This is a genomic window from Burkholderia sp. HI2761, assembly GCF_002223355.1.
GTDB lineage: Bacteria > Pseudomonadota > Gammaproteobacteria > Burkholderiales > Burkholderiaceae > Burkholderia.
Window position 1 is genome coordinate 858,628 of record NZ_NKFN01000007.1, and the last position, 112,576, is coordinate 971,203.

The 112,576-nt window shown below is 66.8% G+C and carries 102 protein-coding genes, 2 pseudogenes and 1 riboswitch (2 of these 105 running past the window's edge); of the genes and pseudogenes, 56 read left to right on the forward strand and 48 right to left on the reverse strand.

Annotated features, from left to right (window positions below; translation table 11 throughout):
• Both CFB46_RS21440 and CFB46_RS35990 read left to right on the forward strand, forming a co-directional pair.
• Positions 1 to 955: the 3' portion of a sensor histidine kinase gene (locus CFB46_RS21440; RefSeq protein ID WP_089501191.1), read on the forward strand. The gene continues 398 nt to the left of window position 1, outside the view; only the last 955 of its 1,353 coding nucleotides appear in the window; its start codon lies beyond the left edge, outside the window; it ends in the stop codon at positions 953 to 955.
• A gap of 152 nt (positions 956 to 1,107) precedes the next feature.
• Positions 1,108 to 1,211: riboswitch (SAM-I-IV-variant riboswitch) on the forward strand.
• Between the two features lie 42 nt (positions 1,212 to 1,253).
• Positions 1,254 to 1,583, forward strand: a complete 330-nt coding sequence (locus tag CFB46_RS35990; protein WP_152777963.1) for a hypothetical protein — start codon at positions 1,254 to 1,256, stop codon at positions 1,581 to 1,583.
• 140 nt (positions 1,584 to 1,723) lie between these two features.
• Here CFB46_RS35990 and CFB46_RS21450 read toward each other — a convergent pair whose 3' ends face one another.
• The 3 genes and pseudogenes from CFB46_RS21450 to CFB46_RS36895 form a co-directional block, all read right to left on the reverse strand.
• Positions 1,724 to 3,745: an SMI1/KNR4 family protein gene (locus CFB46_RS21450; protein WP_089501192.1), complete on the reverse strand. Its 2,022-nt coding sequence runs from the start codon at positions 3,743 to 3,745 to the stop codon at positions 1,724 to 1,726.
• A gap of 172 nt (positions 3,746 to 3,917) precedes the next feature.
• Positions 3,918 to 4,886, reverse strand: a pseudogene (locus CFB46_RS36770) (NucA/NucB deoxyribonuclease domain-containing protein); the annotation flags it as partial.
• 271 nt (positions 4,887 to 5,157) lie between these two features.
• A pseudogene (locus CFB46_RS36895) lies at positions 5,158 to 5,391 on the reverse strand (phosphotransferase-like protein); the annotation flags it as partial.
• 1,015 nt (positions 5,392 to 6,406) lie between these two features.
• Between CFB46_RS36895 and CFB46_RS21465 the strand changes: the two are divergent.
• Both CFB46_RS21465 and CFB46_RS21470 read left to right on the forward strand, forming a co-directional pair.
• Positions 6,407 to 7,351, forward strand: coding sequence for a HamA C-terminal domain-containing protein (locus CFB46_RS21465; RefSeq protein ID WP_143751646.1), 945 nt, complete (start codon positions 6,407 to 6,409; stop codon positions 7,349 to 7,351).
• Positions 7,344 to 9,926: a DEAD/DEAH box helicase gene (locus CFB46_RS21470; protein ID WP_089501195.1), complete on the forward strand. Its 2,583-nt coding sequence runs from the start codon at positions 7,344 to 7,346 to the stop codon at positions 9,924 to 9,926. The genes CFB46_RS21465 and CFB46_RS21470 overlap by 8 nt, the downstream gene beginning before the upstream one ends.
• 397 nt (positions 9,927 to 10,323) lie before the next feature.
• On the opposite strand, the gene glmS is transcribed toward CFB46_RS21470, so the two are convergent.
• Positions 10,324 to 12,153, reverse strand: coding sequence for a glutamine--fructose-6-phosphate transaminase (isomerizing) (gene glmS, locus CFB46_RS21475; protein WP_089501196.1), 1,830 nt, complete (start codon positions 12,151 to 12,153; stop codon positions 10,324 to 10,326).
• Between the two features lie 156 nt (positions 12,154 to 12,309).
• Here glmS and CFB46_RS21480 point away from each other — a divergent pair, with 156 nt between their 5' ends.
• Positions 12,310 to 12,807, forward strand: coding sequence for an Lrp/AsnC family transcriptional regulator (locus tag CFB46_RS21480; RefSeq protein ID WP_027782221.1), 498 nt, complete (start codon positions 12,310 to 12,312; stop codon positions 12,805 to 12,807).
• Between the two features lie 36 nt (positions 12,808 to 12,843).
• Here the strand turns inward: CFB46_RS21480 and CFB46_RS21485 are convergent, their stop codons facing one another.
• On the reverse strand, positions 12,844 to 13,377 hold the full coding sequence (locus CFB46_RS21485; RefSeq protein ID WP_089501197.1) for a methylated-DNA--[protein]-cysteine S-methyltransferase: 534 nt from the start codon (positions 13,375 to 13,377) through the stop codon (positions 12,844 to 12,846).
• Positions 13,374 to 14,849 (reverse strand): DNA-3-methyladenine glycosylase 2 family protein, encoded by a 1,476-nt coding sequence (locus CFB46_RS21490; RefSeq protein WP_089501198.1) that lies wholly within the window; start codon positions 14,847 to 14,849, stop codon positions 13,374 to 13,376. The genes CFB46_RS21485 and CFB46_RS21490 overlap by 4 nt, the downstream gene beginning before the upstream one ends.
• 323 nt (positions 14,850 to 15,172) lie before the next feature.
• Here CFB46_RS21490 and CFB46_RS21495 point away from each other — a divergent pair, with 323 nt between their 5' ends.
• Positions 15,173 to 16,465: an MFS transporter gene (locus CFB46_RS21495; protein WP_089502291.1), complete on the forward strand. Its 1,293-nt coding sequence runs from the start codon at positions 15,173 to 15,175 to the stop codon at positions 16,463 to 16,465.
• Between the two features lie 80 nt (positions 16,466 to 16,545).
• On the opposite strand, the gene CFB46_RS21500 is transcribed toward CFB46_RS21495, so the two are convergent.
• Complete coding sequence (locus tag CFB46_RS21500) at positions 16,546 to 17,649, reverse strand: LacI family DNA-binding transcriptional regulator (RefSeq protein ID WP_089501199.1); 1,104 nt, start codon at positions 17,647 to 17,649, stop codon at positions 16,546 to 16,548.
• A gap of 70 nt (positions 17,650 to 17,719) precedes the next feature.
• Between CFB46_RS21500 and CFB46_RS21505 the strand changes: the two genes are divergently transcribed.
• On the forward strand, positions 17,720 to 18,553 hold the full coding sequence (locus CFB46_RS21505) for an NAD-dependent epimerase/dehydratase family protein (RefSeq protein WP_089501200.1): 834 nt from the start codon (positions 17,720 to 17,722) through the stop codon (positions 18,551 to 18,553).
• A 111-nt stretch (positions 18,554 to 18,664) separates the two neighbouring features.
• Here the strand turns inward: CFB46_RS21505 and CFB46_RS21510 are convergent, their stop codons facing one another.
• The 4 genes from CFB46_RS21510 to CFB46_RS21525 form a co-directional block, all read right to left on the reverse strand.
• Positions 18,665 to 18,985 carry a hypothetical protein gene (locus CFB46_RS21510; protein ID WP_059830322.1) on the reverse strand — a complete coding sequence of 107 codons (321 nt, stop codon included), beginning with the start codon at positions 18,983 to 18,985 and terminating at the stop codon, positions 18,665 to 18,667.
• Positions 18,945 to 19,253, reverse strand: a complete 309-nt coding sequence (locus tag CFB46_RS21515; RefSeq protein WP_082720161.1) for a hypothetical protein — start codon at positions 19,251 to 19,253, stop codon at positions 18,945 to 18,947. The genes CFB46_RS21510 and CFB46_RS21515 overlap by 41 nt, the downstream gene beginning before the upstream one ends.
• A gap of 467 nt (positions 19,254 to 19,720) precedes the next feature.
• The gene (locus tag CFB46_RS21520) at positions 19,721 to 20,041 is read right to left on the reverse strand and encodes a DUF1330 domain-containing protein (RefSeq protein WP_027782227.1); all 321 of its coding nucleotides are present in this window, start codon (positions 20,039 to 20,041) and stop codon (positions 19,721 to 19,723) included.
• Between the two features lie 181 nt (positions 20,042 to 20,222).
• Positions 20,223 to 20,681 carry a MerR family transcriptional regulator gene (locus tag CFB46_RS21525; protein ID WP_089501201.1) on the reverse strand — a complete coding sequence of 153 codons (459 nt, stop codon included), beginning with the start codon at positions 20,679 to 20,681 and terminating at the stop codon, positions 20,223 to 20,225.
• 77 nt (positions 20,682 to 20,758) lie between these two features.
• Here CFB46_RS21525 and CFB46_RS21530 point away from each other — a divergent pair, with 77 nt between their 5' ends.
• Positions 20,759 to 21,991 carry an NADH:flavin oxidoreductase/NADH oxidase family protein gene (locus tag CFB46_RS21530; protein ID WP_089501202.1) on the forward strand — a complete coding sequence of 411 codons (1,233 nt, stop codon included), beginning with the start codon at positions 20,759 to 20,761 and terminating at the stop codon, positions 21,989 to 21,991.
• On the opposite strand, the gene CFB46_RS21535 is transcribed toward CFB46_RS21530, so the two are convergent.
• From CFB46_RS21535 to CFB46_RS21550, 4 genes are all read right to left on the reverse strand, one after another.
• The gene (locus CFB46_RS21535; protein ID WP_089501203.1) at positions 21,958 to 22,200 is read right to left on the reverse strand and encodes a hypothetical protein; all 243 of its coding nucleotides are present in this window, start codon (positions 22,198 to 22,200) and stop codon (positions 21,958 to 21,960) included. The two genes, CFB46_RS21530 and CFB46_RS21535, sit on opposite strands and share 34 nt — an antisense overlap.
• 40 nt (positions 22,201 to 22,240) lie before the next feature.
• Positions 22,241 to 23,710 (reverse strand): PepSY-associated TM helix domain-containing protein, encoded by a 1,470-nt coding sequence (locus CFB46_RS21540; protein ID WP_089501204.1) that lies wholly within the window; start codon positions 23,708 to 23,710, stop codon positions 22,241 to 22,243.
• 242 nt (positions 23,711 to 23,952) lie between these two features.
• Complete coding sequence (locus CFB46_RS21545) at positions 23,953 to 24,438, reverse strand: hypothetical protein (RefSeq protein WP_089501205.1); 486 nt, start codon at positions 24,436 to 24,438, stop codon at positions 23,953 to 23,955.
• 111 nt (positions 24,439 to 24,549) lie between these two features.
• Positions 24,550 to 24,873: a hypothetical protein gene (locus tag CFB46_RS21550; protein WP_027782232.1), complete on the reverse strand. Its 324-nt coding sequence runs from the start codon at positions 24,871 to 24,873 to the stop codon at positions 24,550 to 24,552.
• Positions 24,874 to 25,018: 145 nt separating this feature from the next.
• On the opposite strand from CFB46_RS21550, the gene CFB46_RS35995 reads away from it, so the two are divergent.
• Positions 25,019 to 25,168, forward strand: coding sequence for a hypothetical protein (locus CFB46_RS35995; protein ID WP_179235098.1), 150 nt, complete (start codon positions 25,019 to 25,021; stop codon positions 25,166 to 25,168).
• Between the two features lie 297 nt (positions 25,169 to 25,465).
• Positions 25,466 to 26,098 carry a LysE family translocator gene (locus tag CFB46_RS21555; protein ID WP_089501206.1) on the forward strand — a complete coding sequence of 211 codons (633 nt, stop codon included), beginning with the start codon at positions 25,466 to 25,468 and terminating at the stop codon, positions 26,096 to 26,098.
• A gap of 71 nt (positions 26,099 to 26,169) precedes the next feature.
• On the opposite strand, the gene CFB46_RS21560 is transcribed toward CFB46_RS21555, so the two are convergent.
• Both CFB46_RS21560 and CFB46_RS35405 read right to left on the reverse strand, forming a co-directional pair.
• The gene (locus CFB46_RS21560) at positions 26,170 to 27,798 is read right to left on the reverse strand and encodes an NADP-dependent glyceraldehyde-3-phosphate dehydrogenase (RefSeq protein WP_089501207.1); all 1,629 of its coding nucleotides are present in this window, start codon (positions 27,796 to 27,798) and stop codon (positions 26,170 to 26,172) included.
• Positions 27,799 to 27,947: 149 nt separating this feature from the next.
• Complete coding sequence (locus CFB46_RS35405) at positions 27,948 to 28,367, reverse strand: hypothetical protein (RefSeq protein WP_143751647.1); 420 nt, start codon at positions 28,365 to 28,367, stop codon at positions 27,948 to 27,950.
• A gap of 362 nt (positions 28,368 to 28,729) precedes the next feature.
• Between CFB46_RS35405 and CFB46_RS21565 the strand changes: the two genes are divergently transcribed.
• Positions 28,730 to 30,859 (forward strand): TonB-dependent receptor, encoded by a 2,130-nt coding sequence (locus CFB46_RS21565; protein ID WP_089501208.1) that lies wholly within the window; start codon positions 28,730 to 28,732, stop codon positions 30,857 to 30,859.
• Positions 30,860 to 31,014: 155 nt separating this feature from the next.
• On the opposite strand, the gene CFB46_RS21570 is transcribed toward CFB46_RS21565, so the two are convergent.
• Positions 31,015 to 31,962, reverse strand: a complete 948-nt coding sequence (locus tag CFB46_RS21570) for a LysR family transcriptional regulator (RefSeq protein ID WP_027782236.1) — start codon at positions 31,960 to 31,962, stop codon at positions 31,015 to 31,017.
• A gap of 286 nt (positions 31,963 to 32,248) precedes the next feature.
• Between CFB46_RS21570 and CFB46_RS21575 the strand changes: the two genes are divergently transcribed.
• Positions 32,249 to 33,277 (forward strand): DUF1338 domain-containing protein, encoded by a 1,029-nt coding sequence (locus CFB46_RS21575; protein ID WP_089501209.1) that lies wholly within the window; start codon positions 32,249 to 32,251, stop codon positions 33,275 to 33,277.
• A 243-nt stretch (positions 33,278 to 33,520) separates the two neighbouring features.
• On the opposite strand, the gene CFB46_RS21580 is transcribed toward CFB46_RS21575, so the two are convergent.
• From CFB46_RS21580 to CFB46_RS36000, 3 genes are all read right to left on the reverse strand, one after another.
• A complete protein-coding gene (locus CFB46_RS21580; RefSeq protein WP_027782238.1) occupies positions 33,521 to 33,718 on the reverse strand; it encodes a CsbD family protein in 198 nt (65 codons plus the stop codon).
• 53 nt (positions 33,719 to 33,771) lie between these two features.
• Positions 33,772 to 34,122, reverse strand: a complete 351-nt coding sequence (locus CFB46_RS21585) for a BON domain-containing protein (RefSeq protein ID WP_027782239.1) — start codon at positions 34,120 to 34,122, stop codon at positions 33,772 to 33,774.
• A 69-nt stretch (positions 34,123 to 34,191) separates the two neighbouring features.
• Positions 34,192 to 34,356, reverse strand: coding sequence for a hypothetical protein (locus tag CFB46_RS36000; RefSeq protein WP_175888599.1), 165 nt, complete (start codon positions 34,354 to 34,356; stop codon positions 34,192 to 34,194).
• Positions 34,357 to 34,740: 384 nt separating this feature from the next.
• Between CFB46_RS36000 and CFB46_RS21590 the strand changes: the two genes are divergently transcribed.
• The 4 genes from CFB46_RS21590 (at position 34,741) to CFB46_RS21605 (ending at position 39,557) form a co-directional block, all read left to right on the forward strand.
• Positions 34,741 to 36,273 (forward strand): helix-turn-helix transcriptional regulator, encoded by a 1,533-nt coding sequence (locus CFB46_RS21590; protein ID WP_089501210.1) that lies wholly within the window; start codon positions 34,741 to 34,743, stop codon positions 36,271 to 36,273.
• Positions 36,274 to 36,414: 141 nt separating this feature from the next.
• Positions 36,415 to 36,606, forward strand: a complete 192-nt coding sequence (locus CFB46_RS21595) for a CsbD family protein (protein WP_027782241.1) — start codon at positions 36,415 to 36,417, stop codon at positions 36,604 to 36,606.
• Between the two features lie 423 nt (positions 36,607 to 37,029).
• Complete coding sequence (locus tag CFB46_RS21600) at positions 37,030 to 38,181, forward strand: branched-chain amino acid ABC transporter substrate-binding protein (RefSeq protein ID WP_089501211.1); 1,152 nt, start codon at positions 37,030 to 37,032, stop codon at positions 38,179 to 38,181.
• A 203-nt stretch (positions 38,182 to 38,384) separates the two neighbouring features.
• Positions 38,385 to 39,557 (forward strand): NAD(P)/FAD-dependent oxidoreductase, encoded by a 1,173-nt coding sequence (locus CFB46_RS21605; protein ID WP_089501212.1) that lies wholly within the window; start codon positions 38,385 to 38,387, stop codon positions 39,555 to 39,557.
• Between the two features lie 98 nt (positions 39,558 to 39,655).
• On the opposite strand, the gene CFB46_RS21610 is transcribed toward CFB46_RS21605, so the two are convergent.
• Entirely contained in the window at positions 39,656 to 40,837 is a 1,182-nt protein-coding gene (locus CFB46_RS21610; protein ID WP_089501213.1) for a serine hydrolase domain-containing protein, read from the reverse strand.
• A gap of 278 nt (positions 40,838 to 41,115) precedes the next feature.
• On the opposite strand from CFB46_RS21610, the gene CFB46_RS21615 reads away from it, so the two are divergent.
• Together CFB46_RS21615 and CFB46_RS21620 are read left to right on the forward strand one after the other, a co-directional pair.
• Positions 41,116 to 42,243, forward strand: coding sequence for an aminotransferase class V-fold PLP-dependent enzyme (locus CFB46_RS21615; RefSeq protein ID WP_089501214.1), 1,128 nt, complete (start codon positions 41,116 to 41,118; stop codon positions 42,241 to 42,243).
• 96 nt (positions 42,244 to 42,339) lie between these two features.
• On the forward strand, positions 42,340 to 42,909 hold the full coding sequence (locus CFB46_RS21620; RefSeq protein ID WP_089501215.1) for a YdeI/OmpD-associated family protein: 570 nt from the start codon (positions 42,340 to 42,342) through the stop codon (positions 42,907 to 42,909).
• A gap of 76 nt (positions 42,910 to 42,985) precedes the next feature.
• Here CFB46_RS21620 and CFB46_RS21625 read toward each other — a convergent pair whose 3' ends face one another.
• Positions 42,986 to 43,561, reverse strand: coding sequence for a TetR/AcrR family transcriptional regulator (locus CFB46_RS21625; protein ID WP_089501216.1), 576 nt, complete (start codon positions 43,559 to 43,561; stop codon positions 42,986 to 42,988).
• A gap of 147 nt (positions 43,562 to 43,708) precedes the next feature.
• Between CFB46_RS21625 and CFB46_RS21630 the strand changes: the two genes are divergently transcribed.
• Positions 43,709 to 44,401, forward strand: a complete 693-nt coding sequence (locus CFB46_RS21630; RefSeq protein WP_089501217.1) for a glutathione S-transferase — start codon at positions 43,709 to 43,711, stop codon at positions 44,399 to 44,401.
• 262 nt (positions 44,402 to 44,663) lie between these two features.
• Entirely contained in the window at positions 44,664 to 45,362 is a 699-nt protein-coding gene (locus CFB46_RS21635) for a class I SAM-dependent methyltransferase (RefSeq protein WP_089501218.1), read from the forward strand.
• Positions 45,363 to 45,512: 150 nt separating this feature from the next.
• Here CFB46_RS21635 and CFB46_RS21640 read toward each other — a convergent pair whose 3' ends face one another.
• On the reverse strand, positions 45,513 to 46,484 hold the full coding sequence (locus CFB46_RS21640) for a LysR substrate-binding domain-containing protein (protein ID WP_027782250.1): 972 nt from the start codon (positions 46,482 to 46,484) through the stop codon (positions 45,513 to 45,515).
• Positions 46,485 to 46,617: 133 nt separating this feature from the next.
• Here CFB46_RS21640 and CFB46_RS21645 point away from each other — a divergent pair, with 133 nt between their 5' ends.
• From CFB46_RS21645 to CFB46_RS21660, 4 genes are all read left to right on the forward strand, one after another.
• The gene (locus CFB46_RS21645; protein ID WP_089501219.1) at positions 46,618 to 48,918 is read left to right on the forward strand and encodes an NADP-dependent malic enzyme; all 2,301 of its coding nucleotides are present in this window, start codon (positions 46,618 to 46,620) and stop codon (positions 48,916 to 48,918) included.
• Between the two features lie 223 nt (positions 48,919 to 49,141).
• Entirely contained in the window at positions 49,142 to 50,341 is a 1,200-nt protein-coding gene (locus CFB46_RS21650; RefSeq protein ID WP_089501220.1) for an aminotransferase-like domain-containing protein, read from the forward strand.
• A 12-nt stretch (positions 50,342 to 50,353) separates the two neighbouring features.
• On the forward strand, positions 50,354 to 50,548 hold the full coding sequence (locus tag CFB46_RS21655; RefSeq protein WP_089501221.1) for a hypothetical protein: 195 nt from the start codon (positions 50,354 to 50,356) through the stop codon (positions 50,546 to 50,548).
• A gap of 94 nt (positions 50,549 to 50,642) precedes the next feature.
• A complete protein-coding gene (locus CFB46_RS21660) occupies positions 50,643 to 51,230 on the forward strand; it encodes a pyridoxamine 5'-phosphate oxidase family protein (RefSeq protein WP_089502292.1) in 588 nt (195 codons plus the stop codon).
• Between the two features lie 25 nt (positions 51,231 to 51,255).
• Here CFB46_RS21660 and gcvA read toward each other — a convergent pair whose 3' ends face one another.
• Positions 51,256 to 52,146, reverse strand: coding sequence for a transcriptional regulator GcvA (gcvA, locus tag CFB46_RS21665; RefSeq protein ID WP_089501222.1), 891 nt, complete (start codon positions 52,144 to 52,146; stop codon positions 51,256 to 51,258).
• Positions 52,147 to 52,280: 134 nt separating this feature from the next.
• Here gcvA and CFB46_RS21670 point away from each other — a divergent pair, with 134 nt between their 5' ends.
• The 7 genes from CFB46_RS21670 (at position 52,281) to CFB46_RS21705 (ending at position 59,393) form a co-directional block, all read left to right on the forward strand.
• Positions 52,281 to 52,985 carry an SDR family oxidoreductase gene (locus CFB46_RS21670; protein ID WP_089502293.1) on the forward strand — a complete coding sequence of 235 codons (705 nt, stop codon included), beginning with the start codon at positions 52,281 to 52,283 and terminating at the stop codon, positions 52,983 to 52,985.
• Between the two features lie 203 nt (positions 52,986 to 53,188).
• Positions 53,189 to 54,466, forward strand: a complete 1,278-nt coding sequence (locus CFB46_RS21675) for an epoxide hydrolase family protein (RefSeq protein ID WP_089501223.1) — start codon at positions 53,189 to 53,191, stop codon at positions 54,464 to 54,466.
• Positions 54,467 to 54,832: 366 nt separating this feature from the next.
• Positions 54,833 to 55,876 carry an alpha/beta fold hydrolase gene (locus CFB46_RS21685; protein WP_089501225.1) on the forward strand — a complete coding sequence of 348 codons (1,044 nt, stop codon included), beginning with the start codon at positions 54,833 to 54,835 and terminating at the stop codon, positions 55,874 to 55,876.
• On the forward strand, positions 55,876 to 56,418 hold the full coding sequence (locus tag CFB46_RS21690; RefSeq protein ID WP_089501226.1) for a cytochrome P460 family protein: 543 nt from the start codon (positions 55,876 to 55,878) through the stop codon (positions 56,416 to 56,418). The genes CFB46_RS21685 and CFB46_RS21690 overlap by 1 nt, the downstream gene beginning before the upstream one ends.
• 274 nt (positions 56,419 to 56,692) lie before the next feature.
• The gene (locus CFB46_RS21695; protein ID WP_089501227.1) at positions 56,693 to 57,040 is read left to right on the forward strand and encodes a DUF4148 domain-containing protein; all 348 of its coding nucleotides are present in this window, start codon (positions 56,693 to 56,695) and stop codon (positions 57,038 to 57,040) included.
• 84 nt (positions 57,041 to 57,124) lie between these two features.
• The gene (locus CFB46_RS21700; protein ID WP_089502294.1) at positions 57,125 to 57,916 is read left to right on the forward strand and encodes an alpha/beta fold hydrolase; all 792 of its coding nucleotides are present in this window, start codon (positions 57,125 to 57,127) and stop codon (positions 57,914 to 57,916) included.
• Between the two features lie 76 nt (positions 57,917 to 57,992).
• Complete coding sequence (locus CFB46_RS21705; RefSeq protein ID WP_089501228.1) at positions 57,993 to 59,393, forward strand: amidase family protein; 1,401 nt, start codon at positions 57,993 to 57,995, stop codon at positions 59,391 to 59,393.
• 458 nt (positions 59,394 to 59,851) lie between these two features.
• On the opposite strand, the gene CFB46_RS21710 is transcribed toward CFB46_RS21705, so the two are convergent.
• Positions 59,852 to 60,802: a LysR substrate-binding domain-containing protein gene (locus CFB46_RS21710; RefSeq protein ID WP_027782265.1), complete on the reverse strand. Its 951-nt coding sequence runs from the start codon at positions 60,800 to 60,802 to the stop codon at positions 59,852 to 59,854.
• 184 nt (positions 60,803 to 60,986) lie between these two features.
• Between CFB46_RS21710 and CFB46_RS21715 the strand changes: the two genes are divergently transcribed.
• From CFB46_RS21715 to CFB46_RS21725, 3 genes are all read left to right on the forward strand, one after another.
• Positions 60,987 to 62,120, forward strand: coding sequence for a M20 aminoacylase family protein (locus CFB46_RS21715; RefSeq protein WP_373558209.1), 1,134 nt, complete (start codon positions 60,987 to 60,989; stop codon positions 62,118 to 62,120).
• 75 nt (positions 62,121 to 62,195) lie between these two features.
• Complete coding sequence (locus tag CFB46_RS21720) at positions 62,196 to 62,978, forward strand: ABC transporter substrate-binding protein (RefSeq protein ID WP_089501230.1); 783 nt, start codon at positions 62,196 to 62,198, stop codon at positions 62,976 to 62,978.
• Positions 62,979 to 63,124: 146 nt separating this feature from the next.
• On the forward strand, positions 63,125 to 64,309 hold the full coding sequence (locus CFB46_RS21725) for a porin (RefSeq protein ID WP_089501231.1): 1,185 nt from the start codon (positions 63,125 to 63,127) through the stop codon (positions 64,307 to 64,309).
• A 111-nt stretch (positions 64,310 to 64,420) separates the two neighbouring features.
• On the opposite strand, the gene CFB46_RS21730 is transcribed toward CFB46_RS21725, so the two are convergent.
• Complete coding sequence (locus CFB46_RS21730) at positions 64,421 to 65,440, reverse strand: zinc-dependent alcohol dehydrogenase family protein (RefSeq protein WP_089501232.1); 1,020 nt, start codon at positions 65,438 to 65,440, stop codon at positions 64,421 to 64,423.
• 128 nt (positions 65,441 to 65,568) lie between these two features.
• Between CFB46_RS21730 and CFB46_RS21735 the strand changes: the two genes are divergently transcribed.
• The 6 genes from CFB46_RS21735 to CFB46_RS21760 all read left to right on the forward strand — a co-directional run bounded on the left by CFB46_RS21735 (position 65,569) and on the right by CFB46_RS21760 (position 72,017).
• Complete coding sequence (locus CFB46_RS21735) at positions 65,569 to 66,543, forward strand: LysR family transcriptional regulator (RefSeq protein ID WP_089501233.1); 975 nt, start codon at positions 65,569 to 65,571, stop codon at positions 66,541 to 66,543.
• A gap of 305 nt (positions 66,544 to 66,848) precedes the next feature.
• Positions 66,849 to 67,568: an SDR family oxidoreductase gene (locus CFB46_RS21740; protein ID WP_027782270.1), complete on the forward strand. Its 720-nt coding sequence runs from the start codon at positions 66,849 to 66,851 to the stop codon at positions 67,566 to 67,568.
• Positions 67,569 to 67,716: 148 nt separating this feature from the next.
• On the forward strand, positions 67,717 to 69,666 hold the full coding sequence (locus tag CFB46_RS21745; protein ID WP_089501234.1) for an arylsulfatase: 1,950 nt from the start codon (positions 67,717 to 67,719) through the stop codon (positions 69,664 to 69,666).
• A gap of 17 nt (positions 69,667 to 69,683) precedes the next feature.
• Positions 69,684 to 70,733 (forward strand): formylglycine-generating enzyme family protein, encoded by a 1,050-nt coding sequence (locus CFB46_RS21750; RefSeq protein ID WP_089501235.1) that lies wholly within the window; start codon positions 69,684 to 69,686, stop codon positions 70,731 to 70,733.
• Complete coding sequence (locus CFB46_RS21755) at positions 70,730 to 71,542, forward strand: MetQ/NlpA family lipoprotein (protein ID WP_089501236.1); 813 nt, start codon at positions 70,730 to 70,732, stop codon at positions 71,540 to 71,542. The genes CFB46_RS21750 and CFB46_RS21755 overlap by 4 nt, the downstream gene beginning before the upstream one ends.
• 148 nt (positions 71,543 to 71,690) lie before the next feature.
• Complete coding sequence (locus tag CFB46_RS21760) at positions 71,691 to 72,017, forward strand: antibiotic biosynthesis monooxygenase family protein (protein WP_089502295.1); 327 nt, start codon at positions 71,691 to 71,693, stop codon at positions 72,015 to 72,017.
• Positions 72,018 to 72,027: 10 nt separating this feature from the next.
• Here the strand turns inward: CFB46_RS21760 and CFB46_RS21765 are convergent, their stop codons facing one another.
• The gene (locus CFB46_RS21765) at positions 72,028 to 72,906 is read right to left on the reverse strand and encodes a hypothetical protein (protein WP_089501237.1); all 879 of its coding nucleotides are present in this window, start codon (positions 72,904 to 72,906) and stop codon (positions 72,028 to 72,030) included.
• Positions 72,907 to 73,061: 155 nt separating this feature from the next.
• On the reverse strand, positions 73,062 to 73,994 hold the full coding sequence (locus CFB46_RS21770) for a LysR family transcriptional regulator (protein WP_027782276.1): 933 nt from the start codon (positions 73,992 to 73,994) through the stop codon (positions 73,062 to 73,064).
• Between the two features lie 206 nt (positions 73,995 to 74,200).
• On the opposite strand from CFB46_RS21770, the gene CFB46_RS21775 reads away from it, so the two are divergent.
• From CFB46_RS21775 to pdeR, 4 genes are all read left to right on the forward strand, one after another.
• On the forward strand, positions 74,201 to 74,974 hold the full coding sequence (locus CFB46_RS21775; protein ID WP_089501238.1) for a putative hydro-lyase: 774 nt from the start codon (positions 74,201 to 74,203) through the stop codon (positions 74,972 to 74,974).
• Between the two features lie 99 nt (positions 74,975 to 75,073).
• Positions 75,074 to 76,372 (forward strand): MFS transporter, encoded by a 1,299-nt coding sequence (locus tag CFB46_RS21780; RefSeq protein ID WP_089501239.1) that lies wholly within the window; start codon positions 75,074 to 75,076, stop codon positions 76,370 to 76,372.
• Positions 76,373 to 76,493: 121 nt separating this feature from the next.
• On the forward strand, positions 76,494 to 80,138 hold the full coding sequence (locus CFB46_RS21785) for a hydantoinase B/oxoprolinase family protein (protein WP_089501240.1): 3,645 nt from the start codon (positions 76,494 to 76,496) through the stop codon (positions 80,136 to 80,138).
• A 569-nt stretch (positions 80,139 to 80,707) separates the two neighbouring features.
• On the forward strand, positions 80,708 to 82,711 hold the full coding sequence (gene pdeR / locus CFB46_RS21790; protein ID WP_027782280.1) for a cyclic di-GMP phosphodiesterase: 2,004 nt from the start codon (positions 80,708 to 80,710) through the stop codon (positions 82,709 to 82,711).
• 49 nt (positions 82,712 to 82,760) lie between these two features.
• Here pdeR and CFB46_RS21795 read toward each other — a convergent pair whose 3' ends face one another.
• The gene (locus tag CFB46_RS21795) at positions 82,761 to 83,624 is read right to left on the reverse strand and encodes a crotonase/enoyl-CoA hydratase family protein (protein ID WP_089501241.1); all 864 of its coding nucleotides are present in this window, start codon (positions 83,622 to 83,624) and stop codon (positions 82,761 to 82,763) included.
• Between the two features lie 902 nt (positions 83,625 to 84,526).
• Between CFB46_RS21795 and CFB46_RS21800 the strand changes: the two genes are divergently transcribed.
• Complete coding sequence (locus tag CFB46_RS21800; protein WP_027782282.1) at positions 84,527 to 84,847, forward strand: DUF1840 domain-containing protein; 321 nt, start codon at positions 84,527 to 84,529, stop codon at positions 84,845 to 84,847.
• A gap of 122 nt (positions 84,848 to 84,969) precedes the next feature.
• Here the strand turns inward: CFB46_RS21800 and CFB46_RS36005 are convergent, their stop codons facing one another.
• From CFB46_RS36005 to CFB46_RS21810, 3 genes are all read right to left on the reverse strand, one after another.
• Positions 84,970 to 85,128 carry a hypothetical protein gene (locus tag CFB46_RS36005; RefSeq protein ID WP_179235099.1) on the reverse strand — a complete coding sequence of 53 codons (159 nt, stop codon included), beginning with the start codon at positions 85,126 to 85,128 and terminating at the stop codon, positions 84,970 to 84,972.
• 43 nt (positions 85,129 to 85,171) lie between these two features.
• Entirely contained in the window at positions 85,172 to 85,447 is a 276-nt protein-coding gene (locus CFB46_RS21805) for a hypothetical protein (RefSeq protein WP_089501242.1), read from the reverse strand.
• 76 nt (positions 85,448 to 85,523) lie between these two features.
• Positions 85,524 to 85,709: a hypothetical protein gene (locus tag CFB46_RS21810; protein WP_027782284.1), complete on the reverse strand. Its 186-nt coding sequence runs from the start codon at positions 85,707 to 85,709 to the stop codon at positions 85,524 to 85,526.
• Between the two features lie 375 nt (positions 85,710 to 86,084).
• Between CFB46_RS21810 and CFB46_RS21815 the strand changes: the two genes are divergently transcribed.
• Together CFB46_RS21815 and CFB46_RS36010 are read left to right on the forward strand one after the other, a co-directional pair.
• Positions 86,085 to 87,992 (forward strand): DUF3857 and transglutaminase domain-containing protein, encoded by a 1,908-nt coding sequence (locus CFB46_RS21815; RefSeq protein ID WP_089502296.1) that lies wholly within the window; start codon positions 86,085 to 86,087, stop codon positions 87,990 to 87,992.
• Positions 87,993 to 88,061: 69 nt separating this feature from the next.
• Entirely contained in the window at positions 88,062 to 88,226 is a 165-nt protein-coding gene (locus CFB46_RS36010) for a hypothetical protein (RefSeq protein ID WP_179235100.1), read from the forward strand.
• A gap of 49 nt (positions 88,227 to 88,275) precedes the next feature.
• Here the strand turns inward: CFB46_RS36010 and CFB46_RS21820 are convergent, their stop codons facing one another.
• Positions 88,276 to 89,325, reverse strand: a complete 1,050-nt coding sequence (locus CFB46_RS21820; protein ID WP_027782286.1) for an AraC family transcriptional regulator — start codon at positions 89,323 to 89,325, stop codon at positions 88,276 to 88,278.
• 70 nt (positions 89,326 to 89,395) lie between these two features.
• Here CFB46_RS21820 and CFB46_RS21825 point away from each other — a divergent pair, with 70 nt between their 5' ends.
• On the forward strand, positions 89,396 to 90,598 hold the full coding sequence (locus tag CFB46_RS21825) for an MFS transporter (protein ID WP_089501243.1): 1,203 nt from the start codon (positions 89,396 to 89,398) through the stop codon (positions 90,596 to 90,598).
• A gap of 55 nt (positions 90,599 to 90,653) precedes the next feature.
• Here CFB46_RS21825 and CFB46_RS21830 read toward each other — a convergent pair whose 3' ends face one another.
• Positions 90,654 to 91,532 (reverse strand): aldo/keto reductase family oxidoreductase, encoded by an 879-nt coding sequence (locus tag CFB46_RS21830; protein ID WP_089501244.1) that lies wholly within the window; start codon positions 91,530 to 91,532, stop codon positions 90,654 to 90,656.
• A gap of 101 nt (positions 91,533 to 91,633) precedes the next feature.
• On the opposite strand from CFB46_RS21830, the gene CFB46_RS21835 reads away from it, so the two are divergent.
• Entirely contained in the window at positions 91,634 to 92,533 is a 900-nt protein-coding gene (locus CFB46_RS21835) for a LysR family transcriptional regulator (RefSeq protein WP_089501245.1), read from the forward strand.
• Between the two features lie 6 nt (positions 92,534 to 92,539).
• Here CFB46_RS21835 and CFB46_RS21840 read toward each other — a convergent pair whose 3' ends face one another.
• The 4 genes from CFB46_RS21840 to CFB46_RS21855 all read right to left on the reverse strand — a co-directional run bounded on the left by CFB46_RS21840 (position 92,540) and on the right by CFB46_RS21855 (position 95,509).
• Positions 92,540 to 93,385, reverse strand: a complete 846-nt coding sequence (locus CFB46_RS21840; RefSeq protein ID WP_089501246.1) for a helix-turn-helix domain-containing protein — start codon at positions 93,383 to 93,385, stop codon at positions 92,540 to 92,542.
• 48 nt (positions 93,386 to 93,433) lie between these two features.
• The gene (locus CFB46_RS21845) at positions 93,434 to 93,991 is read right to left on the reverse strand and encodes a carboxymuconolactone decarboxylase family protein (RefSeq protein ID WP_089501247.1); all 558 of its coding nucleotides are present in this window, start codon (positions 93,989 to 93,991) and stop codon (positions 93,434 to 93,436) included.
• 142 nt (positions 93,992 to 94,133) lie between these two features.
• Positions 94,134 to 94,895: an isocitrate lyase/PEP mutase family protein gene (locus CFB46_RS21850; protein ID WP_089501248.1), complete on the reverse strand. Its 762-nt coding sequence runs from the start codon at positions 94,893 to 94,895 to the stop codon at positions 94,134 to 94,136.
• A 146-nt stretch (positions 94,896 to 95,041) separates the two neighbouring features.
• A complete protein-coding gene (locus tag CFB46_RS21855) occupies positions 95,042 to 95,509 on the reverse strand; it encodes a MarR family winged helix-turn-helix transcriptional regulator (protein ID WP_089501249.1) in 468 nt (155 codons plus the stop codon).
• Positions 95,510 to 95,590: 81 nt separating this feature from the next.
• Between CFB46_RS21855 and CFB46_RS21860 the strand changes: the two genes are divergently transcribed.
• A complete protein-coding gene (locus CFB46_RS21860; RefSeq protein ID WP_027782294.1) occupies positions 95,591 to 95,959 on the forward strand; it encodes a YciI family protein in 369 nt (122 codons plus the stop codon).
• A gap of 94 nt (positions 95,960 to 96,053) precedes the next feature.
• On the forward strand, positions 96,054 to 96,671 hold the full coding sequence (locus CFB46_RS21865; protein ID WP_089501250.1) for a glutathione S-transferase family protein: 618 nt from the start codon (positions 96,054 to 96,056) through the stop codon (positions 96,669 to 96,671).
• A gap of 54 nt (positions 96,672 to 96,725) precedes the next feature.
• Here CFB46_RS21865 and CFB46_RS21870 read toward each other — a convergent pair whose 3' ends face one another.
• The 5 genes from CFB46_RS21870 to CFB46_RS21890 all read right to left on the reverse strand — a co-directional run bounded on the left by CFB46_RS21870 (position 96,726) and on the right by CFB46_RS21890 (position 101,810).
• A complete protein-coding gene (locus CFB46_RS21870) occupies positions 96,726 to 97,448 on the reverse strand; it encodes an HAD family hydrolase (protein WP_089501251.1) in 723 nt (240 codons plus the stop codon).
• A 24-nt stretch (positions 97,449 to 97,472) separates the two neighbouring features.
• On the reverse strand, positions 97,473 to 98,444 hold the full coding sequence (locus CFB46_RS21875; protein ID WP_089501252.1) for an ornithine cyclodeaminase family protein: 972 nt from the start codon (positions 98,442 to 98,444) through the stop codon (positions 97,473 to 97,475).
• Positions 98,445 to 98,552: 108 nt separating this feature from the next.
• A complete protein-coding gene (locus CFB46_RS21880) occupies positions 98,553 to 99,683 on the reverse strand; it encodes a DSD1 family PLP-dependent enzyme (protein ID WP_089501253.1) in 1,131 nt (376 codons plus the stop codon).
• 128 nt (positions 99,684 to 99,811) lie between these two features.
• On the reverse strand, positions 99,812 to 100,771 hold the full coding sequence (locus tag CFB46_RS21885) for a LysR substrate-binding domain-containing protein (protein WP_089501254.1): 960 nt from the start codon (positions 100,769 to 100,771) through the stop codon (positions 99,812 to 99,814).
• Positions 100,772 to 100,895: 124 nt separating this feature from the next.
• The gene (locus tag CFB46_RS21890; RefSeq protein WP_089501255.1) at positions 100,896 to 101,810 is read right to left on the reverse strand and encodes an NAD(P)/FAD-dependent oxidoreductase; all 915 of its coding nucleotides are present in this window, start codon (positions 101,808 to 101,810) and stop codon (positions 100,896 to 100,898) included.
• Between the two features lie 139 nt (positions 101,811 to 101,949).
• Between CFB46_RS21890 and CFB46_RS21895 the strand changes: the two genes are divergently transcribed.
• The 4 genes from CFB46_RS21895 to CFB46_RS21910 all read left to right on the forward strand — a co-directional run bounded on the left by CFB46_RS21895 (position 101,950) and on the right by CFB46_RS21910 (position 107,881).
• Positions 101,950 to 102,390, forward strand: coding sequence for an RrF2 family transcriptional regulator (locus CFB46_RS21895; protein WP_027782301.1), 441 nt, complete (start codon positions 101,950 to 101,952; stop codon positions 102,388 to 102,390).
• Between the two features lie 261 nt (positions 102,391 to 102,651).
• Complete coding sequence (locus tag CFB46_RS21900) at positions 102,652 to 103,236, forward strand: DUF2760 domain-containing protein (RefSeq protein WP_089501256.1); 585 nt, start codon at positions 102,652 to 102,654, stop codon at positions 103,234 to 103,236.
• Positions 103,233 to 105,074 (forward strand): Hsp70 family protein, encoded by a 1,842-nt coding sequence (locus tag CFB46_RS21905; protein WP_089501257.1) that lies wholly within the window; start codon positions 103,233 to 103,235, stop codon positions 105,072 to 105,074. The genes CFB46_RS21900 and CFB46_RS21905 overlap by 4 nt, the downstream gene beginning before the upstream one ends.
• A gap of 5 nt (positions 105,075 to 105,079) precedes the next feature.
• Positions 105,080 to 107,881 (forward strand): Hsp70 family protein, encoded by a 2,802-nt coding sequence (locus CFB46_RS21910; protein ID WP_089501258.1) that lies wholly within the window; start codon positions 105,080 to 105,082, stop codon positions 107,879 to 107,881.
• A 133-nt stretch (positions 107,882 to 108,014) separates the two neighbouring features.
• On the opposite strand, the gene ctlX is transcribed toward CFB46_RS21910, so the two are convergent.
• Together ctlX and CFB46_RS21920 are read right to left on the reverse strand one after the other, a co-directional pair.
• On the reverse strand, positions 108,015 to 109,016 hold the full coding sequence (gene ctlX / locus CFB46_RS21915; protein ID WP_227789616.1) for a citrulline utilization hydrolase CtlX: 1,002 nt from the start codon (positions 109,014 to 109,016) through the stop codon (positions 108,015 to 108,017).
• A gap of 59 nt (positions 109,017 to 109,075) precedes the next feature.
• Positions 109,076 to 110,155 carry an ornithine cyclodeaminase gene (locus tag CFB46_RS21920; protein WP_089501259.1) on the reverse strand — a complete coding sequence of 360 codons (1,080 nt, stop codon included), beginning with the start codon at positions 110,153 to 110,155 and terminating at the stop codon, positions 109,076 to 109,078.
• A gap of 293 nt (positions 110,156 to 110,448) precedes the next feature.
• On the opposite strand from CFB46_RS21920, the gene CFB46_RS21925 reads away from it, so the two are divergent.
• Entirely contained in the window at positions 110,449 to 110,880 is a 432-nt protein-coding gene (locus tag CFB46_RS21925) for an Lrp/AsnC family transcriptional regulator (protein ID WP_089501260.1), read from the forward strand.
• Between the two features lie 31 nt (positions 110,881 to 110,911).
• Here CFB46_RS21925 and CFB46_RS21930 read toward each other — a convergent pair whose 3' ends face one another.
• Together CFB46_RS21930 and CFB46_RS21935 are read right to left on the reverse strand one after the other, a co-directional pair.
• Positions 110,912 to 112,351: a sensor histidine kinase gene (locus CFB46_RS21930; protein ID WP_089501261.1), complete on the reverse strand. Its 1,440-nt coding sequence runs from the start codon at positions 112,349 to 112,351 to the stop codon at positions 110,912 to 110,914.
• Positions 112,338 to 112,576: the end of a response regulator transcription factor gene (locus CFB46_RS21935; protein WP_027782307.1), read on the reverse strand. Its footprint extends 427 nt past the window's final position; only the last 239 of its 666 coding nucleotides appear in the window; its start codon lies off the right edge, out of view; it ends in the stop codon at positions 112,338 to 112,340. Before CFB46_RS21935 ends, CFB46_RS21930 begins: the two co-directional genes overlap by 14 nt.

The following is a 112,576-nucleotide window of genomic DNA, read 5'->3' on the forward strand; positions in this document are numbered from 1 at the left end:
TGCGATCGCGACGCAGCGCGCGTCGAACGGTAGCGCCGTCCATTACGTGCAGGTGGCGCAAAGCAGGCAACTCGTCGATGCGCTCGTCATGACGAGGGTCGATCCGATACCGAAGACCGTCGCTTATGTGCTGGTCATCGCGACCATCATTTTTGGACTGACGTTGCCGTTGACGATTGGTCACGTGCTGAAGCCGTTGCGGGAGGTATCGCGTGCCGCGCGGGAAATCGAGCCGCGCAACCTGAAAACGCGGCTGTCGTCGGCCGGGATTCCCAGCGAGATCAAGCCGCTGATCGATGCGTTCAACGACGCACTGAGCCGGCTCGAGAATGGCTTCGCCGTTCAGCAGCAGTTTCTGGCCGACGCCGCGCACGAGTTGCAGACACCGCTCACGCTGGTCAGAGGGCAGATCGAGCTGCAACCCGACATCAGCCAGAAAGCGCTGTTGCTTCGCGAGATCGACCTGATGGCCCGGCAAGTGAAGCAACTGCTGCATCTGGCCGAAGTCAGCGAAGCGCAGAACTTCAGCTTCGGCGACGTGAACGGCGACGAAGTCGCGCGAGATGCCGTGAGCTTGCTGGCCGGTAAGGCCGATGCGAAGCAGGTGAAGCTCCATATCGAAGCGCGCGATTCCGCGTCGCCGATACGCGCGGATGGCGGGGCGCTTTTCATCCTGCTCAAGAACTTTCTCGAGAATGCGATCAACGCGTCGCCGTCGGGCGGTGTCGTCGTGCTGACCGTTCTCGAGACCGCGATTCATGTCGACGATGAAGGGCCGGGCATTCGGCGGGAGCATCTTCCGCTGCTCTTCGACCGATACTGGCGGGCGCCGGATTCGCGGTATGACGGCGCCGGTCTCGGGCTGGCGATCTGCAAGGAGATCGCCGACGCCCATCAATGGAAGCTGACGGTCGATGTGCTGGCAACGGGCGCGCGGTTCAGTGTCTGGTTTTAGTTGGCGCGGAAGGTCGTGTGTGACCGGGTTCCCCTCGGTACAGGGGCCGGATCGGAGAGACGTCCGGTCGAAGCGTGGTTTTTTCTGAGGGCCTTGTTCGACGTCGGATTTTCGCTATAATGGAACTGCGTTCGGAATGACGAACGCGAGAATTCAAGCATCCAGAGTCGGGTCATCCGACGCCAACCTGCCCTCCCGGGCAAGGTGGACGCCCTCGAGGCGATGCGGCCGATTGACGGCAACGAAGCGGGAGCAGCATGGCTGGCACCGGTTCGATAACCATTTATCCGGAGCAACCATGAGCCAAGTTTCCTCCGCTTCCCGCCCGACGGTCTGTGAAGACTGGTCGCACTTCCTTCCCGGTTTTACGTTGACGCATACGGTTCATCTCGTTTCGAGACGGATTCCGGGCATCGTTTCGACCGCGGAGGCCGTACTCGAAGGTGAAACGGCTACGGTCGATCGGTGGGCCATTACTCGCTGTGGCGACGTTCTCGAACAAAAGATCGTGCTCGGCGAAATGACGGAAGGGCAAGCGGTGCGGCTGCGTGAAAGGCTTGCCGCGCTGGAGGGGGTGCTTCGGGCGCGGGTGGAGCATCATTTTGTTCGGGCGGGGGCGGCGCGTTAGACGATGCTGCCGACCTCTCCGTCTCGCTGGTGAGTCCGGCTAGTTACGTGATGTCGTCGAAGAAGGCGGGGTTGCCGAAGTAGGGGCGTTCCCGTGCGGGGCGATGCGAGAGGCGGGGCCTGCCGCGATCGCTCACGATATCAGCGTGAATTCCGTTGGGCCGCCACGCCGGCAAGCCACTCCGGAAAGCTCTCCGCAACGCGCTCGCGTTGTTCGTCGTCGTGCCAGACCCGAATCACCTGCCCGATCGTGCCGCCTTCTGCCGGATCGAGATCGAGACACAGGTGATTACCGCTGCCGTCATGCGTGAACGGAATCCATTTCAGGTTGTACCACTCGTTGCGGATGCCGGAATCCGGTTCCGATGTCACGCCGTCGAAATCGCCGCCGTCGACGAGACCTTTCCAGATGCGCCATTGCGTGACGATCTCGTGTGCACTCAGCAGCGCATCGCTTCCTGAAAATTCGTCACCCGGATCGGTCTGGCCATTGTGAATGCGCAAGCTGTCGACGAAAGCGTCAGGCAGTGTCGTTCCCAGCGCAGTCTGCAAGACTGCGATCTCGTCGTCGGATGCCGGTCCGTTGAGTCCGCCCGGCAGGCGTGACGAATCGGCGGCGAACGCGCTATCGAGCCGTTGCCATGTTTCGCGAAGATCCGTGCGCGCGACGTCTGCATTGCCGGCCGTCGTGCTGGTGTCGGCTTCCGGTAACGATGGTAACGTCGCCTCGGCGGCCGTTGCCGCGACAACACGCGGCGGCGTGCTGGAAAAGTCGCGGTCGAGACGCAGGAACAGCACGGACGAGCCTGCCGACAACGGATGTTCCGCGGCGGGGATCGCGACGAGCACGTCGGCGCGAACGACGTCGCCAATGGGCCCGTCGCCGTCGGACGGCAGTAGGCGGACGAGCAAATTGCCGTCGGCGCCGCGATGCAGATTGCCCCAGCGCATCGCGTTCACTCGCGCATCGCGCTCGACGCCGTGATCGACGCCGCCGGTTTCCCAATGAGGGCCTGGCGTGGCAGCGTGCTCGAGCAAATCGAGCACGCGTGGCATGATCGCGTGCATCAGCATCGCGACTGCACTCGTGTGGCCAGGCAGGTTGATCAGCGCTGCCTGATCGTAGTGGGTCAGTACCTGCATCCCGCTTTGCGTACCGTCAGGGCGCGTGAATGGCAGCGTGGTTTTCCTTGGCAGCGAGCGATCGTCGCTGCGCCCGAAGTTGAATCGATCGGCCGGCGTTTGCTTGATGTCGACGGTCGTATCGTCGCGCGAATACATCAGTTGTGCGTTCAATCCCAGGTTCCGGAAGGGCGGCGCGGCAGGCAATCCGGCGCCGACGATCAGGTCGTAGCGTTGCGCGAGCTCGACCAACTGCTTCTTGAATGCGTATTCGTTCTGCTGCACCTCGAGTGGTGACTGTGTCATGTCCGGTGGCGCGATGTACTCGACCGGAGGCACCTCGTATCCCCAGCGCCGCAGTACCGCACGGATATATGGGCCGCTCGTGTCGGGCCGCTGCCAGCGCCCACGGGCGATGCCCGGTGCGCGCTGTTCGTAGCCGACGATCACCACGCCGATACGCGGCCGTTTCGTCACTTCGATGTCGCGTACGCCTGCGGCCGTCAGCGCGATCTGCCGTTCGGCCGTTATCCGGCTGCCCTTGAGCAGGAGCAGGCTGCCTTGCCGGTATTCGCTGCCGGGTGGGATCACGTGCTGTCCGGCGGATACCGGCGCGTGCAGCGACAGGAAGGATCGGGCGTCGCGATGCGTCACTTCAACGTCGCCTTTCGGGATAACAGTGTCGGCGTTTTCCGGCAGCGGGAAATAGGCAGGGACATCGACCGCACACTGCGCGCCGATTGCGCGAGCCGTCGGGCTGCTGGCTTGCGAAGCCAGTGCGCGCCGGCTGAACTCGAAGTCGAGCTCGGCCGGCGCGTTGCGCGTCGCATGCGCGGTATCGGAGGCGCGCAGTGCGTAGCCTTCGACTGCGGCGAGCGGAGCGGGTGGAACATGCTCCGGGGCGAAAACGTCGGCCGCCGTCACGCGCGTCAGCGCGTCCTCGACCGGAACCGTCTCGGATTGCATCGCGCCCGGCACGATCCGCCGACAGCGTTCGTAGGGTTGATTGAGCCAGAAAGGGAAGTTCTCGTGATCGCTCATGGTGCTTGGTGTTTTCGTGCCGCGGTTCGAGGAGGCCCGCGAACCGCGGTACCGGTACAGTTCTCGTCGCCAGCGGCTCAGCGTTTTGCCGCAGGTTGCGGGGACCGACGTCGACGTAGAACTTCTCCTGGTCGAGCACGCGCTGGTTCAGATAGAAATTGCCGAGGAACGCGCCCGCACGTCGATTATCGCTGGCATCGATACGCTTGACCGAAACTTCCGGATCCCGCGATGCGCCTTCTTCTGTCGAGGCAAATGGATACTCGTCGCAATCGCAATCGGTCGGCGTTTCGTCCGGATCGCCGGTGAACGTGCACTGGCCATTGACCGAGCCGAATTTCGCGACGCATTGCTTCTTGGACGCGTCCCGATTGTCCCGCCGAAGGGTGGCGTCGCGTGTGCGTGCCAGCGGCTTCGACTCCCAGGTATCCGGAAAGATCGTGCCGTCGCCTCTCGGCACGAACTTGCCGGGACGTCCGGCCGCTTGCGCCTCGCGAATATGGATCGCGGATTCGTCGACGTCGGGATTCGTGGCGACGATGGTGCGCAGGACCGCCGGTGCGTCCGGATAGATGCAGCCTTGCGAGTTGCTCTTGACGAGGGCGACGTCGCATCGAATGTCGGGGATATAGCCGACGCCCGCGTACGGACTCATGCTTGCGCCGTTCTCGAATGAATCGCCCGATTTGGCAACCCGGTACTCGAGGGTCGGGCTGAACGTGAGAGGGTTGCTGGATCCCATGTTCGGCGTGACCATCACCGATATCTCGTTGGACAGTCCGCCGAGGGCGAGTGGTACGCCGGCATTGGGCACGACCGTGCAATCCGATCCGCATTCGACGACGGGCTTGATCATCAGGCCGCCCGGATTGCCGGAAATGACGCGTGTGCGGAAGCGGAACTTCAACGGCCAGGCGAGCTGGTTCGTCGGATTGTCGGAGTACGCGTAGGCGTCAATCGCTACGCGCCCGATTTCGTTGTTTTGATCGTCCTTCGCGACATATTCGAGCGGGACGGTTTTCTGGCAATAGCTGCTTCGGCCCAGCAGCGAATCTCGGGTCGCTTCGGTCCGGACCGTCGCGCAGATGGGAGAAACGTCCGTAGCACTTTCCGCGTGCGCGGGCATCGCCGCTGCAAGCATGATCGCACCGGCAAGCAGCCGGCCAAACAGTGTTCGATGAGTCACATTCCCTCCTGATTATTCATTAAATCGAAATGTCGCTTTTTTCTGCACTTCGATTTAAATTTAGATTTTGATGAAATGTAACTGTTATATTTGTCAGGAATGTAATTTGATGTGAGGGGAATTTGATTTTGACTAATTGTTGATGGATCTTATGCGATCAGCGCATGACGCCCCCTATGTGGAACTGTTGCATTCTGACGGCAGATGTACATAGGGGCAGCCGGCGTCAGCCACCGCGAAGCGCTAGGGCATGGACGACGAATAGCGCGCATTCCACCGTCACGTCATAGATGCCATTGGCACGCACTTTGTCATACTGCCATCGGGCCAGCCCTACAAGCCGATCTCCCCGTTGCGGTTCTCGTTCCTCCAGAACATCCAACGGACAGTGGGCACCAAGCAGGCTTAACTTGAATGGCGCCAACATGCGGGCATATTCGGTTTTCTCATCGCCAAGAAGAACTTCGTCGACTTGTTACAGTGGTTCGCCAGCGCAACGACCGCAACGAGGCCCTATAACCGGACCTAATACAACTCAGCATGATTGGCTAGCCGGATTAGAAGTCGTTACACAATCGGCCGCAGGCCGAGTGAGTGCGAAATCTTCCGCTACGTCAATGGGTTGGCGAAAGCGTCAACGCTTTTGATTCCTCGTTGCGTTGCCGAACCTGACACGCGAATGAAAAAGTGCATGAATTTAGGGCATCCGGATTAGAAGCGTTTACGCACGCCAGGCAAGGCTTTTCTGGGGCTTGTCAATTTCGATGGGGTACCGCTGAATGCTCGGGAGCGTTGACGTGGTGCGGCGCGTTGCCCTTACCGCGCACCGTCATGGTGTTGACTCGGTTTCCCCTGAATCGGGGTTGCCTCGGCTCTGGCGGCTCTCCTGGCGCGATACCGTGCGGCGTACGCCATCGTTGATGGCGTTCATTCCGAAACCGGGCGGCGGCGGGGGGCGGCGTGACGCTTCGCTTCTCGACGCCCAAAGCGGCGGCTTCTCGCTCGTCCCAAGCGCGGCTGTTCCTTCGAATCTCGATAGCTTTCGCGTTCGCTACGGAGGTTCCGGTAAGCTATGAGCGCCCTCATGGGCGGTTTACCTCCTTTTGCTGCGCTACGGTCAGTAAGCCTTGCGCTTTCTGTTTTTTCTGACATCGATTCGAGCATTGCGACCGCCTGTTGCGTGACCGAGCGTTCCTGCCACGTGAAGTTTTAAATCCGCACGAGGCCCTCGTGGATAGCCGCCAGGAATCGCCTGGTCACGCCGTGGTATGCGCGCAACGGTGACCGCGCTCATGAAGTAGTGCATTCCCAAACGCAAACTCCTAGAGAAAGTGTCGATACGAAAAACTTATGCTATGCGGTAGGATATGACTGTTCGGGGAACAGCCATATCAGGCCTATTCGCTACGTATAATTTTGGGGATCATCGCGCTCACGCAATGAGTCCACGGTTACGAGAATAAAGAGGCGTTACGGTGTCACACAATCTTGAAGCAGAGTTAGACAGTCTGCTCGGGACAATGGATTGGGTCCCAACCTTTTGTACTGAGCATCCTGAACTGCCATCAGAAGGCGCATCAATCCGGCAGTTCTTTTTAGCGTTGCGCGACGATGAGCCGATGATGATGGAGCTGGCTGCGAAGCTTGCCGACCAGATAATCGGCTATTGTCTTCCTCGCAAGCGTCTCGCGAGAACAATACAGCGGCATGCGCAAAATGTAGTTGATTTGGCCGCCGCAATAGCGACTTTGCGCCGCGATGCACGGCACGCATTTCAAAAATACCGTACAGAGTTTCCAGCGCGTTCGGGCGAAGGCGGAGAGATGCTCGCTTATGTATTCGTTGAGCATTTTCTGCGAGCACCTATGGCGATTGCAAAGATGCATACGAAGACGAACACGACGATGCCCGTGTTCGGAGCCGATGGTGTTCACGTCAAGTACCGGAGTGCTTCAGACCAGCTCGAGGTAATCTATCTCGAGTCGAAGGTACATAAGACCATTGACTCTGCCGCGAACGACGCCTCGAAGTCAATCGACGATTTCCGCAACGGAAAACAGCGGTCAGTTGAACTCCGTCTTGCTTTGGATTTGGGTAACTTCGACCAGCTGGATGAAACTGCACAACAGGCACTTGAAGACTTCCTCGACCCTTACTCTGGTGTGCAGACGGCGAAGCGCCTCGACATACACGCGTGTCTGCTCGCATACAATGAGCCAGCCTTCGAGCATGCGTCTGGGACCAACCAGATAGATGTGGAAAAAGCGTTCAGTGACGGTTGTGAAGTCCGGCGCGCGACGGTCAGCAATGCCTACAAGAAGCGAGAGCTTCCCGAGGACAAGATTGTGACCTTCGTTCTCGGGCTTCCTAGCGTGGCTGGATTCCGCGAAGAATTTGAGAGGGCGTTGAGCAATGGCTAACTTTGCTGCGCGACTCGCGAAGCGCATTCAGAACAATCCATTTTTCCAGCGGGATTACTCCTGGTTGTGTTCCAGCGGCATAGCCGCGCTGACGGAAAACGCCGACCTGAAGCTGGATGTCGATGGTGACGAAGACGAAGACCTCCGATTGACCCGGCTTGTCGAGTCTGCCAGCTGTTTTGTGATGGACGACGACCATCGCAGTCGTCAGCTCGCACAGACGATTGCGCTATATGGTGTCGCTTCAAAGCGCGGTCCCGAAATCGTGGCGGCGTGCAGCCACATTCTCTCGGAACTGGGAAACTTCCCTGCATCAAGCTTCATCCGGCACAAGCACGGCGTAAAAGAGGACAGTTTGCCGAGCATTGTGCACGTGCGCGATTTCACGCGGCGTTACCACAACACCGTCAGCCTACCGAGCGGCCAGATTCCTCTTACGGACTTCCAGTTCGACATATGGCAAGACCTCGCACAAGGCCATTCCACGGCAATCTCTGCGCCGACTTCAGCAGGTAAGTCGTTTGTAGTACGCGAATACGTTGTCCAGAAAATCAAGGAAGCGTCGGTCGTACACGTTGCATACATCGTTCCCACACGTGCGTTGATGGCGGAGGTGCAGGACAAACTCACCCTGTCGCTCGGGACCGATGACCCGACACTTCGCATCACGAGTGTTCCCATTGAGGACGCGGATGCCCGCGCGCGGCAGGTCTTTGTTGTGACGCAGGAACGCCTGCTTTCCTACATCGACGAAGTGCCGTCGGCGTCCTTCGACTTCGTCATCGTCGACGAAGCGCAGCAGATGGGTGACGGGTCACGCGGAATGATTCTGCAGGAGTGCCTCGAACGCATCAATCGAGCGAATCCGAACTGCCATCAGTATTTCATCGCGCCGATGGCGAGCCGCGTCGACAATCTTGCCGCAGTCGTCGGCCGACCGGAGGTAGAGACTCATCTCACACAGGACTCGCCGGTCGTTTCCGCGAAAATCGTGGTGAAGACGAAGACTGACTCGGTGACAGACCTGATGCTCGAGATGATGGACAACGGCCGTCGAGTGAAGATTGCTCACTTGCATCGTGAGGAGGGGTTCGGGGGCCGGAGTGGCTTGCTCGCGGCAGCCTGCCTTGAACTCGGCGCGGCCGGCGGCTCACTAATCTATGCATCAGGTCAAGCAGATGCGGAGGATATCGCTCTCCAGATTGCGACGAAACGTCCGGAAACGGACAACGAAGCGCTTATCGAGCTAGCGCGATTTATCCGTAACGACGTTCACCGTGACTACACCTTGGAATACTGCGTCCGGCGTGGCGTCGGCTTTCACTATGGGTTTATGCCGACGCTGCTGAGACAGGCGCTGGAAGATGCCTTCAGAAATGGCAGCCTGACCTATTTGGCGTGTACGACGACCCTGTTCCAGGGGGTCAATCTGCCAGCGCGAAATGTGTTCATCGACAAAGTGAAACGCGGCAAATCAGACCAGCTTGAGGACGACGACGTCTGGAATTTTGTTGGTCGGGCAGGGCGACTCTCTCACGACGTCGCCGGGAACGTCTTTCTCGTGGACTACGACAACTGGCCGGAGAAGTTGCTCGACAATTCTCCCCAGGTGAAGGTCGAGCCTGCTCTCAGCAAAGTCCTAGGACCGGGCCTGTCGAAGCTGGAAGAGTATATCGCTAAGCGCGGGCGGGTCGATGAGGCGTTCGAGGATGTTCGTGACTATGAGGCCGCTGCGGGCTTAATGTTGAGTCGGGTGCGCCGTGGAACATTTCAGGAGACGATTGCTCGCTCGGCAGGACATCTTGACGTAGCAGAAGCGCAAAATTTGCGGGCACAGTTGGAAGACGCTCTCGGGGAATTGAAGGTGCCGTTGGCGGTTATGGACCGGAATTGGCTCATTTCGCCGTGGCGTCTCCAAGCGATGTATGAGTTTCTTGAGGCTCGCGTCGCGGATGGTACGTGGCGGGAATACTATCCCACGCATCCAATGCAGCGTGGCAGCTACCATTGCTACCAGCGGATGTTCATTGCCATTGAAGAACACCTGAAAGGCAAGCCGGCGGAGAATTGGGCGCGATATTTGAACCATCAGGCAAACGCGTGGATGAAAGGTGCGACAATTGCCGCACTGGTCGACGGAGAGCTCGCTTACCGCCGGCCACCGAAGCGTCCGAAGAAAGATGCTCGCGGATTGACCAATTCGAACACGGCCGTGCGGCGTATCTTCGAGTTGCTCGAGAAGACACTTCACTTTACGTACGTTCAGCTGACGCGTGCATACTGTGATTGTTTCTCGGCTGCGCTGCGCGAGGCGGGTCTTACGAAGGAAGCCGACGAAATCTATTCGGTGTCACTGGCCTTGGAACTCGGCGCCTGTACGCGCACGGTTATTTCGCTGATTGAGCTCGGCATGTCTCGAATATCAGCGCAGATTTTGGGCAAACGCATTAAGAGCACTGACTGGACTGCGTCGCAAATCCGCTCATGGCTCCGCTCGCGCCGAGGGGACGAATTGAAGGTCTCAAGCGTCATCCTCGGAGAATTGTCGAGGCTGAAATTGTTGAAAATTGGCTGACATCCCGATACGCGCCACGCCCCTCGCCTCAGCATATTAGAAGGGCGTGCTCGGACCGGACCGACGCGTTCACTGCCTCGTGCACGCGTAGCTGAACTTGAAACAACCATCGCGCAGATTCGCGTGCTTGTCGCCGAATTCGGCATCACCTAAGACTAGATTTACGGCCACAAGCGCGGCTCGAAAATGGCCACCCTAAAATTGGGCGATTTCAGGGTTCCGGATTAGAAGTATTTACGTTGTTGAACCAATGTCTTGGAGCTGAAAAGTGCCCCGGATTGGGGAGAAGAGCTTACGTGTAAATGCTTCTAGTTCGGATACGGCCGAGCAGGCGTGGTATCGCGCCACTCGGCAGTGTCTCGCCTGGAACCGTGATCTCGCGCGGAGCAACACCCCCTCACTCCACCGTCACCGACTTCGCCAAATTCCTCGGCTTATCAATATCCGTCCCCCGCGCCAGCGCCGCGTGATACGCGAGCAATTGCATCGGCACCGTATGCAAGATCGGCGACAACGGCCCGTAATACTCGTTGAGCCGAATCACCTCGATCCCCTCACTCGGCACGATCCCGCAGTCCACATCCGCGAACACGAACAGCCGCCCATTCCGCGCACTGACCTCATGCATGTTCGACCTGAGCTTCTCGAGCAGCATGTCATTCGGCGCAACCGCGATCACCGGCATTTCATTGCTGACGAGCGCCAGCGGCCCATGCTTCAACTCCCCCGCCGGATAAGCCTCCGCATGAATATAGGAAATCTCCTTCATCTTCAGCGCTCCTTCGAGCGCGATCGGATAATGCATCCCGCGCCCGAGAAACAGCATGTTGTCGCGTCGCGCGAGCAACTCTGACCACGCCATGATCTGCGGTTCCAGCGCGAGCACCTTCGACATCGCATCGGGCAGATGCCGCAGCGCCCGCAGATGTTCCTTTTCTTCATCGTCACTCAACCGCCCGCGCACCTGCGCCAATGACAGCGTCAGCAGGAACAACGCAACGAGCTGCGTCGTAAACGCCTTCGTCGAAGCCACGCCGATCTCGATCCCCGCACGCGTCACGAACTGCAGCGCACATTCGCGCATCAGCGCACTCGTCGCGACGTTGCAGATCGCGAGCGTATGCATCATCCCGCTGCGCTTCGCGACATGCACGGCCCCGAGCACATCGGCCGTTTCACCACTTTGCGACACGGCGACGACGAGCGTGCGCGGATTCGGCACGCTGTCGCGATAACGAAACTCGCTGGCAATCTCGACGCTGGCCGGCAGCTTCGCGATGCTCTCGATCCAGTATTTCGCGGTCAGTGCCGCGTGATAGCTGCCGCCGCACGCGAGCAGCAGCACCGAATCGACGTCGTTGAATACACGCCACGCGCCGTCGCCGAACAGCTCGGGCATGATCGACGAAACGTCGAGCAGCGTATCGGCCACGGCCTGCGGCTGCTCGAAGATCTCCTTCTGCATGTAATAACGATACGATCCGAGATCGGCCGCGCCGCTATGCGCGGCGACGCGTTGCACCGCGCGCTCGACGCGCTGGCCGGCCGCGTCGACGATCCAGTAGCGATGCAGTTGAATATCGGCGACGTCGCCGTTCTCCAGGTAGGCAATGCGATCGGTGATGCCCGACAGTGCAATCGCATCGGACGCCAGAAAATTCTCGCCTTCGCCGACCCCGACCACGAGCGGCATTCCGTCCCGCGCGCCGACGATCCGGTGCGGCTCGTCGCGGCACATCACCGCGATCGCATAGCTGCCGCGCAGTCGCGCGACCGCACGCCGTACCGCATCGAACAGGTCGCCGTCGTACAGGTGGTCGATCAGGTGTGCGATCGCCTCGCTGTCGGTCTGGCTCGCGAACACATAGCCGTGCGCCTGCAGTTCCGCGCGCAGCTGATCGCAGTTTTCGATGATCCCGTTGTGCGACAGCGCGATGCGCGCGTCGGCGTCGCTCGGCGAGAAGTGCGGATGCGCGTTGAGCGTGACGGGCGCGCCATGCGTGGCCCAGCGCGTATGCGCGATGCCCGTGTAGCCGGACAGCGCCTGTGCGGCGATCTCGCGCTGCAGGTTCGCGACACGATCGACGCTGCGGGCGCGCGCCAGCGCACGGTCGCGGTAGACCACGACGCCGCACGAATCGTAGCCGCGGTATTCGAGCCGCTTCAGGCCGTCGACCAGGTTCGGCAGGATGTCCCGCTGGGCAACCGCCCCGACAATTCCACACATATCGCGCTCCGTAAATGTCCTGTCTGGATCAGTGAGAGCGATGGTAGAGCTAGCCAAATGGAATTAAATTTCAAAAATCTACCGAATATGAACTTAATGGAATATCGTATATTATGTTGAAATTAAATTTCACTTACTAACCGGAAGGAGTGGCCGATGGCCGGCATCACCCTCGACGATCTCGACCTGCGCATCCTCGCAATCCTGCAGGAGGATGCATCGGTCTCGAACCTGCAACTGGCCGAGCGCGCGCTGTCGTCGCCGCCCACCTGCATGCGTCGCGTGCGGCGGTTGACGGAGGCCGGTGTGATCCGTCGGCAGGTCGCGGTGCTGGACCCGGTCGCGATCGGCACGGCCGTCACCGCGCTGATCGAGATCAGCCTCGACCGGCAGACGGCCGAAGACTACGACGCGTTCGAAGCGTACGTGTGCGCGGAGCCGGCCGTCACGCAGTGCTATCGCGTGTCGCCGGGGCCCGATTTCGTCGTGATCGCCGATCTGGCCGATGTCGCCGAATACGACGAATTCGCGCGGCGGCTGTTCACCGGCGCGTCGAACGTCCGCAACGTGCGGACGTTTTTCTCGACGCATCGCGCGAAATTCGAAGCGAACGCGCGGGTCGCGCATGCGATGCGCAAGCGCGGCGGCGGCTAGGTCGCACAAGCTGCGCCGAATGCGAAACCCGGCATATCAAAACGCCAGCGCCTGCTGCACCGGATGGTGCGCGCCGCGCGAGAACCCGGCGCCTTCGAGCGACAGCAGCGCACGTTTGCGGTCGATGCCGCCCGCATAGCCGGTCAGGCTGCCCGATGCGCCCACCACGCGATGGCACGGCACGATGATCGATACCGGATTGCGGCCGACCGCGCCGCCCACGGCGCGTGCGCCGCTCATCGGCAGCCCGACGCGCTCCGTGATGTCGCCGTACGACACGAGTTCGCCGAACGGAATCGCAAGCAGTTCCTTCCATACCCGTCGCTGAAACGCGGTGCCGCGCAGATGAATCGGCACCGAGAACGTGTCGCGCGCGCCGGTGAAGTACTCGGCGATTTCTTTTGCGACCCGGCGTGCGAGCGGCGACATGGCGAGCGCGTCCGCTTCGCGCACGATCGCAAGCGACGGGAAGTATTTCTGGCCGACGAAGTAGAGGCCGGTCAGCGCATCGTCCTCGATGCGCACGGCGATGTCGCCCAGCGGGCTCGGAATCAGGTAAGCGGGAGTCATCGCAGCACATCTCCATGAAGGCGCCACACATGCAATGCGGCATACGCGCGCCACGGCGCCCAGCGCGCAGCGTGCGGCGCAGGCGACGGCAGGCCCGCGGGTTCGGTGCGGGCGGGCAGCCACGCGTCGTCGGCGGGGAATGCGTTCGGCCACGCCATCGCACGCATCGCGACGTACTGCACCGCGCGTTCATCGAAACCGGGCAGCGCGCGCAGCGCGGCGAGCGTCGCGTCGAGCGGCGCCATCGGTTCGAGCGCGAGCGCGCCGTCGTCGACGGCGCGGGCGAGCGACACGATCGCGCGTGCCGTATCGCGCTCGATGCCGATCGTCTCGAGGGCCGAAGGCGGCAGCGTGGCCAGCGTCGCGGCGCAGGGCAGTGCGTGCGTGAGGCCCGGCGGCGCGCCGTCGACCAGCGTGCCGAAGCGTTTCGCGAGGCGTGCGAGCAATGGCGTATCGACCTGCGCCGCCGCAAGCTGCTCGCCCGCGAGGGCACGGATCGCGATCTCGAGACCGTCGAACGCGCCGGGCACGCGCAGGCCCGGCGAACCGCTCGCGAGATCGCCGAGATGCGCATCGATCACGTCGGGGCGGCTGTCGAGATCGAACAGCCGGCGCACGCGTGCGAGCACGGCCGGCACGACCGGCGTCAGCGCGGGCGACACGGTCACGGCCAGCGCGAAGCGCTGCGGCACGTGCGCGACGGACAGCCAGCCGGCCACGCGGCCGCCGCCGTTCCGGTCCGGCAGGTCGACGATGCGCGCATAACGCTGCGCGTCGATCCGCTCGACGCCATCGATCTGCCGCTGCGCGAGAAACCGCATCAGGTCGGCCCACGCGAACGGCGGCCGGTACGGCAGCGGGAAGGTCATGTCGCCGTCGGCCGATGCGCCGGCCCCTTTTCCTTTGCGCAGCCGCAGCGGATTGAGGCCGTAGCGCTGGCGGAACAGGTCGTTGAAGCGCCGCACGCTGCCGAACCCGGCCGTCGACGCGACGACGGCCACCGGCAGCGCGGTATCGGTCAGCAGCCGCTTGGCCATCAGCAGCCGCTGCGTCTGCGCGAACTCGACCGGCGACACGCCGAACTGCGCACCGAAGATGCGACGCAGATGGCGCTCGGTCACGCCGACGCGCCGTGCGAGCGCATCGACGGAATGCGCGTTCAGGAAACCGTCGTCGATCAGCGTCGCGGCTGCGTCGGCGAGATTGCCGGAAAGATCGAGCAGCCCGTGGCCGGGCGCGAGTTCGGGGCGGCAGCGCATGCAGGGCCGGAAGCCGGCTTTCTCGGCGGCCGCGGCGGTCGGGTAGTAGCTGCAGTTCCGCGCCTTCGGCGGCTTCACCGGGCAGACGGGGCGGCAGTACACACCGGTCGTCGCCACGCCGACGAAGAACCAGCCGTCGAAGCGGCGGTTCCGCGAAAGCAGGGCGTCGTAGCAGGTGTCGGGATCGAGGCGCATGAGACGACTGTAAACCATCCCCGCTGTCGATTCTGGCTGGAATCGGACATGTGTCTCCGCATCCGCGCGCCGGCCGGGCCGCAGCGGGAAAATCAGAGGAAAAACGATTAATACCACTCTGCGAAACAGTCGTCTCTTTTCCCGCGATGAATTTGAGATGACTCATCGAAATCCCCGACTGACACGGCCCCGGCAGACACCCTATCCTTTGAAAAACGTTTTCCAGACGGATCGGCGAAACGCGTCGTGCGCAGCAGCGCGCCGGCGTTCGCCCCGGCGCCGGTCGCCGGTCAACGAACTGCGTGCGGCGCGACGGGCGCGACCGCGCATCGGAGACATTCATGCCCACTGCCGTCGTCGGCGCCGTGCGCGCGGCCGCCAGCCGCTATCGCTGGACCGTCTGTGCACTGCTGTTTTTCGCGACCGTCATCAACTACATGGATCGGCAGATCCTCGGCCTGCTCGCGCCGATGCTCCAGCACGACATCGGCTGGAGCCAGGTGCAGTACGGCCGCATCGTGATGGCATTTTCGGCGTTCTATGCGCTGGGCCTGCTCGGCTTCGGGCGCATCGTCGACTGGCTCGGCACGCGCGTGTCGTACGCGGTCGCGATGCTGGTGTGGAGCATCGCCGCGATGCTGCACGCGGCGGTCGGCTCGGTGATGGGTTTCGCGTTCGTGCGCGCGCTGCTCGGCATCGGCGAGGGCGGCAACTTCCCGGCCGCGATCAAGACGACGGCCGAATGGTTCCCGCGCCGCGAACGCGCGCTCGCCACCGGCATCTTCAACTCGGGCGCGAACATCGGCGCGGTGTTCGCGCCGGCGATCATCCCGGCGATCGCGGTGGCCTACGGCTGGCGCGCGGCGTTCGTGATCATCGGCGCGATCGGCCTCGTGTGGCTCGCGGTGTGGCTGGTGATGTATCGCACGGCCGACACGCGCGCACTCGCCGCGGAGTACGACGAGCCGCGCGACGAAGCCGAAGCGCTCGACGCGGCGAATGCGAACGCCGGCGCGCCGCGCTGGGGCGAACTGATCCGCAAGCGCGAGACGTGGGCGTTCCTGGTCGGCAAGTTCCTGACCGACCCGGTGTGGTGGTTCTACCTGTTCTGGCTGCCGAAGTGGCTCAACGAGTCGCGCGGGATGGACATGCAGCACATCGGTTTGCCGCTCGTCTGCATCTATGCGCTGACGACGGTCGGCAGCATCGGCGGCGGCTGGCTGTCGTCGATGCTGCTGCGTGCGGGCTGGAGCGTGAACCGTGCACGCAAGACGGCGATGCTGATCTGCGCATGCTGCGTGCTGCCGATCGCGTTCGTGTCGCAGGTGCAGAGCCTGTGGATCGCAGTACTGATCGTCGGCCTCGCCGCCGCCGCGCACCAGGGCTGGTCGGCGAACCTGTTCACGACCGCGTCCGACCTGTTCCCGCGCCGCGCGGTCGCGTCGGTGGTCGGCATCGGCGGGATGGCCGGCTCGATCGGCGGCGTGCTGTTCTCGGAAGTGATCGGCCAGGTGCTGCAGCGCACGGGCCACTATTGGGTGCTGTTCGCGATCGGCGCGTCGGCCTACCTGATCGCGCTGGCCGTGATGCACGTGCTCACGCCGAAGATGAAGCCCGCGAAACTCGACGCGTGAATCGCGTCCCTGCAAACGAACGCGCCTCCTCGGACGGCGCGTTTTTTTTGCGTTCGGGTCGGTGACGTGTCGCGACCGCGTCAGCCGGCCGACGCCGTCGACGCGCGCATGATCAGCCGCGGCTCGAACGTCGAATAGCTCGCGTCGGTGCGCCCGGCGAGCGCGTCGATCAGCTTCTGCATCGCGAGCTCGCCCATGTTCTCGCTCTGGATGTCGACGGTCGTCAGCGCGGGCGCCGCGTATTCGCCGTACGGCACGTTGTCGATGCCGGCGACGGACACGTCCTGCGGCAGCCGGAAGCCGAGCGACGCGGCCTCCTTCATGAAGCCGAGCGCGATCAGGTCGTTGTAGCAGATCACGGCCTGCGGGCGCTGCGGCCCGAGCATCACGCGCGAGCACGCGCGCTCGCCGGCTTCGGCGGTCGGCGCATGCGCATCGTGCACGTCGAGCGTGAGCCCCGCTTCGGCGAGGCAGTCGCGCGCGCCCTGGATCCGCTCGTCGTTCACGCGCGCGGTGCCGAAGCCGAGATACGCGATGCGCGTATGGCCGAGGTTGAGCAGGTGGCGCGCGAGCATGTAGGTCGACAGCCGGTTGTCGATGCCGACGCTCGGAATCGGCAGGCCGGGGCTGCGACGCAGCAGCACGAGCGGCTTGTTGAGGTCGAGCATCCAGCCGGCTTCCTCGTCGGGCATCCGCGTGCTGACGATCAGCCCGTCGACGCGCTGCGCGAGCGCCTCGATCAGCGAACGTTCGCGCGCCTGGCTCTCCTCGGTATCGACGAGCAGCAGCGTGTAGTCGTGCTGCAGCGCGACGCGGTTCGCGCCTTTCACCACGTTCGTGAAGTGCGGGTTGCTGATGTCGAGGATCACGAGGCCGATGGTGCGCGTGCGGCCGGTGATCATCGAGCGCGCGAGCGGGTTCGAACGGTAGCCGAGCCGCTCGATGGCCTCCTTCAGCCGTGCCTCGACGGTCGGCGAGAAGCGCTGCGTGCCGTTCACGTACTTCGATACCGTCGCGACCGACACGCCGGCTTGCGCGGCCACGTCGCGGATCGTCGAGGAAACTTTTTTCATCCGAAGGGTAACGTTTTCGTTCGATAACGCCGGATTGTGGCAGAAAAAGCCGGCGTGCGGCCGGCTGCCGATATCGGGAAAGTGCGGATGGCCGCGAACGGGTTCGGCCATTGACGTTCGACGCCGCGTCCGCGTATAGTTGGAAAACGTTTTCCGATTTGAGTAGATTCAAGGAGATTCGATGAACGCCTCATCCACCGCCGCGCGCAAACCGTTCGGCCGCCTGCTGCTGACGGGCGCGGCCGGCAACCTCGGCCGTCAGTTGCGCGGTGCGCTCGCCGACTGGGCCGACGTCGTGCGCGTCAGCGACATCGCGGCGCTGGACGACGCGGCCGCGCATGAAGAAATCCGCGTGGTCGACCTGGCCGACCGGCCGGCCGTGATGCAGCTCGTCGACGGCGTGGACGCGATCGTTCACCTCGGCGGCATTTCGGTCGATGCGCCGTTCGATGATCTGGTCGGCGCGAACATCACCGGCACGTACAACCTGTACGAAGCCGCGCGCAAGCACGGCGTGAAGCGCGTCGTGTTCGCGAGTTCGAACCATGCGATCGGTTTCCATCCGGTCACCGAAGTGCTCGACGCCGATTCGCCGCTGCGCCCCGACAGCCTGTACGGCGTGACGAAGTGCTTCGGCGAATCGCTGTCGCGCTACTACTTCGACCGCTTCGGGATCGAAACCGTATGCCTGCGGATCGGCTCGTCGTTCGAGGTGCCGAAGAACCCGCGCATGCTCGTCACGTTCCTCAGCTATCGCGACTTCATCGAGCTCGTGCGCTGCTCGCTGCTGACGAACCGCGTCGGGCACGCGATCGTCTACGGCGCGTCGGACAACCCGGTGAAGTGGTGGGACAACACGAAGGCCGGCTTCCTCGGCTTCCGCCCGCGCGACAGCTCCGAACAGTTCGCCGGACTGTTTCCGGTGACGGCGCCGACCGCCGAGTACGACGATCCCGCGCAGCGGTTCCAGGGCGGCGGCTTCGTCGTCGGCGAGCCGATGGAGCGGAAGGCGTAGGCGGCACGGCTGGCCGAAGGCCGCTTCATTGACGACGGATTTGCGGTTGAGGACGCGCTCGATCAACTGAAAAAACGCCGGGCCTCGAGAGTCGAGGTCCGGCGCATCGGATCACTTCTTGCCGTAGGTCGCGTCGTGATCGGGCTCGATCGTGAGGAAGCGGAGCGTATTGCCTTCACGATAGGCGGTCGCGCGACGCGCCTGCGTAATGCGCAGCGAATACAGTGCATCGATGCCGGCCGGCGGCGCTACACTCGTAATCTTTTCCCACTTCAGCCCCTGGTCTCGGTACAGTTGGTCCCAGTTCAACTGCAGCAACTTCTTGAGGGTCGCGAGCACCCTTGATGCCTCGGTCTTGTCCAGGTCGACCCACTGACGCTGAAAGACCGCATTATTCAGATCCACCTTTACGACGTCGTTTTTCTTGTGCATGTCGCAGCTCTTCGAAAAGGGCGTCAGGGTCTGATTCGTGCGGCGGATTGGCTTGAGCCCACGCGAGTGCTTCCTGCAGGTCACGTTGGGCCTGAGGCGCATGCAGCCACGCTTCATTCTCGGGGATCACGACGGCGGTGCGGACGAGCCACACCCCCGGCTCGCGCTCTTCGATGAGCACTTGCCGGCCGGCGAATTCCTTGCCAAGCGAAATCTGACCGCTCGAACCGACGACCTTGACACTGGTCTTGTGTTCAAACGTGTTCATAGCCGGTTTCGTCCTAGTGATTTATTAAGTAGGCGCACGCTCTAACTTGCCTCCTGTATGCCCAAACGGTGCGCGGCGTTTCGGCGGTTGACGACCTATAGTATTACGTTGACGCTGAAGCATCGGATGGTGCTTCGATTTGTATTAAACAGGCACCGGCTAGTGCCTGCGTTCACTATAGCACGATTGCACAACGGCATGAATGCATGATTTGGCGGGTGGCGCCGAAGCGCGACCCCGGAAGGGGCCGTTGCGTATCTCACGGCCACGCGGCTGCGCGGCTTCGCTGAGCAATCCCCCGCGCCTATCTACCCAACCCCGGCTTTCGCATAATCGAGTCGAGCATGCCGGGAAAATATTTGTCTGATGAATGGCGCGTATCAGGCCATCTCGGTGTCGTTACCGAGAACCGTGACGGATGAGGACGGAGCGCAACGCGTCATAAGCGTCGTCACCTGCGCGAAGCCTCAACGCAGAATGTCGGTCGCCTTGTGCCGTTCGTCGACGCCGTCGATCAGGATCAGCGGGCCGCTCGCGTGCCGTGCGCGCAGCGGCTGAATCTGCCGGTACGCATCCGATTCGTACCATTCGCGCGCCGTGTCGAGATCGGGAAACGCGATCGCGATCAGGTCGCCGCGCCACACGCCCTCGCGCACTTCCGGCCGTGCACCGTGAATCACGAAATGGCCGTCGTACGGCGCGAGCGTGCCGTCGATGCGCTCGAGGTATTCGACGATGTCGTCGCACATCTCGACGTCGTGCAGGTGGGCGATGGCGTAGGCGGTCATGGCAGGCTCCTTGGCGGGGTGCGGCGAGTGAGTCGATGGGGCCATGATCGCGGCGCGAGTGATGTGCGTCGATTACCTGCGACGTAAGCAAATCGGGACAATCTCGCCGCGCCGTACTCCAGGCCACGGCGCGAACGGATGAATAGATGGATGACGCAGCGCAATCGCGCAGCGCAATCCGTCACGCACGCTTGCGCGCCGGCCGCACGACGGGCGCCGGCTCCAGCGGCTCGCCGGCCTGCTCGCGCAGCCGGTCGAGCATCCGTTGCGCGGCGCCCGCGCAATCCTCGCCCGCCGGCTTGTTCTCGATCTCGACGATCAGCGTCTCCAGATGCTGCCGGTTCTGCGCGAGACGCCGTTCGAGCAGCGCGATTTCGTCGACCTTGTGCCGCAGCGCGACGAGCAGTTCGTCGCGCGGCCATGCACCGAGATCCGGCGGCAGCACCGCACGAATCTCCTCGAGCGAGAAGCCCGCGCTCTGGGCGCGATCGATGATCGCGAGCCGCGTCAACGCTTCCGCCCCGTATTCCCGATAGCCGTTCGCCTGCCGGCGGGCCGGTTCGAGCAGGCCGCTCGCCTCGTAGAAGCGGATGCGCGACGCCGCGAGGCCGCTCGCCTTCGCCAGTTCGCCGATTTTCATGGTGTGCTCCAAAGGGGCTTGACCTTAAAGTTGACTTTAAAGTTATCGTCGGGCATCGTCAATCGAGGGTGCCCACCATGAATCTGTTTGCGCCGCTGACACTGCCCAACGGGGCGGTGATTCCAAACCGTCTGGCCAAGGCCGCGATGGAAGAAAACATGGCCGATGCGGACCACGCGCCGTCCGACGCGTTGCTGCGCCTGTACCAGGCGTGGGCCGACGGCCAGGCCGGCCTGATCCTGACCGGCAATGTGATGGTGGACGGCCGCGCGATGACTGGGCCGAACGGCGTCGTGCTTGAAAGCGACGCGCATCTCGACCGTTTCCGCCGCTGGGCGCGAATCGCCCGCTCGGGCGGCGCGCACGTGTGGATGCAGATCAATCACCCGGGGCGCCAGATGCAGGCGGCGCTCGGCCAGACGACGCTCGCGCCGTCGGTCGTGCCGCTCGCGCTCGGTGCGCTGTCGAAGCAGTTTCCGGTGCCGAAGGAGATGACGGCAGCCGATATCGCCGACGTGCAGCAGCGCTTCGTGCGTGCCGCGCGGCTCGCGGAGCAAGGCGGCTTCACCGGCGTGCAGGTGCACGCGGCGCACGGCTATCTGCTGAGCCAGTTCCTGTCGCCGCTGACGAACCGGCGGCAGGATCAATGGGGCGGCAGCATCGAGAATCGCGCACGCCTGCTGCTCGATATCGTGAAGGCGGTGCGCGCGACGGTGTCGCCGGGATTCGTCGTCGCGGTGAAGCTGAATTCGGCCGATTTCCAGCGCGGCGGTTTCAGCGCGGACGACGCGAAGCGCGTGGTCGAACTGCTGAATCCGCTGGGCGTCGATCTCGTCGAACTGTCGGGCGGCAGCTACGAGGTGCCGGCGATGCAGGGCGAGGCGCGCGACGGGCGCACGCTCGCGCGCGAAGCGTATTTCCTCGAATTCGCTCGCGACATCGCCGCCGTCGCGCGGATGCCGCTGATGGTCACGGGCGGGATCCGGCGTCGTGCGGTGGCCGAGCAGGTGGTGAACAGCGGCGTGGCGATGGTCGGCATCGCGACCGCGCTGTCGATCGACCCGAACCTGCCGCGCGACTGGCGCGCCGGCAAGGACAGCGCGCCGGTGCTGGAGCCGATCCGCTGGAAGAACAAGGCGCTGGGCGCGCTGGCGAACATGGCCGTCGTCAAGTTCCAGCTCACGCGGCTCAGTGAAGGGCGTCGCACGGACCCGCGGGTGTCGCCGCTGCGTGCGCTGGTGCGGCAGCAACTGGCCGCGCAGTGCCAGACGCGGCGCTACCGGAAATGGATGGCGGGCCCGCGTACTTGATCGATGCTTCCGGGTCGGCCGCGGCGACACCGGAGAATGACCGGTTCGCCGCCACGCACGCGCCGGCGGGTGTGTGGCGCGTCGAGGTCAATCGGCGCGAGCGTGGCGCCGGTACCGTCGACGCCGACGCCGCTTTCCTGTGCTTGTGCGTGCCCGGCCGGCGAGAGCGCGGCAAGAACGGCAGCGGGCAGCGTCGATCTGAACTTCATCGTTGCGGTTTCCTTCGAATGGAGGAAGCGCTTGCGTCGATCACGCTGCGGCGGGCGCCGCGCGGCCGAACAGCAGCCGGTCGAGCAACCAGACCGCGACGATCGTCAGCCCCATCAGCGGGAAGACGATGCCGAGCAGCACGAGCCCGGCGACCCAGCCGCGCATCGGCGGCATGCCGCGTTCGCGCGACGGTGCGCCCAGCGTTCCGGACGGGCGGCGCTTCCACCACATCACGGTGCCCGTGACGGCCATCGCGGCCAGCCCGAGCGACAACACCGCGCAAATGAGCTGGTTCGCGAGCCCGAAATAACGGCCCATGTGCAGCGACGTGCCGTACGACACGGCTTTCGATACCGCACCGTAGTCGCCATAGCGGATGTCCTTCAAGACGGCGCCGCTGTACTGGTCGACGTAGATCGTGCGTTCGGCCTTCGGGTCGGCCGGAAAGTACGACGCGGTGAACACGCCATCCGCGCCGGACGGCAACGCGAGCGTGTAGCCGCTCGTCACGCCGAGCCCGGCGACGACCGCGATCGCGCGGGCCAGCGGCAGCGGCGCGGGTGTCGGCGCCGACGGCGAATGCGGCACGGGCACATTGCCGACCGCCCACGGCGTTTGCGGTAACGGCAGGTCGTCCATCACCATGCCCGGCATCGATTCGCCGGAATCGTGGTGATGGCCGGACGGTGCGGCGGCCTGCGCAGGCGCATGACCGGGCATCGCCGCGGCGCCGGGGCGCGTCGAGCGTACCGATGCGCCGCCCCACGCGCCTTCCGGCGCGCCGAGGTTCACGGTCGCGGCGAGCGCCTTGAAATTCTTGCCCCACGAGCCCGACCACGGCAGCCCCGTCAGGATGAACGCGACCGTGCCGGCCGCGAGCCAGATGCCGGCTGTCGCGTGAATGCTTTTCCACAGCGGCCGGCCGCGCAGCGACAGGTCGGGCCGCAGCGCGCGCCCGACGCGTGCCGTACCGCGCGGCCACCACAGCGCGATGCCGGTGCCGATCATCACGAAGGTCCAGCAGGCGGCGAGCTCCATCAGCAACTCGCCGGTCTTGCCGAGCAGCAGCTTGCGATGGAGCATCCGGTCGACCTGCATGAAGCGGTTCTCGACGCTCAGCGTGCCGAGCACGCTGCCGTCGTACGGGTTCACGTACACGCTCTCGCGGCTGCCGTCGCGCAGCCGGAATACGTACTCGGCGCTGCGGTCCGGGGCGGTGACGACCTGCACGGACACCGGCGTTGCGCCGGCCGGCATCGCGGTGCGTGCGCGGGCGAGCAGCGTGTCGGCATCGAGCCGCGGCGTCGCGCGCGGTTCGACGATCAGCCGGTGCGGATACAGCAGCGGTTCGATCTGCGGCTGGAAGCAGTAGAGCGTGCCCGTGATCGCGAGGATCACGAGAAACGGCATCACGAACAGGCCGGCATAGAAATGCCAGCGCCAGAGCGTCCGGTAACCGGCGCTGGCGAAACGGGCGGGCGAGATGGCCCGATCGACGGTGGTCGACATGGTATGAACTCCTCGGGTTCGTCGAGCGGCGCGACCGGCGCGGGCCGGCTGCCGTCAACGTGCGTCGCACCCGCGTGCCTGCATCGCCGCGGCAGGCGGCGCGGCACGCTGCGCAAACGGTGTGCAGGGCGGCGTCGCCCGCGCGATGCGGGCATTGGGGTGAACGCGTGAATCAGGGCGTGCGAAACGAACGGCGTGAACGCGCATGCACGTCGACGTGCATGCGCCACGGGGCGAAACGTTCAGCAGAACAGAGGAGGCGCGCGGGAGGGCGGGCGATCGTCGAATATCGATCGCACGAAAGGAAGACTGTCGAAGTGAACGCGGAAGCGCCGCGGCACCGCCGCGGGAAACAGCAGCACCAGCAGCACGAACGACGCGAGCGCGGTGAACAGCGCGGCGCCGAATGCGCACAGGGTGTCGCCGTTGCCGGAGGACGCCGCCTTGTCGGCGTGCGCGTCATGCTTCAGTGCATCGACGAGCGCGAGCGCATCGTTGGCCGGGGTGATCGGCGCGCTCGCGCCGAAGCGGGCGGCCAGCGCGGCGCCGGTGACGATCAACGGGCCGCGGCCCGAGCACAGCACCACCGTGCCCGCATCCGGACCGTCCGGATCGAGCATCACGGCGCCCGACATCAGCGCGCGGGACAGCAGCATCACGAGGAGGAACCCCCACAGCAACTGTCGCGCGACGCCTGGCCGGAGCAGGAAGCGGCGAAGTGCGTTCATGGCGCGCGATTGTACCTCCGTTTACGCGGAGGGGCAGGCGGGCCGAGCGTGGGCGGGGGTGGGCTGGGTTGCCGCTACGGCCGTGCGCGACGCACGATCCGTTGCGCCGGCTCACACCGGATAGGCATCGTCGACCTTCAGGTTCGCGAGCCGGAACAGCGTGCGCAGCGTTTGCGGATGAATGTCGCGGTGCGCGGCGAGCGACGTGAGCATGAAGTCGAGCACCTTCGCGTAGCGGAGCAGCACGAGGCAGCGCGCGAGATCGGGCGTGCGGCCGCGCATGTCTTCGGCGAGCGTGACCATGTGCGTCGACAGCGTGCGCGCCATCTCGAGTTCCATCTGCTGTTTTTCGGTCCAGTCGGGCAGCGGCTGTTCGAGCACCTTCGCGAGGAAGAGCTGGAACGACGAATCGGACGAGTTGGGCTGCGCATCCATGAAGAGCCTCGTTGCGTATGCATATCGTACGGGCGTATCCGTTGACGCGCCCGAGGGTGAATTCCTGTCCGCGCGGTCCCGCACGCGGCTTCTGCCCGAACGGAATGCAGATTCCGTACCAGCGCCGCCGGACGATTGTTGAGCAATGTTGAGCCGCGATCCGCCATCGGTCGGCGAGTCCCGCCGGGGCTGGATCGCGCGGGCGGTCGAGGCGGGCATCTACGGGCGCAAGGCGGGCGGCGTCGGGCGCCCGAAGCGGCGCGGCGACGCGAAATGCTTCACGGATGTAACGTAACGCGGGCATTGGGCGCGTCGCGCGTTTGCGCCGGCGAACGACCGGAGCGGCGCGTGCCGGGCGGTTCGGCCGCGCCCGCCGTGCGTCCGCCGACGAGAAACGGTTGCGCGCAACTCGCGCCGTTGCATCGCGCGAACCGGCGGCGAGCACGCCGGTTGTTTCAAAACAGAGACGGTCCGGCGAGGAGCGATCGGTTGCGTGGTCACCCAACTGGCCCAGCGATCGGCCGCGCAATTGTCCATGGGCAGACGGCGCAGGTTTGCCAACAATCTCCGGATCATCCCCGCGAGATTCGACATGAGCGTCCACACTTTCTTCTCGGCCAACCTGCTGCTTGCCTACACGGCCTATTTCATCGGCACGGCCAGCCCCGGGCCGAGCAATCTCGCGATCATGTCGGTCGCCGCGAACCAGGGCCGCAAGGCGGCGCTCGTGTTCGCGCTCGGCGTGATTTCAGGGTCGATGTTCTGGGCGACGGTGGCGGCGCTCGGCGTATCGGCCGCGCTGCTCGCGTGGTCGAAGCTGCTGGTCGCGATCAAGGTCTTCGGCGGGCTGTACCTGCTGTGGCTCGCGTTCAAGTCGGCGCGCACGGCGCTATCGGGCCCGCCGGCGGCATCGGCGAACGCGGCGCGCGAGCAGCGGCTGTCGCGCTTCTACGTGCGCGGCGCGATGCTGCACCTGACCAATCCGAAGGCGATTCTCGTGTGGGTGTCGATCGTCGCGCTGTCGTCGAACGGCGCGGGCGGGGCGCACGGCGCCGTCGTCCCGGGCTGCCTCGCGATCGGCTGCATGGTGTTCGGCGGCTATGCGCTGGTGTTCTCGATGGACGGTGCGCGGCGGCTGTACGTGCGCGGCCGTCGCGCGATGGAAGCGTGCCTGGCCGTCGTGTTCGGCGTGGCGGGGATCCGGCTGCTGGTGACGAACGTCTAGCCGCGCGATGCGTGCCGGAAAACCCGCCGCACCGACGTGCGACGCGGGTTCCGGCACCGATCAGGACGGCTTCAGAAAATGAAGCCCGTATTGATGAACTTCGAGTGGTGATCCGACACGATCGAGTCGAGCAACTGCTTGCTGCTGTCGGTCTGCTTTGCCGCGACCATCGAGCGGATCGAGAACGCGCGCAGCGCGTCGCTCACCGACAGCGTGCCCTCGGCCGAATCCTTGCGCCCCGCGAACGGGAACACGTCGGGCCCGCGCTGGCACTGGCAGTTGATGTTCACGCGGCACACCTGGTTCACGAGCGGATCGACGAGCGCGCCGATCTGCGCCGGATCGGAACCGAAGATGCTGACCTGCTGGCCGTGATCCGACGTCGTCACGTAATCGAGCGCGGTTTCCACGTCGTCGAACGGTGCAACCGGAATGATCGGCCCGAACTGCTCCTCGCGGTACAGCTTCATCCCTTCGGACACCGGATACACGACGGCCGGGTAGAACAGCGTCTTGCTGAATTCCCCGCCCGAATGATTGACGACGTGAGCGCCCTTCGCCTTCGCGTCGTCGATCGCATCGGTCATGTAGGCGGTGCGATGCATGCCGGGCAGCGGCGTGATGCTGACGCCTTTTTCCCACGGCATGCCGATCTTCAGTTGTTCGAGTGCGGCGGTGAAGCGCTTCAGGAATTCGTCGACGATCGAGCGATGCACGAGCAGCATCTTCAGCGCGGTACAGCGCTGGCCGTTGAACGACAGTGCGCCGAGCAGGCACTCCTTCACGGTGAGGTCGAGATCGGCGTCAGGCAGCACGATCGCCGCGTTCTTCGCGTCGAGGCCGAGGATCGCGCGCAGCCGGTGCGACTTCGGGTGCTGCTTCTTCAGGTGATCGGCCACCTTGCTCGACCCGAACAGCGCGAGCACGTTGATCTTGCCCGACGCGAGCATGTGCGGCACGACCACCGCGCCCGGCGCGTAGATCGTATTGATCACGCCCTTCGGGAACGCGCCGCGGAACGCCTCGAGCAGCGGCTCGAACAGCAGCGTGCCGTACTGCGGCGGCTTGAACACCACGGTGTTGCCCATCAGCAGCGCGGGAATCAGCGTCGCGAACGTCTCGTTCAGCGGATAGTTGTACGGGCCCATGCACAGCACGACGCCGAGCGGCGTGCGGCGGATCTGGCCGATCGTGCCTTCCGCGATCACGAAGCGCGAGTTCGCGTTGTCGAGTTCCTTCAGCGCGTCGATCGTCTGCGTCATGTAGGTGACGGTGCGGTCGAATTCCTTCTGCGAATCGGCGAGGCTCTTGCCGATCTCCCACATGATCAGGTTCACGACAAGTTCGCGCTGCGCGACCATGCGCTTGATGAAGTCCTGCATGCACGCGATGCGCTGCTCGACCTTCATCGTCGGCCATTCGCCGCGGCCGGCGTCGTACGCGCGCACCGCGGCGTCGAGCGCCGCGTCGCTTTCCGTTTCGCCCATCACCGGGTAGCTGCCGATCTCGACCTGCTCGACGCTGCCGTCCGCCTGCCGCACGCACACGGGCGACAGCACGGCCTTGGTCGCGCCGTCCCACGGTCGCAATTCGCCGTCGACGAGCGACACGCGCTGGTGAATCGGCGAAGCCAGCCGGAATTCGGCGGGGATGTCCTGTAAGGCGGGAAACAGGTGCTGCAGGGAGGCGGAATCGGGCATGACGGTCTCGTTTGACGGGGTGTCCGGGAAGGACGGGCGATGCGAATCCTGAGCTGAATGATCCTCGATGCTGAATCGGCATCATGACGCGCACGCGCCGACGCGTCACGTTCGATTAGTGTCAATTCAGCAAATGGAACCAGTTCCATTTAAAAGGAACGCCGCACCGAATGCAACATGAGGCGAAACATGTCGCAATGACCGAAAGCATTTGGAAAGAATGTTTCCGAATCGCCGGAATAACAACTTGGGTGCAACCGCAAACGTTTTACTTCGGCCGAATTGAGCGGATAATGGCGCGGCGCGGCGAGGAAAAAAATGCAGTGAACCTGAGAGCAGACGTAGTGAATAACAGAAGAAGATCCGCCGCGCTGCCGATACGAGGTCGGCTGCCCGGAGCGCCGGGTCGGGGTTGCCCGGTCCGGCGCGCACCGGACCGGTGAATCCGTCCCGTCTGCTTCACCCGATCCTTCGTGGTCCTCTCCAGCTTCTCCATCGTCGTATCCCCACACCCATCTTTTACCGATCGTTGCCGCATGAGGCGATCGATTCAATGCTTTTGTTTTCATTGCGAATCAAGACGCTCGGCGGCCTGAAATAGAAAGGTATTCGTCAGAATTCGGAGCCTCATGCGTGTCCCCGTTGCGGGCAGGCGACACCTGTAAAATTAACTAAAAACACGAATCATTCTCGTTTATTATTTCGCCGCATTACGAGCCGTGACCGAACGTCACGGCTTTTTTCGTGCCGGTAGAGCCGGCCGGCATCGATCCGTGCCGGCTATTCGATCACCGGCCTGCGCGACGGGGCGATCCTCCACGCGCGTCGTCGTCTTCACGGAAAGGGTTTCGCCGGCCGATTCGCCGCGTGACGTGTGCGCGGGCCGGCGTGTTCTCGTTCGCCGTTTTCTTCACCACCTTCTACGTTCACGATGAAACTCAACACGAGCGCGTGCCATGCGCTTCTGATCGCCACGTCGCTGGCCGGCGCCCGCACTTCGTTTGCACAGGCGGCCGACGCCGCGGCGACCCTGCCCGCGATTTCCGTCAACGCGGCCGCCGAACATGCGTCGTACGACGGCGGCCATTCGCGCGCGGCGACCAAGACCGACATGTCGCTGATGGACGTGCCGCAGACCGTGAACGTCGTGCCGCACGCAGTGATCGAGGATCAGAACGCGACGTCGCTGCAGGACGCATTGCGCAACGTGCCGGGCGTCGGCTTCTCGGTCGGTGACGGCCAGCGCGACCAGATCACGATCCGCGGCTTCAACAGCATCACGGACCAGTACGTCGACGGCATTCGCGACGATGCGCTGTACTACCGCGACCTGTCGAACGTCGAGCGTGTCGAGGTGCTGAAGGGGCCGGCGGCCGTGCTGTACGGGCGCGGCTCGGCGGGCGGCATCGTGAATCGCGTGCTGAAGCGGCCGCTGGCGACCCCCGTGAACGACGTGGGCGTGACGCTCGGCACGCGAGGCGAGCGGCGCGGCGAATTCGATCTCGGCTGGAACCCGAACGACGCGGCGCGCTTTCGCATGACCGGCGCGGCCGAGAATTCGAACAGCTTTCGCGACCAGTTCCAGCTCAACCGGCAGGCGATCGCGCCGTCCGCGCAGTTCAAGCTCGATCGCGACACGGTGCTGAACGTCGAATTCGACTACCTGCACGACCGCCGCACTTCGGATCAGGGCCTGCCCGCGTATCGCGGCCGGCCGGTCGACGTGCCGATCAACACGTATTATGGGTCGGCCGACGGCGGGAACAGTTCCTACAACGACATCTCCGCGAAAAGCGCGACGGTGTCGCTCGATCACCGCTTCAACGATTCGCTGTCGTTCCACGGCGCGATCCGCGCGTACGACTTCTCGCTCGAGCGGAAGAACTACGTGACGTACGAGCCGATCAAGACCGCCGCGCACCCGGTCGTCACGCTCGACCAGTCGACGCGCCAGCGTACCGATCACGGCATCGACGGCCTGTTCGAACTCACGCAGAAGACGTCGCTGTTCGGCATGCGCCACGAACTGCTGTACGGGCTGGAACTGTCGCAGCAGCAGAAGTTCGATACGATCTACAGCGTGTCGAAGGTCGCGACCTACGATCTCTTCGATCCGCAGCCGGTCGTCCTGCCCGGCGTGCCGACCGGCGCGCGCGCGAAGACGAACGCGTCGACCGTCGTCGGGCTCGCGGGCGTCTACGCGCAGGACCTGATCTCGCTGACCGAACACTGGAAGGTGCTGGCCGGCCTGCGCTTCGATTACCTGAACCAGATCCGCCACGACTACACGTCGTCGAACGTCAATCTCGACCGCACCGATCATGCGTGGAGCCCGCGCGTCGGCCTGATCTACGAACCGCTCGACTGGCTCACGCTGTACGGGTCGTTCAGCCAGTCGTTCTCGCCGCTGGCCGACACGCTGATCAGTTCCGGCGCGTTCTCGAACGGCGCCGCGCTCGCGCCGCAGAAGACCACCGCGTATGAAGTCGGCTCGCGCTTCGACCTCGGCGGCAAGGCGACGGCCAGCGTCGCGCTGTTCGACATGCGCCAGACCAACCAGCAGATCGGCGACCCGGCGAATCCCGGCTATGCGCTGCCGATCGGCACGCAGCACGTGCACGGGATGGAGCTCGGCTTCACCGGGGAGATCGCGCCGAAGTGGTCAGTGTATGCGGGTTACGCGTACCTGAACGGCACGGTGGACGGTTCCGCGCAATCGACGGCGGCCGGCCTCGCGGTGTCGAGCAACACGCCGGGGCTGATGCCGCGCCACAGCGCGAACCTGTGGCTCAAGCGCGAGCTGCCGTACGGCTTCTATGCGGCGGCCGGCATGCAGTTCCAGTCGGCGCGCTACACGTCGGCGAGCGATCTCGTCACGCTGCCGTCGTTCACGGTGTTCAACCTGGGCGCCGGCTATCGCAGCAAGAAGGTCGACGTGACGCTCACGCTCGACAACCTGTTCAATCGCCGCTACTTCATTGCCGCGCACGGCAACGCCGACCTGTACAACATGCCCGGCGATCCGCGCACGCTGACCGCCACGGTGAAGTGGCACATGTGACGCATGCGGTGCGCGACAATGCGGGTCTTCGTCACGATGACCCGCACCCGACCGCCCATGATCCGCCTCGCGCTTGATGTGTCCGGCATGGCCGGCCGTGCCGGCGCGGCACGCATGCGGCGCCGCCGCGCGATGACGCCGGCGCGATGGCGCCGTTACTCGACGTCCTCGTCGTCCTCCTCGGCGGCGTCGTGCGCGTCGCGCTCCGGCGCCGCATATGCGCTCGCCTGTTCGAGCAGCCAGCCGCGGAACGATTCCAGCGGCTTGCTGTGGCTGAACTCGGTCGGATACACGAGGTAGTACGCCGAATCGCCGACGGTCGTCGCGTCGCACGGCACGACGAGCCCGAGCTGCTGCAACTGTTCCTCGACGAAGAACTTCGGCACGAGCGCGACGCCGAGCCCGGCCGCGGCCGCGCTGATCAGCATCGTGTGCAGTTCGTAGCGCACGCCCTGCATCGTGCGGATGTCCTCGACGCCGTGCGTCTCGAACCACTGCGCCCACGCGCCGGGGCGCGTCGTCGAGTGCAGCAGCGGATACGCGAGCAGATCCTCGACGCGCTCGACGGGCCCGTTCAGCAGCGACGGCGAGCAGATCGGCACGACTTCCTCGCCGAACAGATAGTCGGACGACGTGCCGGGCCAGGTCGGCTTGCCGTAGTGGATCGCGGCTTCGAAGTGCGTATCCTCGAACGAGAACAGGTCGGTGCGGCTGCCCATGTTCACGCGCACGTCGGGCGTGCGGTCGTAGAAGCTCTTGATGCGCGGGATCAGCCAGTGCGACGCGAAGGTCGGCAGCACCGCGAGCTCCAGGTAACCGCCGCCGCTGCCGTGCGCGATGATCGACAGCGTGTCGCGGTCGAGCGTTTCCAGCGCGCGCCGCACCTGCGTGCCGTACAGCTTGCCGGCCCGCGTCAGCACGACGCGCTGCTTCACGCGCGCGAACAGCCGCACGCCGAGGCTCGCCTCCAGCGTCGCGATCTGCCGCGACACCGCGCTTTCGGTCAGGAACAGTTCCTTGGCCGCGTGCGTGAAGCTCTCGTGGCGGGCGGCGGCTTCGAAAGCCACGAGCGCGCCCATGTTGGGGATCTTGAATTTGCGCATGATGTCGGGGATCCGTTTAGAGATGGAACGCCATGGGAAACGGGGTATTCCATCTCCAAACGGACCCTTGATTTGTCTGACGAACGAACCTCGCGGCGGCGGGGTGAAGCGCAGGCGAAGAACGGCTGATAATTCCAAAAACTCATCACATATCAATTTAATCTCGCTTTACGCCCCGCTGCAACCCTTTGAATAATGCTCCCCACGCAAGGCCAGGCGCCCGCTGGGCGGCCGGCCGACGAGTTGCCGGCACGTTTGCCGGCGATCCCCCGAGACGAGAATCCTGATGCGCAATCCGAATATCGACAGCTTGCTGACGAAGCTGCTGGGACAGGCGAAGACCGACGCCCTGTTCTCGACCCTGAACATGCCGGCCATCCTCGAAGAATGGGAAGACGGCATCGTGACGCGCGCGGAAATCGCGCAGGCGATGAACATGGCGCTGTTCGAAGGGCTGCTCGAGCGTTCGGCGAACGGCCGCGCGTACACGGCCGACGCGATCGAAAGCGGCGGCTCGGTCTACTTCGACCATGGCGCGCTGCGCACGGTGCGCTGGCCGCACACGGGCGCGCTGCCGCCGGGCGAGGCCGCGTTCACGCGCATCCTGCGACCGCTCGGCTTCCGCCTGAACGGCCGTTACCCGCTCGACAAGCTCGGCATGACCGGCCGCGCGTACGCGCATGAAGACGCGCCGGACGAAATCGCGCAGTTCTTCGTCAGCGAACTGCATCCGGAACGTTTCTCGAAGGAATTCCAGCAGGCCGTGACGAATGTCGTGAGCACGTCGCGCGACCCGCTGTCGCCGGCGGCCGTCGCGCTGCTGTGGGAAGTGGAGCGCGAAGGCTGGCTGTCGCTGGAAGCCGCGCACGCGCTGCTGCCGGAAATCGTCGGTGCGTTCGCGCGCCAGCACGATCTGCCGAACGAGCTCGACTATGAAACGCTGCTGATGGAATCGGCGGAAATGGCATGGATCGCGACCGAAGGCAATGCGTTCAATCACGCGACCGACCGCGTCGCCGACGTGTTCAAGCTGTCCGACGAAGAAAAGGCGAAGGGCCGGCCGATGAAGCCGGAAGTCGAACGTTCGCGTTCGGGCCGCGTGTTCCAGACCGCGTATCGCGCGGATACCGTCGAGCGCGAGTTCCGCACCCGCGACGGCGGCACGGTGAAGCGCAACGTGCCGGGCTCGTTCTACGAGTTCATCACGCGCAAGCGCACGTTCGACCAGACGGCGCGCCGCTGGGTGACCGACCTGCGCTTCGACGCGGGCAACGCGCAAGGCATCTTCAAGATGACGGCGAACGCGGCGAAGTAAGCGCGACGCATCGCGCGATGCATAAGAAAACAGATGGGCCGGCGGCTGGTTTCAGCCGCCGGCCCGTTTTCGTTCGTCGACGGGGCGTCGCGTGCGTCAGAAGAGGTGCGTGACCAGATAAAACAGCACCAGCAGCCCGATCGGTACGCCGAGCAGCCATGCGATCAGATATTTGCCCATGTCGTTGTCCTCCTCGTGGCCGCGACGCGGGGCGCGTCGCGGCGGGGTGAGACGACTTGCGCGTTACAGCTCGCGGTCGAATTCCTTCAACTGCTTCTCGGCTTCGTCGCGGGCGATTCCGTAACGCTCCTGGATCTTGCCGGCCAGATAATCGCGATTGCCTTCCGCGACCGAGAGATCGTCGTCGGTCAACTTGCCCCACTTGGCCTTCAGCTTGCCGGTGAGCTGCTTCCACTGGCCCTTGATCTTGTCTTCGTTCATGGTGTGCTCCTTTCGTAAGGGGAGAAAAGTGCGGCACGCGGCCGCGTGATAGTTCAGGCCTTCGCCTTCAGGCCGGACGAGTCGACGTGCTTCACGCCCTTGATCGCGCGCGTCACGGCGACGGCCTTCTTCACGGCGGTCCTGGTCGGCAGCACGCCCGTGAGCGTGACGACGCCGTCGACCGTCTTCACGCTGATGTCCGTGCTCTTCACGCCGTCGGTGGTGGCGAGCTCACTCTTCACCTTGGTCGTGATCCAGGTGTCGGTTACGGGCTGATTCGATTCGGTCGCCATGCCGCTGTCGGTCGACGAGGCCTGGGCGTGCGCGTTCGTGAGCGGGGCGGCGGAAAGCAGGAAGGCCGCGCTGACGGCGAGCAGTGTCGAAAGGTGCGAGGTCTTGTTCATTGATGTTCTCCTTCGATTGGCGGGTGAATCAATCGGGGAGCACGGGTCGTTCCCGTGCATTTCCCGGCCTTAGCGGGCGATCGGCGTGTCGTAGCCGGGCTCGCGCGGCGGCATGTCCGGACGCGGCACGTCGGGCGGCAGCGGCACCGGCGGGTCGGTGCCGGGCGATGGTTCGGGCGGATGGTCCGGGGACGGTTCCGGCCGTGTCGGATCGGGTGTCTGATGCAATTTCATCCTGGTGTCCTCCTCTGCGGGATGAAAGGGCAGCGCATAAGCGCCGATGCAGTACCAGCGTACCGACGCGAACGCGAGTGGACATCGCGCAAATTCACCTGATTGGCTAGTGCGTTTGCACCGGGGACGAAACGGAACGGGCGGGCACGCGACGTGCACCATGGCCCGGGCAACGCGGCGCGACGGCCGCGCGGGCCGTGCTGCGCCGTTCGGCGGGGCACCGCACGGTCGCGAGCGGCGTGCGAATGTACTATTCGAGATAGTGCATCCGCGCCTGTCGCGCCTCGGCGTGGCACGCGATCATCGCCGCACGCGCCAGCCGGCGCGTGGCACTGCAACGGGCGCTCGGCCGGCGCTCATGTCGACGACAGGGACAACGATTCGATGAACGAACAAATAGACGAACAGGCGCTCAAGTCGCATACCGACCGGCGTCAACTGCACCAGATCATCGCGGGGCTCACCGAGGGCGTGATCCTGATCGAGCCCGACCAGCGGATCGTCTGGGCGAACGAGGCCGCGCTCGCGATGCACGGCGTGACCGAGCTGAAGGCGCTCGGCGCGGACGTCACCGAATACCGCGAGCGTTTCCGGCTGCGCTACCGGAACAACCATCCGGTGCGCGACGGCCACTATCCGATGGATCGCGTGATCGCCGGCGAGGAGTTCAGCGACGTGACGGTCGAAGTCGAATCGGCGGCCGACGAATCGGTGAGCTGGGTTCACCGTATCCGCAGCCTGGTGCTGACGAACGCGGCCGGCGCACCCGACTGCCTCGCGCTCGTGCTGCACGACGCGACCGAATGGGCGAGCGCCGAGGAGCGCTTCGAGCGCACCTTCAACGCGAATCCGGCGCCAGCCGTGATCTGCCGGCTCGACGACCTGCGCTACGTGAAGGTCAACCAGGGCTTTCTCGACATGACGGGTCACGCGCGCGACGACGTGCTCGGCCGTTCGGTGTACGAGGTCGACGTGCTCGAGCAGGCCGAGCGGCGCGAGCTTGCGATCGAGCGGCTCGGCGAAGGCGCGACGATCCCGCAGATGGAAGCCGTGCTGAAACTGGCCGACGGCAGCACCAAGGCGGTGGTCGTCGCCGGGCAGCCGATCGACATGAACGGCGAGGCGTGCATGCTGTTCACGTTCATGGATCTCGAGCCGCGCAAGCAGGCCGAGCGCGCGCTGATGCAAAGCGAGGAGCGCTTCGCGACGGCATTCCGGATGGCGCCGGTCGCGACCGCGATCGTCACGGCCGACCGCTTCGAGCTGCTCGACGTGAACGACGCGTTCGCCGCGATGACGGGCCACGCGCAGGGCGATCTGCTCGGCAAATCCGCCGACGAGATCGGGCTATGGGCCGAGCGCGGCGTGTGGCCGCGCATCGAAGGCCGGCTCGCCCACGACGGCAACGTGCGCAACGCGGACGTGCAGATCCGCACGCGCGACGGCGACGTACGCGATTGCGTCGTGTCGGCCGACCCCGTCGCGATCCACGGGCGCGACTGCCTGCTCGTCGCGCTGCTCGACATCAGCGACCGCAAGCGTACCGAGATGGAGCTCGTCTATGCGATCGAGACCGCGATGCAGGATGCGTCGTGGTTCAGCCGCACGCTGATCGAGAAGCTCGCGAACGTGCGGCGCGCGAATGCGCCGGATGCGGGCGCGCAGCTGTCCGATCTGACCGCGCGCGAGCGCGACGTGTTCGACCTGCTGTGCCACGGCCTGGCCGACAAGGAGATCGCCGGCCGCCTCGGGCTTGCGCCGAACACCGTGCGCAATCATGTCGCGACGATCTACGCGAAGCTCGACGTGCACAGCCGCGGCGAGGCGATCGTATGGGCGCGCGAGCGCGGGGTCGTCGGCGCGGCCGAGGGCAACGGCGCGCGCGGCGACAAGGGCGCGGCGAAGGGCCAGGACTGATCGCGCCGGTACGAATGCACCATGCGCACTGGTGCATCCGCATCTGCCGCCCGCGGCGCCCGCTTGCGATCCTGTCCACTCGGCGGTGCGGCGCGGGGGCGCGGCATCGTCGGCTTTCCTCAACCATCGCAGGAGACGACCATGGACAGGAATCGCATCGAGGGCAAGCTCAAGCAGGTCAAGGGTTCGGTCAAGGAAGCGCTCGGCAAGGTAACGGGCGACCGCGAAACCGAAGCGGAAGGCGTGGCCGAGCAGCAGGCCGGCAAGCTTCAGGAGAAGGCCGGCGAGGCGGCCGATGCGGTGCGCAACCACAAGGGCACCGATCGGCACTGATCGATGACGCGGCGCACCCCGCCGGCGTTGCCCACGCCGGCCGGGCCGGCGTCGTAACGATGATGCGTTGTCAGCATGACCACGGCCGGCCTTTATCCAGCGGCGCGGCCGCCATTCACCACCGAATACCTCCATCTACGGTCCACCATCGGACGGGCCGCGGATCGGCCATGACAGCGGAACTTGATGACAAATCCTCACAACATAGTTCCGATATTTCGTTTGCTGCACGGGTATTGGCTACCCACAATCCATTCACCTCTTTCGCGATGAAAGGCTCTTCGGAGACGGAGTCGCGGTAATCATCCGGCCGGATCGGTGCGTCGCATGCGCCTCGGCACGGAAAGGCATTACCGGCGCGCAGGAGGGTGCCGACGCGCGGCGCTCGCGCGTTGCATCCCGACCCCCAGAAGAAGGACTGCCATGACGTTCCGCATTCGTTCGCTTTCCGGCGTAGCAGTGACCGCCGCGCTTCTCGCGTTCCAGACGGGCGCGGCCCAGGCGCAGGAGACGATCGTCAAGGTCGGCGTGGCCGGCCCGCTGACGGGCGGCGGCGCCGCATACGGCAAGGACATCGAGAACGGCGTGCGCATGGCGGTCGACGAAGCGAATGCCGCGCGCACGACGGTCGGCGGCAAGCCGGTGAAATTCGTCGTCGCGTCGCAGGACGACCAGAGCGATCCGCGCACCGGCGTACAGGCCGCGCAGCAGCTCGCCGACGCGCAGGTCGCTGTCGTGATCGGCCACTTCAATTCGGGCACGACGCTGCCCGCGTCGAAGATCTATGCGAAGGCCGGCATTCCGATGATCACGCCGTCGGCGACCAATCCCGACATCACGCGCGCCGGGCTCGATACCGTGTACCGCGTGATCGCGACCGACACGCAGAACGCCGGCAACGCCGGCGCGTATGCGGCGAGCGTAACGAAGGCGAAGCGCATCGCGATCATCGACGATCGCACCGCGTTCGGCCAGGGCGAAGCCGACGAGTTCGAGAAGGCGGTGAAGGCGAACGGCGGCGCGATCGTCGCGCGCGAATTCACGAACGACAAGGCCGTCGACTTCAGCGCGCAGCTCACGAAGATCAAGAGCACGAATGCCGATCTCGTATTCTTCGGCGGCCTCGACGCGCAGGCCGCGATGCTGGTGAAGCGCATGCGCCAGCTCGGCATCCGCGCGCAGTTCCTCGCGGGCGGGGGCGTGATGAACGCGAACTTCATCAGGCTGGCCGGCAATGCGGCCGAAGGCGCGTCGGTGTGGGAGTACGGGCAGCCGCTGTCGCGTCTCGCGAAGGGCAAGCTGTTCGAAACGAAATTCAAGCAGAAGTACGGCGTCGACATGCTCGCGTATGCGCCGTTCGCGTACGACGCGACGTGGATCGCGATCAACGCGATGCAGAAGGCGAACTCGACGAAGCCGGCCGATTTCAACGGCGCGCTGAAGGGCACGCGCTACGACGGCATCACGGGCACGATCGCATTCACGAACACGGGCGACCTGAAGAACCCGAGCTCGACGCTGTACGAAGTGAAGAACGCCGCGTGGCAGCCTGTCACGACCAAATCGGCGGACTGAACGCAACACGCGCGAGCGGGCTTTCGCGGCGATGCCGGACGTGCTGAAATAGCCGAAGCGATCGTCGAAAAAGCCTGCCCGCGCGACGCCGTGCAAGTCGCGGCACGAACCACCCACGGGCGCGGCCGGCTGGCGAGAGCCAGCGCAAGCCCGTTATCAGCGTGAACAGGCCCTGAGCCTGTTGCGAGCAACCGGAGTCAGTCGTGAGTTCTCAAGTCGTCATCGTCGGCGGTGGCGTGATCGGCAGCTCGATCGCGTATTTCCTGCGCGCCACCGATCCCACGGTCGCCGTGACCGTCATCGAACGCGATCCCACCTATGCAAGATCGTCGTCGGCGCTGTCGGCTGCGTCGATTCGCCAGCAGTTCTCCACGCCGCTGTCGATCGAGATGTCGCTGTTCGGCATCGACTTCCTGCGCACGATCGGCGAACGGCTCGAAGTGGACGGCAACCGGCCGTCGATCGATCTGCACGAAGGCGGTTACCTGTTCCTCGCGACGCCGGCCGGCGACGCGACGCTGCGCGAGAACCATGCGCTGCAGACGAGCCTCGGCGCCGATATCCGGCTGATGGACGGCGACGCGCTGCGCGCGAGGTTTCCGTGGCTCAACGTCGACGATCTCGTGTCGGGCGCGTACGGCGTGAGCGGCGAAGGCTGGTTCGACGGTTACGGGCTCGTGCAGGCGCTGCGCAAGAAGGCGCAGGCGCTCGGTGCGCGCTACGTGCCGGCCGACGTGAAGGACGTCGTGCGCGACGGGCGCCGGATCACGCATGTCGTGACGGGCGACGGCGAGCGCTACGCGTGCGACACGCTGGTCAACGCGGCCGGCGCATGGGCACGCACGCTGTCGTCGATGATGGGCATCGACATTCCCGTGTATGCACGGCGGCGCAGCATCTTCAACGTATCGTCGCCGGCGAAGCTCGCCGATTGTCCGCTGCTGATCGACCCGACCGGCGTGTATTTCCGGCCGGAAGGGCGTACGTATATTTGCGGCACGTCGCCGAGCCCGGATCGCGACCCGGACGACCTGCCGCTCGACGAAGTCGATCACGACCTGTTCGACGACGTGATCTGGCCGACGCTCGCGCACCGCGTGCCGGAATTCGAGGCGCTGCGCGTCGAGAATTGCTGGTCCGGTTACTACGAGTACAACGTGTTCGATCACAACGCGATCATCGGCTACCACCCCGAACTCGACAACGTCGTGTTCGCGAACGGCTACAGCGGCCACGGGCTGCAGCAAGGGCCGGCGACGGGGCGTGGCGTCAGTGAACTCATTCTGGGCGGGTGTTACGACACGCTCGACCTGTCGTCGCTCGGCTGGGCGCGCGTGCTCGAAAACCGGCCGATCGTCGAAAAGAACGTCGTGTAGCGCGGCGTGACCGCCCGGTATGGGGTGGGCGGGATTCTCCTTGTGTCTCAAACCCGTTGGCCCGACTTCGTCGGGCCTTTTTTTGTCGCGCGGGCCGGTTACCCCGCGCCGTAGACGGCGTCCCGCAGATCGAGCGTGTACTGCCCGTTCATGCCTTCGTAGAGCGTGTTCGACAGCGACACGACGGTGAGCCCGCGTGCGCGGTCGATGAACCACGAATGACCGTAGACGCCGCCCCAGCGCCAGGTGCCGACGGATTCCGGCGACGCGGCCGCCTGCGGATCGTGCAGCACCGAGAAGCCGATTCCGAAGCCTGCGCCCGGCAGGTCCGGCAATTCGAGATCGCCGGTCTGTACGCGGCCCATCTCGTCGACCAGTTCGGCGGGCAGGATCGCACCGCCGCCTGCGCGCAACGTGTCCAGCACCGTCAGCACGTCGCCGGCGCTGCCGACCATCCCGGCGCCGCCCGATGCGAACGCGTGTGCATTCAGCGCGCGCGACGGCGAGTACGTGACGCCGACGAACCCGTCGACGATGGGCACCGTCTCGTTCTCGACGAGCCGGTGCGGCCGCGGCGTGTCGTTGACGTACGGCGTGGCGAGCCGCGCCGGATCGCGTGCGACGAAGCCCGTGTCGCGTGCGCCGAGCGGGCGCAGCACGAGCGCATCGATCGCGTCGGCGAGCGGCACGCCGCAGACGGCTTCGATCAGTGCGCCGACGACGTCGATCGACAGCGAATAGTTCCAGCCGGTGCCGGGCGCGAACAGCAGCGGCACGCTGGCGATCCGGCGCAGGTTGTCGGCGAGCGTGATCGATGCGCCATCGAGCCCGTCGGAGACACCTGCGCGCGCATAGGGACCGTTTGCGTCGGTTTCGTTGAAGCGATAGTCGAGACCGGCGGTATGCACGAGCAACTGGCGCACCGTGATCGTCGGCACGCGGCCGTCGGGCAGTGCCGGACGGAACGCGGGCAGCCAGCGCGCGACGTCTTCGTCGAGCGACAGCTTGCGTTGTGCGACGAGCGCCATCGCGGCCGCCGAGACGATCGGCTTCGTCACCGACGCAAGCCGGAACAGCGTGTCCTCGCGCATCGGCGTACCCGATTCGCGGTCCGCGAGCCCGGCCGCGCGGCGATAGACGAGTTCGCCGTCGCGGGCGACGAGGACGACCGCGCCGACGAGACGCTGCGTGTCGAGCTGGCGGGACAGGACCGCGTCGATGCGCTCGGCGAGCGCGGGATCGGTTGACGACTGCAGTGACGATGCGGGAGAGGAGGTCATCGAAATTTCCGTCGTGAAAGGGCCTGGTCGACATGTTATGGGACGCTTGCCGCACGCGTCGTTAACCCTTACACGGAGCGGGGCGATGTGCGCGGCATGGGCCGGCGTCGACGAACACCGGGCCCCGCGGCAGACAAAATATGCGCCAATCGGCCGGCGCCGTTCGTTAGAATCTGCTTTCGTCGAGGAAATGACGCATTTGCATGGGTGCGGAGCAGTATCGAATCGAAGACGCTGCTCGTCCTGATTCCATCGTTCATCTTTCACCGGAGGCGAGCATGCCAGGTTTACTTCCCGATGTTGACCGCGAGGGGCTCCTCGAATATTCGGTGGTGTACACCGATCGCTCGGTCAACCATATGTCGCAGCGCTTCCAGGGCGTCATGCGCGACATCTCCGCCACGCTGAAAAAGGTCTACAACGCGAAGTCGGTCGCGATCGTCCCGGGCAGCGGGACGTTCGGCATGGAAGCCGTGGCGCGACAGTTCGCGACGAACAGGAAGTGCCTCGTCATCCGCAACGGCTGGTTCAGCTTCCGCTGGTCGCAGATTTTCGACATGGGCAGTATTCCGTCCGACACGACGGTGCTGAAGGCGCGTCCGGTCGAGGCCGGCAGGCAGGCCGCCTACGCGCCGGCGCCGATCGACGAAGTGGTCGCCGCGATCAGGGAAAACAAACCCGATCTCGTGTTCGCGCCGCACGTCGAAACCGCCTCCGGCATGATGCTGCCCGATGCATACCTGCGCGCGGTGGCCGATGCCGTGCATGCGGCCGGCGGCATGTTCGTGCTGGATTGCATCGCGTCGGGCACCGTGTGGGTCGACATGCAGGCGAGCGGCGTCGATATCCTGATCAGCGCGCCGCAAAAGGGCTGGAGTGCATCGCCGTGTTGCGCGATGGTCATGTTGAGCCCGCTTGCGCGCGAGCGCATCGATTCGACGACCAGCACCAGCTTCGCGTGCGACCTGCGCAAGTGGCTGCAGATCATGGAAGCATACGAGGGTGGCGGCTTCGCGTATCACGCGACGATGCCCACGGACAGCCTCACGACGCTGCGCGACGTGATGAAGGAAACCGACGCATACGGTTTCGACAAGGTGAAGGCGGAACAGCTCGAACTCGGCGAGCGCATTCGTGCGCTGCTGACGGAGAAGGGGTTCAGGAGCGTGGCCGCGCCAGGGTTCGAGGCGCCGGGTGTCGTGGTCAGTTACACGGACGATGACGGTATTCGCACCGGAAAGAAGTTTGCCGACGTCGGTTTGCAGATCGCGGCGGGGGTGCCGTTGCAATGCGACGAGCCGGCGGATTTCAAGACCTTCCGGCTCGGGTTGTTCGGTCTCGACAAACTGCACGATGTCGATGGCGCGGTGAAGCGGTTTGCCGATGCGTTGAACCGGATTCTTTGACGCGGTCGTGCGGAATGAGTTGCTTCGGTGGCCGCCGCTCGTTTGTCGATCGGTGGCTTCCGAATCGTTGCAAACTCAACGATTCAGGATCGTGACATGACCGAATGCGCGCTGACATTTGCCAGTCAGGCCGAATGGGAAAGCTGGTTGGGGCAAAACGGCGGCACGTCGACCGGAGCATGGCTGCGGCTCGCGAAAAAAGGCGCGGGGCAGCGAACCGTCACCTATGAAGAGGCGGTGGAAAGCGCCCTCTGTCACGGCTGGATCGATGGCCAAAAGAAGGCCGAGAGCGAGCAATACTGGCTGCAACGTTTCACCCCGCGCTCGGCGAAAAGCATCTGGTCCAAGCTCAACAAGGACAAGGCCGAAGCGCTGATCGCCTCGGGCAGAATGCGCGCGGCCGGCATGGGCGAAATCGAAAGGGCGAGGAAGGACGGCCGCTGGGAGGCGGCTTATACGTCGGCGAGCAATTCGATCGTGCCGGACGACCTGCAGGCGGCTTTGGACGCCAATCCGAAAGCCGGGAAGTTTTTCGCGACGCTGAACAGTCGTAATCGCTACGCGATCCTGTTCCGGATACAGAACGCGAAGAAGCCCGAAACGAGGGCGCGCAAGATCGCGGAATTCATCGACATGTTGAAGCGGGGCGAGACTTTTCATCCGTAGAGCATGGATCACGCGATTGAACGTCGCGCGTTCGCGAATGTTCTGCGTCGTTCGAAGCCGCGTCGCCGTGGCTCTGCTACGCAGGCAAAAGGCCCGCTTTACGATAATTGTCGATCAGCGCGTCGTAGAGAGAGAGATCGGCGCGACTCCTCGCGATGAGCTGCGCGCCAGCGATGGCGGCGAAGATTGCCCGCGCCCGCTGTTTGCTCTCCCGAGCGCTGACCACTGCCGCTGCGGACAGAACCTTGCTGAGCCACGCCACGTTCACGTCGGCGAAAGCCAGGACTTCTTTCATCACGACTTCCGGCAGATCGTCGGTTTCGGCGGCCATGAAGCTGCAAAGGCACAGACGGTTGCCGGTCTCGAGCGCCCTGCGGAAAGTGTCCGGATAGCGCCGCAGGCAGTCCAGCGGATTGCGCGATCCGGCCAGCATGTCGTCCAGCGCCGCCGCCGAATCCTCCCGATAACGCTTCGCTACCGCTGCGCCGAGATCGGCCTTGCTTTCGAAGTGGTGGTAGATGCTCGCGGCCCGAATCCCCACCTCGTTGGCGAGGTCCCGATAGTTCAACCCGCCGTAGCCGTGCGTCTGCGCGAGCCTCGTGGCGGCTGCCAGAATTCTTTCTCTCGAGTTCGAACTCGCGTCGTTCGTCACCGCTTCAGCCTCCGCGCATAGGAAAATGGGTGTTGACACCCCGGATTGTACCTTATATGGTTAACCTAACAAACGTTAGGTAGATTCATGGACGACGTGTTTTCACGTCGTCCGATCCAGTGCAACCGACTACGGAGCGCCCCTGCAATGACTTCCAGTAACAGCGATTTCGACACAGCCCGACTTCCCGTGATGAAGATCCACGATTTCCCGACGGGGCCTTATCCGACACGCGTGCGCATCGCGTTGGCCGAAAAGGGGCTGCAATCGCGCGTCCAGTTCGTGATGGTCGATCTTTACAAGGGTGAGCATAAAAAACCCGAGTTCATCGCCGGCAAGAATTATTCGGGTACGTTGCCGGTGCTGGAACTCGATGATGGAACCTGCATTGCCGAATGTACGGCCATTACCGAGTACCTCGATACGCTCGATGGCGTACCCGTGCTCACCGGCGGCACGCCACGCGAAAAGGGCATCATCCACATGATGAGCAAGCGCGCCGAGCTGGAGCTGCTCGACGCGATCAGCGTTTATTTCCATCACGGCACGCCGGGGCTGGGCCCTGACGTCGAGACGTATCAAAACCCCGAGTGGGGGTTCCGTCAACGCGACAAGGCGCTGAGGGGGATGCGCTACTTCGATGCCGTTCTGCAAAGCCAACCGTATGTCGCGGGCGAGACGTTCTCGATGGCCGACATCACCGTCATCGGTGGTTTGATCTTTGCAATGCTTGTGAAGCTGCCGGTGCCTGAGGAATGCGATGCGCTTCGAGCCTGGTACGCGAGAATGCTGGAGCGTCCGAGCGTGAGGAACCAGCCGGTGTTTGCTGCGTTGATCTGAACAGCCGCTGCAACTTCGCTGATGACGGACACGTGATATGAGCGAACGGATGAAGGCGCTGCCGCATCAAGCAATGCAAAACACTGCGGCAGCCTACAATGGTTCGAGCCATGTCACGCTGTCCGTGGCAGCGCGTGCGGCCACGCCGATGATGCGGTCAGTCTTCGAGCCGTTGGTTCGGGGCGGTGGCAACCGACGTTGCATGCGTGGGCCGGTCGCGTGACGACGATTCATTTTCCGCGGCAATCTTCAGGGGGTTGAATTGGAGCAGATCGGATATTCGTGGCCCACCTTTGATCGAATCACGCAGCATCTGATCAAGCTCATCAACCCGGCGAAAATACTGGATATCGGAGCCGGAGGCGGCAAATACGGGCGCCTGCTCAAGAAGGTCGTGCCGGATTGTCATTTCACGGCGCTGGAATGCGACGCGGAGACCCATCCGATCCTGATCGAGAATGGATACGACGACATCATCGCCGGGGTGAGCGACACGCTCTATGAACGATCGGCGGATGTGTACGATACGGTGATCCTCGGGGACGTCATCGAGCACATGCGCCATTCGCAGGGCCGCGACTTGCTGGAGTTCCTGAACTACCGGGCGCGATACATCATCATCTCGACGCCTGAATGCATGCCAATGAGAGGGGCGTCGTATTTCGAGAGTCATAATTCCGTGTGGCGCCCCGATTCATTCATGTGGCATGATTTTTGGGCCCATCAGCAATGCGGAATCATGCATTTTTATCTGCTGCGAGGGCATCTCGACTGGAATGCGATGGGGCTTGATGCACTCGTGAACTCCTCCAACGCGTCGAGTCTGTTCAATACGCGCGCCCACGATGAACAGGAAGCCGGCGATGAAAAATTGCTCCAGCCGGTCGATCTGAAGCTTCATGACTACCGGTACATGGAGAAACTGGAAGGCGACCGGTATGCAATATTCCGCCCCGTATGATTCGATGAAAGGGCTCCGCCGCCCACCAATACGCGAAGCGCTTTTCTTACCGTACGAGCAAACGCTACGACAGGGGCGAGGGTGCCGACCACGTGCTGAGCGCCGAGCGCCCGGAAATCCTGCGCCGCCTCGCCGTCGGCAAGTAGCGCGTTATCGCTGCGCGTCCCCGTACGTCTCCTTGCACACCCCGCGTAGCGCGTCGACGAGCAGATCGCGCGCGGGCGATTGCGAATCGGCGGCGCGCGTGAACAGCGCGATGGGCGGCAACGTCCACACCAGCGAATAAGGCACGATCGCCACGCCGGCGATCCGCACGAGTTCTTCCGCGATATCGGCCGGCACGATCGATACGGCTTCGTCGCTCGACGCGATCATTTCGCCGATCAGCTTCGACGAGTAGCTTTCGACGATCGGCACGGGCGGCGCGATGCCGGCCGACAGGAACAGGTCGGTCACCTGTTCGCGCATCGGCGTATGCGGCGCGCCGAGAATCCAGTCGAGCGCATGCAGCTTGTGCCAGTCCAGCGGCGTGCGGGCGAGCTTCGCCGCCAGCCGCCGGCTCGCGATCACGCGCGGCTGCTGCTGGTACAGCACCTCAAACGAAACCTGCCCGAGATCGATCGCCGACGACGCGCGCCCGATCACGATGTCGACACTGTGATCCCGGAGTTGCAGCAGCAACTGATCGCTGGTGCCTTCATGAATCGTCACGGTCAGGCGCCGCTCCATGCGCGCTTGCAGCCGCTTCAGCGCCGCCGACAGCATCTGGCCGGAGATGAACGGAATCACGCCGATGTGCAGATGGGCCGCATGCCCGGCGGCGACGGCCTCCATCTCGCGGGCGAGGTGGTCGAGATCCTTGATCATCGCCTTCGCCCGTTCGAGCACGACCGCGCCGAGCGCGGTGGGCCGCATGCCGCGCGACGAGCGCTCGAACAGCGGCGTGCCGAACATGCTCTCCAGCTCGGACAGCGCGTTCGTCACGGCCGGCTGGCTGCTCGCCATGTGCTCGGCGACGCGCGTCAGCGATCCGTGCTGCTGGATCTGCAACAACAGCACCAGATGCCGAATCTTCAGACGAGCGCCGAGCCGCCTGACCACGTCGTTCGCGTCAAAATTCATTGACTGGTCATGCATTCATTAGGAAAAAGTGATGGACCGATATTAAAACAGAATCATCACGTTATGGCGGATCCCTAGAATCCCTTCATGGATCGCGCCGGGACTGGCCTGGCGCCCACGCCGGGACCACAACATGAAACAGACAGAGACACAGCAGCAGGCCGCGTTCGACTATCACGAGTTTCCGACCCCCGGGAAAATCTCGGTGGTAGCGAGCAAGCCGCTGGTGACCCAGCGCGATCTGGCGCTGGCCTATACGCCCGGCGTGGCGAGCGTGTGCGAGTCGATCGCCGCCGATCCGCTGCAGGCGCACCGCTTCACGAGCCGCGGCAACCTCGTCGGCGTGATCACGAACGGCACCGCCGTGCTTGGCCTCGGCAACATCGGCCCGCTCGCGTCGAAGCCGGTGATGGAGGGCAAGGCCGTCCTGTTCAAGAAGTTCGCCGGGATCGACGTGTTCGACATCGAGATCAACGAGACCGATCCGGACAAGCTGGTCGACATCATTGCCGGCCTCGAACCCACGTTCGGCGGCATCAATCTCGAGGACATCAAGGCGCCGGAATGCTTCACCGTCGAGCAGAAGCTGCGCGAACGCATGAAGATTCCCGTCTTCCACGACGATCAGCACGGCACGGCCATTACCGTTTCCGCCGCGTTCATCAACGGGCTGAAGGTCGTCGGGAAGTCCATCAAGGAAGTGAAGGTCGTGACGTCGGGCGCGGGTGCCGCCGCGCTGGCGTGCCTGGACCTGCTGGTCGACCTCGGGCTGCCGGTGGAAAACGTCTGGGTGACCGACATCGAAGGCGTCGTCTATCGCGGCCGTACCACGTTGATGGATCCGGCCAAGTCGCGCTTCGCGCAGGAAACCGATGCGCGCAAGCTCGCCGAAGTGATCGGCGGCGCGGATGTGTTCCTGGGGCTGTCGGTGGGCGGCATTCTCACGGCGGAGATGCTGAAGGAAATGGCGGCGCGTCCGCTGATTCTCGCGCTGGCCAACCCGACGCCGGAAATCTTCCCGGAACTGGCGCATGAGACGCGCGACGACGTCGTCATCGCGACGGGCCGCTCGGACTACCCGAACCAGGTCAACAACGTCCTGTGTTTCCCGTACATTTTCCGCGGCGCGCTGGACGTGGGTGCGAAGACGATCACGCGCGAGATGGAGATCGCCGCGGTGCACGCGATCGCGGGGCTGGCCGAGGAAGAGCAGAACGAAGTCGTCGCGGCGGCCTACGGGGCATACGGCGTGTCGTTCGGCGCGCAATACCTGATTCCGAAGCCGTTCGACCCGCGCCTGATCGTGCGAATCGCGCCGGCGGTGGCGAAGGCGGCGATGGAAGGCGGCGTGGCGACGCGTCCGCTCGCGAATCTCGATGCGTACGTCGAGCAGTTGCAGCAATTCGTCTATCACTCGGGCGCGTTCATGAAGCCGCTGTTCGCGACCGCGCGTCAGCTCGTGCGCGACGGCGGCAAGGCGCGGATCGTGTTCACCGAAGGCGAGGACGAGCGTGTGCTGCGTGCGGTGCAGGTCATTGTCGACGAGAAGCTTGCGCGGCCGATTCTGGTCGGGCGTCCGGAGGTGCTGCTCGCGCGCATCGAGCGATTTGGCCTGCGCTTGCGTCTCGGTCAGGACGTCGAAGTGACCAATCCGGAATACGACGAGCGCTTCCCGCAGTACTGGACGAAGTATTGGGAACTGCGGTGCCGCGACGGTATTTCGAAGGAAATGGCGCGCGTGGAAATGCGCCGCCGCCTGACGCTGATCGGGGCGATGATGGTGCAGCTCGGCGATGCGGACGGGATGATCTGCGGGACGGTCGGCGAGTATCACAATCACCTGCGGTTCGTGGACGAAGTGATCGGCAAGAAGCCGGGGGCGTCGACCTACGCGGCGATGAACATCCTGTTGCTCGATCAGCGGACGGTCGCGCTGGTGGATACGCACGTGAACGACAACCCCGATGCGGAGCAGATCGCGGAATTCACGATCGCGGCGGCGCGGCAGATGGAATGGCTGAATCTGACGCCGAAGGTTGCGCTGCTGTCGCGGTCGAATTTCGGGTCGGGGAGTGCGGCTTCGGGCGTGAAGATGCGCCGGGCGCTGGAGATCGTGCGGGAACAGGCGCCGGATATCGAGGCGGATGGCGAGATGCATGGCGACTGTGCGCTCGATGAAGGGCTGCGGGCGAAGCTGCTGCCGATGTCGCCGTTGAAGGGGGCGGCGAATTTGTTGGTTTGTCCGAACGTGGATGCCGGCAACATCGCGTACAACCTGCTCAAGACCGAGGCGGGGAGCAATGTGGCGGTGGGGCCGTTCCTGTTGGGCGTGAACGCGCCCGTGAACATCCTGACGTCCAGCGCAACCGTGCGGCGGATCGTGAATATGGCTGCTTTGACGGTGATTGAGGCTAATCGGGGTGTGAGTGGGTGATTGATCGGCGGGTTGGGCAGCGTCCGAACCCCGCATCGAACCGCGTCCCGCTCCCCCTATTTAATGACCAAACCGCAAGACCTAGTGCATAGATATCGTTTGCCGAGCCCTTAATGACTATCGACAATCGTGGCTCGAATTCATCGCCGCGGCGCCAGAAGCGCCGCGGTGGCCGGCACGCGACGGCTATCCCGGCCGTCCGCGTCCACCCGCTCACGACGACATGTACGCGTTCACGCCCTCATTCCAAAACCCCGCCGGCTCGCCGATCCGCGAGTTGTTCAAGTACCTGTCCGAACCGGGCATGATTTCCTTCGCGGGCGGTTACCCGGCCAGCGACCTGTTCGACGTCGACGGCCTGAATGCGGTCGCCGAACGCGCGTACGCGCAGCCCGTCCGCTGCTTGCAATACGGCCCGACCGATGGCCTCGCCGAACTGAAGCAGCAACTGATCGCGCTGATGGCGCGTCGCGGCGTCGCCTGCACGTCGGCCGAACTGCTCGTCACGACCGGCTCGCAGCAAGGCCTCGACCTGCTGCTGCGCGTGATGGTGTCGCCCGGCGACGTCGTGCTGACCGAACAACCGGCATACCCGGCCACGCTGCAGGCGATGCGTTTGCAACAGGCGCGCATCGTGACGATCCCCGTCGACGGCGAAGGGCTCGACGTCGATCGTCTCGGCGAACAACTCGCGTCCGGCGCGATCGCGCAGCCGAAGCTGCTCTACACGGTCCCGACCTTCGCGAACCCGACGGGTGCGACGCTCACACGCGAACGCCGGCTGAAACTGCTGCGTCTCGCGGTGCAATATCGCTTCCTGATCGTCGAGGACGATCCATACGGCGACCTGCGTTTCGCGGGCGAAGCCGTGCCGTCGATGCTCGCGCTGGCCGGCGAAGTGGACGGCGCGCGCGACTGGCTCGTGCATTTCGCGAGCCTGTCGAAGATCGTCGCACCGGGGCTGCGCGTGGGCTGGACGATCGCGCCGGCCGAAATCGCGCGGCGCTGCGTGATCGCGAAGCAGACGGTCGATCTGTGCAGCGCGCCGTGGACGCAGGCCGCCGCCGCCGAATACCTGGCCGACGGCGCGCTCGAACGCCATCTGCCGCGCATCACGGCCGCGTACCGGCGCAAATGCGACGCGATGTGCGACGCGCTGCGCGACGGTTTCGGCGATGCGATCGAATTCCATCGTCCCGAAGGCGGGATGTTCGTGTGGGCGCGGCTCGGCGCGGTGCCGTCGGACGTGCTGCTGCAACGGGCGATCGCCAACAAGATCGTGTTCGTGCCCGGCAAGGCGTTCTTCGCGGACAACGTCGACGCAGCGTCGCTGCGCCTGTCGTTCGCCGCGCCGGACGTCGATGCGATCCGGGAAGGCGTCGCGCGCCTCGTGCGCGCGTATGGTGCGGCGCTGGCCGCGTAAGGAGACATCGACATGACGGTCACCATCAACGAAACGGTATCGACGGGCGCAGCAGCATCGGGCGCCGGCGACAAGCGGCCGGCGAAGCACCGCTCGTCGCAGATCAGCGCGGGGCCGCAATATGTGGCCGACGTGCTCGGACGCTTCGGCGCGGAGCCTGCGAGCGATGCCGGCGATGCGGCGCAGGTCGTGCTCGGCTACAACTGAGCGGCGCACGGGCGGCGGCGCATCGCATGCGAGCCGTCGCCGAAACAAACGGTTAAGCTTGCGCGATCGAAACACCGACGATCGCCGCCGCCTCATGTCCGACTCGACCTCCGAATCGCTCGCGCAAACCTACGACCGCCTGTGGTCCTGCCTCGAATCCGGCGTGCGCGTGCAGCGCTCGCCGTTCACGATGTTGCAGGCGGCGACGCTCGGCCTCGATGGCGCGCCGAAGGTTCGGACGATCGTATTGCGTCAGGTGAATCGCACCGAGCGCGTGCTGTCGTTTCATACCGATGCGCGTTCGGCGAAGGTCGCGGAGTTGCGTCGCGATCCGCGTATCTCGATCGTCGCCAACGATCTCGACGCACTCGTGCAGATTCGCGCGGGAGGTGTTGCGTCGATCTGCGAAGACGAAGCGCAACGGCGTGCGATCTGGGAAGCGAGCCGCCCGCATACGTTGCTGCTGTATCGCGCTCCGTTGCCGCCCGGTACGCCGGTTGCGTCGCCCGAAGTCGCGCATGTCGACGGCGCCGCACCCACCGGCGACGGCTACGAAAACTTCTGCCTGATCCACATGACGGTCACGCGCATCGACTGGCTCGAACTCGCGCGCGCGGGCCATCGTCGAGCGGTATTCGACCTGAACGAAAGCGGCTACGACGCCCGCTGGATCGCGCCCTGACGCGAACCCGGCGCGCACGAGCCGTTCAAGTGCGCCCGTCCGACGCGGCCCGGATCATCCACTCGCGCATCACCGCGATCGCGTCGTCGTCGCGGCGTTCGGCCGGATACACGAGATAGAACCCCACCGACAGCGGAAACGCGAAGTCGAACGGCTTGCACAGCCGTCCGGCGGCGATGTCGCGCTCGACGAGCGGCTCGGTCGCGAGCGCGATGCCCTGGCCGGCGACGGCCGCATCGATCGCGAGCGACGTCTGGTTGAAGCGCAGCCCCTTGTGCGGATCGACGTCGACCGGTTCGGGCATCGCCGCGAGGAACTCGGGCCACAGGTCGTGCGCGTCGTGCAGCAGTACCTGGCCCGCGAGCGCACGCGGCGAAGCCGGCGCGCTCAGCACCGAAGGGCTGCATACCGCATGCACATCGAGCGGGAACAGCGCATGGGTGGCGAGATGCTTGCCGAACGGCGGCTTGCCGTAGCGGATCGCGAGATCGACGCCGTCGTGGCGAAACGTCGCGATCTGCGGGTCGGCGATCACGCGCACGTCGTAGTCGGGATGCGCGTCGGTGAACTGCGCGAGCCGCGGGATCAGCCACTTCGACGCGAACGACGGCGTCGTGCTGATCGTCAGCGCGGCGCGCCGTTTCACGAGCTTGTCGGTCGCGTCGGCGATCGCGTGCAACGCGCGCTGCACGTCGGAGAAATACGCGGCGCCGTCGTGCGTGAGCGCGAGGCCGCGCGGCAGGCGCTCGAACAGCTTCAGGCCGAGCACGTCCTCGAGGTGGCGCACCTGCTGCGCGACGGCGCCCTGCGTGACGCCGATCTCGTCGGCGGCGGCGCGGAAATTGAGGTGCCGCGCCGACACTTCGAACGCACGAAGCGCATTCAGCGGGGGCAGGCGGGAAGGGCGTGGCGGCATCGTCAGATTGTAGAAAAACTATCGGCTGTCGGCAGAAATACTGGTTCGACAGCCGGAATCGATGCGCCTACATTACCACCATGGCGCGCCGAATGGCGGCTGCGCGGCGGCAGCATCGGAACGAGGAGCGGATCGTGACTGTAGAAAAAGTAGCGTTGATCACGGCGGCGGGCGAGGGCATGGGCGCGGCGATCGCGCGGGAACTGGCGGCGACCGGCTACCGCGTCGCGCTGATGTCGCCGTCGGGCAGCGCGGTGGCGCTCGGCGAGGAACTGGGCGGCTTCGGCATCAAGGGCTCGGTGACGGAAGAAGCCGATATCGACCGGCTCGTGCAGGAAACGGTCGCGCGCTACGGGCGGATCGACGCGGTCGTGAACAACACCGGCCATCCGCCGAAGGGCGAGTTGCTGGCGATCACCGACGAGAACTGGCACGCGGGGCTCGACCTGATCCTGCTGAACGTGGTGCGCGTGATGCGCCGCGTGACGCCGATCTTCCAGAAGGAGGGCGGCGGCGCGGTGGTCAACATCTCGAGCTTCGCGGCGGACGCGCCCGAGCAGCCGATGCCCGTGTCGTCGGCGCTGCGTGCGGCGCTGAGCGCCTGGACGCGCCTGTACGCGGAACGCTATGCGGCCGAGAACATCCGGATGAACGCGGTGCTGCCGGGCTTCATCGACAGCTGGCCGGAAACGCCGGAGATCGTCGCGCGCATTCCGGCCGGCCGCTTCGGCAAGACCGGCGAGATCGCGAAGACGGTCGCGTTCCTGCTGTCGGATGGCGCGGGCTACGTCACCGGGCAGAACATTCGCGTCGACGGCGCGATCGTCAAGGCGCTCTGAGCGTCACACGGGCGAGCGGCGGCGAAAGCGTGTGGGCTCGCCGCGCAACGGCTACAAACGCGTACAAATCAGACAAATCCGGGATACATCGAACCTTTCAAATGGGCGACGCCGCGTGACCAGGGCGCGCCGGATTGAAAGCCAAGGCGCGATCCCGCGCGCGGCATGTTCACTTTCCACTTCACGAAAGGAGATGCCGAACGATGTCTTCCACACCGTTTTCCCCGATGCGTCGCCACCTGCTGGCCACTTCCGTGGCCGCCGGGGTCTCGGCGATGCTGCCCACCGCGCTGCATGCGGCCACCGGCGCGAGCGGCATACGCCCGTTCACCGCGCACATTCCCGATGAAGCCGTGGCCGACCTGCGCCGTCGGATCGCCGCCACACGTTGGCCGGGCCGCGAGACCGTCGCCGACGAATCGCAGGGCGTGCGGCTCGCGCGCATGCAGGCGCTGCTGCGTTACTGGGGCACCGACTACGACTGGCGCAAGGGCGAGGCGCGCCTGAACGGTTTCCCGATGTTCATCACGGAAATCGACGGGCTCGATATTCATTTCATTCACGTGCGGTCGCGGCACGAGAACGCGATGCCGATGATCATGACGCACGGTTGGCCCGGTTCGATCTTCGAGCTGGTGAAGGCGATCGGCCCGCTGACCGACCCGACCGCGCACGGCGCGAGCGCGGACGATGCGTTCCACGTCGTCGTGCCGTCGCTGCCGGGTTTCGGTTTTTCGGGCCGGCCGACGAAGACCGGCTGGGGTTCCGACCACATCGCGCGAGCGTGGGGCGAGTTGATGGCTCGGCTCGGCTATACGCGCTTCGTGTCGCAGGGCGGCGACTGCGGCTCGGTGATCTCGCACCGGATGGCGATGCAGCGCGTGCAGGGTCTGGCCGGGATTCACGTCAACATGCCGGCGACGGTGCCGCGGGACATCGCGACGCTGCTCGCGACCGATGCGCCCGCGCCGGCTTCGCTGTCGCCGAAGGAGAAGGCCGCGTACGAGAAGCTCGCGACGTTCTATCGCGACAACTGCGGCTACTCGGCGATGATGGTCACGCGTCCGCAGACGGTCGGCTATGCGCTTGCGGATTCGCCGTCCGGGCAGGCTGCGTGGATGTACGACAAGATCTCGCAGTGGACGTACAGCGGCGGCGTGCCCGAGCGCTCGATTCCGCGCGACGAGATTCTCGACGACATCTCGCTGTACTGGCTGACGAACACCGCGACGTCGGCCGCGCAGATCTACTGGGAGGATCACTCGAACAACTTCAACGCGGTGGACATCTCGCTGCCGGCGGCGATCACGGTGTTTCCGGGCGAGATCTACCAGGCGCCGCGCAGTTGGGCCGAGCGCAGTTATCACAACCTGATCTACTTCAACGAAGTCGACAAGGGCGGGCACTTCGCCGCGTGGGAGGAGCCGGAATTGTTCGCGCGTGAAGTGCGTGCCGGGTTCCGGCCGTTGCGGCGCGTGTAAGCGGGTTGCACGACGAATGTGGGCCGGCCTGTCGCGCGGCTCGTGTTCGTTTTCAGGTAACGGCTTGCAACGCTTGTGCAAATCGTTTGTCCGCCAGATACGCTGTTCTGACGCAGCATCGCACCGGGCCGCGTGTGCCGCGCGGCCGTGCCGAAGCGTCGTTTTCTCGCGTTTTTTGAATCGCCGTGTGTCGTGTTCGCACACGGATACGTTGAGATACAAAGCCTCCCGATGGTTCGGATATAAAACCGGTGAAGCGATTCACGCGGCGGCGCGGTGCCATGCGCTGCCGCTGCGAACGGCGACATCCGATTGCCCGCACGTGCCGCGGGCCTTTCCTTACCGATCGACAATGGAGAACGAGTCATGCCTGATACCGTGAACACCCGCCGCCGCCTGATCCTGGGCACGACGCTGGCGAGCCTGAGCCTGGCCGACCTCGGCTTTGGCGCGCTGGCGCATGCGCAGTCGGCGGTCGATGCCTCGACGGCGAAGCGCGCGGCCGGCGCCGCGTCGCTCGGCACGATCCACCAGATCGACGCGGGCGTGCTCAACGTGGGTTATGCGGATCTCGGGCCGAAGCAAGGCCCGGTCGTATTCCTGCTGCATGGCTGGCCGTACGACATCTACAGCTACGCGGAAGTCGCGCCGCTGCTCGTCGCGGCCGGCTATCGCGTGATCGTGCCGTACCTGCGTGGCTACGGCTCGACGACGTTCCGCTCGGCCGACACGGTGCGTAACGGCCAGCAGGCGGTGACGGCCGTCGACATCATTGCGCTGATGGATGCGCTGAAGATCGACCGCGCGGTGTTCGGCGGCTACGACTGGGGCGCGCGCACGGCCGACATCGTCGCGGCGCTGTGGCCGCAACGCGTGAAGGCGCTGGTGTCGGTGAGCGGTTACCTGATCGGCAGCCAGGCGGCGAACGCCAAGCCGTTGCCGCCGCAGGCCGAACTCCAGTGGTGGTATCAGTTCTACTTCACGACCGAGCGTGGCGAGCTCGGCTACGCGCAGAATCGCGATGCGTTCAACAAGCTGATCTGGCAACTTGCGTCGCCGAAGTGGCAGTTCTCCGACGAGACTTATGCGCGCTCGGCCGCATCGTTCCGGAACCCCGATCATGTGGCCGTCGTGATCCACAACTATCGCTGGCGGCTCGGGCTCGCGAAGGGCGAAGCGCAATACGACGACATCGAGCGGCGTCTCGCGGCCGGGCCCGCGATCACCGTGCCGACGATCACGATGGAAGGCGATGCGAACGGCGCGCCGCATCCTGATCCGGCCGCGTACGCGAAGAAGTTCACCGGCAAGTACCAGCACCGGACCATCACCGGTGGCATCGGCCACAACCTGCCGCAGGAAGCGCCGCAGGCATTCGCCGATGCGATCCTGCAAGTGGAGCATCTGTGATGCGGGCCCGTGCGGGAGTGGGGCGGCGCGGTGCGCGCCATGTGCTCGTCGCGGGCGTGCTGCTGGCCGGTGCGTGGTCGGCCAGCGGCCCGGCCGCGTTCGCGGAGCAGCCGAAACCGGCCGCGGCCGCGTCGCCGATCTACGGCGTGACGATTCCGCCCGGCTACCGGAAGTGGGAAATGGTCGCGCCGGCCGAAGAGGCCGCACCGCTCGACGAGCTGCGCGTGGTGCTCGGCAACCCGGTCGCGATCCGCGCGCTCGAGCAGGCGACGCTGCCGTTCCCGGACGGCACGATCCTCGTGAAGCTCGCCTACAAGCGCAAGCAGTCCGACGAGTTCCCGCCTGCGACGGTGCCCGGGCAGGCGACGACCGTGCAGGTGATGGTGAAGGACTCGCGCCGCTATGCCTCGACGGGCGGCTGGGGGTTCGGGCGCTTCATCAACGGCGTGCCGGCCGACATCGGCCAGCATCAGACGTGCTTTGCGTGCCATCAGGCGCGGGTGAAGAACCACGACTACGTGTTCACGCGGCTCGCGCCGTGACGTGACACGGCGGTGTGAAGCGAAAAGGCGTGCCCTGCGAGGCACGCCTTTTTTCGTGGTGCGGGGGAACGGCGGAGCGCACCGGCAAGCGGGTTTGTATCGCACTGTATCTGCGGCCGTTCCTGAAAAACTGGCATGCAGAAAGCCCCGGTTTCGGAAACATGCCGGATACGTGCGCGGGTTCTACTGTCGACATGCAGAAAACGTTCGGTGCCAGACGTTCACACCGGATGCCAAGTGATCGACACCTCAACTTCGTTCAAGGAGAACCCTCATGAAAGCCGCTCGAATCCTCGCCGTTGCCGTCCTCGCCGTCGCACCCGCCTTGTCGTTCGCCGATACCGGCCACGGCCTCACGCGTGCCGAAGTGCGCGCGGACCTCATTCGTCTCGAGAAGGCCGGTTACAACCCGGCCGGCAGCGAAGCGCATTACCCGGACGACATCGCCGCCGCACAGAACGCCGTCGCGGCTGCCGAGCAGGTCGCACGTTCGGACCAGAACGGCCCGTCGAAGTCGCAAGACGACAACATGGCCGATGCGTCGACGCCGGCCGCCCATCGCGATGCCGCGCAGTCGCGTGCTGCCCGCAACGCCGCCGACGACCTGTACGCGCATTCGTGATTGCGCGCCGCGCCTGCCCCATGCAGGCGCGCCCTGCGCTGCAGTACTTAATTTCGACAACACGACAAACAAAGGAGCATGACGATGGTCGGTTTGATGAAACGCGTTCTGGTATCCGCCGCGGTAATCGGTGGACTGTTCGGTGCGGTTGCGGCGCAGGCCGCGCCGAAGGAAGACCTGAAGGGCACCAACGTCGTGCTCGTGCACGGCGCGTTCGCCGACGGGTCGAGCTGGAACCGCGTGATTCCGCTGCTCGAGGCGCGCGGGCTGCACGTGGTGTCGGTGCAGAATCCGCTGAGCTCGCTCGCCGACGACGCGGCCGCGGCGAAGCGCACGATCGACGAACAGAAGGGGCCGGTCGTGCTGGTCGGCCATTCGTGGGCCGGCGTCGTGATCAGCGATGCGGGCAACGACGACAGGGTGAAGTCGCTCGTGTACGTCGCGGCGTTCGCACCCGACAACGGCCAGTCGATCGCCGACGTCACGCAGGGGCTGCCGGCACCGTCATGGGCCGGCGAACTGCGCAAGGACGCAGGCGGTTTCGCACGGCTCTCGGACAAGGCGATCGCGCAGGATTTCGCGCCGGATCTGCCGCCCGCGCAGCAACGCATCGTTGCGGCGACCCAGGGGCCGTGGTATAGCGGGTGCATCTCGGAGAAGGTCACGCAGGCCGCGTGGCATGCGAAGCCGTCGACGTTCGTCGTCGCGACGCAGGACCGGATGATCGATCCGACGCTGCAGGAAGCAATGGCGAAGCGGATCGGCGCGACGGTCACGCGCGTGAACGCCAGCCATGTCGCGATGCTGAGCCAGCCGAAGGCCGTGGCCGACGCGATCATCGCCGCCGCCGAGCGTGCGAAGCACGACACGCAGTGAGCGAATGCGGCGCCGCGCTTTCGTGAGAAGGTGCGGCGCGTGAGTGATGGTGATGTCTTTCCACCCAGGAGAAGTCATGACGCAACTCTGGCAGCTGTCGGCAACCGAACTCGCGAAACGCGTGCGGCAGCGCGACGTATCCGCGCGCGAAGTGGCGGACGCCGTGCTCGATCGTCTCGACGCAGTGAATCCCGCGATCAACGCGGTGGTCGAACACCGCCCCGACGACGTGCGGCGGCAGGCCGACGAAGTCGATCGCGCAATCGCGCGCGGCGACGATCCGGGGCCGCTCGCGGGCGTACCCGTCACCGTGAAGATCAACGTCGATCAGGCCGGCTTCGCGACGACCAACGGCACGCGCCTGCAGGAAACCCTGATCGCACCCGCCGACAGCCCGGTGGTCGCCAACATTCGGAAGGCCGGCGGGGTGTTGCTCGGCCGCACCAATTCGCCGACGTTCGCATTGCGCTGGTTCACGTCGAATCTCGTGCATGGCCATACGCGCAATCCGCGCAATCCGTCACTGACGCCGGGCGGATCGAGCGGCGGCGCGGCGGCGGCCGTGGCCGCCGGGATCGGCCCGCTCGCGGTCGGCACCGACATCGGCGGCTCGGTGCGCTACCCGGCCTATGCGTGCGGCGTACACGGGATCCGGCCATCGCTCGGCCGCGTGCCGGCGTTCAATGCGTCGTCGCCGGAGCGTGCGATCGGCGCGCAACTGATGTCGACGGCCGGGCCGATCGCGCGCACGATCGACGATCTCTCGCTCGCGCTGCGTGCCTTCTCCGCGCCGGACCCACGCGATCCGTGGCACGTCGCGGTGCCGTTCGACGGGCGCGAGGTGCCGAAGCGCGCGGCGCTGTGCGTGCGTCCGCGCGGCCTGGAGGTCGTGCCCGAAGTCGAGGCCGCGTTGCGCGATGCCGCGCGCCGGCTGGTGGATGCGGGCTGGACCGTCGACGAGATCGACGATACGCCGCCGATGCGCGAGGCGGCGCTGTTGCAGGAACAGCTGTGGCTCGGCGACGGGTTCGGCGCGCTGGCGAACGCGGTCGAACAAGATGGCGATCCGGGCGCGGCCGCGGTGATCGCCGCCGTGCGCGGCAAGGTGCGCGATCTGCCGGCCGACGTGATCAGCCGAGCGCTGGTTCGACGCACGACGCTGACGCGGGCGTGGCGGCTGTTTCTCGATGAATATGCGGTGCTGCTGCTGCCTGTTTCGTCGGAACTGCCGTTCCCCGACGATCTCGACCGGCAAGGGCCGGACGGCTTCGAGCGCGTGTGGGAAGCGCAGCTCACGTTGCGCGCGCTGCCGGCAATGGGGCTGCCGGGGCTGACCGTCACGACGTCGCTCGCGAACGGCGTGCCGGTGGGTGTGCAGGTGGTGGCCACGCATCATCGCGAGGATCTGTGCCTGCTTGCCGGGCGCGATATCGAGGCGCGTGGGGAGCCGATTGCGGTGGTCGATCCGGTGGTGTGATGGATTGAAGAACGCGTGCATCGGCGTGCCGGTCGGCATGACGCCGATGCATCGTCACCTTTCCAATTTCGCGCGACGGCGCGACGTCGGTCGTTAACAGCTCAACTGAACCGTGGCGACCGTCGGGATATTGGTATTCCCGTTCGAAATACTCGGCATGGCGGAAATATGGCCCCGGGTGAAAGTTGGCGACGCACGAGAAGCTGACGCTCGTGTTATCGAGAATCGTCATCGAGACATCGGCTGCTTGCCAATGGAGCGACGTGTTCGTCCACGGCGCCCCCGACCGACGCCGTGCACGTTCCGTTCCCCGTGGTCGACGTGCATGAAATGCTCAGGCGCGTCTGCGCATGCGCCGGCGAGGTGGCCAGCAGCAGCGGAATCGACAGAAGCATGGGCAAGTAAATCTTTCGTGAATGTTTGGTCCGCCGCCGGACGCCACGCGCGACGCGGGCGCGTCAGATCAGCAGCGACACCGTCCTGAACAACGCGAGATCCTCCTTGCGCGCGGAGCGCGCGTGGCGGCGGATGACCTGCAGCAGGCAGTCGATGAAGCAGCGCGCGGCATCGCTCAGCGTGCTGCTGCGGCGCGTGACGATGCCGAGCTCGCGCGGCTCGAAGGTCTCCTTCAGCGACAGCGCGCGCATCCGCTCGCCGAACGGCGGCACGGCGGCGAGAATCGTCGGGCACCACGTGCACATGTCGGCCTGCTCGAGCATCGTCTGCAGCATCGCGACCGACTGCGCGCGCACGATGCGCCGCTCGTCGATCTGTGCGCCGTGGCGCGCGAACAGATAGTCGACGAGCGCCGCCTGGCCGTCCGCCGCGTAATTCAGCACCCAGTCGGTGTCGAGCAGATCGTGGATCGACCGCGCGCGTTCGAGCGGATGGCCGGCGCGCACCATCACCGAGGTCTCGTAACGCAGCATCGGCTCGAACGCGAATTCCTGCGCGCTGCCCGGCTGCACGTGCCCGAGCGCGAAATCCATGCTGCCGTCGCGCAGCAGCGGCTGCGCGACGGCGATCAGCGCCTCGTAGAGTTCGAGACGCACGTCGGGCATCCGTTCGCGAAAACGCAGCACCGTTTCCGCGAGGAACGTCATGGTGAGCCATGGCGTGACGCCGACGCTCAGCCGCCCCTCGACGCGCCCGCGCATCCGTTCGAGATCGCTCTGCGCGTGCTCCAGTTGCTTCAGCACGAGCTTCGCATGCGTGAGCAGCGTTTTCCCGTATTCGGTAAAACCGATACCCTCCGGCGCGCGCACGAGCAGCGGCAGGCGCTCGCTTGCCTCCAGCTCGCGCAACGCGCGCGTGACGGCCGCCTGCGACAGCCCGAGCGTGCGCGCCGCGCCCCGGATGCTGCCGGCCTCCGCGCTCGCGACGAGCGCCTGCAACTGATGCAGCTTCATGGTGCGATACCCGACAACGAAAGGTTGTCATCATAACGAAACCGCGGCTGTTCGCCGGGATTTTCGCTGCATACGATCCCGTCACGATCCGCCACCCGGCGATCGGCAACCGGAACGCAGCGAAGGAGTAGCGGGGTTGGATCAAACACGGATTTTTCCTGAAATAGCCGCCATCGAGGCCGAGATGATCGCGCTGCGCCGCCGGCTGCACGCGCATCCCGAACTCGGCTTCGAGGAGCGCGCGACCGGCGATCTCGTCGCCGAGTGCCTGACAACATGGGGTTATCGGGTGGAGCGCGGCCTCGGCGGCACCGGCGTGGTCGGCACGCTGGCGCGCGGCGCCGGCAAGCGGCTCGGGCTGCGCGCGGACATGGATGCGTTGCCGATCCGCGAGACGACCGGGCTGCCGCATGCGAGCCGGCACGACGGCGTGATGCACGCGTGCGGCCACGACGGCCACACGGCGATGCTGCTCGCCGCCGCGCGCTGCATCGCGGAGCGCGCGAATTTCACCGGCACGCTGAACCTGATTTTCCAGCCGGCGGAGGAAGGGCTCGGCGGCGCGAAGCGCATGCTCGACGACGGGCTGTTCACACGGTTCCCGTGCGACGCGGTGTTCGCGATGCACAACGTGCCGGGGCTGCCGGCCGGCGTGCTCGGCTTCTGCGACGGCCCGGCGATGGCGTCGGCCGACGAGGTGCGCGTGCGTGTGGCCGGCCGCGGCGGGCATGGCGCCGCGCCGCACACGACGGTCGATCCGGTGGTGGTTTGCGCATCGATCGTGATGGCGCTGCAGACGATCGTGTCGCGCAACGTGAATCCGCAGGAGCTGGCGATCGTCACGGCGGGCGCGATCCATGCGGGCACCGCGTCGAACGTGATTCCGCCGCACGCGGAACTCGAACTGAGCGTGCGTGCGCTGTCGCCGGACGTGCGCGCGCTGCTCGAGCGGCGCATCCGCGAGATCGTGCACGGGCAGGCCGCGAGTTATGGCGCGACGGCCGAGATCGACTACCGGCACAACTATCCGGTGCTCGTCAATCACGCGGCAGAAACGGCGTTCGCACGCGACGTCGCGCGTGAATGGGGCGGCGACGGCGCGCTGATTCCGCACCTGCGGCCGATCGCGGCGAGCGAGGATTTCGCGTTCATGCTGAACGCGTGCCCGGGCAGCTACCTGTCGATCGGCAACGGCGACGGCAATGGCGATGGCGCGACCGGATGCGGGCTGCACCACCCTGGCTACGACTTCAACGATGCATGCCTCGCGACGGGCGCGAGCTACTGGGTCGCGCTGGCGGAGCGATATCTGGCGTGACGCGGCGCACGCGCGGCGCGCCGGTGCCCGATGCGCCGGACGAATTCGATTCATGATTTACACAAGGAGACGGCAATGAAGCAGTGGATGGTGGCGCTCACGATAGCGCTGGCGGCAGGGGCGGCACATGCAGGCGACTGGGCGGGCAAGGAGATCCGGCTCGCGGTCGATCCGACCTACCCGCCGCTCGAGTACAAGCTGCCGGACGGCACGCTGACGGGGTTCGGGATCGACATCACGAATGCGCTGTGCGAGGAACTGAAGGCGCGCTGCGTGTGGGTCGAGTCGAGTTTCGACGGGATGATCCCGGGGCTGCTCGCGCGCAAGTTCGATGTGATCGCGTCGTCGATGACGATCACGCCGAAGCGGATGCAGCAGATCGCGTTCACGAACCGGATCTCGAACGCGCCAGCGCGGCTGATCGCGCGCAAGGGTTCGCCGCTGCTGCCGACGGCCGAATCGCTGAAGGGCAAGCGGGTCGGCGTCGAGCAGGGCTCCGCGCAGGCCGACTATGCGATCGCGAACTGGCAGCGGGCCGGCGTGCAGATCGTGTCTTACCAGAACCAGGACCAGGTCTACGCCGATCTCGTGACGGGGCGGCTCGACGCGGCGTTCCAGGCGTCGATCGCGGCCAGCGACGGTTTCCTGAAGAAGCCGCAGGGCAAGGACTTTGCATTCGCCGGTGGAGCGATCGACGACACGAAGTACTTCGGGCAGGGCGACGGGCTCGGTCTGCGCAAGCAGGACACCGACCTGCGCGACGCGTTCAATCGCGCGCTCGCGACGATTCTCGCGAACGGCACGTATCAGCGGATCAACCGGAAGTATTTCGACTTCGACATCTACGGCGCGAAGTGAGCGGCGCGGCGCGCTTTTGGGGCGCGCCGCACATGAGGGGACGGCGCGCGATCGACCGCGTCGGATGCACAGAATAACCGCCTGCACGGCGTGCGAATCGCTCGGGTAACCATGTGCAGGCCCGAAAAAATGAATAAGGATAACGAATGAACTGGAGAACTTTTTTCGTCGCGATTCCGGCGCTGTGCGCAGCGCCCGCGTTCGCACAGGGCAGCGTCACGCTTTACGGTCTGGTCGACGCGGGCATCGACTATACGAACAACGTCGGCGGCCACAGTGCGTGGCAGATGGCGAGCGGCTTCGCGCAGGGCAGCCGCTGGGGGCTGAAAGGCACCGAGGATCTCGGCGGCGGCTACAGTGCGCTGTTCCAGATCGAGAACGGCTTCAACGTAAACAGCGGCACGCTCGCGCAGGGCGGCCGCATGTTCGGGCGGCAGGCTTACGTCGGGCTCGGCAGCACGCGCTACGGCACGCTGACGCTCGGCCGGCAATACGATTCGGTGGTCGACTATCTCGCGCCGACGACCGCGAACGGGAGCTGGGGCGTCTATCCGTTCGCGCACCCGCTCGATAACGACAACACGGGCAACACGTTCCGCGTCAATAACACGGTCAAGTACGCGAGCCCCGATTTCTCGGGCTTCTCGTTCGGCGGCACCTACAGCTTCAGCAACGACACGGGCTTCGCGAACAACCGGGTGTGGAGCGTGGGCGCGCAGTACGAGCACGGCGGGCTGCTGGTCGGTGCTGCGTTCCTGAACGCGAACAACCCGGGCGCGACGTCCGGCGGCGCGGTCGCGGGTTCGGGCTCGGTCGGCGCCGACGCGAACTTCGCGTCGGCGCGGCTGCGAATCTTCGGCGCGGGTATCAACTACACGGCCGGGCCCGCGACGGTCGGCTTCGCGTACACGAACAGCAACGTCACGCGTCCGACCGCGAACGTCGGCTACCTGTTCGGCGACGAGACGATCGCGCCCGTGACGGGGCCGCTCGCCGGCGGCACGGTGACGGCGATCAAGTACCAGAACTTCGAGGTGAACGGCAAATACCAGTTCACGCCCGCGTTCTTCGTCGGCGCGCAGTACGTGTACACGACGGTGCGCTACGACGCGACGACGGGCAGCGCGAAGCCGAAGATCCATTCGATCGGGCTGATGGCCGACTACAACCTGTCGAAGCGGACGGACGTGTACCTGATGGGCGCGTATCAGCGGGTTGCCGGCGACGCGACGGGTTCATCGCTCGATCAGGCGCTCATCCCTGGTGCGGCGGACCTGTCTTCGACGTCGAAGCAACTGATGGTGCATGCGGGGATTCGTCACAAGTTTTAACGGAGGAGTGCGGTAAAGCGGGCGGCGACGGACGGCGGATGCTCGCCGTCCGTCGCCGCCGATGCGCGTGCGTGACCGTGCGTCGCGCCGCTTTCTCCCGCTTTCCCTCCGTCACGCCGCGACGCGAATCACGACCTTGCCGAAATGCTGGCCCGACTGCAGGTACGCATAGGCGTCCGGCACTTCGTCGAAGCCGAACACGCGGTCGACGACGGGCCGGATCCGCTTCGCGTCGACGAGACGGACGACGTCGTCGAGCATCGCGCGGCTGCCGACCATGATTCCGTGAAGCCGCCGGATGCCGCCGATCAGCGACAGCAGCCCGAGTTCGGGGCCGCCGAAGCTGCTGAGGCCGCCGATCACCGACACGATGCCGCCTAGCTTCGTCGCGGCGACCGAGCGCGGCAGCGTGTCGCGTCCGCCGACCTCGACGACGAGATCCGCGCCCGCGCCGTCGGTGAGCCGCAGCACTTCATGCTGCCATTCGGGCGTCGCGCGATAGTTGATCGTTGCATCCGCACCGAGTGCACGCGCGCGTTCGAGCTTCGCGTCGCTCGACGACGTGACGATCGTCCGCAGCCCCGCGGCGTGCGCGAGCTGCAGCGCGACGATCGATACGCCGCCGGTGCCGAGCAGCACGACGGTCGAGCCGGGGCTCAGGCCGCCGTCGGCGAACAGCGCATTCCATGCGGTGACGCCCGCGCACGACAGCGTCGCCGCCTCGTCGTAGTCGAGATGCGCGGGAATCGCGACCAGCGCGGTTTCGTCGGACACGAAGTGTTCGGCCAGCACGCCGTCGAATTGCGCGCCGGGCGAACCGGAGACTTTCGCCGGCGTGGGCGGCCCGTCGAGCCAGCGCGGGAAATACGTGTTGATGACGCGATCGCCGGGCTTGAAGCGCGTGACGTCGCGGCCGGTTTCGACGACTTCGCCCGCGCCGTCGGCCACGGGAATCAGCGGCGCGTCGCCGATGCCGAGATAATCGCCGCGCGCGAACATCAGGTCGCGATAGTTCAGCCCGGCCGAGTGGATCTTCACGACGACGTCGGTCGGTCCGACCGGCCGGCGGACGGCGTCGATGCGCCGGAGCCCGGCGACGCCGTCGCCCGGTTTCAGTTGCCATGCATGCATGTTCGACTCCTGGTTCGAAGGGGACCGGACTATCATAGTGTTGCGTATCGGGACGCATTGGCGAGAGTTTGGCCACGAACTGTTTCCATACGGGACACAAACTTGCGAACGAACCGGAGCGGAATCACATGGACGAGCGGCTGAGAGGCGTCGCGGAATTCGTCGAGGTCGTGGAGTCGGGCAGCTTCGCGGCGGCGGCGCTGCGGCTCGGCGTCACGCGTTCGGCGGTCGCGAAGGTCGTCGCGCGGCTCGAGCTTCGTCTCGGCGTGCGGCTGCTGCAGCGCACGACCCGCCAGCTCAACCTGACCGACGAAGGGAACATCTACTACGAGCAATGCCGGCGGTTGCTGGCCGACCTCGGCGAAACGGAGGCCGCGCTCGACGCGGGGCGGCGCGAGCCGTCCGGGCGGCTGCGCGTCAGCGTGCCCGTGCTGTTCGGGCGGCAATGCGTGGCGCCGGTCATGCGGCGTCTCGTCGAGCGTCATCCGCGACTCGAAATCGACGTGTCGTTCAGCGATCGCTTGGCCGACCTGATCGACGACGGCGTCGACATCGCGGTGCGCATCGGCGAGCTAGCCGACACGAGCGCGCTCGTCGGCCGGCGGCTGGGCGTGCAGCGCATGGGCATCTGCGCATCGCCCGCGTATCTCGAACGTCATGGCCGGCCGTCGGGGCTCGACGAACTCGCGTCGCACGTCGGCATCGCGTATTCGCGCGGCGGGCAGCCGGTGCCGTGGCGGATCATCGGCGCGGACGGCGAGGTGCACGATCACCGCGTGGCCGGGCGCCTGCGGTTCGACGACCTGCAGGCGATCGCGGAGGCCGCCGCCGCCGGCGCGGGCCTCGCATGGCTGCCGTGCTGGCTGATGGCGCCGTACCTGCGCGACGGCCGGCTCGCGCTCGTGATGGACAGCAACAGCGTATCGGGCGCGGAGGTGTTCGCGGTGCGGCCGAAGTCGCGGCACGTGCCGTCGAAGGTGCGCGTCGTCATCGATGCGCTGGTCGACGAGATTCCGCGGATGCTGGCGTCGGATGACACAGACGGGCGGGGTGCGCCGGATCGCGGCGAGCGCGATCCGCGCCCGTCGCGCAGGGTCGGTTGACGCAGCGTATGTCGCGTGGACGTAGCTGAGCCCGAAGCTCGGCATGTCGCAGCAGCCGATTCTCGTCGGGGCGCTCGCGCCGCTGCTCGTCGCGCTCGCGTGGCTGGCGGGCGAGGTGCTCGCATGGCGGATCGCGTTGCGTCGCGCGCTGCCGATTCTCGTCGGGGCGGCCCGCTCGCGCGCAGCGGATCACGGCGACCGTACGCGTTTTTTCCGCGTGACGCACAATCGTGCGGAACATGCATGCACCGCGCGGCAGCGCACGCATCGCGCCGTCTTCGATTCTTTCGCACGAGGCACGAATCATGTCATCTCGCACCTATCTCGTTACCGGCGCGTCGCGCGGAATCGGCTTCGCGGTCAGCTCGATGCTTGCGCGGCGCGGCCATCGCGTCATCGGCCTCGCGCGGCATGCGCAGGGCGTCGATTTCCCCGGGGAATTGCTCGCATGCGATCTCGCCGATATCGATCAGACGGCCGCGACGCTCGCGCGCATCGGTGCGTCGGCCGATATCGACGGCATCGTGAACAACGCCGGCATCGCGTTGCCGCAGCCGCTCGGGCAGATCGACTTCGGCTCGCTGCAGGCCGTGTTCGATCTGAACGTGCGGGCCGCGATCCAGGTCACGCAGCATTTCGCCGACGCGATGAAGGCGCGCGGTCATGGGCGCATCGTCAACATCTGCAGCCGTGCGATTTTCGGCAGCCTCGATCGCACCGCGTATTCGGCCGCGAAGAGCGCGCTCGTTGGCTGCACGCGCACGTGGGCACTCGAACTGGCCGAACATGGCGTGACCGTCAACGCGGTCGCGCCGGGGCCGATCGAGACGGAACTGTTCCGCCAGACACGGCCCGTCGGCAGCGAAGCCGAGCGCAAGGTGCTCGCGACGATCCCCGCGCGCCGGCTCGGCACGCCTGACGACGTGGCGGCCGCGATCGCGTTTTTCCTGTCCGACGAAGCCGGTTTCGTCACGGGGCAGGTGCTGGCCGTGGACGGCGGCGGCAGCCTCGGCGGGCGCGGCTGACGCATCGCGGCGCGGGGCGCGCGAAATGGCCCGTATTGAGCCTGCATCGCATATTCCCCCACCCCGTTAGCATGTGACGAATCCGACTTTGGGCGCCGCGCGCGCGACGCTAAGATCGCCGATCCCGTAGATCGAGCGTTCCACAACAATGAAAAAGCCCGCGTCGCCGTTGCATGCCTTCCGTTTCCGTGTCGTCTGCGCCGCGATCGCCGGTGCGCTGTCGCTCGCGTCGTGCGGCGGTGTCGACAGCGATCCGCCGCCGCAGGCCAGCGTGGCGCCGCCGGCAAAACGCCCGAACATCCTGTACATCATGGCCGACGATCTCGGCTATTCCGACATCCACGCATTCGGCGGCGAGATCGACACGCCGAACCTCGACGCGCTCGTCGCGTCGGGCCGCATCCTGTCGAACCATCACACGGGCGCCGTCTGCGCGATCACGCGCGCGATGCTGGTGTCCGGCACCGATCACCATCTCGTCGGCGAAGGCACGATGGGCGTGCCGACCGACGAGCGGCGCGGGCTGCCCGGCTACGAGGGCTACCTGAACGACCGCGCGCTGTCGTTCGCGCAACTGCTGAAGGACGCCGGCTATCACACGTACATCGCGGGCAAGTGGCACATCGGCTCGGGGATCGTCGGCAGTGCGACGGGCAGCGGGCAGACCCCCGACCAGTGGGGCTTCGAGCGCAGCTACGTGCTGCTCGGCGGCGCGGCGACGAACCACTTCGCGCACGAGCCGGCCGGCTCGTCGAACTACACGGAAGACGGCCGCTACGTGCAGCCTGGCCAGCCCGGGCAGCCGGGCGGCGCGGGCGGCAGCCCGGCCGTGTTCTATTCGACCGATTTCTATACGCAGAAGCTGATCTCGTACATCGATGCGAACAAGCAGGACGGCAAACCATTCTTCGCGTACGCGGCCTACACGTCGCCGCACTGGCCGCTGCAGGTGCCCGATCCGTGGCTGCACAAGTACGCGGGCGTGTACGACGCCGGCTACGATGCGATCCGCAACGCGCGGATCGCGCGGCAGAAGGCGCTCGGCCTGATTCCCGCCGATTTCAAACCGTTCGACGGGCTGCCGGAGACGACGGCCGCATCGCCCGCGACCGCAAACGACGGCACGGCCGGCGCGAAGTACGTCAACGCAGTGCATTCGGCCGCGGACGGCTACGGCGACTACGGCCCCGGCAAGGTCGACAAGCGGTGGGCGAGCCTGTCGCCGGCCGAGCGCCGGGCACAGGCGCGCTACATGGAAATCTACGCGGGGATGGTCGAGAACCTCGACTACAACATCGGCCTGCTGATCCAGCACCTGAAGGACATCGGCGAATACGACAACACGTTCATCATGTTCCAGTCGGACAACGGCGCGGAAGGCTGGCCGATCGATTCCGGCGCCGACCCGACCGCAACCGATACCGCGAACGCGCAGGAGCCGACCTATTCGGCGCTCGGCACCGACAACGGCAAGCAGAATGCGCAGCGCCTGCAGTACGGGCTGCGTTGGGCCGAAGTGAGCGCGGCGCCGTTCCGGCTCACGAAGGGCTATTCGGGCGAAGGCGGCGTATCGACGCCGACCATCGTGCACCTGCCGGGCCAGTCGCAGCCGTTGCCGACGCTGCGCGCGTTCACGCACGTGACCGACAACACGGCGACGTTCCTTGCGGTCGCGGGCGTCACGCCGCCGTCGCAGCCGGCGCCGCCGCTCGTCAACACGCTGACGGGCGTCGACCAGAACAAGGGCAAGGTCGTCTACAACAACCGCTACGTGTATCCGGTCACGGGCCAGTCGCTGCTGCCGGTGCTCACGGGCTCGGCGACGGGCGAGGTGCACACGACGCCGTTCGGCGACGAAGCGTATGGCCGCGCGTACCTGCGCAGCGCCGACGGCCGCTGGAAGGCGCTGTGGACCGAACCGCCGCTCGGGCCGCTCGACGGGCACTGGCAGCTGTACGACCTCGCGTCGGATCGCGGCGAGACGACCGACGTGTCCGCGCAGAACCCGTCGGTGATCGGCAAGCTCGTCGACCAGTGGAAGGCCTACATGAGCAACGTCGGCGGCGTCGAGCCGCTGCGTCCGCGCGGCTATTACTGAGCGCGGAGGGCGACACGATGCGGTTCCGTTTCTGGACGATCGGCGCGGCGCTGGCCGCCACGCTGTTCGCCGCCGCGTTCGCGGCGGGCTATGCGAGTCCGGCGGCGCCGGCTGGCGGCGCGTTCGACGACCTCAATCGCGGCCGAGCGCTCGCGCCGCTCGGTTCGGAGCGCCAGTGCGAACGCTATTCGGGGCTGCCGTCGAAGTGGCGCGACGATCCGAAGGCCGGAATGGTGCATCTGCGCGGCGGTGCGTTCGTGTTCGGCAGCACGCGCGGCTATGCGGACGAGCGCCCGGTCGGCGACGGTCGCACACGCGTCGGCGGCTTCTGGATCGACCAGACCGACGTGACGATCGCGCAGTTCGCCGCATTCGTGCAGGCTACTGGCTACGTGACCGAGGCCGAGCAGCAGGGAGGCGCCGCCGTGTTCCATGTGCCGACGCGCGACGAGATGAACGCGCGCGACCTCGCGTGGTGGTCGTGGGTGAAGGGCGCATCGTGGCGGCATCCGCGCGGGCCCGGCAGCGACGTGGCGGGGCTCGGCAATCTGCCGGTGACGCTCGTCACGCAGCGCGATGCACTCGCGTATGCGCACTGGCTCGGCCGCGACCTGCCGACCGAGGCCGAATGGGAATACGCGGGCAAGGCCGGCCGTGACGACGCATCGCTCGATGCGGCGCCGCGCGACGCGCAGGGCAAGCCGGCCGCGAATTACTGGCAGGGTGCGTTTCCGGTGCTCGACTCGGCCGAGGACGGCCACGCCGGGCTGGCGCCCGTCGGCTGCTATGCGGCGAACGGCTTTCGTCTTTACGACATGATCGGCAACGCATGGGAATGGACGAAGGACGCGTACACGGGCCCGCATCAATCCCACACGAACGGCGACACGGCGGCCGTCGCGCCGTCGACGCGCCCGCACGATACGCCGATGGTCATCAAGGGCGGCTCGTTCCTGTGCTCGCGCGATTACTGCGTGCGCTATCGTGCGTCGTCGCGCGAACGGCAGGAAGCCGATCTCGGTGCGTCGCATATCGGGTTTCGCACGATTCTGAGGGACGCGTCATGACGACCGCCATCGGACGATTCGTTGCAGCGTGGCTGCTGATTGCGTGCGCGTCGACGCAGCAGGGAGCGGCGCTGGCTGCCGAAACCGCGTTGCCGGCCGTGCGCGTCGGCGTCACGCGCGGCGTGCACGCGCAGATCCTCGACGAAGTGAAGCGGGTGGCCGCCGCGCGAGGGCTGGGCGTCGACGTCGTCGAATTCGACGATGCGTCGCGCATCGACACGGCGCTGGCCGACGGTCGGATCGATGCGGCCAGCTTCGAGGATGCGCAACAGCTTGCCGCGACCCGCGCCCGCAAGCGCGTCGCGCTGACCGAGGTCGCGCCGACCGTCACGCTGCCGATGGCGTTCTATTCGCGCAAGCTGAAGAACCTGAACGAACTGCAGCCCGGTGCGACGGTCGCGCTTCCGGCCGATCCGCGCGGGATGGCGCGCGCGCTCGTGCTGCTGCAGAACGACACGCTGGTGACGCTGCGCGACACGGCCGGCCTGCATGCGACGCTGCGCGACGTCACGGGCAACCGGCTCGGGCTGAAATTGGTCGCGCTGCGCCGCGACCGGCTTTACGCGGCGCTCGATACGGCCGCGTTCGTCGCGATCGACAGCGACGACGCGGCCCGCGCCGGGCTGCAGCCCGCGCGCGACGGCATCAGCCTGGAGGATGCCCGCTCGCCGTACGCGAACGTGCTCACGGTGCGCGACGCCGATCGCGCGAAGCCGTGGGTCGCGCGGCTCGTCGCCGCGTATCACTCGGACGACGTCGCGCGCTTCATCCTCACGCGCTATCAGGATTCGGTGCGGCGGCCGTGGTAGACACCTACCTGCTCGCGTGCAATGCGTGCGGCCGCTGTCGTTGCGCGAACTGTTCCGGCATCGACGCCGCTCCGCTCGCCGCCTGACGATCGCGGCACGCCGTGCGTGCCTTACACTTGCCGCTCTTTCAATCGTTCGGATGGAGCGCATGTACGCGTCGACCTTCATTTTTCGCGCCGGGCAGTACGACGACGAATTCCACCGGCTCGACCGGCAGATCGCCGACATGGCGCGTGCGACGCCCGGCTATCTCGGCGAGGAAACGTGGGAGAACGCGCAAGCCGGCTTGATCCAGAACGTCTACTACTGGGAATCCGAGGCGGCGCTGCGGCAGTTGATGCGGCATCCCGCGCATCTCGAAGCGAAGGCGAAGCAGGCGCGCTGGCTCGATGGATATCGCGTCGTGATTTCGCAGGTGCTTCGCGAGTATGGCGACGGCAAGCTGACGCCGCCGCATGCGGGGCCATCCGCGTAAGGGTTGCCGCTCAGGCAGCCGCCCCGGCTTCTCCCTGCGCGGCCGGCCTACTCGCCGCGCGCTCCCAGATCGGGAAGGTCGCGTGCTGGATCGACGTCTGCGCGTCGATGACCTTGCGGTGATCGATGCCGGGCAGGTCCAGCAGCCGGTCGACCGCCGCCTTCGCGCCGTGTGCATCCTGAGGGAACCCGCACGCGAACTGCTTGTTCGTATCGAACAGGACCCACCAGACATCCGACACGAACGGCCCGTGGTCGCTGGTTTCGATCAGGATCGCGCCGAGGTCGGACAGCGCGATGCCGCGCGTCGTCCCGGTCTGGTCGGTCGACGCGATGCGCGTATCGTTTGCCGTCACGGTCCAGCCGCTCTGCCGGCTAAACGGTCGGGCCGCTGCCGGTGCGGCATTCGGTCGGACCGGGCTGCCGGTGCCGGTCGGCACGGCCGCAGCCGCGGCATCGGCGGTGCGGCTCGGCGCACCGCCCTCGTGCGACCTGCGCCCAGCGATCCACGGCAGCGCGGCGGCGCCAGCCATCGCCGCAATCCATAAGTAGTACCCGGCCCCGAACGTGCGGATCGTTTCGTAGTTCGCGTCGGTCGGGATCGTATGCCACCCGAGCGCAAAGACCACGACCGCGGCGAGCAGCGCCGACACGGTACGGCTCGGCCTGAGCAGTGCGACGACGAGCAGCGGATTGCCGAGCCATGCGAATTGCAGGTCGAGGATCGCGAGCCCGCCGAGCGCGAGCACCGTGTAACCGTGCCACCAGCTCACCGCGCCGGCCGCATTCGGCGGTTCGGCCGCGACGGGCAGCAGCAGCGACGCGGCATACAGCGCGACGATCACGACGCGCGCGAGGTTCAGGCGGGGCGAAGCGGAGCGAATCTGCATGTTGCCTTCCTGTCGTGCACGGTCATGCGAGGCGACGAAGGCCGGACGGCCCGGCCTTCATTCGCGATGCGCGGCGCCGATCCGGCGACGCGCCGAACGCGATTGTGGGCGATTCGCGTCGCGATGTCGAACGCGCGTCGTCCACCGCTGCACAATCAAAGCGCTTCGACCAGCAACCGCGTGCTCTTCTCGCAATATTCGTGACATGCCGCGCGTGCCGCGATCGACGCCCCGTGCACGAACCGCGGCGCGTCGGCCCGCCGCGACATCGACACGACGATCGACGGCGGCGACGGCTGCAGCGGCAGTTCGACCACTTCGCCGCTCTCGATCAGCGCGTCGACGAACAGCACCGGAATCGCGGCGACACCGAAGCCGTCGCGCACCAGTTGCACGATCACCGAGATCGACGGCGACCCGGTGATGCGCGTCTCCGACAGCGGCACGCCGTGCGCATGCGCAAGCGTGCGGACGATGTCTTCCAGCGCACGATGGGGTGCGGTCCCGCGCCCGTAGGTGAGGATCGGCTGGCGCAGCACCTGCCGCGCGAGGCCCGTGCGCGTGTTCGGCAGCAGCCCCGCGCGCGCGATCCAGCGCACCGGGTAGTTCGCGAGCGCGTCGCACACGACCGACGCCTCGTCGCTGCCTTCCACGCGGATGATCAGGTCGAGCTCGCCGGCCATCAGCCTGCGTTGCAGCACGACGCTGACATCGACGGTCAGATCGATCTCGAGCTGCGGATAGTCGGCCGCGAGCCGCCGCATATAGTGCGGCAGCCAGCTGTGCACGACCGTCTCGATCACGCCGAGCCGCAGCTTGCCGCGTAGCGCGCGCTCGCCGGACGCGGCGGCCTGCAGCTCCTGCGTCGCCTCGACCACGGCTTTCGCGTAGCCGAGCAGGTATTCGCCGTTCGGCGTGAGCCGGAACGCGCGGCTGTCGCGATCGACGAGTACCGTGTGCAGTTCGTCCTCGAGCGCCTTCAGGCGCTGCGAGATCGCGGCCGGCGTCGCATGCAGCGCAGCCGCGGTCGTGCGGAAGTTGCGCAGCTTGGCGAGCGTGACGAAGGTTTCGAGAAAACGGGTATTCATGGCGGTCGGGCGAGCGGTGGATGCGCAGCTTGCCGGCGACGAAAAATGAACGGGACCGGGGAAAACCCGCAGATTCGTTAAGAAATTCTATACAACGGACGCAAAAAAACTCGTTGGCGACAAAATTTTTTCTTTTCTATTCTTCGCCGTATCCGATGACACACCACCGTCATCGCCACCCCATCCCGATTCCGCGACCGACTATCATGACGCCTTCCGAATTCCGCCAGTCCGTGCGCCGCGGCGCGTTCCGCGGCCCGACCGCCGGCCATTGCGGCCCGTTTGCCCAGGCGAACCTGGCGATCCTGCCCGACGCGTACGCGCACGATTTCCTGCGCTTCTGCCAGGCCAACCCGAAGGCCTGCCCGCTGCTGGGCGTTGGCGAACCGGGCGCGTTCCGGATCGACTCGCTCGGCGAGGATCTCGACATCCGCACCGACGTGCCGAGCTACAACGTCTACCTCGACGGCCGCCTGACCGAGCGGGTCGAATCGCTGGAAGCGCTGTGGCGCGACGATTTCGTCGTATTTGCCATCGGCTGCTCGTTCTCGTTCGAGGACATGCTCGCCCGCGAAGGAATCGGGTTGCGCCACGTCGAGGAGGGGCGCAACGTGCCGATGTACCGTACGTCGATCCCGAACCGCCGCGCGGGGATCTTCGGCGGTCAGCTGGTCGTGTCGATGCGGCCGCTGCGCGGCGCCGACGCGATCCGCGCGGTGCAGATCACGAGCCGGTTCCCGGGCGTGCACGGCGCGCCGGTCCATATCGGCCACCCGCGGGAACTGGGCATCGAGGATTTGAACGCGCCCGAATTCGGCGACGCGGTGACGATCCGCGACGGCGAGCTGCCGGTGTTCTGGGCGTGCGGCGTGACGCCGCAAACGGCGCTGATGGACGCGAAGCTGCCGATCGCGATCGCGCATACGCCCGGCCACATGTTGATGACCGACATCACGAACGCGTCGCTGGCCGTGCTCTGACCCGCCGATCGCCCCGTACGCGACACACCGACGACACACCGACGACAGGCACACCGCACCACACGCCATTTGACGGCGCATCACGACAGGAGCATCACCATGGAAAGCAAGACCCTCGCGGCGCCCGCCGCCGAGCCCGCGAGCCACGAGCGCAGCGGCCTGTTCGCGTGGTACGCGGAGGCGCAGCCGCGCGAGCGCCGCGCGTTCTGGAGCTGCAAGGTCGGCTACATGCTCGACGGGATGGACACGCAGATGCTGTCGTTCGTGATCCCGACGCTCGTCGCGACCTGGGGCATCTCGTTCGCCGACGCCGGTTTCATCGGCACGATCACGTTGCTCGCGTCGGCGCTCGGCGGCTGGATCGCCGGCATCCTGTCCGACCGGATCGGCCGCGTGCGCACGCTGCAACTCACGGTGCTGTGGTTCGCTGTGTTCACCGCGCTGTGCGGGCTCGCGCAGAACTACCATCAACTGGTCGCGGCGCGTGCGCTGATGGGCTTCGGCTTCGGCGGCGAATGGACGGCCGGCGCGGTGCTGATCGGCGAGGTGATTCGCGCGCGCGACCGCGGCAAGGCGGTCGGCCTCGTGCAGTCGGGCTGGGCGATCGGCTGGGGGCTGTGCGCGCTGCTGTATGCGCTGCTGTTCTCGGTGCTGCCGGCCGAGCAGGCGTGGCGCGCGCTGTTCCTCGTCGGGCTCGCGCCCGCGCTGCTGGTCGTCGCGATCCGCCGTTACGTGAAGGAGCCGGACGTCTACGAGAAGGAGAAGGCCGCGCAGGCGAAAGTGGCCGACGCGCCGCGCCTCACCGAGATCTTCGCGCCGAAGCTGATCACGACGACGCTGCGCGCGGCGCTCTTGACGACCGGCGCGCAGGGCGGCTACTACGCGATCACGACGTGGCTGCCGACCTTCCTGAAGACCGAGCGGCACCTCACGGTGATGGGCACCGGCGGCTATCTCGCGATGATCATCTTCGGCTCGTGGGTCGGCTACCTGACGAGCGCATACCTGACCGACCGCCTCGGCCGCAAGCCGAACTTCATCCTGTTCGCGGTCGGCTCGATGGTGATCGCGTTCGCGTACACGTCGCTGCACCTGACCAACGCGTCGATGCTGTGGCTCGGCTTCCCGCTCGGCTTCTTCGCATCGGGCATCTTCTCGGGAATGGGTGCGTTCCTCACCGAGCTGTTCCCGACCCGCGTGCGCGGTTCCGGCCAGGGCTTCTGTTACAACGTGGGCCGCGCGATCGGTGCGCTGTTCCCGTTCCTGATCGGCGCGCTGGCCAAGCAGTACGGGCTCGGCACGAGCATCGGCATCTTCGCGGTCGCCGCGTACGGCGTGGTGATCGTCGCCGCGCTGACGCTGCCCGAGACCCGCGGCCGCGAACTCGACGCCGCGTAAGCGGCAGCGGCCCACGCGGCGCTTTCGCCCTTTTCCCTCTTTTTACCGGTACCCCCACGCGGCGCGCGACGCGCGCCGTGCGGCGGCGCTCGTCCCTCGATTCAACGACGCATCGACCATCATGACCGACCGACACCTTTCCCCCGTTCCCTCCGACACCGCGCGCTGGCAATTCTGGATCGACCGCGGCGGCACGTTCACCGACATCGTTGCGCGGCGGCCCGACGGCACGCTCGTCACGCACAAGCTGCTGTCGGAGAACCCCGAGCAGTACCGCGACGCGGCCGTGGCCGGCATCCGCCACCTGCTCGGCCTCGCGGCCGGCGAGCCGATCACGCCCGCGCGGGTCGACATGGTGAAGATGGGCACGACGGTCGCGACCAACGCGCTGCTCGAACGCAAGGGCGAACGCACCGCGCTCGCGACGACGCGCGGCTTTCGCGACGTGCTGCGCATCGCGTACCAGAACCGGCCGCGCCTGTTCGATCTCGAGATCGTGCTGCCCGACGCGCTGTACGAGACGGTCGTCGAGATCGACGAGCGCGTCGGCGCGCATGGCGACGTGGTCGTGCCGCTCGATGTTCAGGGTGCCGAAGCGTCGTTGCGACGCGTGTTCGACGACGGCGTGCGCGCGCTCGCGATCGTGCTGATCCACGGCTACCGCCATACCGCGCACGAACGCGCGCTGGCCGAACTCGCGCGCCGCATCGGCTTCACGCAGGTGTCGGTGTCACACGAGGTGTCGCCGCTGATGAAGATGGTGTCGCGCGGCGACACGACCGTGGTCGACGCGTACCTGTCGCCGATCCTGCGCCGCTACGTCGAGCAGGTCGCGCACGAGATGCCGGGCGTGAACCTGCAGTTCATGCAGAGCAGCGGCGGGCTGACACGCGCCGATGCGTTCCAGGGCAAGGACGCGATCCTGTCGGGACCGGCCGGCGGCATCGTCGGGATGGTGCGCGCGGCGCGCGCGGCCGGCTTCGGCCAGGTGATCGGCTTCGACATGGGCGGCACGTCGACCGACGTGTCGCACTACAACGGCGAATTCGAGCGCGCGTTCGAGACGCAGGTGGCCGGCGTGCGGATGCGCGCGCCGATGATGAGCATCCATACGGTCGCCGCGGGCGGCGGCTCGGTGCTCGGCTTCGACGGCGCGCGGCTGCGCGTGGGGCCCGAATCGGCCGGCGCGAACCCGGGGCCGGCCGCGTACCGGCGCGGCGGCCCGCTGACGGTGACCGACTGCAACGTGATGCTCGGCAAGATCCAGCCCGATCATTTCCCGCGCGTGTTCGGCCCGCGCGCGAACCAGCCGCTCGACCGCGACGGCGTGGTCGCGAAGTTCGCGGCGCTCGCCGACGAAATTCACGCGGCGACCGGGCGGCGCGAGACGCCCGAGGCGCTCGCCGAAGGTTTCCTGGAGATCGCGATCGGCAGCATGGCGAACGCGATCAAGAAGATTTCCGTGCAGCGCGGTCACGACGTGTCGCGCTACGTGCTGACGACGTTCGGCGGCGCGGGCGGCCAGCACGCGTGCGGCGTGGCCGATGCGCTCGGGATGACGCAGGTGTTCGCGCATCCGCTCGCGGGCGTGCTGTCCGCATACGGGATGGGGCTGGCCGACCAGACCGCGATGCGCGAGCGCGCGGTCGAGGCCGTGCTGACCGACGCGTCGCTGCCGGCGCTGAACGCGGCGCTCGACCGGCTGGCCGACGAGGCCATCGGCGCGCTGCTCGAACAGGGCGTGCCGCCGGAGCGGATCGCGACCGAGCGGCGCGTGCACCTGCGCTACCAGGGCACCGATTCGGCGCTCGACGTGCCGGCCGGCGGCGTCGCCGCGATGCAGCAGGCGTTCGAGGCCGCGTACCGGCAACGCTACGCGTTCCTGATGCCCGGCACGCCGCTCGTCGCCGAGCTCGCGTCGGTCGAGGCGATCGGCCGCTCGGACGCACCGGTCGACCTCGCGCCGCTCGCGCCGCGCGGAGCGGAGGACGGCGGCGCGCCACGCGCCGATTCCGCCGTGCGTTTCTATTCCGGCGGCCGCTGGCACGACGCGGCGCTGTACGTGCGCGACACGCTGCGCGCCGGCGACGCGATCGACGGCCCGGCGATCGTCGCGGAGAAGAACGGCACGACCGTCGTCGAGCCTGGCTGGCGCGCCGGGATGACCGCCCAGGGTAATCTCGTGCTGACGCGCACGACGCCGCTGCCGACGCGCCGCTCGCTCGGCACCGACGCCGATCCGGTGCGGCTCGAGATCTTCAACAACCTGTTCATGTCGATCGCCGAGCAGATGGGGCTGCGGCTGCAGAATACCGCGTACTCGGTGAACATCAAGGAGCGGCTCGACTTCTCGTGCGCGATCTTCGACGGCGACGGCAACCTGATCGCGAACGCGCCGCACATGCCCGTGCACCTCGGCTCGATGGGCGAGAGCATCCGGACGGTGATCGAGCGCAACCGCGGCCGCATGCGCGACGGCGACGTGTTCATGCTGAACGACCCGTACCACGGCGGCACGCACCTGCCGGACGTGACGGTCATCACGCCGGTGTTCGCGGACGGCTCGGACGCGCCGCTGTTCTACGTCGGCTCGCGCGGCCACCACGCGGACATCGGCGGCACGACGCCGGGCTCGATGCCGCCCGATTCGACCCATATCGACGAGGAAGGCGTGCTGATCGACAACTGGCAGCTCGTGTCGGCCGGCGTGCTGCGCGACGCCGAGACGCGCGCGCTGCTGGCATCCGGCCGCTACCCCGCGCGCAACGTCGAGCAGAACATGGCCGACCTGCGCGCGCAGGTCGCCGCGAACCAGAAGGGCGTCGACGAATTGCGCCGGATGGTCGCGCAGTTCGGCCGCGACGTCGTGCTCGCGTTCATGGGGCACGTGCAGGACAACGCGGAAGAAGCCGTGCGGCGCGTGATCGGCGCGCTGCAGGACGGCGCGTACCGCTACCCGCTCGACAACGGCGCGGAGATTCGCGTCGCGATTCGCGTCGACCGCGCGGCGCGGTGTGCGGAGATCGACTTCACCGGCACGTCCGCGCAGCTCGACAACAACTTCAACGCGCCGAAGGCCGTCTGCATGGCGGCGGTGCTGTACGTGTTCCGCACGCTGGTCGGCGACGACATCCCGCTGAACGCCGGCTGCCTGAAGCCGCTGACCGTGATCGTGCCGGCCCGCTCGATGCTGAACCCCGAATACCCGGCGGCCGTCGTGTCGGGCAACGTCGAGACGTCGTCGGCGATCACCAACGCGCTGTACGGCGCGCTCGGTTGCGTCGCGTCGAGCCAGGGCACGATGAATAACTTCACATTCGGCAACGATCGGTACCAGTACTACGAGACGATCGCGGGCGGCAGCGGCGCGGGCGACGGCTTCGCGGGCGTCGGCGCGGTGCAGACGCACATGACGAACTCGCGGCTTACGGATCCGGAGGTGCTCGAATGGCGCTATCCGGTGCGGCTCGATTCGCACCGGATCCGCGCCGGCTCGGGCGGCGGCGGGCGCTGGCGCGGCGGCGACGGCGCGGTGCGGCGCATCCGCTTCCTCGAGCCGATGACCGCGTCGATCCTGTCGAACAACCGGATCCATGCGCCGTTCGGCGCGGCGGGCGGGAAGGCCGGCGCGCTCGGCCGCAACACGATCGAGCGGGCGGACGGCACGGTCGAGGCGCTCGACCACATCGGCCGCGCGCAGATGGCGCCGGGCGACGTGTTCGTCGTCGAAACGCCGGGCGGCGGCGGCTACGGCGCGCCGGACTGAGCGGTGCATCCGGCGCGGGCCCCGCGCCGGATACGCGGGGGCGGGTGAAGGACATTGCAACGAACTGTGGAATAAAGCTGCGCATTCACTCGCGAACGGAATCAAAAATGGCGGAAACCGGATCGCGGCATGCGATTCGACCCTGCTGCCACGGTCTTGTCATAAGATCCGGCCCCATATCTGTGAATCGGCCTCGAACGCCCGCCCGTCATGGGTTCCGGCCCGGCACGCCGCCCTCGGCGCGCGGCGCGTCGTCCGTCCGATCGCAAGCGACCAAACACGAAAAATCCGGCTTGCCAATCGAGTCCCGATTCCTTGACACTCTTCTCTAAATGTGAGTGCCAATCTTCATCGTCATTTGATAAGATGGCTTCCATCATTCGTAAGGCAGAACCTGCGCGCATCACGCGCGAACGCCGGTTGCATCAGCTGCAAACAAGTACGGGACGAGGCGGCCGCCACGGCAATCACGGCTGCCCTGCCGGGCACGCGCACGGCGCGGCCCGGGAAGGCGGCGGGCCTGCTCGCCTCCGTCTACACTGTGCGTTTTTTTGGATCGGGGCGTGTCCATGGATGACGAAAACGATAGCGCGGTGCTCGAGGCGCATGTCGGTACGCGCAGCCCCTGCTGGCGTCTCGGCAGCGACAGCAACGCGCTCGAACTGGCCGCGGTCCGCGGGCTGACCAATGTCGCTGTCGCGCTGACGGTCGAACAGGCCGCGCGCATCCGCGCGCTGACCGGTGTCACGTCGCACCTCGTGCTGGACATCGTGCTGTTCGGCAACCCGGTCAGCCTCCATCTCGTCGGCAGGAAGGTCAATACGGTCGACTGGGCCGGCACGGCGTCCGCCTATTCCGATACCGCGTCCGTCGCCGGCGACCTGTCGCAAGGGCTCGCGTTCGCCGAGCAGGTCGTGTCCGAAGTGAATTCGCTCGTCGTGATCCTCGATCGCAACGGGATGGTGCAGCGCTTCAACCGCCTGTGCGAGGAAGTGACGGGCAAGCGCGAGGTCGACGTGATCGGCCGCAGCGCGTTCGAGCTGTTCATGAGCCCCGAGCAGGGTGCGCAGTCGCGCAGCAACATCACGGGCTTCTTCGCGAGCAACCAGTCGTTCGCGGTCGAGCGCTACATCAACACGGTCAACGGGCCGCGCCTGTTCCAGTTCCGCAACAAGTTCGTGCAGAGCGGCAGCGGCGTCGACGAGCAGTTCCTGATCTGCTCGGGCATCGACATCACCGAGGAGCGCACCGCGCAGCAGCGGCTCACCGAGCTCGCGACCACCGACGTGCTCACCGGGCTGCCGAACCGCCATGCGATCAGCGAGCGCATCCGCACGGCGATCGCCGAGGAGAGCGAGCTGACGCGCGGCCAGGTCGGCATCCTGTTTCTCGATCTCGACAACTTCAAGCGCGTCAACGATCACTACGGGCACATCACCGGCGACCGCCTGCTGCAGGACGTGTCGGCGATCATCAGCGGCTGCCTGCCGTCCGGGGCGACGCTCGCGCGGCTCGGCGGCGACGAATTCCTCGTGCTGTTCGAACACGGCACGCGCCCGCTGCTCGAAGCGACCGCGCAGATCATTCTCGAGCGGCTGCGCACGCCGATCCATCTCGGGCTGATGGAGGTCTACACGAGCTGCTCGATCGGCATCGCGATGTATCCGCAGCACGGCGATTCGCTCGAGACGCTGATCCGCAGCGCCGACACCGCGATGTACGTCGCGAAGGAAGCGGGCAAGCATACGTATCGCGTGTTTTCGCTGGAGATGAACCAGAAGGTCGCGAAGTACATGTGGCTCGACACGAACCTGCGCAAGGCGCTCGAGGACGAGCAGTTCGTGCTGCACTACCAGCCGGTGGTCGATATCGCGACGGGCGACGTGCACGGCGTCGAGGCGCTGATCCGCTGGCAATCGCCCGATCGCGGGCTCGTCGCGCCGGTCGAGTTCATCCGTTTCGCGGAAGAGTCGGGGCTGATCGCGCCGCTCGGGCGCTGGGTGATGCGCACCGCGGCCGCGCAGGCCGCCGCGTGGAAGGCGAAGGGGCTCGGCATCCGGATCGCGGTGAACGTGTCCGCGCGGCAGTTGCAGGACATGAACATCGTCCACCAGTTCGCGTCGATTCTCGACGGCGCGGGGCTGAAGCCGGGCCTGCTCGACATCGAGCTGACCGAGAGCTGCTTCATCGAGGACGAGGAAGCGGCCATCGGGCTGATGCGGCAATTCCGCCAGCTCGGCGCGGAGATCCATCTCGACGATTTCGGCACCGGCTATTCGTCGCTGTCGCAGTTGTCGCGCCTGCCGCTCGATGCGATCAAGCTCGACCGCACCTTCATCACGGCCATCGACCGCAATCCGCGCTCGCAGGCGCTGGTGCGCTCGGTCGTGTCGCTCGCGAAGGCGCTGAATTTCGCGGTGGTCGCCGAAGGCGTCGAAACGCATGCGGAAGCCGAGTTCCTCAAGCAGCTCGACGTCGATCACGCGCAGGGCTACTACTACGCGCGGCCGATGCCGGCGCAGGCGTTCGAGGCGTGGCTCGCGGAGACGAGAAAGCTCAGGCTGATCGCCTGAGCGTCGTTCCGGAAACGGGCGCCGCCGGCCGTCGGCGGCGCCCGTCGCGTTACACCGTGCGCAGTTTCGACACGCGCCGGTTCTGCAGCATCACCAGGCGTTCCATGTACGCGAGATCCTTCGGCTCGATCGTGAACGCCGCATGCACCCACGCTTCCGTGATGTCCATCAGCTCCGAGCGCGACAGCTGGAACACGCGTTCGCGGGCGCGCAGCATCGCACGGATGCCGTTCAGCCTGGGCTTCGTCACGTCGATGAAGGTGCGCGTCGCGAGATACGCGTCACCGGCGTCGAACGTCTCGTCGATCAGGCCGCGATCTTCGTACCACTCGGCCGCGTGCGCTTCGCCGGTCGCGATCAACGATTCCGCGAGGCCGCGGTCCGCCTTGCGTGCGACCAGCGAATAGCCGCCCATGCCCGGGAACAGGTTGAACGCGATCTCGGGGAACCCGAGTTTCACGCCCTTCTGCGCGAGCACGTAGTGATGGGCGAGCGCGGCCTCGAAGCCGCCGCCGAGCGCGCTGCCCTCGACCATCGCGATCGAGATCGCGCCGGTGCCGAAGCCGGTGTAGATCTCGTACACGCCGTCGATGCACGAGCGCGCGTAGGCCATCAGCTGGTCGCGCCGGCCGCTGCGGATCGCGTCGACGAAGAAGCTCAGGTCGCCGCCGACGTTGAACAGCTCGGGGACGAGCGACCCCGTCACCCAGAAGTCGAACGTGAGACCCGAGTCGCGTGCGGCGCGTGCGAGATGAATGATATCGGTGACGAGTTGTTGGTTGAAGCACGGCCGCGGCTCCGATCGCAGCATCATCCACATGACGTTACGGCCTTCTTCGTAGAAGGCGGTCAGTTGCGAGAGTTCGCCGGCTTCGTAAAACGGCCGGCATGCCGGATGGGATTGGAGTTGCATGGTATGTCCTCGTGAGATGTGGTTTTTAAAGCGCGCCGCGCCAGGCGCCATGCGGGACTCGAGGTGCCCGCATGGCGCCTGGCGCGAGGCATCGCCATTGTTGCGCGCGCACAAAAGTCGAATTGCGGGGAAAAACGCACGAACGGGATGCCGGTGCGGATCGCGTCCGGGCGGGCCCGGGGCGACGGCCAGAGCGATGGGGATCGGAAGGGAGGGCGGTGGGGCGGGCGAGAGGCGCGGTTCTGCCGGCGCCGGCCGGCAGCCGATCCGGCGCAGGGTTGCCGGCGCCGTTCGCTTACATGCCGAAAGCGCTGCCGGGCTACCGGGCGTGGGCCGCGGCTGCATGCCGGAAAGCGGGGCGGTTGGCGGCCGACGTGCTTGATCCGCCCACGCGGCATGCAGTTACAGAAGCGCTCGACGGTTACGTCGCGCACCGTCGCCGCAACGGCATCGAGGTAGGCGGCCGGGTCGCATCCGGCGATCCGGACGGCCGGACAAGTTTTGCTAAGACGCGCGACGCATTGCCGCGATCAATCGAACGGCAAATCCTTGCCGGGAGAGATGCGGCAAGCGAGTCGGCGACTGCAAGTAACGCATCGACGCGAGATGCGTTGCCCGGCGAATGCCGCGTCGTGGCAGAGGTGCTGCCCGATTGCAGTCATTCACGAGCTGCACGCTTGAATACATCACATTGTGATATAAAATAAAAGCAGGCCTTCGCGCCATCCTGCCTCGACGCCGCCAACGAACCCGGCCGCGCCACGCGCGCCTCGTGCCGGGCGAACGTCCGGTTCAGAAGAACCGGGCGGCGCTCACGCGCGGCGGGATGGCCGACGGGCCTCGCCGCGACCGGCGGCGCGATGCGCCGTACGGGTTCGCGGCGACGACAAGGGAAAATGACGATGCTGATAACGTTTCGGTCCTCCGCCGCCCCCGATATCGTGATGTTGCGCGATCTGGCGCAGTACCTGCTCGGGCTGGTCGGCAAGGGGCTCGACATACGCGGTGTGATTTCCACCGACGAATTGCCGGGCGCGATCGCGCGGCTCGAACAGGCGATCAGGGACGATGCGGCGCGCGAACGGGCTCACGAGTATTCGACGCTGGGGTTGCGCGATGGTGCGTCGCCGCATGCGAACGGGCTCGCGCAGCGCGCGTGGCCGCTGCTGGACATGATGCGTGCGGCTCATGAACAGGGCCGGCACGTGATGTGGGGCGTGTAGGCGCGCAGCGCGCGCGTGCCGCCCGCGGAACCGAACCTCCGCTGAAAGGCCGACGGCTTCGCGTCTCGACCGACGCGCGTGCCGTCGGCCGATTTTTTTGCGCGCCGGAATTGCCCGCGCGGTTACGGATGACGATGCGTATGCGAGCGCGGCGAGCGCCGCGCCGAGCGGTGCAGCAGCCTGTCGCGCGTGCGGTCGCGGCCGCGCTGGGTCGCGAAGAACAGCACCGCGAACACGAGAATCGCGAGCAGCACGAGGGTCTGGACGATACCGTTTTCCATGTCGCCTCCGGCGGAATGGGGACGCGGGATGCGCGACCGGCCGTCAGCCGGCGGGCAGGCAGGCGCTGGCGAGCTTCGTGTCGATGAAGCGCTTGGCCAGTGCGATCGACACCCTGAGCGCGTCCGCGTCGTTGCGGAACACGTGATGCTTCGGGTCGAGCAGGTGCGCTTCGTGGCGCCCGCGCGCATCGCGCCAGCACACGACGGCGAGCGGCTGGTACAGCGCGCCGAGTTCGAGCCCTTCGCCGGCCACCGGATCGACGAACGCGACCGCGCGGATCTCGCACTGGCGATAGGTCAGACGGAGCGGCGATGCCATGAGCGTCTCCGTGGCGGGCGTAGGGCGTTCCGGCCCCGCGCGGCGGCCGACCGGACGAACGGCTGCCGCGTCGCGGTCACGTCAGCATCGGCATCGCTTCGATCAACGCGATGCCGAGCAGCGCGCCGAGCGCGGCGCCGATCAGTTTCGGATGCCACCGTTCGAGATGCAGCGCCGTCAGCAACGCGCCGAACAGGATCACGCCCAGCAGCGCGAATGCAATCACGAGGTAACCGATTTCGAAATCGTTGTTGATCAGCATGATGTCTCCTTCCCCATGTCGGCGTGTCGCGTGCGGCGGTGTCTTGCTCGTGCCGCCGACGTCGCACGCCCGATGTGCCTGACTGAATTATATATCACAGCATGATATAAAAAATGATCGCCCCGGATAAGGCTACGCACCGCGACATGCCATCCCGCGGCGCCCGCGAGGCCGGCCGTCACGGCTTGCCGGGTCGCGCGCCGGCCTTGCGCCCGGCGGCTTGACGCTCGCCGGCACGTCACCCACACTGGGCCGCACGACGGCACACGCCGTGCGGGTGGCGCGGGCGGCCGTCATGCGTGCGTCATGCGGGTCGGGCTGTCGCACCGGCGCGCGGCGCCAACGCCCGGTAACGAACGCGCGGAGAGTTTCGACGTGGTGCGTTTTCCTTCCCGATGGACCGGCTGCCTGTTCGCGTGCGCCGTGGCGCTCGGCGCGGGTACGGCCGCGGCCGATACGCGCGACACGGGCGATTCGCACGACGCGGGCGAGACGGCGCCCGTCACGCTCGTCAGCGACGTCCACGAATTCGTGATCCAGCACGACGGTTCGCTCGACGAGCACGACGATTCGACGCTGCGCGCGAACGACGCGAACGGTATCGACGCGGTCGCGCAGCGCTACGTGTGGTTCGACAAGAATCTCGAGAAGGTGGAGTTGCTCGCGGCCGAGACGATCGACCGCGACGGCGTCGCGCATCCGGTCGGCGCGGACGGCATCCGCGACGTGCAGGAGCCGCGCTCGGCCGGCGCGCCGACGTTCCAGGACGGGCTGCTGCGCACCGTCGTGTTTCCCGGCGTCGAAGCCGGGTCGAGCACGCGTATCGCGTTCCGCAAGACCCGCACGAAGCCGGTCAATCGCGGCTACTTCGGCTACTACGTCGAGCCGTCGCGCGAGCCGGTCGACCGCCAGCGGCTGATCTTCGACGTGCCGGCCGACATGCCGCTGTATGCGGACGCACGCGGCTACGTCGCGCTGCCGCCGGTCACGGCGAACGGCCGCACGCGCTACGAATTCGACTACCGGCACGGCGCGTACGATCGCATCGAGAGCGGCGCGGTCGGCTACCCGACCTACGGCGACCGGCTCGTCGTGTCGACGCTGCCCGACTACGCGGCGTTCGCCGCGCGCTACCGCGACGCAGCCGTCGACCCGAGCGCGAACGATCCGGCCGTCGTGCAACTGGCGCGTGCGCTCACGGCGGAGGCCGCCGATCCGCGCGACAAGGCGCGCCTGCTGTACGACTGGGTGCAGGCGAACGTGCGCTACGTCGGGTTGTTTCTCGGCGAAACGGCCGCCGCGCCGCATCGCGTGACCGACATCCTGCGCAACCGCTACGGCGACTGCAAGGATCATGTCGCGCTGTTCGGCGCGTTGCTGGCGGCGGTCGGCATTCGCAGCGAACCGGTGTTGATCAATCTCGGCGCCGTGTACACGCTGCCATCGGTGCCCGGCTACGGCGGCGGCGCGATCAATCATGCGATCACGTGGCTGCCCGATCTCGGGCGCTACGCGGATACGACGACGGCCGGCATCGCGTTCGGCTACCTGCCGCCGATCGTGATGGATCGGCCCGCACTGCTGGTCGATACGGGCGTGCTGTCGCGCACGCCGGCCACGCAGCCGCGCACCCGCACCGCGCGCCTTGCGATCGATGCCGCGCAGCCCGGCGCCGCGCGTTTTCAGGCTTACGTCGGGGACGACGGCTGGACGGCCGAACTCGAACGCAACCTGTTTCGCCGCGCGTCGCGCGACCGCATCGCGCAACTCGCGAACGAGCGCCTGCGGCAAAGCGGCCTGCGCGGCCGCGCGCAACTGTCGACCAGCGACCGGCGCGTGTCCGAGGGCCCGTTCGACGTGACCGTTACCGGCACGCTCGATCATTTCGTGTGGCCGGACGGCACGACCGCGTTGCCCGCGCCGTCGAGTCTGACGGGCGGCATCGCGACGCAGGTCGAGACCTGGCTGGCCGAGCCCGTGCGCACGCAGCCGTGGGGCTGCCTCGGCGGCACGTTCGACGAGACCGGCCAGATCGCGTTGCCGGCGGGCGTCGCCGTGACCGATCTGCCGGCCGATGCGGCCGTGCACGACCGTTTCGTCGACTTCACGTCGCATTACGTGTTCGATGCGGCCGCGCGGGTCGTGCAGGTGACGCGGCGGATGAAGGCGGATTTCGGCCGGCAGGTGTGCACGCCGGACGAGTTCGCCGCGCTGCGCGCGTCGCTCGAGCGCATCGAACGCGACACGCAGGCGCAGATCGTCGTGCGGGCGAAGCCACGTTGAGCGGCGCGGGCACGGCGTTCGCTCCGGACGGGCGAATGACCGCAATCGCCGACGCGCAGGAGGGACATCATGACGGAGCGGGACCGCGAAATCGCCGAACTTGCGAAGGAATTGCTGGGGCGGATCGTGCAGGGGACGGTCGCGACCGGCGCGGCAGTCGATGCGCAGCAGTGCGCGACGCTCGCCGTGCAGTGCGCGACGGCGCTGGTCGACCGGCTCGACGCGCTGAAGTGACGCCCGGCGGGCCGCCACCGCCACAGGCGTCGGCGCCGCGCGTCGGGCGTTACGCTTCGGCGGGCACGTCGCCGTCCGCGCGCACGGCGCCCGGCGGCTTGCCGACCACGCGCTTGAACGCACGGCTGAAGGCGGCGAGCGAACCGTAGCCGAGCCGGTACGCGACGGCTTCGATCGTCTCGCGGTCGCGCGCGATCCACTGCGCGGCGAGCCGCATCCGCAGCTCGGTCAGGTAACGCACGGGCGTCATCCCGGTGGCCGCGAGGAAGCGCTCGGCGAACACCGAGCGCGACACGCCCGCTTCGGTCGCGAGTTCCGCGACGCTCCAGTTGCGGCCCGGGTCGCGATGCAGCGCGACGATCGCGCGGCCGAGCTTCGGCTCGCGCAGCGCCTGCACCCAGCCCGTCGCGTCGCCGCATCCGCACTCGACCCAGCCGCGCACGATGAACGCCGCGACCACGTCCGCGAGCCGCGCGAGGATGCCCGCGAAACCCGCGCGCGCGGTGCACGCTTCGCGCTCCATCGCATCGAGCATCGGGCGGATTTCCGGGTAGCGCGCGAGCAGCGTGCCCACGTGCATGAACTCGGGCATCGTGCCGACCAGCGGCTGCATGCCGCCGAGGTCGAGTTCCATGCACGCGCTGAAGATCAGCGCGTCGCCGGCGCCGGGTTCCGACGTCGCGCAGGTCGCGGGCGAGACGCCGGCCGACGCCACCGACGCGACCGTATCGCAGATCTTCGCGACCTCGAAGCCGTTGATCTCCCGGCACGGCACATCCGGATCGGACACCAGCGCGTGCATGCCGCCGTGCGGCAACAGGATCGCGTCGCCGCCCTCGAGCCGCATCGTGTCGCCCGACGCGTCGCGCAACAGCACCGGCCCGCGCACGACGAAATGGAACTGCGCGCGGCCCGGCGCATGGCCGAAGTTCAGTCCGAACGGCCGCGCGACCTGGATGCGGCGGTACTGGACGCCGCTCAGGCGCATCCCCAGCAGCAGCTCGCTGACGAGGTCATGCACGTCGGGAATCGGGGGCAAAAGGGGCTCGGACATATCGAGATACGGACGTTCGATCAACAAGAACGGATTGTATGTCATAGACCGTCCTGTCGCTGTTCCTTACGATACGCCCTTATCAGTATTTTCCCTAACCGACACGGAACCACGCATGAATCCCGGAATCTCCTCGGCCGCCTCGACGGCGGCCACCCGCGAACCGGCCTGGGGCGCGGTATTCGCGATGGCGCTCGGCGTGTTCGGGCTCGTCACGGCCGAATTCCTGCCGGCGAGCCTGCTGACGCCGATGGCCGAAAGCCTCGCTGTGACCGAAGGCGTGGCCGGACAGGCCGTCACGGCCACCGCCACGGTCGCGCTCGTCACGAGCCTGCTGATCTCGGCGCTCACGCGCACGATCGACCGGCGGCGCGTGCTGCTCGTGTTCTCGGTGCTGCTCGTCGCATCGAACCTCGCCGTGGCGTTCGCGCCGAACTTGGGCGTGCTGCTGTTCGGCCGCGTCGTGCTCGGCATCGCGCTCGGCGGTTTCTGGACGATGGCGACAGCCACCGCGATGCGGCTCGTGCCGACGGCGATGGTGCCGCGCGCGCTGTCGATCATCTTCAGCGGCGTGGCGGTCGCGACCATCGCGTCCGCGCCGATGGGCAGCTACTTCGGCCACCTGATCGGCTGGCGCAACGTGTTCCTGATCGCGGCCGTGCTCGGCGGCATCGCGTTCGTGTCGCAGATGATCACGCTGCCGTCGATGCCGCCGAGCGGCACGACGCGGCTGCGCACGCTGATCGACGTGCTGCGCCGGCCGACCGTCGGCCTCGGGATGTTCGCGACGATCCTCGTGTTCACCGGGCATTTCGCGTTCTTCACGTATCTGCGGCCGTTCCTCGAACAGGTGGCGGGCGTCGGCGTGAACGGGCTGTCGGCGATCCTGCTCGGCTACGGCATCGCGAACTTCGTCGGCACGTCGCTTGCGGGCCGCGTGCTCGAACACCGGCTGCGGCCGATGCTGATCGCCATGCCCGCGCTGATGGTCGTGCTCGGCATCGCGCTCGTCGTGCTCGGCCGCGCGCCGATGATCGACGCGGTGCTCGTCGCGTTGTGGGGAATGGCGTTCGGCGGCGTGCCGGTCGCCTGGTCGACGTGGGTCACGCGCACCGTGCCCGACGAGGCCGAGAGCGCGGGCGGGCTGATCGTCGCGGCGATCCAGCTCGCGATCGCGACGGGTGCGGCCGTCGGCGGCGTCGTATTCGACGCGAACGGCGCGGCAGGCGTGTTCGTCGGCGCGGCGATCGTGCTGGCGGTAGCGGTCGCGACGATCGTGACCGGCGTGCCGAAGCGGGTTGGCGTGGCCGCGACCTGACCCGGCCGGCGGCCCGCGCTGCACGGGCTGCCGGGGCCGGGCGATCGTCCGCGCGTCAGGCGGCGTCGGTGCCCGCGATGCGGTCGAGTTCCGCGAGCGCGTCGGCCGGCAGATCGACATCGGCCGCCGCGAGATTCTCGCGCAGATGCGCGACCGACGACGTGCCGGGAATCAGCAGGAGATTCGGCGCGCGGCGCAGCAGCCATGCCAGCGCGACCTGCATCGGCGTCGCGCCGGTACGGGCGGCGACGCCGGACAGCGTCGACGACTGCAGCGGCGAGAAGCCGCCGAGCGGAAAGTACGGCACGTAGGCGATGCCGTCGCGGGCAAGCGTGTCGATCAGGGCATCGTCGCCGCGATGCGCGATGTTGTAGTGGTTTTGCACGCAGACGATGTCGCAGATTCGCCGGCCCTGTGCGACCTGCGCGGGCGTAACGTTGCTCAGGCCGATGTGCCGTACGAGCCCGCGCCGCTGCAGCTCGGCGAGCGCGGCCAGCGGCGCTTCGATCGATCCTTCGGCCGGCCCGTGCGCGTCGAACATGATGCGCAGGTTGACGATGTCGAGCACGTCGAGCCCGAGGTTGCGCAGGTTGTCGTGTACGGCCTGTTCGAGCTCGCCGGGCGTCAATGCGGGCAGCCACGACGCATCGTCGCCGCGTCGCGCGCCGATCTTGGTGACGATCACGAGATCGTCGCGATACGGATGCAACGCGTCGCGAATCAGCCGGTTCGTGACGTGCGGGCCGTAGAAGTCGCTGGTGTCGAGATGGTCGACGCCCAATTCGACGGCTTCGCGCAAGACGTTCAATGCCGCGTCGCGATCCTTCGGCGGGCCGAATACGCCGGGGCCCGCAAGCTGCATCGCGCCGTAGCCGATCCGTTTGACGTGGCGATCTCCGAGCCTGAAGGTGGCGGGGTAGGGAATGTCGGGCATGACCGTGCTCCTGTCGAGGGGATGAATGCGTTCAGCATAGGGATGAGTCGTCTGCGCGATAAGCGGGCATAATCCGCACGGGTTGTACGAAAAGGCGAACAATGCAAACCGATCTGGGCGATCTGAACGCGTTCATGGCCGTGGCACGCGCCAGCGGATTCCGCGACGCCGCACGCATGACGGGCCTCAGCGCGTCGGGGCTGAGCGAGGCCGTGCGCCGGCTGGAAGCGCGGCTCGGCGTGCGGCTGCTGCACCGCACGACGCGCAGCGTCGTGCCCACCGAAGCCGGCGAACGCCTGCTCGCGCGCCTCGGCCCCGCCCTGACCGAGGTGGCGGCGGCGCTCGACGGTATCGACGAATTTCGGGACCGACCGGCCGGCACGCTGAAGCTCAACGTGCCGGTCAGCGCATCGCGGCTCGTGCTGCCTGCGATCGTGCCGCGCTTTCTCGAGGCGTATCCGGATATCCGGCTGGAAGTGATCGCCGACGAAAATTTCGTCGACGTGCTGGCGGTCGGATGCGACGCGGGTATCCGCTACGACGAACGGCTCGAACAGGACATGATCGCGGTGCCGATCGGCCCGCGCATCCAGCGATTCGCGACCGCGGCGGCGCCCGGCTATCTCGACCGGCACGGCCGGCCGCGGCATCCGCGCGACCTGCTCGACCATCGGTGCCTGCGCGGGCGCTTCGCCAGCGGCGCGATGCCGCCGTGGGAGTTCGAGCACGACGGCGAGGTCGTGCGGGTCGAGCCGGCCGCCGGCCCGCTGCTGGTGCAGATCGGCGGGGCGACGGAGCTGATGGTCGATGCGGCGATCGCCGCTACGGGCATCGTGTATCTGTTCGAAGACTGGCTGCGCCCGCATTTCGACAGCGGCGCGCTCGAACCTGTGCTCGAACCGTGGTGGCGGCCGTTCTCGGGCCCGTTTTTGTACTATCCCGGGCGGCGTCTCGTGCCGCCGGCGCTGCGCGCGTTCATCGATTTCGTCAAGGAATCCTGAGCACCGTCAGCGCACCGGCGCGTGTGCGTCGAGCAACTGCCGGTGGCGCGCGTCGGTCGCATCGTCGACGGGAAACATGCATTCCATGCGTAATTCCTGCGCGGCCGCGCCTTGCGGCGTGCCGATCGTCGTGACCAGCGAGAAGTAACGCAGCACGACGCCTTCGTGGATGAAGCCGATCGGGACGACCGGCAGCGAGGGCGAGGCGGCCGGCGCCGGCGGCGTGTTCCAGTCGCGCGGCGTATCGGGGCAGGCGAGCAGGTCGTCGAGCAGGCGCCGCGTGCCGTCGTCGATCACGCGGCCCACCGATTCGCGGTGCACGCGCTGCAGCAGGCTGCGCGACACGGTGCTCCAGTCGGCCACGAACGGCCGCATGCCGTGCGGATCGAACATCAGACGCAGCAGGTTGCGCGGCCCGTCGCGCGCCGGCATGTCGATGAAGCACCCGAAAAAGCGCGGCGCCGCATCGTTGGTCATCAGCACGTTCCAGTGACGATCCATCACGATCGCCGGAAACGGCTCGTGCTGGCGCACGACCCGTTCGAGCGCGCGGATCACGCCGTGCATCTCCTGCGCATCCCACGGCGCTTCCGAATACATCGGCGCATAGCCGGCCGCCAGCAGCAGCGCGTTGCGCTCGCGCAGCGGCACGTCGAGCGACTGCGCGAGCGTCAGCAGCGTGTCGCGGCCCGGCACGCTGCGCCCGCTTTCGATGAAGCTGATCTGACGCTGCGAGATCCCCGCGTCGAGCGACAGGTCGAGCTGGCTCACGCCACGCACGTCGCGCCAGTCGCGCAGCAACCGGCCCAGTTCATGCGGCGGTGAGTTCGAGGCGCGGCGGCGGGTGTTCATCGGCGTTCCCTGGTCGTTCCGTGATCGACGCGAACGACTATATCGAACTCACGCGGCGTGTGCATGCCACGCGAAAGCGTCGAACGGCGCTTCGAGCGCCGGCTGCGCGACGCTGCCGACGTAGTTCGTGATCGTCGACGCGGCCACCACGGCGATGACTTCCAGCAACTGCTCGGCGGTAAAGCCGGCATCGAAGAACGATCGGCGGTCGGTATCGGCGAGGCGGCCGCGGGTGTCGATCAGTGCGCGCGCCGCGGCCGACAGCGCGGCCAGTGTCGCGTCGGCGGGCAACTCGCCGCGCCGGATCGCATCGACGTCGGCCGTGGGCACGCCTTGTTTCAGCGCGAGCGCCGTATGGAAAGCGACCGGCCACTCGCTCGCGTTCGTGACCGCGTTGGTGAGCAGGAGTATCTGGATCTGCGGCTCGGTGAGACTGCTCGCGTGCACGCGCTCGAACAGGCCGATGAAGCCGTTGATCAGCACCGGCGACGCGGCCATTGCCGCCGCGATGTTCGGGACCGCGCCAAAGGCTTGCCGGAGTTGCTGGAGGACGGGCTTCGATTCGGCCGGCGCGGAATCGATCGTATGAAGCGGATAGGCGGACATGATGTCTCCGGGCGATGGGCGCTGCCGGAAGGGCGGCGCGACACCCGAAGCGTAGAAGCGGGCGCGTCGCGCGCCAATTACATGCGATGTAATCGTTTGACGGGGCGGCGGTGGACGCCCGCCGCCCCGCCCCGTGAATCCGTCAGACGCCTTGCTTGACCAGCGCCGCCAGCGTCTTCATCGCCTGCAGGTACGGATACGGCCCGTGGCTGATGCGCGCCACGCCGTATTCCGCGAGGTCGGCGAGCGTCGGCGTTTCCGCGACGCGCATCACGTTCACCGGCAGCGGCGACGCGGCCGTCAGTGCGCGAATGAGCGCCGGGGAGCGCAGGCCCGGCACGAACAGGCCGTCGGCGCCGGCCGCCGCATAAGCGCGGGCGCGTGTCAGCGTCGCATCGAGCAAGCGTTCGTCGTGCGTATCGGCTGCCGCGACGAAAAACACGTCGGTGCGCGCGTTGATGAAGTAGTCGGCGCCCGCGCGATCGGCCGCCTGCCGGGCCGCCGCGAGACGGGCCGACGCGGCGTCGACGTCGCGCAGTTCGCCCGTCGACGGAACGCTGTCTTCGAGATTGCAGCCGATCGCGCCGGCCCGGATGCTCATCGCGATCGTCTCGGCGACATCCTCCGGCCGCTCGCCGTAGCCGCTTTCGAGATCGACGGTGACGGGCAAGTCCGTCGCGCGCACGATCCGCTCCAGCACCTCCATCATCAGTGCGCGCGGCATCTGCTCGCCGTCGGCGAAACCGTTGGCAGCGGCGACCGACCAGCTGCCGGTCGCCAGCGCGGCGGCGCCGGCGTCGGCCACCGCGCGCGCACTGCCGGCGTCCCACACGTTGAACAGCGCCAGCGGCTGGCCTGCACGGTGAAGCGAGCGGAAAGTCGCGCCTTTCTCGTTGTTGCCCATGTTCGTCTCCTTGTGGATACCGGATCGGTTGTCGTGCCGAGCGATATTGCCACCGAATCGGGCGGTGCGACGGGGGCCGGCCATGTCTGCTGACAGCGCGTGGCAGGAAGTGCGCGCGACCGCCGCGGCGCGATCCGTGCGCCGGCTCAGTCGCGCGAACCCGGATCGATCGACAGCGTGCGCAACTGGCCGCGCAACTGATCGACTTCGTCCGGCGCGAACGGCCGCTCGATCTCGGCATGCGCGTGCCGCCACAGCGGGAACGCTTCGGCCAGCAGGTCGTGTCCGGCCGGGGTCAGCTCGAGCAGGCGGCTGCGCCGGTCGTCCGGATCCTGCGCGATCGTGACGAGGCCGCGCCGCTCGAGCGGCTTGAGCGCCGCGGTGAGCGTGGTGCGGTCCATCGCGAGTAGCGACGCGACCGATTTCATCGGGGCCGGTTGCGGCCGGTTCAACGACATCAGCAGCGAAAACTGGCCGTTGGTGAGATCCAGCGGGCGCAGCACATCGTCGAAGATGCGCGCCAGATTGCGCGCCGCGCGCTGCATGTGCAGGCACAGGCAGCAATCGCGCACCATCAGCGTCGTTTCGAAGGGAAGCTTTTCTTTTCGTGCCATGTTGCAATTGTGTTGATATCAACCTATCTTGTCAAGGTCGAGGCGCGGCAACCCGCCGTGTCCGTCATCGGAGGAGAAGGCATGAGTGCGCAACAACAGTTGTATCTCGCCGTATTTCTCGGGACCAAGGATAGCCCCGCGATGAAGGCCTGGCTCGCGCTGGCGGAGGAAGAGCGGCGCACGCGCGAGCGCGACGGCATTGCAGCATGGCATGCGTGGGTCGAGCGCCATCGCGACGCGATCGTCGAGCTGGGCGGGCCGCTCGGCAAGACCAAGACCATCGACGCAGGCGGCATCCACGACACGGCCAATGCACTGAGCGGCTTTACCGTCGTGCGGGCGGCGTCGCACGACGCGGCCGCCGCGTTGTTCGAAGGTCATCCGCATTTCACGCTGTTCCCGGGCGTGTCGATCGACGTGATGCCGGTGCTGGCGATTCCCGGCGCATGAGCGACGCGCGATGCCGGGCACGGCACGTCGCTTCGTTCGACGCGCGGCGGCCCGGCCGCAGACATCTTTCCGACATTCTGGATGGAGATTGGCGATGAAGCTTTACGGATTTGCCGGCACCCGCTCGCAACGGGCGCTGTGGGGGCTGAAGGAACTGGATGCGGATTTCGAATTCGTGTCGGTCAACCTGCTCGAGGGCGAGCACAAGCGGCCCGAATTCCTGCGCCTCAATCCGGCCGGCAAGGTGCCCGTGCTGGTGGACGGCGACCTCGTGATTCCCGAATCCGCCGCGATCGTGCTGTATCTCGCGGACAAGTATCCGGAGAAGGCGCTGCTGCCCGTCGATCCGGCGCTGCGGGCGGAGGCCTATCGGTGGGTCATGTTCGCGGTGACGGAGCTCGAGCAGCCGCTGTGGCGGATCACGCGGCATACGTTCCTCTATCCGCCGGAGAAGCGCTCGCCGGCCGATATCGAACTGGCGCGCGAGGATTTCGCCACGATGGCCGTGATTCTCGACAAGCATCTCGAAGGGCGCGAGTTCATCGTCGGCGATACGCTGACGGTGGCCGATTGCGTGACGGCCTACCTGATCGACTGGGCGAGCGAATGCCACTTGATCGAACCGTTCCCGCAATTGCGCGCGTATCTCGAACGGCTGTATGCGCGGCCGAAGGCGCCGCAGCGGATCGCGGAGACGAGGAAGGCGGCGTGAAACGAGTGGTGGGTCATGTGCCGCATCGGCATGACCCGCCTCGTTCGCCCATGATCAGGACACCGTATCAGGTCCGCCGAGCGCACGGCACAGCATCGCCAGGTCGCGCAACGTAAGATGCGGCGTCGCCGGATGCGGCGAAGCCTGTTCTCCTTCCGCCCGCGGCTCGCGCACGACCCACGCGGCCTGAAGCCCCGCATTCAACGCGCCGACGATATCGAGGTGGAAGTCGTCGCCGACATGCAGCAATTCGGCCGGACGTACGTCGAGTGCGTCCGCCGCCGCATGGAAGATCTCGGGCTCCGGCTTTGCGAAGCCGAATGCACGCGCGCTGAGCGTCGTGCGGAAGAATTCTCCGCCGCCGGTCAGCCGGAGATCCGCGTTGCCGTTGGTGACGGCGATCAACGGAAAGCGGGCGCTCAACCACGCCAGCGCCGGCAGCGCGTCTTCGTAGAATTCGACGCGGTTGCGCGCCGCATAGAAGACGTCGTAAGCACGGTCGGTCAGCGAGACGTCTTCGTTCGCGCGTTCCAGCGCGAGCCGGATCGACCCGATTCTCATCGCGCGATAGTCGCCGGCGAGATCCGGGCATGAACGTTCGTATTCCTCACGTAGCGCACCGAGTGCATGTTGCGTCGACAGCACGCTCGCGGTATTGGGCGCATGCTCGATCAGCCATGCGCGAAGCGCCGCCTCGGCCCGGACGACGGACGGCCCGAACGGCCACACGGTGTCGTCGAGGTCGAACGAGAGGGCGGAGACATTGGCGAGACGCATGGCGATCGAAAGCGGAAAGTCGTTTTACCAGGGCCACGGAACGGAGGTTCCGGTGCCGTTGTCGAGGGCGTGCCGATACAGGAAGCGCGCGACGGTCAGGTCCTGAAGCGCGAGCCCGGTCATGTCGAAGACGGTGATTTCGTGCGCGGCACGGCTGACCGATGTCGCACCCGCGAGGATGTCACCGATTTCCGTACGCGGCAAATCGGGCGCCCACTGGCACTCGCCGATGCTGCGCGCCTGCTCGTGATCGTCCACGACGATGCGCGCGCGTTCCAGCACGCCTGCCGGAAGTTCGCGCTTGCCCGCGGTATCGGCGCCCACGCAGGTCAAGTGGGTGCCCGGCTGAACCGCATCCGCGTCGAACAACGCGCCGCCGCCGGGCGTGGCCGTGATCACCACGTCGCTATTGGCGACCGCATCGTTCCGGTCGCGCGCCGCGCCGATTTCGCACCGTTCGACGAAGCGCGATTCGAACGCCGGGTCCGGCTCGCCGCCGACGTTCACGTACTGCACCGTGCACCGCCGCGGCAGCAGGCTGAGCGCGTAGTCGAGCTGCACGCGCGCCTGCACGCCCGTGCCGAACACGCATATCCGAGTGCTGTCGCGGCGCGCGAGCAGTTGCAGCCCGAGGCCGCCCGCGGCGCCGGTCCGCGCGGTGGTGATTGCGTTGCCGTCCATGATGCACAGCGGCCTGCCCGTCGCCGGATCGAACAGTGCGACGGTGGCCTGATGCGGCTCGCCGCCGCGCGCCCGGTTGCCCGGCCAGAACCCGGCGGCCTTGAAGCCGAGCAGATCCTGACCGGCGACGTCGCCCGACTTGATGCCGAACACGCCGCCGGTATGCAGCTTCTCGCGCACCACCGGGAATACGCGTCCGGCCCTTTCACTGTGCAGCACGAAGGCTTCGCGAACGGCCGCCATCACTTGCGCGGCCTGCAGGGCGGGCTCGACGGCATCGCGGTCGAGGAGAAGGAGACGGGCGTCGGTCGGCATGGTCGGGGTGCCTGTTGGGCACGAGACGAATCGAGAATGTTTAAAGTTTGTCCAGAATTGGATTAATTGTCAATTCTTGGACGATACGACATGGACGCCGGGCTTCGCTCACCAGCCGTAGAAGCGCGGCCACGTCTGCGTGTCGCCGTCGTCGCCAACGGCCTGATAGTCGGGATGTTGCGCGCCGGTGGCGCACGCGTGATTCGGCAGGATGCGCAGGCGCGTGCCGATCGGAAACCGCTGCGCGATACCCGTATCCGGCGCGCCCGAGCGCGACACGATCCCGTGTTCCTGGTTGGCGGCGCTCATCACGTAGTCGCCGAGCACTTCGCCGGCTTCGGTGCAGATCTGGCCGTAGCCGAAATCGCGCGCCTGGCGCTGCGTGCCGCGGTCGCGGCTCATCGCCATCCAGCCCGCGTCGACGATCGCCCAGCCTTTCTCTTCCTGGTGACCGATGACGGTGGTCAGCACCGTCAGCGCGATGTCGGACAGTTCGCACACGCCGATGTTGTGCATCACGAGGTCGAACATCACGTACACGCCGGCGCGCACTTCGGTCACGCCGTCGAGCCGTTCCGCCGCCAGCGCGGTGGGCGTCGACCCGATACTCACGACCGGGCACGGCAACCCGGCCGCCCTCAGGCGCTCCGCGGCCCGAACGGTGCGGCTGCGTTCCTGTTCGGCGATCGCGACCAGCGCTTCGTGCGTGTCGTATTCGTAGCTGGAGCCCGCGTGAGCCAGCACGCCGCCGAGCAGCATGCCGCCGTCGGTCAGCGCGCGGCCGACGTCGATCAGCAGGTCGGACTCGGGCGGGACGCCCGAACGGTGGCCGTCGACGTCGATCTCGATCCATACGTCGAAACGTTCGCCGTGCTCGCGCCCGAAGGCGGCGATTGCGTGCGCCGCCGGCAGGCTGTCGGCGACGATCTTCAGGTCGCAGCCTTGCCGGCGCAGCGCCAGCGCCTGGCCGAGCCTGGCGGGCACCATGCCGACCGCGTAGACGATGTCGCGGATGCCGTCCGCGAAGAACTGCTCGGCTTCCTTGAGCGTCGACACCGTGATGCCCTGCGCGCCCGCCGCGATCTGCGCGTCGACGACGTGCCGGCATTTGGTGGTCTTGACGTGCGGCCGGAACCGCACGCCGAGTGCGTCCAGATGCGTCTGCATGCGCGCGATGTTGCGCTGCATGCGGCCGACATCGATCAATGCGGCCGGGGTGTTGAGGGTGTGAAGGTCCACGGTGCGTCCGATTGCGGGGTTGCCGATGCGGACACTGTAGGGCGGTTGCCTCGCATCGTGTTTAATGCGGGACTAATCTGCCATTAAGCCGAGTTTAATGTGCCAAATCTCGCGGATCGCGCCCCGGCTCACGCTTTGCCGCGCCACGGCGGCGGATCGAGAAACTGCCGCGCGGCATCGAGAAACACCCGCTGCCGCGCGGAGCGGCCGGTGCGCGACGGCAACAGCGCCGTCACCGGCGCGGGCGGCAGGCTCCAGCCGGGCAGCAGCCGCACGAGCTTGCCGTTCGCGAGCAGCGGCGCGACGTCCCACTCGGAGCGTTCGACGATGCCGAGCCCGGCCAGCGCCCATTCGGTGATGACGGTGCCGTCGTTGGACGACAGCGCGCCGGTGACGCGGATGACGGCAGACCGTCGCGATTCGCCCTTGACGCCGCTACCGGGCGAGAAGCGCCAGCGCGGGATGTCTTCGTCGTTCTCGCGCAGGCACAGGCAATCGTAGCGCGTCAGGTCGGACGGATGGTTCAGGTCCTTGATGCGGCGCGCGTAAGCGGGGCTCGCACACAGGAAGCGCTCGTTGGGCGCGAGCGGATAGCCGATCCACGACGACGACTTGAGGCTACCGACATGGACGACCACGTCGGCGCCCGATGCGCTGGTCAACGGGCTTTCCGACAGGTGGAGCGAGATTTCGAGTTTCGGATGCGCACGCTGCACGTCGCGCACGATCCGGGCGACGTACTTGCGGCCGAAGCCGAGCGGGGCGACGACGCGCAGCGTACCCTGCACGTCGCCGTGATCGCCCGCGATGCTGACCGGCAGCGCCTCCACGCGCTCGAGAATGCCGACGGCTTCCTGGTACAGCCGCTGCCCTTCGTCGGTCAGCGCGATGCCTTTCGGCTGCCGCACGGCGAGCCTTGCGTCCAGGCGTGCCTCCATTCGCTGCAGGCGAATCGTGACCGCGGGCGGCGTGAGGTCGAGCAGCCGGGCGGCGGCGGCAAGGGATCGCGACGTGCCGATCGCGCGGACGAGTCGGAGGTCGTCGAGGTCGAGCATTTCATGGCTCTTAATGCGGATGATGTCGAACATTAAACCGCACATCGCGCGGCGAAGCCATCGGCGTGGCGCCGGGCGGCGGCGACGAGGATCGCCGGAACGTCGCCCGCTACATCGAGTGTTCCGAATCGATCGTGACGCCCGGCTGCCCACCCACTTACGCGTCCAGCCCGAAAATCAGCGACCGGTGTACGCCCACGCCGGCCGCCACGCCCGATGCCGATGCGAACGTCGCATTGGTCATCAGGCTCGACGCGTCGCCGGCCGCATACACGCCGGCGACGCTGGTCTGCTTCCACGTATCGACGCGAATTGCGGTGCCGAGCGGCCCTTCGTCGAACGCGCAGCCGAGCTGCTGCGCGAGGTCGCTCGCCATGTCGGTACGCGCGCCGATGAACAACGCGTCGATCGGCACGACCTGCCCGTCGGCGAGCCGCAGCGCGTCGATACGCGGCGCATCGCCGAGGATCTCCACGACCGGCGCGCGCTCGATGCGCACGCCGCGCGCAGCGAGCAACGCGGCTTCTTCCTCGTTCGCGTCGACCACGCCCTGCGTGAACCAGGTCGTCGGGCCCCAGTCCGGAATCAGGATCGCCTGGTGGACCGACAGCGGATGCGTGGCGAGCACGCCGAGCCGCCGGCCGCTGACCTCGTACCCGTGGCAGTACGGGCAGTGCAGCACGGTGATGCCCCAGCGTTCGGCGAGCCCCGGCAGCGCCGGCAGTTCGTCGCGGATGCCGGTCGCGAGGATCAGCCGGTCGGCGCTCGCGCGGCTGCCGTCGGCCAGCGTCACGTGCAAGCGCCCGTCCGCGTCGCGTTCGGCGGTGCGAGCCTCGCCGTCGATACGCTGCACGGTCGGATACGCGGCGAGCTGCGCGCTCGCCTCGGCGACGATCTGCGCGGGCGGCTTGCCGTCCTGCCCGAAGAAGCCGTGTGCGTGTTCGGCAAAGCGGTTGCGCGGCCGGCCGGCGTCGATCACGAGCACGCGGCGGCGTGCCCGCGCCAGTTGCATCGCGGCCGACAACCCGGCAAAGCTGCCGCCGATCACGATCACTTCATGATGGGAATGCATGCATCAACTCCTTTCTGAACCTGCGTGAATGACCCCGTGCTCTGCGGGCGGTCAACTCATGAAACACGAGAAGTTGCATGATAGGGCGATGGTATCATTCATGCAACTTCAGAAGTTTCGAGAAAGGGGAGTCCCGCTTGTGAGAACCGACAGCCGTTTGTCGCGCATGCTGCATGCGCTGATCCACATGGACCAGGCCGACGGCCCGCTGACGTCGGAGACGATCGCGACGATGCTGTGCACGAATCCGGTGGTCGTGCGGCGCCTGCTCGGCGGGTTGCGCGACTGCGGCTACGTGCAGTCGGAGAAAGGGCACGGTGGCGGCTGGGTGCTGAGCGTCGCGCTGGACGACATCACGCTGCTCGACGTCTATCGCGCGGTGGGCGAGCCGCCGCTGTTTTCCGATCTCGTGCCTGAGGACGAGCCCGAATGCCTGGTCGAGCAGGCAGTCAACGCGCATCTCTCGGCGACGCTTAAGGATGCCGAAGCGTCGTTGCTGGCGCGCTTCGGCGAAGTCACGCTCGGCATGCTGTCGCGCGATTTCGAAGCGAAGGCTGCTCTGCGGGGTTACACGCGCTGACGCGGCGCAGCATCGCGATCGATCACGCCTGACGTGCGATCCGGCATGATCCGGCGCCGCCGAAACCACCGCGCCGCCGTGTTCCGTCCCCCAACTTCTGACCGGTTCGCCCGTCACAGGGCAAAATACGGGTTTTCCGCACCCGCGAGGGCGCGTTCGAATCACGCGCCGGGCGGCGGCAGTGCGTATTCCGCACGCTGCTCGCCGGGCGCCCAGGCAAGATCGCTCGCCGTGCCGCGAGCCCACAGGAGTCCAGACCCCATGCCCGAATCCAACCTGTCCTTCTTCGGCCGGCTGTCGCTGGCCGTCGGCACGTTCTTCTCCGTGCTCGGCAATCGCGAGTTCGCCGCCGACGTGCTGCGCGTGCGCGACGGCGCCCCGGCCCCGGTCGCGCCGACCCCGGCGCCGGCTGCCGCGCCCGTCGCACCCGCGCCGGTGAAGGCGTCGGCCCCCGAGCTGCGCGAAGCGAGCCCGCAGGCCGCGCTGCAACTGCTCGGCCTGCTGCAACGCGATGCGCGCTTCATCGATTTCGTCGAGGAAGACATCGCCGGCTACGCGGACGCCGACATCGGCGCGGCCGCGCGCCTCGTGCACGACGGCTGCCGCGCCGCGCTGCGCGAACACTTCACGATCGTGCCGGTGCGCGACGAAGCGGAAGGCAGCCGCGTGACGCTGCCGGCCGGCTTCGACGCGACGGCCGTGCGCGTGACGGGCAACGTGGTCGGCTCCGCGCCGTTTACCGGCACCGTCAGCCATCGCGGCTGGCGCGTGTCCGACGTGCGCCTGCCGAAGCTGACGGGCAGCCACGACGCATCGGTGGTCGCACCGGCGGAGGTGGAACTGTGAGCGATCCGCGCTATTCGATCGGTATCGACCTCGGGACGACCCATTGCGCGCTGTCGTACGTCGACAGCAGCACGAGCGATGGCGAAAAGATCGTGCAGCAGGTGCTGCCGATCGCGCAGCTCACCGCGCCCGGCGCGCTGGAATCGCGCGACCTGCTGCCGTCGTTCCTCTATCTGCCGCATGAAAGCGAACTGACGCAGGGCGACCTGACGCTGCCGTGGACGGATTCGCGCGGCTTCGCGGTCGGCGAAATGGCGCGCACGCGCGGCGCCGGCACGCCGATCCGCCTCGTATCGAGCGCGAAGAGCTGGCTGTGCCACCCGGGCGTCGATCGTCGCGCGGCGATCCTGCCGAGCGATGCCCCGCCGGAAGTGGCGCGCGTGTCGCCGCTGGAAAGCTCGATCCGCTACCTGACGCACCTGCGCGAGGCGTGGGACCACGCGCATCCCGACGCGCCGTTCGCCGATCAGGACGTGACGGTCACGATCCCCGCGTCGTTCGACCCGGCCGCGCGCGAACTGACGGCGGAAGCCGCGCGTGCCGCCGGCTACTCGCGGATGACGCTGCTGGAAGAGCCGCAGGCCGCGCTGTACAGCTGGATCCAGAAGAGCCAGGGCGGCTGGCGCAAGCAGGTGCAGGTCGGCGACCTGATCCTGTGCGTCGACGTCGGCGGCGGCACGACCGACCTGTCGCTGATCGCGGTGGTCGAGCGCGACGGCAATCTCGAACTGCATCGCGTGGCCGTCGGCGAGCACATCCTGCTCGGCGGCGACAACATGGACCTCGCGCTCGCGCACGTGGTCGCACGCAAGCTCGCGCAGCAGGGCACGCAGGCCGATCCGTGGCAACTGCGCGCGCTGACCTACGCGTGCCGCTCGGCCAAGGAAACGCTGCTGTCCGATCCGACGACCGACGCGGTGCCGCTCGTCGTGCCGAGCCGCGGCTCGAAGCTGATCGGCGGCTCGATCCGCACCGAACTGACGCGCGCGGAACTCACGCAGACGATCCTCGAAGGCTTCTTCCCGCAAGTCGATGCCGCCGCTCGCCCGGTGAGCCGCGCGCGCGTCGGCCTGACGCAGCTCGGCTTGCCGTATGCGCAGGACGCCGGCATCACGCGCCATCTCGCGGCGTTCCTCGGTCGTCAGGTCGCGGCGCTCGACACGCTCGAAGGCGTGCAGCGCACGCTGCCGCAGGGCGCGACGTTCCTGCATCCGACCGCCGTGCTGTTCAACGGCGGCGTGTTCAAGTCCACGCTGCTCACGCAGCGCGTGCTCGACACGCTCAACGGCTGGCTCGCCGCCGAAGGCGCGCCGCCCGCGCGCCTGCTCGAAGGCGCCGATCTCGATCTCGCGGTCGCGCGCGGCGCGGCGTATTACGGCTACGTGAAGCGCGGCCGTGGCGTGCGCATTCGCGGCGGCACGGCGCGCGCGTACTACGTCGCGATCGAATCGGCGATGCCCGCGGTGCCGGGGCTCGAGCCGCCCGTGCAGGCGCTGTGCGTCGCGCCGTTCGGGATGGAGGAAGGTTCGGACGCGGCGCTGCCGCCGCAGGAGTTCGGCCTCGTCGTCGGCGAACCGGTGCAGTTCCGCTTCTTCGGTTCGTCGGTGCGCCGTCAGGATCAGGTCGGCACGCTGCTCGACTACTGGTCGCCGGAAGAGCTGCAGGAACTGGAGGAAATCCAGGCGACGCTGCCCGCCCAAGGGCGTACGGTCGGCGAAGTCGTGCCGGTGAAGCTGCATGCGCGCGTGACCGAAGCCGGCACGCTCGAACTCGAGGCGATCCCGAGCGGCACGAACGAGCGCTGGAAGGTCGAGTTCGACGTGCGCGGCGCCGCCTGAGCGCGATGAAGCGTTATACGGTCGGCATCGACCTCGGCACGAGCAACACGGTCGTCGCATACGTCGAGGCCGGTTCCGACGCGATCCGCGTGTTCGACGTCGAGCAACTGGTCGGCCCCGGTGCGGTGGCCGCGCAGCCGCTGTTGCCGTCGGTGCGCTATCACCCGGCGGCGGGGGAGCTGCCGCCGGACGCGTTGCGCTTGCCGTGGCAGACGGCTGGCGCGCGTGCCGCGGGCGCCCGTTCGGGCGGCGGTCGCGACGGCGGGTCAGCCGGTCGTGATAGCGCCGCGGGCGCCGCGCCGCCGGCCGTGATCGGCCGCTACGCGCGCACGCTCGGCGCGCAGGTGCCGGGCCGGCTCGTGACGAGCGCGAAGAGCTGGCTGTCGCACGCGTCGGTCGACCGGCTCGCGGCGATTCTGCCGTGGGGCGCGGCCGACGGCGTCGACAAGGTGTCGCCGGTCGATGCGAGCGCGAGCTATCTCGCGCATGTGCGCGACGCGTGGGACGCGCACTTTCCCGATGCGCCGCTCGCGAAGCAGGACGTGATCCTGACGGTGCCCGCGTCGTTCGACGACGGCGCGCGCGCGTTGACCGTCGAGGCCGCGCGACGCGCGAAGCTGCCGGCGCTGCGATTGCTGGAAGAGCCGCAGGCCGCGTTCTACGACTGGCTGTACGGCCAGCGCGACACGTTGCGCGAGACGTTCGCCGCGGCGCGGCGCGTGCTGATTTGCGACGTCGGCGGTGGCACGACCGACCTCACGCTCGTCGACGTCGCGCCGGGCGACGGCGGAGAGCCGACCTTCACGCGCGTCGGCGTCGGCAACCATCTGATGCTCGGCGGCGACAACATGGACCTTGCGCTCGCGCGCCTGGTCGAGACGCGGCTGACCGAGCCCGGTACGCGGCTGTCGGCCGCGAGCCTGTCGCAACTCGTCGAGCGCTGCCGCGCGGCGAAAGAGCGGCTCCTCGGCGACGACGCGCCGGCATCCGTGACCGTCACGCTGCTCGGCGCGGGCAGCAAGCTCGTCGGCGGTGCACGCTCGGCCGAGCTGACACGGCAGGAAGTCGAGCAGATCGTCGTCGACGGATTCTTTCCGCAGGTCGATGCCGGCGAACTGCCGCGCCGGGCGCGCGCGGCGATCGTCGAATTCGGCTTGCCGTATGCGAGCGATGCGGCCGTCACGCGCCACGTCGCCGCGTTCCTGAAGCGTCATGCGGAAGGTCCGCTGCCGGACACGCTGCTGCTCAACGGCGGCGTGTTCCGCGCGGGCGCGCTTGCCGGCCGTCTCGCTCAGACGCTCGGTTCGTGGCGCGGCGCGCCGCTCGACGTGCTGCACAACGCGCATCCCGACGTGGCCGTCGCGCGCGGCGCGGTGGCCTACGGGCTCGCGCGTGCCGGGCATGCGCCGCGCATCGGCGGCGGCTCCGCGCGCAGCTATTTCCTCGTGCTCGACGACGGCGCGGACGATTCCGCCGCGCGCGGCGTCTGCCTGTTGCCGCGCGGCGCGGAAGAGGGCCGCGAGATCCGGCTCGACGATCGCACGTTCGCGCTGCAACTCGGGCAGCCGGTGCGTTTCCACCTCGTGTCGACGGTGGCCGAGACGAAGTATCGACCCGGCGATCTCGTCGATCTCGACGGCGGCGATTTCGTGCGGTTGCCGCCGATCGCGACGGTCGTCGATGCGAAGGCGGCCGGCGACGCACGCGAAACGCCGGTGAAGCTTACCGCGTCGCTGACCGAGGTCGGCACGCTCGAAATGCATTGCATCGCGACCGACGACGCGGCGCGCCGCTGGCGGCTCGAATTCCAGTTGCGCGGCGATGCGCCGGTTCACGGCGACGATGCCGCGCCCGCGCGGCATCCGCGTCTCGACCAGGCGATCGAGCTGATCGAGCGCTCGTTCGGCAGCAAGGCCGCGGGCGTCACGCCGAAGGACACGCGCCGGTTGCGCGCGCAACTCGAACAGGTACTCGGCGCCCGCGAAGACTGGGACGTCGCACTCGCACGCGAACTGTTCGACGCGTTGCTTGCACGGGCGCGGCGGCGGCGTCGCTCGGCCGATCACGAGCGCGCGTGGCTGAACCTTGCCGGGTATTGCCTGCGTCCGGGTTTCGGCCATCCGCTCGATGCGTGGCGTATCGAGCAGCTGTGGCCGCTGTTCGACGACGGCATTCAATACGTGACCGACGCCCAGGTGTGGTCCGAGTGGTGGACGCTGTGGCGGCGCGTGGCCGGCGGCCTCGACGACGCTGCGCAGACGCAGGTGCGCGACGCGATCGCATTCCTCGAACCGTCCGACGACAAGCGACGCAAGCTGCCGTTCGATCCGGCCAAGGTCGGGCCGGCCGACATGACACGGCTGTCGGCATCGCTCGAACGGCTGCCCGTCGAGCGCAAGGTCGAACTGGCCGAGCGCCTGATCGTGCAATTGCAGAAGCCGGCCGAACGCGCGTTGTGTGCGTGGGCGCTCGGGCGGATCGGCGCGCGTCGGCCGTTCTACGGCAGCGCGCACAGCGTCGTGCCGGCGGAAATCGTCGACGGCTGGCTCGATGCGCTGTTCTCGCTCGACTGGAAGCAGGTCGAGCCCGCTGCGTTCGCGGCGGCACAGATTGCGCGGATGACGGGCGACCGCTCACGCGACCTGCCGGACGACACGCGCGAGGCCGTCATCAAGCGCCTGTCGGCCGCGAATGCATCGGCGGCGTGGATCGACATGGTTCGTGAAGCGATCGCGTTCGATGAAGCCGATACGGTGCGCGTGTTCGGCGAAACGCTGCCGGCGGGGTTGAAGCTGCTGGGCGGATGAGCGGCGCGGTGTGCTCCGGTATCGTTCGGATCCCGGAGCATTCCTCGACGTTGTCGATTCAACACCCTTCGAATACGAGAACGGCTGCCGGCGCATCGCATCGGCAGCCGTTTGCGCTTGGCAAGCCTGCCGATCAGCGCTGCGGCGCCGTCTCGCGTGGCGACGCGGCCGGTGCCACGGCGATCGCATCCGGCACGGTTACCCGCCGCGCGAGATGAATCCCCGCGAGCATGCAGCGCACCGACCCGCCGGCCAGTTCGATCGTCGGCACGTCGAGCGGCAGCAGCCGAGCGGAGCGCTCGATCGCGGTGCGCTGCTCGCGCGTGAGACAGTCGAACGCGCGCCGCGACAGCGCGAGCACGCGGCCATCCTTGCCCGACAATTCCAGCGTATTGCCCGCGAAATTCGCGATTTGCGATGGATCGAGCGCGATCACGGCGCGTCCCGTTTCGGTCAGGCGTTGCGCGATCTCGCCGCGGCGGCGGCTATCGGCGATCAGGTCGAGGCCGACCATCGCGAATTCGGTGGCGACGCTCATCATCACGTTCGTATGATAGATCGGCTTTCCGTTCGCATCGGCCGTGTCGAAGCAGATCGGCTCGAAGTTGAAGTTGGTGCAGAAGCGTTCGAGCGCGACCGGATCGGCACGCCGCGAGCGCGCGGTATACGCGATCCGCGCGACGTGGTCGAGCACCATCGCGCCGGTGCCTTCCAGGAACACGTCGTCGTATTCGAGACCCGAGTAGTCGATCACGTCCTGCACGCGGTACTCGGCCTTCAACATCTCGATCACGTCCGCACGCCGCTCGCGGCGGCGGTTCGGGCTGTGCATCGGATACAGCGCGATATGGCCGCCCGGGTGCGTCGAGAACCAGTTGTTCGGGAACACCGAATCGGGCGTGTCGCGCTCGCCGTGGTCGTCGAACACGTGCACGCGCACGCCCGCCTCGGCGAGCGTTCGCGCGGCGGCCGTGACTTCGTCGCGCGCGGCGGCCGACACCGCCGGCGTGTCGCCCGCGCCGCTGCCGGCCGTGCGCTGGAACGCGTTGTCGGCGGCGGTCTGCGGGTTCGGCAGGAAGCGGTGCGGCCGGATCATCACGACGGCGGACGGCGCCTGGATCGATACGAGATTCATGAAGGGCGGAAGCGAAGGGCAGGAAAACGGGCGGCGCACGGGCCGCCCGCGCATGACGGTCAGCGCGCGAACGTGGCGACGGCTTCGGTCACGAACGCCGCGTGGCCGTGCGCGACCGCGGCCGGGTCGTCGATCAGCGCGAACAGGTTCTTCGGATCGACGGCCGGCGGAATCAGGGCGATCTCGACGCCCGCGTTGTGCTGCTGCGCGAGTGCGTACAGGTAGCGCAGCGCCGAGTAATCCTCGAGTGCGAAGCCGACCGAGTCGAACACCGTGACCTCGTCCGCGCGTTCGCGGCCGGTCGTCTCGCCCTGCAGCACGCGCCACAACTCGACGACGGGGAAGTCGGCCGGCATCTGCTGGATCTCGCCCTCGATGCGCGACTGCGGCTCGAATTCGACGAAGACGCGGCCCGCTTTCAGCACGCCCGCCTCGAGTTCGGTCTTGCCCGGGCAATCGCCGCCGACGGCGTTCAGATGCATGCCGGGTTCGATCATGTCGGCCGTGACGATCGTCGCGTACGCCTTGTCGGCGGTGACGCTTGTCACGATGTCGGCGCCGCGCACGGCGTCGGCGGTCGATGCCGCGCGCACGACGCGCAACGTCGGGTACGCGGCGAGGTTTTGCACGAGCTTGTCGGTCGCGTGCGGATCGACGTCGAACACGCGGATTTCGTCGATGCCGAGCAGCGAGTGGAACGCGATCGCCTGGAATTCGCTTTGCGCGCCGTTGCCGATCAGCGCCATCGTGCGCGAATCGGGCCGTGCGAGTGCCTGCGCGGCGAGCACCGACGTCGCGGCCGTGCGCAGCGCGGTGGTGAGCGTGAGCTCGGCGAGCAGCAGCGGGTAGCCGGTATCGACTTCGGCGAGCGCGCCGAACGCCATCACCGTGTGCATGCCGCGCGCCGCATTGACGGGGTGGCCGTTCACGTATTTGAACGCGAACAACGACGCGTTCGCGACGGGCATCAGTTCGATCACGCCGTCGCGCGAGTGGCATGCGACGCGCGGCGACTTGTCGAAATCGGCCCACTGCAGGTAATCGGCGCGCAGCGTGTCGACGAGTTCGCGCAGGAACGTCGTGACGCCTGTCTGGGCGATCAGGCGGGCGGTGGCGGGAACGTCGAGGAAGCGAGTCATCGGTCTGTCTCCATATTCGGTGCCGGTACGGGTGTCCGGCGTTCTGGTCGACCGGGCGGGGCGTCGGCGCGAATCCGGGCTTCCTGAAAAAGCGGCGGCGCGGCACGTCGGCCGGTCGATGGAAACATTATTTCCGTGAGTCGGGCCAACAAAAAGACGGCAAAAGTGGCAGATTCATCGGTAGACTTTGCAAATTGCCAGCCCATTCCGGCAGTTTGATTAATTTGCGCTAGTCGGAACGGGCCGCCTCCGGCACGCTGGCGGCCGGTTCACGCTCAACAGGAAGGCCGTTCATGATCACGCTCGACGACGTCGACCGTCAGCTCATCGCGCTGCTGCGCGACAACGCGCGACTGCCTGTCGTCGCCTTGGCGAAGGAATTGCGCGTGGCGCGCGCGACCGTGCAGAATCGGCTCACGCGGCTCGAGAAAAACGGCGTGATCGTCGGCTATACGGTGCGGCTCAAGCCGGCGGCCGAACGGCACCGGATCCGCGCGCTGATGTCGATCGCGGTGCAGGGCAATCGCGGCGCGGAAGTGGTGAAGGTGCTGCGCGGGCATCCGAACGTCGCGTCGATCCACAGCACGAACGGGCGCTGGGATCTCGTCGCCGAGCTGCATGCCGATTCGCTCGAACACTTCGATCACGTGCTCGGCGCGATCCGGTTGATCGACGGGATCGCGAATACCGAGACGAGCATTTTGTTGTCGACGCACAAGGCGTGACGCGGGCAGGGAACTGCATTACGCCGTGCGCTCAGGTGCTGACGGTCCATGGCGCGTTTTCCGCGGCGGTGCCTGCCGCCCGCGGAAACGTCAACACCACCGCGAACCCGCCCGCATCGGGAAACGCGAACCCGACGCGCCCGCCGTGCGCCTTCATCACTTCCTGCACGATCGCGAGCCCGAGTCCCGACCCCGTGCGCCGCTCGCTGCCGTCCGGCGCGATGCGCACGAACGGCTGCAACGCCGCGTCCCAGTGCTCGCGCGGCATCCCGTGCCCGTTGTCGGTGACGGTCAGCGTCACCGCTCGATCCACGTTACCGATGGTCGCGACCGACACGACGATGTCGTCCGCATGGCCGTGCAGCAGCGCGTTGTGCAGCACGTTCGACAGCGCTTCCTGCAGGCTGATCGCATCGCCGTCGATCCATGCGAGCGGCGCGTCGCTCGCGAACGCAACCGCGACGTCGCGTTCGCCGGCGAGCGGAATCGTCCGGCCGAGGACCTCTTTCGCGAGCGCGACGAGTTCGACGGGTTGCAGCGGTACGGCCTCGGTGCGATGAATCACCATCGCATGATTGAGCAACTGGCCGGTGAGCCGGCCGACGTCCGAACAGGTCGCGCGCAGCGCATCGAGCCGCGCCGCATGACGCGCGGGATCGGATTCGCCGTCGAGCAGCTCGATCTGCGCGTCGAGCCGCGCGAGCGGCGTGCGCATCTGGTGTGCGGCGTCGGCGATGAAGCGCTGCATCGCGTTGATCCGCTCGGCGAGCCGCCGCATCAGCCCGTTGATCGACCCGATGATCGCGTCGATCTCGCTCGGCGTATCGACGGCCACCGGCCGCAGGTCGGCCGGGTCGCGCGCGGCGATGATCGTGCCGATCTGCGCGAGCGGGCGCAGGCCGCGCCGGATCGCGAGGCCGCTTGCGCCGATTGCGAGCACGCTCATCAGCAGGATCAGCGTCCATACCTTGATGCTCATGTCGTTCGTCAGCTGCTGGCGCGCGTTGGTTGTCTGCGCAACCGTCACGAGCGCCCAGCCCGGCGTGCTTTCCTCGGGCATGTAGCGCGCGATCGTTGCAGTACGGACCCGGTGCCCCTGATAGACGGCATTCGCGAACGCGGGCCCCTGCTTCGCGGCGGCGAGCGTCGCGGGGCTCGCGAGATCGTTGTAGCCGGCCACGACGACGCCGCGCGAATCGACCACCTTGTAGTAGACGAGGTCGTAGCGCGACAGTGTCGACAGCGCGGCGACCGGCGGATTCAGCGCGAGCACGCCGCCTTGCACGTAGAGGTTTTCCGCGACCTGGATCGATGCGCCCGCCAGCAACTGGTCGTATGCGCGTTCGGCCGCGACGCCCGCGTAGTAGCGCGCGATCGCCGCGAGCGCGAGCGCGCCGGTCGCGACGACGAGCGCGATGAACAGCAGCGTGCGCCCGAACAGCGTCTTCGGGAACCAGTCAATGCGCCGCAATCTGATACCCCATCCCGCGTGCGGTGCGGATCTCGACCGAGCTGCCCTGCAGCTTCCGGCGCACGCGCGTCACGTATTGCTCGACCGCGTTCGCGGTCGGCTCGTTGCCGAAGCTGAACAACTGGTTCAGCAGTTCTTCCTTCGAGAAGATGCGCTGCGGTCGGCTCGCGAGGATTTCGAGCAGCGCGAACTCCTGGCGCGACAGCGACAGCGGCTGGCCGTCGA

What these genes read in the sequence shown, in the direction of transcription:
- CFB46_RS21480 (WP_027782221.1), top strand. Translation starts at nt 12,310, where the DNA reads ATGGCCGGCATCACCCTCGACGATCTCGACCTGCGCATCCTCGCAATC.
- CFB46_RS21750 (WP_089501235.1), top strand. Translation starts at nt 69,684, where the DNA reads ATGCGGTTCCGTTTCTGGACGATCGGCGCGGCGCTGGCCGCCACGCTG.
- CFB46_RS21645 (WP_089501219.1), top strand. Translation starts at nt 46,618, where the DNA reads ATGAAACAGACAGAGACACAGCAGCAGGCCGCGTTCGACTATCACGAG.
- CFB46_RS21705 (WP_089501228.1), top strand. Translation starts at nt 57,993, where the DNA reads ATGACGCAACTCTGGCAGCTGTCGGCAACCGAACTCGCGAAACGCGTG.
- ctlX (WP_227789616.1), bottom strand. Translation starts at nt 109,016, where the DNA reads ATGAATCTCGTATCGATCCAGGCGCCGTCCGCCGTCGTGATGATCCGG.
- CFB46_RS21780 (WP_089501239.1), top strand. Translation starts at nt 75,074, where the DNA reads ATGGAAAGCAAGACCCTCGCGGCGCCCGCCGCCGAGCCCGCGAGCCAC.
- CFB46_RS21520 (WP_027782227.1), bottom strand. Translation starts at nt 20,041, where the DNA reads ATGACCGCCTACGCCATCGCCCACCTGCACGACGTCGAGATGTGCGAC.
- CFB46_RS21755 (WP_089501236.1), top strand. Translation starts at nt 70,730, where the DNA reads ATGACGACCGCCATCGGACGATTCGTTGCAGCGTGGCTGCTGATTGCG.
- CFB46_RS21490 (WP_089501198.1), bottom strand. Translation starts at nt 14,849, where the DNA reads ATGGTTTACAGTCGTCTCATGCGCCTCGATCCCGACACCTGCTACGAC.
- CFB46_RS21745 (WP_089501234.1), top strand. Translation starts at nt 67,717, where the DNA reads ATGAAAAAGCCCGCGTCGCCGTTGCATGCCTTCCGTTTCCGTGTCGTC.
- CFB46_RS21735 (WP_089501233.1), top strand. Translation starts at nt 65,569, where the DNA reads ATGGACGAGCGGCTGAGAGGCGTCGCGGAATTCGTCGAGGTCGTGGAG.
- CFB46_RS21470 (WP_089501195.1), top strand. Translation starts at nt 7,344, where the DNA reads ATGGCTAACTTTGCTGCGCGACTCGCGAAGCGCATTCAGAACAATCCA.
- CFB46_RS21760 (WP_089502295.1), top strand. Translation starts at nt 71,691, where the DNA reads ATGTACGCGTCGACCTTCATTTTTCGCGCCGGGCAGTACGACGACGAA.
- CFB46_RS21840 (WP_089501246.1), bottom strand. Translation starts at nt 93,385, where the DNA reads ATGAACACCCGCCGCCGCGCCTCGAACTCACCGCCGCATGAACTGGGC.
- gcvA (WP_089501222.1), bottom strand. Translation starts at nt 52,146, where the DNA reads ATGCCGCCACGCCCTTCCCGCCTGCCCCCGCTGAATGCGCTTCGTGCG.
- CFB46_RS21920 (WP_089501259.1), bottom strand. Translation starts at nt 110,155, where the DNA reads ATGACTCGCTTCCTCGACGTTCCCGCCACCGCCCGCCTGATCGCCCAG.
- CFB46_RS21610 (WP_089501213.1), bottom strand. Translation starts at nt 40,837, where the DNA reads ATGACCTCCTCTCCCGCATCGTCACTGCAGTCGTCAACCGATCCCGCG.
- CFB46_RS21850 (WP_089501248.1), bottom strand. Translation starts at nt 94,895, where the DNA reads ATGGGCAACAACGAGAAAGGCGCGACTTTCCGCTCGCTTCACCGTGCA.
- CFB46_RS21595 (WP_027782241.1), top strand. Translation starts at nt 36,415, where the DNA reads ATGGACAGGAATCGCATCGAGGGCAAGCTCAAGCAGGTCAAGGGTTCG.
- CFB46_RS21560 (WP_089501207.1), bottom strand. Translation starts at nt 27,798, where the DNA reads ATGCCCGATTCCGCCTCCCTGCAGCACCTGTTTCCCGCCTTACAGGAC.
- CFB46_RS21835 (WP_089501245.1), top strand. Translation starts at nt 91,634, where the DNA reads ATGCAAACCGATCTGGGCGATCTGAACGCGTTCATGGCCGTGGCACGC.
- CFB46_RS21580 (WP_027782238.1), bottom strand. Translation starts at nt 33,718, where the DNA reads ATGAACGAAGACAAGATCAAGGGCCAGTGGAAGCAGCTCACCGGCAAG.
- CFB46_RS21860 (WP_027782294.1), top strand. Translation starts at nt 95,591, where the DNA reads ATGAGTGCGCAACAACAGTTGTATCTCGCCGTATTTCTCGGGACCAAG.
- CFB46_RS21545 (WP_089501205.1), bottom strand. Translation starts at nt 24,438, where the DNA reads ATGAACGCACTTCGCCGCTTCCTGCTCCGGCCAGGCGTCGCGCGACAG.
- CFB46_RS21825 (WP_089501243.1), top strand. Translation starts at nt 89,396, where the DNA reads ATGAATCCCGGAATCTCCTCGGCCGCCTCGACGGCGGCCACCCGCGAA.
- CFB46_RS21785 (WP_089501240.1), top strand. Translation starts at nt 76,494, where the DNA reads ATGACCGACCGACACCTTTCCCCCGTTCCCTCCGACACCGCGCGCTGG.
- CFB46_RS21865 (WP_089501250.1), top strand. Translation starts at nt 96,054, where the DNA reads ATGAAGCTTTACGGATTTGCCGGCACCCGCTCGCAACGGGCGCTGTGG.
- CFB46_RS21630 (WP_089501217.1), top strand. Translation starts at nt 43,709, where the DNA reads ATGACTTCCAGTAACAGCGATTTCGACACAGCCCGACTTCCCGTGATG.
- CFB46_RS21830 (WP_089501244.1), bottom strand. Translation starts at nt 91,532, where the DNA reads ATGCCCGACATTCCCTACCCCGCCACCTTCAGGCTCGGAGATCGCCAC.
- CFB46_RS21640 (WP_027782250.1), bottom strand. Translation starts at nt 46,484, where the DNA reads ATGAATTTTGACGCGAACGACGTGGTCAGGCGGCTCGGCGCTCGTCTG.
- CFB46_RS21725 (WP_089501231.1), top strand. Translation starts at nt 63,125, where the DNA reads ATGAACTGGAGAACTTTTTTCGTCGCGATTCCGGCGCTGTGCGCAGCG.
- CFB46_RS36000 (WP_175888599.1), bottom strand. Translation starts at nt 34,356, where the DNA reads ATGAAATTGCATCAGACACCCGATCCGACACGGCCGGAACCGTCCCCG.
- CFB46_RS21875 (WP_089501252.1), bottom strand. Translation starts at nt 98,444, where the DNA reads ATGCCGACCGACGCCCGTCTCCTTCTCCTCGACCGCGATGCCGTCGAG.
- CFB46_RS21710 (WP_027782265.1), bottom strand. Translation starts at nt 60,802, where the DNA reads ATGAAGCTGCATCAGTTGCAGGCGCTCGTCGCGAGCGCGGAGGCCGGC.
- CFB46_RS35995 (WP_179235098.1), top strand. Translation starts at nt 25,019, where the DNA reads ATGTTGAGCCGCGATCCGCCATCGGTCGGCGAGTCCCGCCGGGGCTGG.
- CFB46_RS21855 (WP_089501249.1), bottom strand. Translation starts at nt 95,509, where the DNA reads ATGGCACGAAAAGAAAAGCTTCCCTTCGAAACGACGCTGATGGTGCGC.
- CFB46_RS21505 (WP_089501200.1), top strand. Translation starts at nt 17,720, where the DNA reads ATGAACGCCTCATCCACCGCCGCGCGCAAACCGTTCGGCCGCCTGCTG.
- CFB46_RS21495 (WP_089502291.1), top strand. Translation starts at nt 15,173, where the DNA reads ATGCCCACTGCCGTCGTCGGCGCCGTGCGCGCGGCCGCCAGCCGCTAT.
- CFB46_RS21615 (WP_089501214.1), top strand. Translation starts at nt 41,116, where the DNA reads ATGCCAGGTTTACTTCCCGATGTTGACCGCGAGGGGCTCCTCGAATAT.
- CFB46_RS36010 (WP_179235100.1), top strand. Translation starts at nt 88,062, where the DNA reads ATGACGGAGCGGGACCGCGAAATCGCCGAACTTGCGAAGGAATTGCTG.
- CFB46_RS21585 (WP_027782239.1), bottom strand. Translation starts at nt 34,122, where the DNA reads ATGAACAAGACCTCGCACCTTTCGACACTGCTCGCCGTCAGCGCGGCC.
- CFB46_RS21565 (WP_089501208.1), top strand. Translation starts at nt 28,730, where the DNA reads ATGAAACTCAACACGAGCGCGTGCCATGCGCTTCTGATCGCCACGTCG.
- pdeR (WP_027782280.1), top strand. Translation starts at nt 80,708, where the DNA reads ATGGATGACGAAAACGATAGCGCGGTGCTCGAGGCGCATGTCGGTACG.
- CFB46_RS21555 (WP_089501206.1), top strand. Translation starts at nt 25,466, where the DNA reads ATGAGCGTCCACACTTTCTTCTCGGCCAACCTGCTGCTTGCCTACACG.
- CFB46_RS21900 (WP_089501256.1), top strand. Translation starts at nt 102,652, where the DNA reads ATGCCCGAATCCAACCTGTCCTTCTTCGGCCGGCTGTCGCTGGCCGTC.
- CFB46_RS21570 (WP_027782236.1), bottom strand. Translation starts at nt 31,962, where the DNA reads ATGCGCAAATTCAAGATCCCCAACATGGGCGCGCTCGTGGCTTTCGAA.
- CFB46_RS21795 (WP_089501241.1), bottom strand. Translation starts at nt 83,624, where the DNA reads ATGCAACTCCAATCCCATCCGGCATGCCGGCCGTTTTACGAAGCCGGC.
- CFB46_RS21500 (WP_089501199.1), bottom strand. Translation starts at nt 17,649, where the DNA reads ATGGCCGAACCCGTTCGCGGCCATCCGCACTTTCCCGATATCGGCAGC.
- CFB46_RS21515 (WP_082720161.1), bottom strand. Translation starts at nt 19,253, where the DNA reads ATGAACACGTTTGAACACAAGACCAGTGTCAAGGTCGTCGGTTCGAGC.
- CFB46_RS21675 (WP_089501223.1), top strand. Translation starts at nt 53,189, where the DNA reads ATGTCTTCCACACCGTTTTCCCCGATGCGTCGCCACCTGCTGGCCACT.
- CFB46_RS21715 (WP_373558209.1), top strand. Translation starts at nt 60,987, where the DNA reads ATGATCGCGCTGCGCCGCCGGCTGCACGCGCATCCCGAACTCGGCTTC.
- CFB46_RS36005 (WP_179235099.1), bottom strand. Translation starts at nt 85,128, where the DNA reads ATGGAAAACGGTATCGTCCAGACCCTCGTGCTGCTCGCGATTCTCGTG.
- CFB46_RS21660 (WP_089502292.1), top strand. Translation starts at nt 50,643, where the DNA reads ATGTCCGACTCGACCTCCGAATCGCTCGCGCAAACCTACGACCGCCTG.
- CFB46_RS21910 (WP_089501258.1), top strand. Translation starts at nt 105,080, where the DNA reads ATGAAGCGTTATACGGTCGGCATCGACCTCGGCACGAGCAACACGGTC.
- CFB46_RS21700 (WP_089502294.1), top strand. Translation starts at nt 57,125, where the DNA reads ATGGTCGGTTTGATGAAACGCGTTCTGGTATCCGCCGCGGTAATCGGT.
- CFB46_RS21485 (WP_089501197.1), bottom strand. Translation starts at nt 13,377, where the DNA reads ATGACTCCCGCTTACCTGATTCCGAGCCCGCTGGGCGACATCGCCGTG.
- CFB46_RS21845 (WP_089501247.1), bottom strand. Translation starts at nt 93,991, where the DNA reads ATGTCCGCCTATCCGCTTCATACGATCGATTCCGCGCCGGCCGAATCG.
- CFB46_RS21600 (WP_089501211.1), top strand. Translation starts at nt 37,030, where the DNA reads ATGACGTTCCGCATTCGTTCGCTTTCCGGCGTAGCAGTGACCGCCGCG.
- CFB46_RS21590 (WP_089501210.1), top strand. Translation starts at nt 34,741, where the DNA reads ATGAACGAACAAATAGACGAACAGGCGCTCAAGTCGCATACCGACCGG.
- CFB46_RS21530 (WP_089501202.1), top strand. Translation starts at nt 20,759, where the DNA reads ATGAATCTGTTTGCGCCGCTGACACTGCCCAACGGGGCGGTGATTCCA.
- CFB46_RS21925 (WP_089501260.1), top strand. Translation starts at nt 110,449, where the DNA reads ATGATCACGCTCGACGACGTCGACCGTCAGCTCATCGCGCTGCTGCGC.
- CFB46_RS21885 (WP_089501254.1), bottom strand. Translation starts at nt 100,771, where the DNA reads ATGTTCGACATCATCCGCATTAAGAGCCATGAAATGCTCGACCTCGAC.
- CFB46_RS21535 (WP_089501203.1), bottom strand. Translation starts at nt 22,200, where the DNA reads ATGAAGTTCAGATCGACGCTGCCCGCTGCCGTTCTTGCCGCGCTCTCG.
- CFB46_RS21620 (WP_089501215.1), top strand. Translation starts at nt 42,340, where the DNA reads ATGACCGAATGCGCGCTGACATTTGCCAGTCAGGCCGAATGGGAAAGC.
- CFB46_RS21890 (WP_089501255.1), bottom strand. Translation starts at nt 101,810, where the DNA reads ATGCATTCCCATCATGAAGTGATCGTGATCGGCGGCAGCTTTGCCGGG.
- CFB46_RS35990 (WP_152777963.1), top strand. Translation starts at nt 1,254, where the DNA reads ATGAGCCAAGTTTCCTCCGCTTCCCGCCCGACGGTCTGTGAAGACTGG.
- glmS (WP_089501196.1), bottom strand. Translation starts at nt 12,153, where the DNA reads ATGTGTGGAATTGTCGGGGCGGTTGCCCAGCGGGACATCCTGCCGAAC.
- CFB46_RS21510 (WP_059830322.1), bottom strand. Translation starts at nt 18,985, where the DNA reads ATGCACAAGAAAAACGACGTCGTAAAGGTGGATCTGAATAATGCGGTC.
- CFB46_RS21810 (WP_027782284.1), bottom strand. Translation starts at nt 85,709, where the DNA reads ATGCTGATCAACAACGATTTCGAAATCGGTTACCTCGTGATTGCATTC.
- CFB46_RS21525 (WP_089501201.1), bottom strand. Translation starts at nt 20,681, where the DNA reads ATGAAAATCGGCGAACTGGCGAAGGCGAGCGGCCTCGCGGCGTCGCGC.
- CFB46_RS21820 (WP_027782286.1), bottom strand. Translation starts at nt 89,325, where the DNA reads ATGACATACAATCCGTTCTTGTTGATCGAACGTCCGTATCTCGATATG.
- CFB46_RS21770 (WP_027782276.1), bottom strand. Translation starts at nt 73,994, where the DNA reads ATGAATACCCGTTTTCTCGAAACCTTCGTCACGCTCGCCAAGCTGCGC.
- CFB46_RS21575 (WP_089501209.1), top strand. Translation starts at nt 32,249, where the DNA reads ATGCGCAATCCGAATATCGACAGCTTGCTGACGAAGCTGCTGGGACAG.
- CFB46_RS21450 (WP_089501192.1), bottom strand. Translation starts at nt 3,745, where the DNA reads ATGAGCGATCACGAGAACTTCCCTTTCTGGCTCAATCAACCCTACGAA.
- CFB46_RS21740 (WP_027782270.1), top strand. Translation starts at nt 66,849, where the DNA reads ATGTCATCTCGCACCTATCTCGTTACCGGCGCGTCGCGCGGAATCGGC.
- CFB46_RS21730 (WP_089501232.1), bottom strand. Translation starts at nt 65,440, where the DNA reads ATGCATGCATGGCAACTGAAACCGGGCGACGGCGTCGCCGGGCTCCGG.
- CFB46_RS21655 (WP_089501221.1), top strand. Translation starts at nt 50,354, where the DNA reads ATGACGGTCACCATCAACGAAACGGTATCGACGGGCGCAGCAGCATCG.
- CFB46_RS21720 (WP_089501230.1), top strand. Translation starts at nt 62,196, where the DNA reads ATGAAGCAGTGGATGGTGGCGCTCACGATAGCGCTGGCGGCAGGGGCG.
- CFB46_RS21540 (WP_089501204.1), bottom strand. Translation starts at nt 23,710, where the DNA reads ATGTCGACCACCGTCGATCGGGCCATCTCGCCCGCCCGTTTCGCCAGC.
- CFB46_RS21550 (WP_027782232.1), bottom strand. Translation starts at nt 24,873, where the DNA reads ATGGATGCGCAGCCCAACTCGTCCGATTCGTCGTTCCAGCTCTTCCTC.
- CFB46_RS21695 (WP_089501227.1), top strand. Translation starts at nt 56,693, where the DNA reads ATGAAAGCCGCTCGAATCCTCGCCGTTGCCGTCCTCGCCGTCGCACCC.
- CFB46_RS35405 (WP_143751647.1), bottom strand. Translation starts at nt 28,367, where the DNA reads ATGAAAACAAAAGCATTGAATCGATCGCCTCATGCGGCAACGATCGGT.
- CFB46_RS21775 (WP_089501238.1), top strand. Translation starts at nt 74,201, where the DNA reads ATGACGCCTTCCGAATTCCGCCAGTCCGTGCGCCGCGGCGCGTTCCGC.
- CFB46_RS21870 (WP_089501251.1), bottom strand. Translation starts at nt 97,448, where the DNA reads ATGCGTCTCGCCAATGTCTCCGCCCTCTCGTTCGACCTCGACGACACC.
- CFB46_RS21765 (WP_089501237.1), bottom strand. Translation starts at nt 72,906, where the DNA reads ATGCAGATTCGCTCCGCTTCGCCCCGCCTGAACCTCGCGCGCGTCGTG.
- CFB46_RS21805 (WP_089501242.1), bottom strand. Translation starts at nt 85,447, where the DNA reads ATGGCATCGCCGCTCCGTCTGACCTATCGCCAGTGCGAGATCCGCGCG.
- CFB46_RS21685 (WP_089501225.1), top strand. Translation starts at nt 54,833, where the DNA reads ATGCCTGATACCGTGAACACCCGCCGCCGCCTGATCCTGGGCACGACG.
- CFB46_RS21800 (WP_027782282.1), top strand. Translation starts at nt 84,527, where the DNA reads ATGCTGATAACGTTTCGGTCCTCCGCCGCCCCCGATATCGTGATGTTG.
- CFB46_RS21690 (WP_089501226.1), top strand. Translation starts at nt 55,876, where the DNA reads ATGCGGGCCCGTGCGGGAGTGGGGCGGCGCGGTGCGCGCCATGTGCTC.
- CFB46_RS21650 (WP_089501220.1), top strand. Translation starts at nt 49,142, where the DNA reads ATGTACGCGTTCACGCCCTCATTCCAAAACCCCGCCGGCTCGCCGATC.